Origin of the sequence: Streptomyces sp. NRRL WC-3626, from assembly GCF_000718785.1 — a bacterium.
Classification (GTDB): Bacteria; Actinomycetota; Actinomycetes; order Streptomycetales; family Streptomycetaceae; genus Streptomyces; species Streptomyces edwardsiae.
Window position 1 is genome coordinate 1 of record NZ_JOCA01000014.1, and the last position, 110,142, is coordinate 110,142.

General features: G+C 73.1%; 106 protein-coding genes, 1 tRNA gene and 2 pseudogenes (1 of these 109 only partly in view). 67 read left to right on the forward strand and 42 right to left on the reverse strand.

Features of this window, described 5'->3' with window-relative positions; translation table 11 throughout:
• The 4 genes from IF28_RS0121215 to IF28_RS0121230 form a co-directional block, all read left to right on the forward strand.
• A partial coding sequence (locus tag IF28_RS0121215; protein WP_030222748.1) for an alpha-glucosidase C-terminal domain-containing protein occupies window positions 1–571 on the forward strand: 571 nt, incomplete at its 5' end.
• A gap of 28 nt (window positions 572–599) precedes the next feature.
• Window positions 600–1,964 carry a maltokinase N-terminal cap-like domain-containing protein gene (locus IF28_RS0121220; protein ID WP_030222751.1) on the forward strand — a complete coding sequence of 455 codons (1,365 nt, stop codon included), beginning with the start codon at window positions 600–602 and terminating at the stop codon, window positions 1,962–1,964.
• A gap of 4 nt (window positions 1,965–1,968) precedes the next feature.
• Complete coding sequence (gene glgB, locus IF28_RS0121225) at window positions 1,969–4,194, forward strand: 1,4-alpha-glucan branching enzyme (RefSeq protein ID WP_030222754.1); 2,226 nt, start codon at window positions 1,969–1,971, stop codon at window positions 4,192–4,194.
• A 107-nt stretch (window positions 4,195–4,301) separates the two neighbouring features.
• Window positions 4,302–5,390: a glutamate--cysteine ligase gene (locus IF28_RS0121230; protein ID WP_030222755.1), complete on the forward strand. Its 1,089-nt coding sequence runs from the start codon at window positions 4,302–4,304 to the stop codon at window positions 5,388–5,390.
• Between the two features lie 26 nt (window positions 5,391–5,416).
• Here IF28_RS0121230 and IF28_RS0121235 read toward each other — a convergent pair whose 3' ends face one another.
• The gene (locus IF28_RS0121235; protein WP_030222757.1) at window positions 5,417–5,653 is read right to left on the reverse strand and encodes a DUF6480 family protein; all 237 of its coding nucleotides are present in this window, start codon (window positions 5,651–5,653) and stop codon (window positions 5,417–5,419) included.
• Between the two features lie 153 nt (window positions 5,654–5,806).
• Between IF28_RS0121235 and IF28_RS0121240 the strand changes: the two genes are divergently transcribed.
• Complete coding sequence (locus tag IF28_RS0121240) at window positions 5,807–7,711, forward strand: AMP-dependent synthetase/ligase (protein WP_030222760.1); 1,905 nt, start codon at window positions 5,807–5,809, stop codon at window positions 7,709–7,711.
• Between the two features lie 153 nt (window positions 7,712–7,864).
• Window positions 7,865–8,299, forward strand: coding sequence for an ATP-binding protein (locus IF28_RS0121245; protein ID WP_030222763.1), 435 nt, complete (start codon window positions 7,865–7,867; stop codon window positions 8,297–8,299).
• A gap of 2 nt (window positions 8,300–8,301) precedes the next feature.
• On the opposite strand, the gene IF28_RS0121250 is transcribed toward IF28_RS0121245, so the two are convergent.
• Together IF28_RS0121250 and IF28_RS0121255 are read right to left on the reverse strand one after the other, a co-directional pair.
• Entirely contained in the window at window positions 8,302–8,727 is a 426-nt protein-coding gene (locus IF28_RS0121250) for an ATP-binding protein (RefSeq protein ID WP_030222764.1), read from the reverse strand.
• Window positions 8,724–9,095, reverse strand: coding sequence for a hypothetical protein (locus IF28_RS0121255; protein WP_030222766.1), 372 nt, complete (start codon window positions 9,093–9,095; stop codon window positions 8,724–8,726). The genes IF28_RS0121250 and IF28_RS0121255 overlap by 4 nt, the downstream gene beginning before the upstream one ends.
• A gap of 318 nt (window positions 9,096–9,413) precedes the next feature.
• Between IF28_RS0121255 and IF28_RS36480 the strand changes: the two are divergent.
• The 10 genes and pseudogenes from IF28_RS36480 to IF28_RS0121305 all read left to right on the forward strand — a co-directional run bounded on the left by IF28_RS36480 (window position 9,414) and on the right by IF28_RS0121305 (window position 24,543).
• Window positions 9,414–13,182 (forward strand): annotated as a pseudogene (locus IF28_RS36480) (HAMP domain-containing protein).
• Window positions 13,179–15,575, forward strand: a complete 2,397-nt coding sequence (locus IF28_RS0121265; RefSeq protein ID WP_030222768.1) for a SpoIIE family protein phosphatase — start codon at window positions 13,179–13,181, stop codon at window positions 15,573–15,575. The pseudogene IF28_RS36480 and the gene IF28_RS0121265 overlap by 4 nt, the downstream one beginning before the upstream one ends.
• A 107-nt stretch (window positions 15,576–15,682) precedes the next feature.
• Window positions 15,683–16,075: an STAS domain-containing protein gene (locus IF28_RS0121270; RefSeq protein ID WP_030222772.1), complete on the forward strand. Its 393-nt coding sequence runs from the start codon at window positions 15,683–15,685 to the stop codon at window positions 16,073–16,075.
• 128 nt (window positions 16,076–16,203) lie between these two features.
• A complete protein-coding gene (locus IF28_RS0121275) occupies window positions 16,204–17,100 on the forward strand; it encodes an STAS domain-containing protein (protein WP_030222774.1) in 897 nt (298 codons plus the stop codon).
• Entirely contained in the window at window positions 17,097–17,516 is a 420-nt protein-coding gene (locus IF28_RS0121280) for an STAS domain-containing protein (protein ID WP_030222777.1), read from the forward strand. The genes IF28_RS0121275 and IF28_RS0121280 overlap by 4 nt, the downstream gene beginning before the upstream one ends.
• Window positions 17,516–17,956 carry an anti-sigma regulatory factor gene (locus tag IF28_RS0121285; protein WP_030222780.1) on the forward strand — a complete coding sequence of 147 codons (441 nt, stop codon included), beginning with the start codon at window positions 17,516–17,518 and terminating at the stop codon, window positions 17,954–17,956. Before IF28_RS0121280 ends, IF28_RS0121285 begins: the two co-directional genes overlap by 1 nt.
• Complete coding sequence (locus IF28_RS0121290) at window positions 17,956–19,044, forward strand: SpoIIE family protein phosphatase (RefSeq protein WP_030222782.1); 1,089 nt, start codon at window positions 17,956–17,958, stop codon at window positions 19,042–19,044. Before IF28_RS0121285 ends, IF28_RS0121290 begins: the two co-directional genes overlap by 1 nt.
• Entirely contained in the window at window positions 19,041–20,759 is a 1,719-nt protein-coding gene (locus IF28_RS0121295) for a PP2C family protein-serine/threonine phosphatase (RefSeq protein WP_030222784.1), read from the forward strand. The genes IF28_RS0121290 and IF28_RS0121295 overlap by 4 nt, the downstream gene beginning before the upstream one ends.
• A 117-nt stretch (window positions 20,760–20,876) precedes the next feature.
• Window positions 20,877–22,250 (forward strand): NAD(P)/FAD-dependent oxidoreductase, encoded by a 1,374-nt coding sequence (locus IF28_RS0121300; protein WP_030222787.1) that lies wholly within the window; start codon window positions 20,877–20,879, stop codon window positions 22,248–22,250.
• A 61-nt stretch (window positions 22,251–22,311) separates the two neighbouring features.
• Complete coding sequence (locus IF28_RS0121305; RefSeq protein WP_030222789.1) at window positions 22,312–24,543, forward strand: FUSC family protein; 2,232 nt, start codon at window positions 22,312–22,314, stop codon at window positions 24,541–24,543.
• Between the two features lie 113 nt (window positions 24,544–24,656).
• On the opposite strand, the gene IF28_RS0121310 is transcribed toward IF28_RS0121305, so the two are convergent.
• The 4 genes from IF28_RS0121310 to IF28_RS0121325 form a co-directional block, all read right to left on the reverse strand.
• Window positions 24,657–25,085, reverse strand: a complete 429-nt coding sequence (locus tag IF28_RS0121310; protein ID WP_030222791.1) for a hypothetical protein — start codon at window positions 25,083–25,085, stop codon at window positions 24,657–24,659.
• Between the two features lie 28 nt (window positions 25,086–25,113).
• On the reverse strand, window positions 25,114–25,323 hold the full coding sequence (locus tag IF28_RS0121315; protein ID WP_030222793.1) for a DUF5133 domain-containing protein: 210 nt from the start codon (window positions 25,321–25,323) through the stop codon (window positions 25,114–25,116).
• Window positions 25,324–25,355: 32 nt separating this feature from the next.
• Entirely contained in the window at window positions 25,356–26,219 is an 864-nt protein-coding gene (locus IF28_RS0121320) for a SigB/SigF/SigG family RNA polymerase sigma factor (protein ID WP_030222795.1), read from the reverse strand.
• A 196-nt stretch (window positions 26,220–26,415) separates the two neighbouring features.
• Window positions 26,416–26,856: an ATP-binding protein gene (locus tag IF28_RS0121325; protein WP_030222798.1), complete on the reverse strand. Its 441-nt coding sequence runs from the start codon at window positions 26,854–26,856 to the stop codon at window positions 26,416–26,418.
• A 145-nt stretch (window positions 26,857–27,001) separates the two neighbouring features.
• On the opposite strand from IF28_RS0121325, the gene IF28_RS0121330 reads away from it, so the two are divergent.
• Together IF28_RS0121330 and IF28_RS0121335 are read left to right on the forward strand one after the other, a co-directional pair.
• Window positions 27,002–27,232, forward strand: a complete 231-nt coding sequence (locus tag IF28_RS0121330; RefSeq protein WP_030222800.1) for a hypothetical protein — start codon at window positions 27,002–27,004, stop codon at window positions 27,230–27,232.
• A 405-nt stretch (window positions 27,233–27,637) separates the two neighbouring features.
• Window positions 27,638–28,096, forward strand: a complete 459-nt coding sequence (locus tag IF28_RS0121335; protein ID WP_030222803.1) for a cyclic nucleotide-binding domain-containing protein — start codon at window positions 27,638–27,640, stop codon at window positions 28,094–28,096.
• Window positions 28,097–28,190: 94 nt separating this feature from the next.
• Here the strand turns inward: IF28_RS0121335 and IF28_RS0121340 are convergent, their stop codons facing one another.
• Entirely contained in the window at window positions 28,191–29,489 is a 1,299-nt protein-coding gene (locus tag IF28_RS0121340) for an MFS transporter (protein ID WP_030222806.1), read from the reverse strand.
• A gap of 78 nt (window positions 29,490–29,567) precedes the next feature.
• The gene (locus IF28_RS0121345; protein WP_030222808.1) at window positions 29,568–30,185 is read right to left on the reverse strand and encodes a LysE/ArgO family amino acid transporter; all 618 of its coding nucleotides are present in this window, start codon (window positions 30,183–30,185) and stop codon (window positions 29,568–29,570) included.
• A 70-nt stretch (window positions 30,186–30,255) separates the two neighbouring features.
• Between IF28_RS0121345 and IF28_RS0121350 the strand changes: the two genes are divergently transcribed.
• Window positions 30,256–31,152, forward strand: a complete 897-nt coding sequence (locus tag IF28_RS0121350) for a LysR family transcriptional regulator ArgP (protein ID WP_030222811.1) — start codon at window positions 30,256–30,258, stop codon at window positions 31,150–31,152.
• Between the two features lie 53 nt (window positions 31,153–31,205).
• Here the strand turns inward: IF28_RS0121350 and IF28_RS0121355 are convergent, their stop codons facing one another.
• Window positions 31,206–31,904, reverse strand: coding sequence for a TetR/AcrR family transcriptional regulator (locus tag IF28_RS0121355; RefSeq protein WP_030222813.1), 699 nt, complete (start codon window positions 31,902–31,904; stop codon window positions 31,206–31,208).
• Between the two features lie 99 nt (window positions 31,905–32,003).
• Between IF28_RS0121355 and IF28_RS0121360 the strand changes: the two genes are divergently transcribed.
• From IF28_RS0121360 to IF28_RS0121370, 3 genes are all read left to right on the forward strand, one after another.
• Complete coding sequence (locus tag IF28_RS0121360) at window positions 32,004–33,224, forward strand: saccharopine dehydrogenase family protein (protein WP_030222815.1); 1,221 nt, start codon at window positions 32,004–32,006, stop codon at window positions 33,222–33,224.
• Between the two features lie 111 nt (window positions 33,225–33,335).
• On the forward strand, window positions 33,336–33,587 hold the full coding sequence (locus IF28_RS0121365) for a WhiB family transcriptional regulator (RefSeq protein WP_030222817.1): 252 nt from the start codon (window positions 33,336–33,338) through the stop codon (window positions 33,585–33,587).
• Window positions 33,588–33,642: 55 nt separating this feature from the next.
• Window positions 33,643–33,993: a DUF488 domain-containing protein gene (locus IF28_RS0121370; RefSeq protein ID WP_030222820.1), complete on the forward strand. Its 351-nt coding sequence runs from the start codon at window positions 33,643–33,645 to the stop codon at window positions 33,991–33,993.
• Between the two features lie 17 nt (window positions 33,994–34,010).
• Here IF28_RS0121370 and IF28_RS0121375 read toward each other — a convergent pair whose 3' ends face one another.
• Both IF28_RS0121375 and IF28_RS0121380 read right to left on the reverse strand, forming a co-directional pair.
• Window positions 34,011–35,684, reverse strand: coding sequence for an FAD-binding dehydrogenase (locus IF28_RS0121375; protein ID WP_030222823.1), 1,674 nt, complete (start codon window positions 35,682–35,684; stop codon window positions 34,011–34,013).
• A 27-nt stretch (window positions 35,685–35,711) separates the two neighbouring features.
• Window positions 35,712–36,320 carry a TetR/AcrR family transcriptional regulator gene (locus tag IF28_RS0121380; protein ID WP_030222824.1) on the reverse strand — a complete coding sequence of 203 codons (609 nt, stop codon included), beginning with the start codon at window positions 36,318–36,320 and terminating at the stop codon, window positions 35,712–35,714.
• Window positions 36,321–36,438: 118 nt separating this feature from the next.
• Here IF28_RS0121380 and IF28_RS0121385 point away from each other — a divergent pair, with 118 nt between their 5' ends.
• The 4 genes from IF28_RS0121385 (at window position 36,439) to IF28_RS0121400 (ending at window position 40,416) form a co-directional block, all read left to right on the forward strand.
• Complete coding sequence (locus IF28_RS0121385) at window positions 36,439–37,062, forward strand: alpha-ketoglutarate-dependent dioxygenase AlkB (protein WP_030222826.1); 624 nt, start codon at window positions 36,439–36,441, stop codon at window positions 37,060–37,062.
• A gap of 68 nt (window positions 37,063–37,130) precedes the next feature.
• Window positions 37,131–38,330, forward strand: a complete 1,200-nt coding sequence (locus tag IF28_RS0121390; RefSeq protein WP_051713821.1) for an acyltransferase family protein — start codon at window positions 37,131–37,133, stop codon at window positions 38,328–38,330.
• 59 nt (window positions 38,331–38,389) lie between these two features.
• Window positions 38,390–39,142, forward strand: a complete 753-nt coding sequence (locus IF28_RS0121395; protein ID WP_030222827.1) for an MBL fold metallo-hydrolase — start codon at window positions 38,390–38,392, stop codon at window positions 39,140–39,142.
• A gap of 41 nt (window positions 39,143–39,183) precedes the next feature.
• Window positions 39,184–40,416, forward strand: a complete 1,233-nt coding sequence (locus IF28_RS0121400) for a DUF4032 domain-containing protein (protein ID WP_030222830.1) — start codon at window positions 39,184–39,186, stop codon at window positions 40,414–40,416.
• Between the two features lie 16 nt (window positions 40,417–40,432).
• Here the strand turns inward: IF28_RS0121400 and IF28_RS0121405 are convergent, their stop codons facing one another.
• Window positions 40,433–41,305, reverse strand: coding sequence for a universal stress protein (locus tag IF28_RS0121405; protein WP_030222833.1), 873 nt, complete (start codon window positions 41,303–41,305; stop codon window positions 40,433–40,435).
• A gap of 200 nt (window positions 41,306–41,505) precedes the next feature.
• Between IF28_RS0121405 and IF28_RS0121410 the strand changes: the two genes are divergently transcribed.
• The 6 genes from IF28_RS0121410 to IF28_RS0121435 all read left to right on the forward strand — a co-directional run bounded on the left by IF28_RS0121410 (window position 41,506) and on the right by IF28_RS0121435 (window position 48,400).
• Window positions 41,506–43,182 carry an FAD-dependent oxidoreductase gene (locus IF28_RS0121410; protein WP_030222837.1) on the forward strand — a complete coding sequence of 559 codons (1,677 nt, stop codon included), beginning with the start codon at window positions 41,506–41,508 and terminating at the stop codon, window positions 43,180–43,182.
• The gene (locus tag IF28_RS0121415; RefSeq protein ID WP_030222840.1) at window positions 43,179–44,639 is read left to right on the forward strand and encodes an ATP-binding protein; all 1,461 of its coding nucleotides are present in this window, start codon (window positions 43,179–43,181) and stop codon (window positions 44,637–44,639) included. The genes IF28_RS0121410 and IF28_RS0121415 overlap by 4 nt, the downstream gene beginning before the upstream one ends.
• Window positions 44,636–44,989, forward strand: coding sequence for a UBP-type zinc finger domain-containing protein (locus tag IF28_RS0121420; RefSeq protein ID WP_030222843.1), 354 nt, complete (start codon window positions 44,636–44,638; stop codon window positions 44,987–44,989). The genes IF28_RS0121415 and IF28_RS0121420 overlap by 4 nt, the downstream gene beginning before the upstream one ends.
• A 57-nt stretch (window positions 44,990–45,046) precedes the next feature.
• The gene (locus tag IF28_RS0121425; RefSeq protein ID WP_030222845.1) at window positions 45,047–45,724 is read left to right on the forward strand and encodes an AIM24 family protein; all 678 of its coding nucleotides are present in this window, start codon (window positions 45,047–45,049) and stop codon (window positions 45,722–45,724) included.
• 81 nt (window positions 45,725–45,805) lie between these two features.
• Window positions 45,806–46,765 carry a threonine/serine dehydratase gene (locus IF28_RS0121430; protein ID WP_030222848.1) on the forward strand — a complete coding sequence of 320 codons (960 nt, stop codon included), beginning with the start codon at window positions 45,806–45,808 and terminating at the stop codon, window positions 46,763–46,765.
• Between the two features lie 78 nt (window positions 46,766–46,843).
• Window positions 46,844–48,400 (forward strand): serine/threonine-protein kinase, encoded by a 1,557-nt coding sequence (locus tag IF28_RS0121435; RefSeq protein ID WP_199809020.1) that lies wholly within the window; start codon window positions 46,844–46,846, stop codon window positions 48,398–48,400.
• On the opposite strand, the gene IF28_RS0121440 is transcribed toward IF28_RS0121435, so the two are convergent.
• The gene (locus IF28_RS0121440) at window positions 48,371–49,840 is read right to left on the reverse strand and encodes a serine hydrolase domain-containing protein (RefSeq protein ID WP_030222853.1); all 1,470 of its coding nucleotides are present in this window, start codon (window positions 49,838–49,840) and stop codon (window positions 48,371–48,373) included. The genes IF28_RS0121435 and IF28_RS0121440 overlap by 30 nt on opposite strands.
• 73 nt (window positions 49,841–49,913) lie before the next feature.
• On the opposite strand from IF28_RS0121440, the gene IF28_RS0121445 reads away from it, so the two are divergent.
• Together IF28_RS0121445 and IF28_RS0121450 are read left to right on the forward strand one after the other, a co-directional pair.
• Window positions 49,914–50,900, forward strand: coding sequence for an LLM class F420-dependent oxidoreductase (locus tag IF28_RS0121445; protein WP_030222856.1), 987 nt, complete (start codon window positions 49,914–49,916; stop codon window positions 50,898–50,900).
• A 92-nt stretch (window positions 50,901–50,992) separates the two neighbouring features.
• Window positions 50,993–51,418 (forward strand): SsgA family sporulation/cell division regulator, encoded by a 426-nt coding sequence (locus IF28_RS0121450; protein WP_030222860.1) that lies wholly within the window; start codon window positions 50,993–50,995, stop codon window positions 51,416–51,418.
• Window positions 51,419–51,425: 7 nt separating this feature from the next.
• Here the strand turns inward: IF28_RS0121450 and IF28_RS0121455 are convergent, their stop codons facing one another.
• Window positions 51,426–51,923 carry a DUF6328 family protein gene (locus IF28_RS0121455; RefSeq protein ID WP_030222863.1) on the reverse strand — a complete coding sequence of 166 codons (498 nt, stop codon included), beginning with the start codon at window positions 51,921–51,923 and terminating at the stop codon, window positions 51,426–51,428.
• Between the two features lie 149 nt (window positions 51,924–52,072).
• Between IF28_RS0121455 and IF28_RS0121460 the strand changes: the two genes are divergently transcribed.
• On the forward strand, window positions 52,073–52,411 hold the full coding sequence (locus IF28_RS0121460) for a hypothetical protein (RefSeq protein WP_030222866.1): 339 nt from the start codon (window positions 52,073–52,075) through the stop codon (window positions 52,409–52,411).
• 9 nt (window positions 52,412–52,420) lie between these two features.
• Here the strand turns inward: IF28_RS0121460 and IF28_RS0121465 are convergent, their stop codons facing one another.
• The 4 genes from IF28_RS0121465 to IF28_RS0121480 form a co-directional block, all read right to left on the reverse strand.
• Window positions 52,421–53,404 (reverse strand): aldo/keto reductase, encoded by a 984-nt coding sequence (locus IF28_RS0121465; RefSeq protein WP_030222870.1) that lies wholly within the window; start codon window positions 53,402–53,404, stop codon window positions 52,421–52,423.
• Between the two features lie 30 nt (window positions 53,405–53,434).
• Window positions 53,435–54,145 (reverse strand): ribonuclease H family protein, encoded by a 711-nt coding sequence (locus tag IF28_RS0121470; protein WP_030222872.1) that lies wholly within the window; start codon window positions 54,143–54,145, stop codon window positions 53,435–53,437.
• The gene (locus IF28_RS0121475) at window positions 54,142–54,936 is read right to left on the reverse strand and encodes a VOC family protein (RefSeq protein ID WP_030222875.1); all 795 of its coding nucleotides are present in this window, start codon (window positions 54,934–54,936) and stop codon (window positions 54,142–54,144) included. Before IF28_RS0121475 ends, IF28_RS0121470 begins: the two co-directional genes overlap by 4 nt.
• Before the next feature lie 155 nt (window positions 54,937–55,091).
• A complete protein-coding gene (locus IF28_RS0121480) occupies window positions 55,092–55,574 on the reverse strand; it encodes a VOC family protein (RefSeq protein WP_030222877.1) in 483 nt (160 codons plus the stop codon).
• Window positions 55,575–55,806: 232 nt separating this feature from the next.
• Here IF28_RS0121480 and IF28_RS0121485 point away from each other — a divergent pair, with 232 nt between their 5' ends.
• Together IF28_RS0121485 and IF28_RS0121490 are read left to right on the forward strand one after the other, a co-directional pair.
• On the forward strand, window positions 55,807–56,466 hold the full coding sequence (locus IF28_RS0121485) for an ATP-dependent Clp protease proteolytic subunit (protein WP_030222879.1): 660 nt from the start codon (window positions 55,807–55,809) through the stop codon (window positions 56,464–56,466).
• On the forward strand, window positions 56,466–57,068 hold the full coding sequence (locus IF28_RS0121490; protein WP_030222881.1) for a ClpP family protease: 603 nt from the start codon (window positions 56,466–56,468) through the stop codon (window positions 57,066–57,068). The genes IF28_RS0121485 and IF28_RS0121490 overlap by 1 nt, the downstream gene beginning before the upstream one ends.
• A 15-nt stretch (window positions 57,069–57,083) precedes the next feature.
• On the opposite strand, the gene IF28_RS0121495 is transcribed toward IF28_RS0121490, so the two are convergent.
• Window positions 57,084–57,476, reverse strand: coding sequence for a helix-turn-helix domain-containing protein (locus tag IF28_RS0121495; RefSeq protein ID WP_030222884.1), 393 nt, complete (start codon window positions 57,474–57,476; stop codon window positions 57,084–57,086).
• Between the two features lie 232 nt (window positions 57,477–57,708).
• Here IF28_RS0121495 and IF28_RS0121500 point away from each other — a divergent pair, with 232 nt between their 5' ends.
• Window positions 57,709–58,593 carry an RNA polymerase sigma factor SigF gene (locus IF28_RS0121500; protein ID WP_030222886.1) on the forward strand — a complete coding sequence of 295 codons (885 nt, stop codon included), beginning with the start codon at window positions 57,709–57,711 and terminating at the stop codon, window positions 58,591–58,593.
• A gap of 16 nt (window positions 58,594–58,609) precedes the next feature.
• On the opposite strand, the gene IF28_RS0121505 is transcribed toward IF28_RS0121500, so the two are convergent.
• Entirely contained in the window at window positions 58,610–59,068 is a 459-nt protein-coding gene (locus IF28_RS0121505; RefSeq protein WP_030222888.1) for an ATP-binding protein, read from the reverse strand.
• Between the two features lie 147 nt (window positions 59,069–59,215).
• Between IF28_RS0121505 and IF28_RS0121510 the strand changes: the two genes are divergently transcribed.
• From IF28_RS0121510 to IF28_RS0121520, 3 genes are read left to right on the forward strand one after another with little or no spacing between them, the layout of a single operon-like run.
• Window positions 59,216–59,800, forward strand: a complete 585-nt coding sequence (locus IF28_RS0121510) for a PRC-barrel domain-containing protein (RefSeq protein ID WP_030222891.1) — start codon at window positions 59,216–59,218, stop codon at window positions 59,798–59,800.
• Window positions 59,797–60,228 carry a PRC-barrel domain-containing protein gene (locus IF28_RS0121515; protein WP_030222894.1) on the forward strand — a complete coding sequence of 144 codons (432 nt, stop codon included), beginning with the start codon at window positions 59,797–59,799 and terminating at the stop codon, window positions 60,226–60,228. Before IF28_RS0121510 ends, IF28_RS0121515 begins: the two co-directional genes overlap by 4 nt.
• A 46-nt stretch (window positions 60,229–60,274) precedes the next feature.
• A complete protein-coding gene (locus IF28_RS0121520; RefSeq protein WP_030222896.1) occupies window positions 60,275–61,549 on the forward strand; it encodes a streptophobe family protein in 1,275 nt (424 codons plus the stop codon).
• An 11-nt stretch (window positions 61,550–61,560) separates the two neighbouring features.
• Here the strand turns inward: IF28_RS0121520 and IF28_RS0121525 are convergent, their stop codons facing one another.
• Window positions 61,561–61,971 carry a hypothetical protein gene (locus IF28_RS0121525; RefSeq protein WP_030222899.1) on the reverse strand — a complete coding sequence of 137 codons (411 nt, stop codon included), beginning with the start codon at window positions 61,969–61,971 and terminating at the stop codon, window positions 61,561–61,563.
• A 312-nt stretch (window positions 61,972–62,283) separates the two neighbouring features.
• On the opposite strand from IF28_RS0121525, the gene IF28_RS0121530 reads away from it, so the two are divergent.
• Window positions 62,284–62,685: a nuclear transport factor 2 family protein gene (locus tag IF28_RS0121530; RefSeq protein ID WP_030222901.1), complete on the forward strand. Its 402-nt coding sequence runs from the start codon at window positions 62,284–62,286 to the stop codon at window positions 62,683–62,685.
• 75 nt (window positions 62,686–62,760) lie between these two features.
• Here IF28_RS0121530 and mgrA read toward each other — a convergent pair whose 3' ends face one another.
• Window positions 62,761–63,753, reverse strand: a complete 993-nt coding sequence (gene mgrA, locus IF28_RS0121535) for an L-glyceraldehyde 3-phosphate reductase (RefSeq protein WP_030222904.1) — start codon at window positions 63,751–63,753, stop codon at window positions 62,761–62,763.
• 129 nt (window positions 63,754–63,882) lie between these two features.
• Here mgrA and IF28_RS0121540 point away from each other — a divergent pair, with 129 nt between their 5' ends.
• Window positions 63,883–64,767, forward strand: coding sequence for a LysR substrate-binding domain-containing protein (locus IF28_RS0121540; RefSeq protein WP_030222906.1), 885 nt, complete (start codon window positions 63,883–63,885; stop codon window positions 64,765–64,767).
• A 27-nt stretch (window positions 64,768–64,794) separates the two neighbouring features.
• Window positions 64,795–65,310 (forward strand): mycothiol transferase, encoded by a 516-nt coding sequence (locus IF28_RS0121545; RefSeq protein WP_030222908.1) that lies wholly within the window; start codon window positions 64,795–64,797, stop codon window positions 65,308–65,310.
• On the opposite strand, the gene IF28_RS0121550 is transcribed toward IF28_RS0121545, so the two are convergent.
• From IF28_RS0121550 to IF28_RS0121560, 3 genes are all read right to left on the reverse strand, one after another.
• Complete coding sequence (locus IF28_RS0121550) at window positions 65,292–66,362, reverse strand: adenosine deaminase (protein WP_030222910.1); 1,071 nt, start codon at window positions 66,360–66,362, stop codon at window positions 65,292–65,294. The two genes, IF28_RS0121545 and IF28_RS0121550, sit on opposite strands and share 19 nt — an antisense overlap.
• Window positions 66,363–66,444: 82 nt before the next feature.
• Window positions 66,445–66,840 carry a VOC family protein gene (locus IF28_RS0121555; protein WP_030222913.1) on the reverse strand — a complete coding sequence of 132 codons (396 nt, stop codon included), beginning with the start codon at window positions 66,838–66,840 and terminating at the stop codon, window positions 66,445–66,447.
• 104 nt (window positions 66,841–66,944) lie between these two features.
• Window positions 66,945–67,835 carry a glycoside hydrolase family 19 protein gene (locus IF28_RS0121560; protein WP_030222915.1) on the reverse strand — a complete coding sequence of 297 codons (891 nt, stop codon included), beginning with the start codon at window positions 67,833–67,835 and terminating at the stop codon, window positions 66,945–66,947.
• Window positions 67,836–68,181: 346 nt separating this feature from the next.
• Here IF28_RS0121560 and IF28_RS0121565 point away from each other — a divergent pair, with 346 nt between their 5' ends.
• From IF28_RS0121565 to IF28_RS0121575, 3 genes are all read left to right on the forward strand, one after another.
• Entirely contained in the window at window positions 68,182–69,729 is a 1,548-nt protein-coding gene (locus IF28_RS0121565) for an SDR family oxidoreductase (protein WP_030222918.1), read from the forward strand.
• A gap of 78 nt (window positions 69,730–69,807) precedes the next feature.
• Complete coding sequence (locus IF28_RS0121570; RefSeq protein ID WP_030222922.1) at window positions 69,808–70,248, forward strand: SPW repeat protein; 441 nt, start codon at window positions 69,808–69,810, stop codon at window positions 70,246–70,248.
• A gap of 130 nt (window positions 70,249–70,378) precedes the next feature.
• Window positions 70,379–70,642: a GlsB/YeaQ/YmgE family stress response membrane protein gene (locus IF28_RS0121575; protein WP_030222925.1), complete on the forward strand. Its 264-nt coding sequence runs from the start codon at window positions 70,379–70,381 to the stop codon at window positions 70,640–70,642.
• Window positions 70,643–70,711: 69 nt separating this feature from the next.
• Here the strand turns inward: IF28_RS0121575 and IF28_RS0121580 are convergent, their stop codons facing one another.
• The gene (locus IF28_RS0121580) at window positions 70,712–71,503 is read right to left on the reverse strand and encodes a GNAT family N-acetyltransferase (protein ID WP_030222928.1); all 792 of its coding nucleotides are present in this window, start codon (window positions 71,501–71,503) and stop codon (window positions 70,712–70,714) included.
• Between the two features lie 55 nt (window positions 71,504–71,558).
• Here IF28_RS0121580 and IF28_RS0121585 point away from each other — a divergent pair, with 55 nt between their 5' ends.
• Window positions 71,559–72,044, forward strand: coding sequence for a nucleoside deaminase (locus IF28_RS0121585; protein WP_030222931.1), 486 nt, complete (start codon window positions 71,559–71,561; stop codon window positions 72,042–72,044).
• Here the strand turns inward: IF28_RS0121585 and IF28_RS0121590 are convergent.
• Window positions 72,004–72,648 carry a chaplin gene (locus tag IF28_RS0121590; protein WP_063829348.1) on the reverse strand — a complete coding sequence of 215 codons (645 nt, stop codon included), beginning with the start codon at window positions 72,646–72,648 and terminating at the stop codon, window positions 72,004–72,006. The two genes, IF28_RS0121585 and IF28_RS0121590, sit on opposite strands and share 41 nt — an antisense overlap.
• A gap of 261 nt (window positions 72,649–72,909) precedes the next feature.
• Between IF28_RS0121590 and IF28_RS0121595 the strand changes: the two genes are divergently transcribed.
• The 3 genes from IF28_RS0121595 (at window position 72,910) to IF28_RS0121605 (ending at window position 77,364) form a co-directional block, all read left to right on the forward strand.
• Entirely contained in the window at window positions 72,910–74,496 is a 1,587-nt protein-coding gene (locus IF28_RS0121595; RefSeq protein ID WP_030222937.1) for an alpha/beta hydrolase, read from the forward strand.
• A gap of 79 nt (window positions 74,497–74,575) precedes the next feature.
• A complete protein-coding gene (locus IF28_RS0121600) occupies window positions 74,576–75,670 on the forward strand; it encodes a hypothetical protein (protein ID WP_030222939.1) in 1,095 nt (364 codons plus the stop codon).
• A 290-nt stretch (window positions 75,671–75,960) separates the two neighbouring features.
• Window positions 75,961–77,364 carry a PP2C family protein-serine/threonine phosphatase gene (locus tag IF28_RS0121605; protein ID WP_030222941.1) on the forward strand — a complete coding sequence of 468 codons (1,404 nt, stop codon included), beginning with the start codon at window positions 75,961–75,963 and terminating at the stop codon, window positions 77,362–77,364.
• Between the two features lie 12 nt (window positions 77,365–77,376).
• Here the strand turns inward: IF28_RS0121605 and IF28_RS0121610 are convergent, their stop codons facing one another.
• The gene (locus IF28_RS0121610) at window positions 77,377–78,867 is read right to left on the reverse strand and encodes a hypothetical protein (RefSeq protein ID WP_030222944.1); all 1,491 of its coding nucleotides are present in this window, start codon (window positions 78,865–78,867) and stop codon (window positions 77,377–77,379) included.
• A 233-nt stretch (window positions 78,868–79,100) separates the two neighbouring features.
• Between IF28_RS0121610 and IF28_RS0121615 the strand changes: the two genes are divergently transcribed.
• Window positions 79,101–80,213 (forward strand): aminoglycoside phosphotransferase family protein, encoded by a 1,113-nt coding sequence (locus IF28_RS0121615; RefSeq protein ID WP_030222947.1) that lies wholly within the window; start codon window positions 79,101–79,103, stop codon window positions 80,211–80,213.
• Window positions 80,214–80,566: 353 nt separating this feature from the next.
• Window positions 80,567–82,477 (forward strand): N-acetylmuramoyl-L-alanine amidase, encoded by a 1,911-nt coding sequence (locus IF28_RS0121620; protein WP_030222950.1) that lies wholly within the window; start codon window positions 80,567–80,569, stop codon window positions 82,475–82,477.
• A 55-nt stretch (window positions 82,478–82,532) separates the two neighbouring features.
• Here the strand turns inward: IF28_RS0121620 and IF28_RS0121625 are convergent, their stop codons facing one another.
• The 4 genes from IF28_RS0121625 to IF28_RS0121640 all read right to left on the reverse strand — a co-directional run bounded on the left by IF28_RS0121625 (window position 82,533) and on the right by IF28_RS0121640 (window position 85,146).
• Window positions 82,533–83,030, reverse strand: a complete 498-nt coding sequence (locus tag IF28_RS0121625) for a hypothetical protein (protein WP_030222954.1) — start codon at window positions 83,028–83,030, stop codon at window positions 82,533–82,535.
• Between the two features lie 57 nt (window positions 83,031–83,087).
• Entirely contained in the window at window positions 83,088–83,681 is a 594-nt protein-coding gene (locus IF28_RS0121630; RefSeq protein ID WP_030222957.1) for a CGNR zinc finger domain-containing protein, read from the reverse strand.
• A 193-nt stretch (window positions 83,682–83,874) separates the two neighbouring features.
• A complete protein-coding gene (locus IF28_RS0121635; RefSeq protein WP_030222959.1) occupies window positions 83,875–84,765 on the reverse strand; it encodes a universal stress protein in 891 nt (296 codons plus the stop codon).
• A 138-nt stretch (window positions 84,766–84,903) separates the two neighbouring features.
• Complete coding sequence (locus tag IF28_RS0121640) at window positions 84,904–85,146, reverse strand: DUF397 domain-containing protein (RefSeq protein ID WP_030222962.1); 243 nt, start codon at window positions 85,144–85,146, stop codon at window positions 84,904–84,906.
• Window positions 85,147–85,377: 231 nt separating this feature from the next.
• Here IF28_RS0121640 and IF28_RS0121645 point away from each other — a divergent pair, with 231 nt between their 5' ends.
• Window positions 85,378–87,159, forward strand: coding sequence for a sulfatase (locus tag IF28_RS0121645; protein ID WP_030222964.1), 1,782 nt, complete (start codon window positions 85,378–85,380; stop codon window positions 87,157–87,159).
• A gap of 178 nt (window positions 87,160–87,337) precedes the next feature.
• Window positions 87,338–88,639, forward strand: a complete 1,302-nt coding sequence (gene paaK / locus IF28_RS0121650; protein ID WP_030222967.1) for a phenylacetate--CoA ligase PaaK — start codon at window positions 87,338–87,340, stop codon at window positions 88,637–88,639.
• A gap of 15 nt (window positions 88,640–88,654) precedes the next feature.
• On the opposite strand, the gene IF28_RS0121655 is transcribed toward paaK, so the two are convergent.
• The 3 genes from IF28_RS0121655 to IF28_RS0121665 all read right to left on the reverse strand — a co-directional run bounded on the left by IF28_RS0121655 (window position 88,655) and on the right by IF28_RS0121665 (window position 91,298).
• Window positions 88,655–89,233, reverse strand: a complete 579-nt coding sequence (locus tag IF28_RS0121655; protein WP_030222971.1) for a TetR/AcrR family transcriptional regulator — start codon at window positions 89,231–89,233, stop codon at window positions 88,655–88,657.
• Between the two features lie 76 nt (window positions 89,234–89,309).
• Window positions 89,310–90,878 (reverse strand): phytoene desaturase family protein, encoded by a 1,569-nt coding sequence (locus IF28_RS0121660; RefSeq protein ID WP_030222974.1) that lies wholly within the window; start codon window positions 90,876–90,878, stop codon window positions 89,310–89,312.
• 48 nt (window positions 90,879–90,926) lie between these two features.
• Entirely contained in the window at window positions 90,927–91,298 is a 372-nt protein-coding gene (locus IF28_RS0121665) for a ferredoxin (protein WP_030222976.1), read from the reverse strand.
• A gap of 91 nt (window positions 91,299–91,389) precedes the next feature.
• Between IF28_RS0121665 and IF28_RS0121670 the strand changes: the two genes are divergently transcribed.
• The 8 genes from IF28_RS0121670 (at window position 91,390) to fdh (ending at window position 100,757) form a co-directional block, all read left to right on the forward strand.
• Window positions 91,390–91,767, forward strand: coding sequence for a DUF6479 family protein (locus IF28_RS0121670; protein WP_030222979.1), 378 nt, complete (start codon window positions 91,390–91,392; stop codon window positions 91,765–91,767).
• A 178-nt stretch (window positions 91,768–91,945) separates the two neighbouring features.
• Window positions 91,946–92,452 carry a SigE family RNA polymerase sigma factor gene (locus tag IF28_RS0121675; RefSeq protein WP_030222981.1) on the forward strand — a complete coding sequence of 169 codons (507 nt, stop codon included), beginning with the start codon at window positions 91,946–91,948 and terminating at the stop codon, window positions 92,450–92,452.
• An 11-nt stretch (window positions 92,453–92,463) separates the two neighbouring features.
• Window positions 92,464–92,937, forward strand: a complete 474-nt coding sequence (locus IF28_RS36485; RefSeq protein ID WP_051713822.1) for a hypothetical protein — start codon at window positions 92,464–92,466, stop codon at window positions 92,935–92,937.
• Between the two features lie 63 nt (window positions 92,938–93,000).
• Window positions 93,001–94,284, forward strand: coding sequence for a glycosyltransferase (locus tag IF28_RS0121685; RefSeq protein WP_030222987.1), 1,284 nt, complete (start codon window positions 93,001–93,003; stop codon window positions 94,282–94,284).
• The gene (locus IF28_RS0121690) at window positions 94,281–95,558 is read left to right on the forward strand and encodes a membrane protein (protein WP_030222989.1); all 1,278 of its coding nucleotides are present in this window, start codon (window positions 94,281–94,283) and stop codon (window positions 95,556–95,558) included. Before IF28_RS0121685 ends, IF28_RS0121690 begins: the two co-directional genes overlap by 4 nt.
• A 64-nt stretch (window positions 95,559–95,622) precedes the next feature.
• Window positions 95,623–96,489 (forward strand): 4Fe-4S dicluster domain-containing protein, encoded by an 867-nt coding sequence (locus IF28_RS0121695; RefSeq protein ID WP_030222992.1) that lies wholly within the window; start codon window positions 95,623–95,625, stop codon window positions 96,487–96,489.
• A complete protein-coding gene (nrfD, locus tag IF28_RS0121700) occupies window positions 96,486–97,445 on the forward strand; it encodes an NrfD/PsrC family molybdoenzyme membrane anchor subunit (protein ID WP_234325306.1) in 960 nt (319 codons plus the stop codon). Before IF28_RS0121695 ends, nrfD begins: the two co-directional genes overlap by 4 nt.
• A 66-nt stretch (window positions 97,446–97,511) precedes the next feature.
• Window positions 97,512–100,757: a formate dehydrogenase gene (fdh, locus tag IF28_RS0121710; protein ID WP_234325308.1), complete on the forward strand. Its 3,246-nt coding sequence runs from the start codon at window positions 97,512–97,514 to the stop codon at window positions 100,755–100,757.
• 3 nt (window positions 100,758–100,760) lie between these two features.
• On the opposite strand, the gene selD is transcribed toward fdh, so the two are convergent.
• Window positions 100,761–101,777 carry a selenide, water dikinase SelD gene (gene selD / locus IF28_RS0121715; protein ID WP_030223004.1) on the reverse strand — a complete coding sequence of 339 codons (1,017 nt, stop codon included), beginning with the start codon at window positions 101,775–101,777 and terminating at the stop codon, window positions 100,761–100,763.
• Window positions 101,778–101,832: 55 nt separating this feature from the next.
• On the opposite strand from selD, the gene IF28_RS39260 reads away from it, so the two are divergent.
• Window positions 101,833–101,925: transfer RNA gene (locus IF28_RS39260), tRNA-Sec, on the forward strand.
• 29 nt (window positions 101,926–101,954) lie between these two features.
• On the opposite strand, the pseudogene IF28_RS0121720 reads toward IF28_RS39260, so the two are convergent.
• Window positions 101,955–103,700: pseudogene (locus IF28_RS0121720) on the reverse strand (SelB C-terminal domain-containing protein); the annotation flags it as partial.
• Complete coding sequence (gene selA, locus IF28_RS0121725; protein WP_030223011.1) at window positions 103,697–105,037, reverse strand: L-seryl-tRNA(Sec) selenium transferase; 1,341 nt, start codon at window positions 105,035–105,037, stop codon at window positions 103,697–103,699. The pseudogene IF28_RS0121720 and the gene selA, both read right to left, overlap by 4 nt.
• 170 nt (window positions 105,038–105,207) lie before the next feature.
• Here selA and IF28_RS0121730 point away from each other — a divergent pair, with 170 nt between their 5' ends.
• A complete protein-coding gene (locus IF28_RS0121730; RefSeq protein WP_030223014.1) occupies window positions 105,208–105,615 on the forward strand; it encodes a hypothetical protein in 408 nt (135 codons plus the stop codon).
• A gap of 126 nt (window positions 105,616–105,741) precedes the next feature.
• Here the strand turns inward: IF28_RS0121730 and IF28_RS0121735 are convergent, their stop codons facing one another.
• Window positions 105,742–106,761, reverse strand: coding sequence for a hemolysin family protein (locus IF28_RS0121735; protein ID WP_030223017.1), 1,020 nt, complete (start codon window positions 106,759–106,761; stop codon window positions 105,742–105,744).
• Window positions 106,758–108,095, reverse strand: coding sequence for a hemolysin family protein (locus IF28_RS0121740; RefSeq protein ID WP_030223019.1), 1,338 nt, complete (start codon window positions 108,093–108,095; stop codon window positions 106,758–106,760). The genes IF28_RS0121735 and IF28_RS0121740 overlap by 4 nt, the downstream gene beginning before the upstream one ends.
• Before the next feature lie 299 nt (window positions 108,096–108,394).
• Here IF28_RS0121740 and IF28_RS0121745 point away from each other — a divergent pair, with 299 nt between their 5' ends.
• The gene (locus tag IF28_RS0121745; RefSeq protein WP_030223022.1) at window positions 108,395–109,354 is read left to right on the forward strand and encodes a sporulation protein; all 960 of its coding nucleotides are present in this window, start codon (window positions 108,395–108,397) and stop codon (window positions 109,352–109,354) included.
• A gap of 79 nt (window positions 109,355–109,433) precedes the next feature.
• On the forward strand, window positions 109,434–109,889 hold the full coding sequence (locus tag IF28_RS0121750) for a tellurite resistance TerB family protein (RefSeq protein ID WP_030223025.1): 456 nt from the start codon (window positions 109,434–109,436) through the stop codon (window positions 109,887–109,889).
• A gap of 19 nt (window positions 109,890–109,908) precedes the next feature.
• Here the strand turns inward: IF28_RS0121750 and IF28_RS0121755 are convergent, their stop codons facing one another.
• Window positions 109,909–110,142: the final stretch of a M56 family metallopeptidase gene (locus IF28_RS0121755; RefSeq protein ID WP_030223028.1), read on the reverse strand. 699 nt of this gene lie beyond the right edge of the window; 234 of the gene's 933 nt are visible here — the last part of the coding sequence; the start codon falls outside the window, past its right edge; the stop codon is at window positions 109,909–109,911.

A 110,142-nucleotide genomic window follows, 5' to 3' on the forward strand; every position in this document is an offset into this window, starting at 1 on the left:
CATCTTCCTGCGCAACCACGACGAGCTGACCCTGGAGATGGTCACCGACGAGGAACGCGACTACATGTGGGCGGAGTACGCCAAGGACCCCCGCATGCGCGCCAACATCGGCATCCGCCGCCGGCTGGCGCCCCTGCTCGACAACGACCGCAACCAGATCGAGCTCTTCAACGCCCTGCTGCTCTCCCTGCCGGGATCGCCGATCATCTACTACGGCGACGAGATCGGCATGGGCGACAACATCTGGCTCGGCGACCGCGACGCCGTACGCACCCCCATGCAGTGGACACCGGACTCCTACACCGAACTCCCCTCGTCCAACCCCGCCGTCCTCGCCTTCCTGCGCGAGTACGGGGACGATCTGGTGCTCTGCGTCAACAACTTCTCCCGCTTCTCCCAGCCCACCGAGCTGGACCTGCGCGCGTTCGACGGACGCCATCCGGTCGAGCTGTTCGGCGGGGTGCGCTTCCCGGCCATCGGTGAACTGCCGTATCTGCTGACCCTCGGGGGCCACGGCTTCTACTGGTTCCGGCTCACCCGAGTCGCGTCCCGCGACGGCCGACGACTGTGAGCGGGGACCGGCGAGAGGAGGCGTCACCATGACGAAGACCGCATTCCTGCGGCCGCGAAGCGCACCCGCCGAGCCCATGGAGCCGCTCACCGGGCTGCTGCGCGAATGGCTGCCGCTGCAACGCTGGTTCGCCGGCAAGGACCGTCCCGTCACCGACCTCGGTGTGCTGTCGACGACGGAGCTGTTCCCCGGCTGTCTGCACGTCCTGGTGCACGCCGGCCACGGCGGTGTGCCCACTCCCGGCGGCACACTCCCGGCGGGTGACTGCTACCAGCTCCTCCTCGGTGTACGGGAGCACCCCTCGCCACGGCTCGGCAAGGCACTCATCGGCGGGGTGCCGGACGGCCGCCTCGCCGGGCTGACGGTCTACGACGCCCTGCACGACCCGCGCGCCGCCCAGCTGCTCCTGGAGCGGCTGCGCCACCCGGGCACGGCGGGCCCGCTGCGGTTCGAGTGCGACGGCGACGGGGCCCGTCGGGTGCCCGCCGGCCTGGTGCCGCGCCTGATGACCGCCGAACAGTCCAACTCCTCGCTGGTGTACGGCGACGAGTACATCCTCAAGCTGTTCCGGCGCATCCAGCCCGGGGAGAACCCGGATCTCGAGGTGCCGGGCGCACTGGCCCGCCAGGGCTGCCCCCGGGTGCCCGCCCCGGTCGCCTGGTTCCGCACCGCCCATCCGTTCAAGGCGACGCTCGGCGTGCTCCAGCCGTATCTGCGCGACGCCTCCGACGGCTGGACCCTGGCCCTGGACGCGCTGGCCGCCGGTGACGACTTCACCGCGCAGGCCCACGCCCTCGGCCGGGCCACCGCCGACGTACATCTGGCGCTGTCCACGGCCTTCCCCACCGGCGCGCCCGGCGCGAACGCGCGCACGGCGGCGGCGATGACCGAGCGGCTGACGGCCGCCGCGCACGCCGTGCCCGCGCTGCAGCCGTTCGTGCCGGGGCTGCGGGCCGCGTTCGCCGCGCTCGCCACCTGCGACGCCGGACCGCCCGCCCAGCGCATCCACGGCGATCTGCACCTGGGGCAGGTGCTGCGGGCGGGGCGCGAGTGGTTCGTCATCGACTTCGAGGGCGAGCCGTCCCGGCCGCTCTCCGAACGGCGCAGCGCCCACTCCCCCGTGCGGGACATCGCCGGGATGCTGCGCTCCTTCGACTACGCCGCCCGCCAGCGCCTCCCCTGGCGCCCGGAGTGGGCGCGTCGCTGCCGTGAGGCCTACTGCGCGGGCTACGCGGCCCGCGCCGGCTGGGACCCGCGCAAGAAGCACGGCCTGCTCCGCGCCTATGAGACGGACCGGGCCGTGTACGAGGTGCTGTACGAGGCCCGGCACCGACCCGACTGGCTGCCCGTACCCATGGCGGCGATCGAGCGCCTCGCCGTGAGAGGAGACTGAAGCCGTGGCCCTGCGTGACACCCTTCTTCCCGAATCGGCCGGGCCCGTCCCGTCCGCCGAGGCGCCCCCCGGCGCCGCACCCGCCCTGGACCCGACCGACAGGGGACGCCTGCTGGCGGGCGCCCACCACGATCCGCACGCGCTGCTCGGCGCCCGCCCGGTGCCCGGCGGGATCGCCTTCCGGGCGCTGCGGCCCTTCGCCCGCGAGGTGAGCGTGGTCGTCGACGGCGAGCGCACCCCGCTCGCCTCGGAGGGCGACGGACTGTTCGCCGGCGTACTGCCGCTGGACGCCGTCCCCGCCTACACCCTGGCGGTGGCCTACGGCGACGACCCGGCCGTCGAGACGCACGACCCGTACCGGTTCCTGCCCGCCCTCGGCGAGTTCGACCTGCATCTGATCGGCGAGGGCCGGCACGAGGAGCTGTGGACGGCGCTCGGCGCGCACCCGATGGAGCACCAGGGCGTCACCGGTACCCGCTTCACCGTGTGGGCGCCGAACGCGCAAGGGGTGCGGGTCGCGACCGACTTCACCCACTGGGACGGCACCGCCTTCCCGATGCGCTCGATGGGCTCGTCCGGGGTGTGGGAGCTGTTCCTGCCGGGGGTCGGCGAGGGCACCCGGTACAAGTTCGAGATCCACTCCCGCTACGGCGACCGCTTTCTCAAGGCCGACCCGATGGCCCGCCGCACGGAGGCACCGCCGAACACGGCGTCCGTGGTGACGGCCTCGCACTACGAGTGGAACGACGCCGACTGGTTCGCGCGGCGGGCCGAAGTGTCCGTGCACGAGGCGCCGTTCTCCGTCTACGAGGTGCATCTGCCGTCCTGGCGGCCGGGGTCGACGTACCGTGAACTCGCCGCGTCCCTGCCCGCGTATGTGAAGGACCTCGGCTTCACCCATGTCGAGCTGATGCCGGTCGCCGAGCACCCCTTCGGGCCGTCCTGGGGCTACCAGGTCACCGGGTTCTACGCGCCGACGGCGCGCCTCGGCTCCCCGGACGACTTCAAGTACCTGGTCGACGAGCTGCACCGGGCCGGTATCGGCGTCATCATGGACTGGGTGCCGGCGCACTTCCCCAAGGACGACTGGGCGCTGGCCCGCTTCGACGGGGACCCGCTGTACGAACCCGGGGACTCCCGGCGCGCGGAGCACCCCGACTGGGGGACGTACACCTTCGACTTCGCCCGCACCGAGGTGCGCAACTTCCTGGTCGCGAACGCCGTGTACTGGTGCCAGGAGTTCCACATCGACGGGCTGCGGGTGGACGCCGTCGCCTCCATGCTCTACCTCGACTACTCGCGCGAGGAAGGCGGCTGGGAGCCCAACGCGTACGGCGGCCGGGAGGACCTGGCGGCGATGGCGTTCCTCCAGGAGATGAACGCGACCGTGTACCGGCGCTGCCCCGGCGTGGTGACCATCGCGGAGGAGTCCACGGCGTGGGGCGGGGTGACCCGGCCCACCGACACGGGCGGCCTCGGCTTCGGGCTGAAGTGGAACATGGGCTGGATGCACGACTCGCTGGAGTACGTCTCCCACGAGCCGGTGCACCGCAGGTACCACCACCACGAGATGACGTTCGCGATGGTGTACGCCTACAGCGAGAACTACGTGCTGCCCGTCTCGCACGACGAGGTGGTGCACGGCAAGCAGGCGCTGGTGTCGAAGATGCCGGGCGACTGGTGGCAGCGGCGCGCCAACGTCCGCGCCTACCTCGGCTTCATGTGGGCCCACCCGGGCAAGCAACTGCTGTTCATGGGGCAGGAGTTCGCGCAGGGCGCCGAGTGGTCCGAGGAGCGGGGACCCGAGTGGTGGCTGCTCGACGAGGGGTACCACTCGGCGGGCGACCACCGCGGGGTGCGGGACCTGGTGCGCGATCTCAACGACCGCTACCGGGCGACCCCGGCGCTGTGGCAGCGCGACACCGACCCGTCCGGCTTCCGCTGGGTGGCGGTCGACGCCGCCGACGACAACGTGTTCGCGTTCCTGCGGTACGACGACGGGGGCCGGCCGCTGCTCGCGGTGTCGAACTTCTCCCCGGTGGTCCGGCACGACTACGCCCTCGGCGTCGGCGACGACGTGATCGCCTGGCAGGAGGTCCTCAACACCGACGCCGCGCACTACGGCGGCGGGGACGTCACCAACCCGGATCCGGTCATGCCCGAGGACGGCCGGGTCCGGCTCACGCTGCCCCCGCTCGCCACGGTCTGGCTGACACCGCTCGCCCTCTGAGGCCCGGCCGGCCGCGACAGGTGTCCGAAGCCGGCACGGGGGCATGCGGACGTCGTACGGCCGGGGTCCCCCCGGCTTCGTCACGGCAGGCAGGGAGGTCGGCAGCGGTGCGCACCGTCGGAGTGGAGGAGGAACTCCTCCTGGTCGATCCGGAGAGCGGCGAGCCGCGGGCGATGTCCGCCGCGGTCCTCGCCCGTGCCGCCCGGGACGACACGGAGCAGGACGTCTTCGAGAAGGAACTGCACGAGCAGATGCTGGAGTTCGCCACGCATCCGCAGTCCTCGATGGAGAGCCTGCACGCGGAGATCGTCCGCTGCCGCGCGGAGGCCGCCCGGCACGCCGGGGAGATCGGCTGCGCCGTCGCCGCCCTCGCCACCTCGCCGCTGCCGGTCAGCCCGTCCATCGGCGTCAACCGGCGCTACCGGTGGATGGAGGAGCAGTACGGCATCGCCACCCGGGAGCAGCTCGTCATGGGCTGCCACGTCCATGTGTCCGTCGACTCCGACGAGGAGGGGGTCGGGGTCGTGGACCGGCTGCGGCCCTGGCTGACGGTGCTTACGGCGCTGAGCGCGAACTCGCCGTTCTGGCAGGGCGGTGACACGGGCTACAGCAGCTATCGCAGCCGGGTGTGGCAGCGCTGGCCGTCGGCCGGTCCGACCGAGACGTTCGGCTCGGCCGAGCGCTATCACCGGCGGGTCGCCGACATGGTCGCCACCGGCGTCGTACTCGACGAGGGGATGATCTACTTCGACGCCCGGCTGTCCCAGCGGTATCCGACGGTGGAGATCCGTGTCTCGGACGTCTGTCTGCACGCGGAGACGGCGGGGCTGATCGCCACCCTGGCCCGCGGTCTGGTGGAGACCGCGGCCCGCGAATGGCGGGCCGGCCGGGACCCGGCCGGCCCCGGTGTCAGCCTGCTGCGGCTGGCGGCCTGGCAGGCGGCCCGGTCGGGCCTGACGGGCGAGCTGCTCCACCCGGAGACCATGCGGCGGATGCCGGCCGAGGCGGTCGTACGGGCCCTTCTCGGCCATGTCGAGGAGGCGCTGGACGACCTCGGCGACCTGGAACGCGCCCGCGAGGGCTGCGCACGACTGCTGCGCGACGGCAACGGGGCCCGGGTGCAGCGCGCCCTGCTGGAGGACACGGGGAATCTGCGCGACGTCGTCACGGAGTGCGTACGGCACACCCAGGCGTAGCGGCCGCCTCCTCACGGGCCGGGGTGTCAGAAGATCAGGACGAGGGCGTAGACCAGGAAGAACGCCGCGACCAGCACCACGAGGGCGAGGATCACGGTCAGGGGCCCCTTGGCCCAGCCCTTGCCCGGGTTGTACGTGATGTCCCGGGGGCCCGCCTCGGGCATGCTGCTCTCCGCGGGCGGGGTCTCGCCCGGGGGGACGCCGCCGCCCGGTTCGAGGCCGGTGGTGCGTTCCGGATCGGGATCTGGATTGACGTAGCTCATGCGCTCCGGGTCCCCCGAAACCGGCGAGATCATCAGTGCGGACTCACTTGTCGCGATCGCGGCGCGAGGGCGCTCGGGCTCGGCTAGATTCAGGCACCGCCGATGACCGTACTCATCGGCCGAGTCACTCCCCGTACATGTCAGGAGCAGTGCATGCGCGACCTCGCTCTCGCTCCCCCGTCCGCCTCCCGTCTCGCCGGCGGTCTCGCCGACAGCCTCTTCACCACGGCGGCCGGGAACCCCACGCTGCCGATGCTCGCCCGCCGCCCCGACCCGGCCTCCGCCGGCTGGGAGCGGATCACCGCCGTGGAGTTCCGTGACGAGGTCGTCGCCCTGGCCAAGGGACTGGTCGCGTCCGGGGTCTCGCCGGGCCAGCGCGTGGCGATCATGGCCCGTACCCGCTACGAGTGGACCCTCCTGGGGCACGCCCTGTGGACGGTGGGCGCCGAGGTCGTCCCCATCTATCCGACCTCCTCGCGTGAACAGGTGGAGTGGATCCTCAGGGACGCCGGCTGTGTGGCCGTCCTGGTGGAGGACGAGCAGGGTGTGATGACCGTGGGGTCCGTGTGCGCCGGGCTGCCGCGGCTGCGGCACGTGTGGCAGCTGGACGGGGGCGCGCTGGAGCAGCTGGCGGCGCGCGGCGAGTTCATACCCCGGGCCACGGTCGACTCCATGCGCCGTATCGTGCTGCCGGACTCCACGGCCGTCGTCGCCTACACCTCCGGCACCTCCGGCCACGCCATGGGATGCGCGCTGAGCCATCGCGGCCTGGCCTTCATGAGCGACACCCTGCTGGAGGGCTGGGGCCACGTCACGGCACCGGCCGGTGAACAGGCCGCCGTCCTCGCCTTCCTGCCGTTCTCCCATGTGTACGGCCTGATGATCCAGGTGCTGTGCGTGCGCGGGGGGCTGCTGATGGGGCACGAGCCCGACATCACCGGGGAGTCCCTGGCCTCGGCGCTGCGCACCTTCCGGCCCACCTATCTGTACGCCGTACCGTCACTGCTGGAGAAGATCTACAAGAACTTCCTGCGCGCGTCGCAGCTGGCCGGCCGCGGCCCCCTGTTCGAGCGGGCGGCCGGCACGGCACGGGACTTCGCCGCCGCCGTGGAGCGGCAGCGGCTGGGCCGCGGCTCGGGGCCGGGCCTCGATCTGCGGCTGCAGCACGCCCTGTACGAGCGCACGGTCTACCGCCGGCTGCGGGCGACGCTGGGCGGCCGGGTGCTGCGGGCCACCTCCGGGGGTTCGACGCTCAACCGCGATCTGTCCCTGTTCTACGAGGGCATCGGCGTGTACGTCCACGACGGCTACGGGCTCACGGAGACCAGCGGCGGTGTGACGATGCAGCCGTTCGGGCGGGAGAAGTCCGGCACCGTGGGGCAGGCGCTGCCGGGCACCGAGATCCAGGTGGCCGGCGACGGGGAGATCCTGGTGCGTGGGCCGTCGGTGTTCCAGGGGTACGTGGGCGACGAGGCCGCCACCCGGGCCGTGCTGCGCGGCGGCTGGCTGGCGACGGGCGATCTGGGGCGGCTGGACACCGAGGGCTATCTCACGATCACCGGCCGCAAGAAGGACATCATCATCACGAGCAGCGGCAAGAGCGTGGCGCCGGGGGCGCTGGAACAGCGGCTGCGCATGCACCCGCTGGTCCATCAGGCGGTCGTGGTGGGCGACAACCGGCCGTGTGTGGGCGCCCTGATCACGCTGGACCCGGAGTTCCTCAACGACTGGCGGGCGGCGCTGTCCCTGCCGGGCGACGCGCCGGCCCGGGAGGCGCGGGAGGAGAACGCGCTGCGGGAGGAGATCGCGCGTGCGGTCGCCGCCGCCAACAGCAGTGTGTCGCGCTCGGAGTCGATCCGGGTCTTCCGGGTGCTTCCCGAGCCGTTCGACGTGGCCAACGGCCTGCTGACGCCGTCGATGAAGCTGCGCCGGGACGAGATCGTACGGCGCTACGCCCTGGAGATCGACGCGATGTACCAGTCCCGGACCCGTCCGGGTCTCGCCCCCGCCGAGGACGAGCCGTCCCTCTGGGAGGACGCGGACGACGTGTTCCGCTGACCTTCCGCGGGAAGCTGCCGGTCGGTGACGTGTTTGTCACCGACCGGGCACGGGCATGCGGGCGCGTAGGCTCCGCCCGCACGGGAACCCACAGTCCGAGGGGACGCGAACGACGGAGCGACCGCCCCGCGACGACGGGGCCCGGAAGGCGAGATGGCACGCGAGCCGCGTAGGGACAGGACACTGGCTGCCGAGGACATGACGAGCCGCATCGCCAGCTTCCCGGGGGAGCTGCACGATGTGACGGACGCACGCCTGGTCGCGGAGGAGTTCCTCTTCGACGTGGCCCGTGCGTCGGCGCCGTCGGCTCCGGAACACTGGGACGACATACTCCTGGTGGTCACCGAACTGGCCGCCAACGCGGTCCAGTACGCGCCGGGGCCGTTCCAGCTGCGGCTGCGCCGCACGTTCGACGGGGTGCATGTGGTGATGCACGACACCAGCACCACCGAGCCCGCCCCCCGGCCCTTCCACCCGAACCGGGGCGGGGGCGGGATCGGCTGGCATCTGATCCACACGCTGTGCGACCAGGTCAGCGTCGTCGGCGACGACCACGGCAAGGACATCCACGTCTTCCTGCCCTGGTGACGTCAGGCGTCGCGCAGGGGGAGCAGCACGCTGACGGTCTTGCCGCCGCCGGGGCGGCCGCGGACCTCGATGTCCCGCGCCAGCCGGACCACCAGCGGCCAGCCGTAGCCGCCGACGCGGTGCGCGGCCCCCGGGGCGCCGGTACCGGCGGCCGCCTCGGGGACGGCGTCGCTGTGATCGTGGACGGCGATCCGTACGCCGTCCTCCGTCGTCCAGGTGTCGAAGCCGGCCAGTCCGGCGCCGTGCCGGATCGCGTTGGTGACCAGCTCCGACACCACGAGCGAGAGGTCGATCATGTCCTGCCGGTGCGGGGTGCGGCCGTCCAGGCCCCACTGCTCCCGCACCGTCGCCTCGGCATGCGCCCGCGCGGCGGCGGCACTGGCCACCCTCGTGCCGCCGCTCGGACGCGTCCGCCGTGCGGTGGTCACCCGGTCGGGCTCTCGCGCGACGGCAGCCGGTGGTAGTAGTCACCGACCGCGGTGAGATAGGCGGGGTCCTGGGTCTCGCTGTCGGTGCGGAACCGGGGCGCCGCCTTCACCTCGGCCCGGGTGCAGGCCACCGTCAGCCTCCGCTCCCCCGGCTCGACGGACGCGACCACGCCGACCGGCACCACGAGGCTGCGGCCGAACACCCATACACCGGTGTCGACGACGAGGTGCCGCAGGCCGTGGTGGTCGGCCCGGCGGTCCACCTGCCCGATGGTGCCGTCGCGCGCGACGACGGTGTAGCCCGTGAGGTCCTGCTCCTGGACATGGTCAAGGTCCGGCGCGTATGACCAGATGCTGTCGATGGGCACTGCTCCCTTGCCTCCCCGGTGACGACGGATTCCTGGGCCCGAGCCCAGCTCCTCACCAGCAAATACCCGGCAGGCGCGCGCGCATTCGAAGCGCGTGGACGAAAACCGCGCGCCGGTGATCAAACCCGTCACGCCCCGGCGAAATCCGGCCGAGTACCCGTCAGGAGCCGGTCCATGCCAGCGGGAAGCGATTTCCCACCGGCCGTGCCGCGCTTTGTTCCGGGCCCGCGACCTGGGTTAGCCTTCGGCGTATTTTCTCATCGCGCAAATCCGTGAACTGCGGAAACGCACACCGACTCTGCCGGAACGAGGGTGCGCATGACCAGCAAGAGCACCGAGGGCACCGAGGCGGTGCCGGGGGACCAGGAGCTGCGGAGGCTGCTGGCGGGGCTGACGGCCGTACGGGACGGGGACTTCGGCACCCGGCTGCCGGACGACGCCGACGGCCTCATGGGGGACATCGGCAAGGTCTTCAACGGGATGGTGGACCAGCTGTCGGTGTTCACCTCCGAGGTGACCCGGGTGGCCCGCGAGGTCGGCACCGAGGGGGCGCTGGGCGGTCAGGCCCAGGTGCCGGGGGTCTCGGGCACCTGGGCCGATCTGACGGACTCGGTGAACGCCATGGCGGGCAATCTCACCGCGCAGGTCCGCAACGTGGCGCAGGTGACGACGGCGGTCGCCAAGGGCGACCTCTCGCAGAAGATCACCGTGGACGCGCGCGGCGAGATCCTCGAGCTCAAGAACACCATCAACACGATGGTCGACCAGCTCTCCGCCTTCGCCGACGAGGTCACCCACCGGCCAGGTGCGCAACATCGCCCTGGTGGCGACGGCGGTCGCCAAGGGCGACCTCTCCCAGAAGATCACCGTGGACGCGCGCGGCGAGATCCTCGAGCTCAAGAACACCATCAACACGATGGTCGACCAGCTCTCCGCCTTCGCCGACGAGGTCACCCTGACGGGTCAGGTCCGCTCCATCGCCCAGGTCGCCTCCGCGGTGGGCCGGGGCGATCTGTCGCAGCGGATCAGGGTCGAGGCGGCCGGCGAGGTCGCGGCGCTGGCCGAGGTCATCAACACCATGGTCGACACGCTGTCGGCGTTCGCCGACGAGGTCACCCGCGTGGCCCGCGAGGTCGGCACCGAGGGACGCCTCGGCGGTCAGGCGCACGTACCGCATGTCGCGGGCACCTGGAAGGACCTGACCGACAACGTCAACTCCATGGCCAACAACCTGACCGGCCAGGTGCGCAACATCGCGCTGGTGACGACGGCGGTGGCACGCGGCGATCTGTCGAAGAAGATCGACGTCGACGCGCGCGGCGAGATCCTCGAGCTGAAGACGACCATCAACACGATGGTCGACCAGCTCTCCGCCTTCGCCGACGAGGTCACCCGCGTCGCCCGCGAGGTCGGCACCGAGGGGCGCCTCGGCGGGCAGGCGGAGGTCGAGGGTGTCTCCGGCACCTGGAAGCGGCTCACGGAGAACGTCAACGAGCTGGCCGGGAACCTCACCCGGCAGGTGCGGGCGATCGCGAAGGTCACCAGCGCGGTCGCCGAGGGCGATCTGACCCGGTCGATCACCGTGGAGGCCTCCGGCGAGGTCGCCGAGCTCAAGGACAACATCAACGCGATGGTGGAGTCCCTGCGCGAGACGACCCGCGCCAACCAGGAGCAGGACTGGCTGAAGACCAACCTCGCCCGGGTCTCCGGACTGATGCAGGGCCACCGCGAACTGCCCGTGGTCGCCGAGCTGATCATGGACGAGCTGGTGCCGCTGGTGTCGGCCCAGTACGGCGCCTTCTATCTCGCGGAGGACGGCGACGACGGCCCCGAGCTCAGACTCGTCGGCTCCTACGGCTACCCCGACGACGACGCCCGGCGCACCCGGATCCCCTTCGGCCGCACCCTGGTCGGCCAGGCCGCGCGCAGCCGCCGCGGCATCACGGTGGACGAACTGCCGCCGGACTACGTCACCATCTCCTCCGGGCTCGGGCAGGTGGTGCCGAGCGCGCTGGTGCTGCTGCCCATCGTGGTCGAGGGCCAGGTCCTCGGCGTGATGGAGCTGGCGTCGGTGACCCCCTTCACGCAGATCCACCAGGACTTCCTGGCCCAGCTGATGGAGACCATCGGCGTCAACGTCAACACCATCGTGGCCAACGCCCGTACCGACGAGCTGCTGGTCGAGTCGCAGCGGCTCACCGCCGAACTGCAGGAGCGCTCGGCGGAGTTGCAGACCCAGCAGGAGGAACTCCAGCACTCCAACGCCGAACTGGGCGACAAGGCGGCGCTGCTGGCCGCGCAGAACCGGGACATCGAGGCGAAGAACCTGCAGATCGAGCAGGCCCGGCAGGAACTGGAGGCGCGCGCCCAGCAGTTGTCGCTGGCCTCCAAGTACAAGTCGGAGTTCCTGGCCAATATGAGCCACGAGCTGCGCACCCCGCTCAACAGCCTGCTGATCCTGGCCCAGCTGCTCGCCCAGAACCCCTCGCGCAATCTCAGCCCGAAGCAGGTCGAGTACGCGCAGATCATCCACTCGGCGGGTTCCGACCTGCTGCAGCTGATCAACGACATCCTCGATCTGTCCAAGGTCGAGGCCGGGAAGATGGACGTCAGCCCCGAGCGGGTGGAGCTGCGCCGGCTCATCGAGTACGTCGAGGCCACCTTCCGGCCCATGACGACGCAGAAGAGCCTGGACTTCACCGTGACGACGGCTCCGGGCGCTCCGGCCGACCTGCTCACCGACGACTCCCGGCTGCGGCAGGTGCTGCGCAACCTGCTGTCCAACGCGGTCAAGTTCACCGAGCGGGGCGGGGTGGAGCTGCGGATCGAGCCCGCGCCGGACGACGAGGTGCCCGCGACCGTGCTGCGGGGCGGGCCCGTGGTGGCGTTCCGGGTGCGGGACACCGGGGTCGGCATCCCGGAGCAGCACCTGGAGGCGATCTTCGGGGCGTTCCAGCAGGCGGACGGTACGACGAGCCGCAAGTACGGGGGCACCGGGCTCGGTCTGTCCATCACCCGGGAGATCGCTCATCTGCTGGGCGGCGCGGTGGCGGTGGACAGCGTCGCGGGCCAGGGCAGTACGTTCACCCTGTTCCTGCCGGTGGCCCGGCCGGACTTCGAGGACCTGCTGCGGCCCGCCGCCGCCCCGGACGGGGACCGGGGCGAGGCGCTGCCGGAGGTGCCGGCCCGGCGGCCGCAGGCGATCGAGCCCGGCCCGTCGTCCGGGCGGCGGCCGCGGCGGCTGCTCGTCGTGGAGGAGCGTCCCCGGGGGCTGCTGACCCTGGTGGCGGAGAGCGTCGTCCAGGACGTCACGCACGGCGACGGCACCTCCAGACCGTCGGTCGACATCCTCACCGCCGTCGGCGCCCAGGAGGCGGCCGGGGCGCTGGCCGCCGATCCGTGCCACTGCGTGGTGCTGGAGCTCGGCATGGCCGAGGAGGAGGTCACCCGGTTCCTGGAGGCGCTGCGCGGCGACTCCGCCCTCGCGAGCGTGCCGGTGCTGGTGCACAGCGGTCACCGGGCCGACGCGGCGGTGGAGGAGCATCTGCGGTCCCGTGCCGCGGGCACCGCGCTGGAGTTCCTGTCCAGCCTCGACGAACTGCGCGAACGCATCGCCCTGCACCTGTCGGCGGAGGAGCCCGGCGACGTGCTGTCGCTGGTGCGGCCCGACGAGCCGCAGCGGCCGGCGCCGCAGACCGTCGTGGACGGCGCGTTCGCCGGCCGTACCGTCCTCGTCGTCGACGACGACGCCCGCAACCTCTTCGCGCTCAGCGGCATCCTGGAGCTGCACGGCTTCCGGGTGCTGCACGCGGAGAACGGCCGCAAGGGCATCGAGCGGCTGGTGAACAACCCGGACGTGGCGCTCGTGCTGATGGACGTGATGATGCCCGAGCTGGACGGCTACGCCGCCACGGCGGAGATCCGCGCCATGGAGCGGTACGCCGAGCTGCCCATCATCGCCGTCACCGCGAAGGCGATGCCGGGGGACCGGGACAAGAGTCTCGCCTCGGGGGCCAGCGACTACGTCACCAAACCGGTCGACACCCAGGACCTGATCGCCTGCGTCCGCCGCTGGCTGCCCGCGTGAGCGCGCGGGAGCGGCCGGACGGGTCCGGTCTCGAACGAGCGGCCGGGCCCGCCGGGGTGTCGGCCGACTCGCCCGTGGGCCGGCTCGCGGCCACCGTGGACCGGCTCAGCCGGGAGGTGCGGGCCGCGCAGGCCGAGGCCGAGGGCCGGGCGCTGATCGAGCTCGCCAAGGGCATCCTCGTCGAACGCCTGGGGTGCGGTCCCTCGCAGGCCGCCCGGCAGCTCACCGAGCTGACCGAGCAGGCCGGGACGACGCAGCTGGAGTTCGCGGTCGAGGTCATCAACCAGGCCGCCCGGGACCGGGTGTCGGAGGTGACGGACGCCTTCCTGGCCGCGACCCGGGCCGCCGAGGAGGCGGGGCCCGACCCCGCCGCCGTACGGCTGCGCGCGGCCGAGAGCGGGGCACTGGCGGCGGACGACACCCAGGCCGTGGCCGAGTCCCTGCTCGCGCAGGCGCTGCGTCCGCTGGGCGCGGTGGCCGTGGCGATCTGGGCGGCCGGCGCCGACGGGTCGCTCACCCTGGCGGGCAGTGCCGGGTTCTCCCCGGCGGAGGCGGCGCGCTGGTACTACGTGCCGCCGGACGTGGCGACGGTCGCCCGGTGCGGTCTCGCCGAGCGCGACGGTCTGTGGATCGCCTCGCTGGCCGACCGGGGCCTGCCCAGCGTCGGCCGGCACCATCACCCGGACGGCGGCAGGGCGGCCGTGCCCGCCGGCACGGGCGGCCGGGTGTACGGCGTGCTGGAGATCGTCTGGCCGGACCGGCTGCCCGAGCAGCCTCCGCAGATCGTGCGGCAGGTGGAGGCCCTGGCGGAGCTGTGCGCGCACACCCTGGAGACGTACGCGCCGCCGGACGGGCCGGACCGGGAATCCCGGGCGCCGCGGGACGCCGCCGAGCTGATGGATCTGGCCGACGGACTGTACGACCCGGCCCTGGTCCTGGTTCCGCAGCTGGACCCCGAGGGGAATCTGCTGGACTTCCGCATCCAGCACGTCAACAGCCGTTTCCTGGACCCGGCGGGCCGGCCGCGCGCCGTGGTCAGCGGGGCCCTGCTGCTCGAGGCGTATCCGATGGCCGCCGGGGACGGCGACCTCTTCCAGCGGATCGAACGGGTGTACGCCACCGGGGAGCCCTTCCGGGCCCGGCGGATGAATCTGACCGCCCTGGTCGACCAGGTGCCGCTGGCGGCGGTCGCCGACATCAGTGTCAGCCGGCACGGCTCCGGCATCCTGTTCATCTGGCGGATCGAGGACGAGACGGCCCGCCTGGCGAGCCTGCTGCAGCACGCCCAGCGGCTGGGCCGCATCGGCGGCTTCGAGGAGAACCTCCTCACCGGCGAGATCACCTGGAACGGGCAGCTGTTCGACCTGTACGGGCGTCCGCAGTCCGGTCTGCCGGTACCGCTGGAGGAGCTGCCCGCGCACGCCCACCCCGACGACGCCGTCACCATCGGCCGCTTCCTGCGCACCCTGCTGCACCACCGGCGCCCGGCGTCGGCCGCGTTCCGGCTGCAGCGGCCGGACGGGGTGACCCGGCACATCCGCGTCGTCGCCGAGCCGGTCCTGGACACCGACGGGCGGCTGCTCACCACCCGCGGCGCCTACCAGGACATCTCCTCCCAGCACTGGACCGAGGTGGCGCTCGCCGCCACCCGCGACCAGCTGGCGCACACCGAGCAGCAGGCCGGCGAACGCGACCGGCTGACGCTGCAGCTGCAGCGCGCCATCATGCCGCCCACCCAGGCGCCGCTGCAGGTGCCCGGTCTCGACGTGGCGGTCCGCTACCGGCCCGCGGAGGCCGAGCAACTGGTCGGCGGCGACTGGTACGACGCCGTGGTGCTGCCGTCCCGGCTGGTGCTGCTGTGCGTGGGCGACGTCGCCGGGCACGGTATAGAGGCGGCGACCAGCATGGTCGTCCTGCGCAACGCGCTGCGCGGGCTCGCCGTCACCGGCGCCGGCCCCGGGCAGCTGCTGTCGTGGCTGAACATCGTGGCGCACCATCTCACCGGCGGCATCACCGCCACCGCCGTGTGCGGGCTGTACGACCCCCGGTCGCGCACCCTGCGCTGGGCCCGCGCCGGTCATCTCCCGCCGGTGCTGGTGCGCGGCTCCGAGGCCGCTCCGCTGCCGCTGGTGCGCGGGATGCTGCTCGGAGCCGTACCGGACGCGGCGTACGAGGAGTCGGAGGTACGACTGGCCGCCGAGGACAATCTGCTGATGTACACGGACGGTCTGATCGAGCGCCGGGACCGCACGGTGGAGGAGTCGCTGACCCATCTCCTCACCACCGCGGCGACCACGCCGGGCACGCTGGACCAGCGGCTGGACCGGCTGCTCACGTACAGCAGGTCGGACACGGACGACGACACCTGCATCGTGGGGATCCGGGTCGGCTGAGCCGCCCGGTCCGGCCGACCGGGTGAGCGGGCCGAGGCATGACAGGGCGATTCGGGGGTACGCGCGGCTGCGCGACGAAGAGCTTGATCACCTTGTTGGAGGTACTCGTGCCCATTGCCCAGGACCCGTTGTCCGTCGAGGTGGCCCTGCCGCGTACGGACGTGGCGCTGCTCACCGTGGAGGGGTACTTGGACGTCGACACGGCGACCGAGTTCCAGCACCACCTGGCGAACCAGCTGCATCACGGCCGCCGGCACTTCCTGCTCGACCTGTCGGCGGTCCCCTTCATGGACTCGTCCGGTATGAACATCATCCTCCGGGTCTATCAGGAGGCCCGTGAGCTGCCGGGGAGCGTGCACATCATCTCCCCCGCCCCGGCGGTGCGCCGCATTCTGGACCTGACGGGCGTGAGCATCACGGTGCCCGTCTCCGAGAGCGTCGACGAGGCGCTGGAGCGCGTGGACACGATGCCCGGGAACCCGGTCGAACCGGAGGCCTGAGCACGGTCCGTACGCTCCGGCGCCATGACGCCGGGGCGTGGTGGGAGCGGCCATCCGGCCGAGTTCCGCAGCGCGGTCCCGGCACCCGGGCGCGGTGCGGCGCGACGACTGACGAGGAGAAGAACCAGGTGCCGGAACGTGAAGCGGGCGGATCACTGGGAACACCGACGGACGAGGTCAGGGACTTCCTGCGGCGACGGCGCGAGCAGATCGCCCAGCGCTGGGCGGACGAGCCCCTGTTCCGTACGGTGTTCACGGTCTCGCGTGACGAGGCGGTGGAGGCGGGGAAGGCGGTCGTCGACGCGCTGGCGCAGGTCGCCGACGCGCAGCGGGTCGAGGACCCGGACGCGGCGGGCTTCTCCGCGGTGCGCGAGCAGCTGGCCCGGATGGGCGCGGCCCGCGCCCGCGCGGGGCTGTCGCCCAGCCAGATGGCGGGCGAACTGGCCGCGCTGTGGCCGCCGGTGGAGAACCTGCTGGTCGCCGATCTGGACCAGGCCCCGCCCCAGGGACTGCGGGAGTGTTCGACCACGCTGAGCGTGCTCCTCGGGACGCTGCGACTGGTGGCCATGCAGACGGCGCTGAGCGAGGGCCAGGCGCTCATCGACCGGCAGCGGCTGCAGCTGCTGGAGGTGGCGACCCCGGTGATCAAGCTGTGGGACGGCATCGTGGCGGTCCCGCTGATCGGCACGCTGGACAGCGCCCGCAGCCAGGTGGTGATGGAGACGCTGCTGAACGCGGTGGTCGAGCAGCACGCCCGGTTCGCGATCCTCGACATCACCGGTGTGCCGACCGTCGACTCGCTGGTGGCGCAGCACCTGATGAAGACGGTCGCCGCGGCCCGGCTGATGGGCGCGGAGTGTGTGGTGTCCGGTATCCGCCCGGCGATCGCGCAGACCATCGTGCACCTGGGTCTGGACCTCGGCACGGTGAAGACGCGGGCGAGCCTCGCCGACGCGCTCGGCCACTGCCTGCACGAACTGGGGACCAACATCGTGCAGGCGTCCGACAGTGCGGGCCGCCGGTGAGCGAGGGGTTCTCCCGCCCGGTCGCGGGACATGTGCCGGTCCTCCGGCTCGGCGACGTGCTGCTGGTCACCCTCCAGGGGGATCTGTACGACAGCTCGGCGCAGCAGCTGCAGCAGGACCTCTCCGAGACGATCGCCCGCAGCGGCGTCACGGGGGTGGTCATCGACATCTCCGGGGTGGAGATCGTCGACTCCTTCCTCGGGCGGGTGCTGGCCGAGATCGCGGCGCAGACGGAGCTGCTGGCCGCGCGGACCGTGCTGGCCGGTATGCGGCCCGCGGTCGCCATCACCCTGGTGGAGCTGGGGCTGACGCTGCCGGGGCTGCGGACCGCGCTCAACACCGAGGCGGCGATGGAGCTGCTGGCGCGGCCGGTCGTGGCGTCCCGTTCCGGTGGCAGGCACGAGGAGAGTCCGTGATGCACACCGCCGCGGGCGTGGAGGCCCGCCTGCCCATCCGGTCGGACATGGACCTGGTGTGGGTGCGTCAGCATGTGCGGCAGGCCGCCGCCCGGCTCGGCTTCGGTCTGGTGGACCAGACGAAACTGGTGACCGCCGCGAGCGAGCTGGCCCGCAACACCCTGGTGCACGGCGGGGGCGGCCTGATGGAGGCGTCGCACGTCGTCAGTGGGGGCGTCGACGGGCTGCGGCTGGCGTTCAGCGACTCGGGGCCCGGCATCCCCGATCTCGACCGTGCGCTGAGCGACGGCTACACCTCGGGTGACGGGCTGGGGATGGGGCTGGGCGGGTCACGGCGCCTGGTGCACGACTTCGAGGTGGAGAGCGCCCCGGGGGCGGGGACCACGGTGCGGGTGACCTCGTGGGTGACCGGGCCGCGGCATCCGCGTGGGGGGCACTGATGCCCCGGGTGCGGTATGTGCCGGTGCAGGACTCGACCCGGGTGCGGGACGTCCGGGTGGCGGCGGAGGAGGCCGCGGCGGAGGCCGGGCTCGACGACCGGCGCACCGCGGCCGCGGCGCTGGTCGCGACCGAGCTGGCCACGAACGTCCTGAAGTACGCGCAGGCGGGCGAGGTGGTCGTCGAGGTCGTGGACCCGCCCGTCCTGCGGGAGGGCCGGCCGGACCGGGCCGTGCAGATCACCGCGCTCGACCACGGCCCCGGCATCGCCGATGTGGCCGGCGCGCTGCGGGACGGGTTCACCACGACCCGCTCCCTCGGCGCGGGCCTCGGCACCTGCCGGCGCCTCGCAAACGACTTCGGCCTGCACAGCGTCCTCGGCCGCGGCACGGTGGCGGTGGCCCGCGTCGGCCCGGCGGACGGCTCCGGGACCGCCGGGGTGCGGGGTGGCGGCAGCGGCTCCGCCGGCGCGGACGGCCTCGCCGTGCGGGCCGGGGGCGTCAACGTGCCGTTCGCCGGGGCGGACTTCTCGGGGGACGCCTGGGCCTGGGTGAGGTCCGGGGACCGGCTGACGCTGATGCTGGCCGACGGGCTGGGGCACGGCCGCGAGGCGGCGCACGCCTCCGGCGCCGCCGTCGACGCGCTGCGGCACTCGGCCGGGCTGTCGCCCGCCGAGTGTCTGGCGAAGCTGCACACGGCACTGTCCGGCACCCGGGGCGCGGCCGTCGCCGTGGCACGGCTCGACACCTGGGCCGGCCGGCTGCGGTTCGCCGGGATCGGCAATGTGACGGCCCGGCTGCGGGAGGGCGACCGGTGGCGGTCGCTGCTGTCCCGGCCCGGCATCGTCGGGGTGCACCGGCCCGGCACCGTACGCGAGGACGATGTCGCCTGGACCGGGGAGAGCCTGCTGATCCTGCACACCGACGGTCTGCCCAGCCGCTGGACGCCGCCCCCGGACACGGGGGTGCCGCCCGCCGACCCGGCCGTGACGGCCGCCGTGGCCGTCCGGGACGCCGGCAGTCCCGCGCGTCCGCTGCGGGACGACACCGCCGTGGCCGTACTGGCCCCCGCCCCGCCGGACCGCCCATGAGCCACACCTGGCGGATCCGTACCGTCACGGACGCGGCCCGTGCCCGTATCGCCGTGGCCCGGCTGGCCGCGGCACACGGGGTGCCCACCGTCGAACGCGCCCGGCTCGCCGCGGCGCTCAGCGGCCGGCTCCGGCAGTGCCTCATCAAGGGCGGCGACTGGGTGCTCACCCTGGACGCCCCCGGCTCCCCCGCCGACTCCGGAAGCCTGCACGTCACGCTGGTGCCGGCCCCCGGCGCGGGCGCCGCGGGCCGCGCCCCCTGGACGGTGTCCGTTCCGTGCCCGGAACCGGGCCCGGTGTCCGGCGCGGGCACGGTGACCAAGGACCCGGCCGACCTGTCGCAGGCGCTGCTCGGCGCCGACGAGGACACGACGGCGGTGCTGGACAGGCTCGCCGAGCAGGAGGAACTGGTCGCCTACCACCGGGAGGAGCTGCACCAGACCAACCAGGGTGTCCTGGCACTGCACGCCGAACTGGACGCGGCGGGACGCGCGCAGCGGGATGCCTTCGCCGCCGAGCGCCGGGCCCGTACGGAGGCGGAGGAGGCGCGCCGCCGGCTGACGTTCCTGGCGGACGCCAGCGCCGTGCTGAACGCCTCGCTGAACCATGACGAGATCGTGCGCCGGCTGCCGGAGCTGCTGGTGCCGCGGTACGCCCGCCATGTCGACGTATGGCTGTTCGACGACGAGGACGACGACCGGTACCGGCCCGCGTCCCGTCCGGGCGCGGCGGTCGAGGCGGCCCGCACCGGCCGGCCGCAGTACGCCGCCGACCGCCCCGGCGGTCTGCCCGGCGTGGACGACCGGCCCGCCTCGGCCCTGGACCCCGGGCGGCCGCTGCTCTGCGTCCCGCTGGTGGCCCGGCGTGCGCCGCTCGGGGTACTGACACTGTCGCCGCCCGGCGAGCGCTGGGACCCGGACGACGCCGTGATGCTGCTGGAGCTCGCCCGGCGGGCCGGCACCGCCCTGGACAACGCCCGCCGCTTCGAGCACAACCGCGACATCGCCGAGACCCTGCAGCGTGCCCTGCTCACCGATCTGCCGGCCACCCCGGGCCTGGCCCTGGCCGCCCGCTATCTGCCGGCCACGCACGGGCTGAACATCGGCGGTGACTGGTACGACGCCTTCCGGCAGCCGGACGGCGGTCTGATCACCGTCATCGGCGACGTGACCGGGCACGGACTGCACGCGGCGGTGATGATGAGCCAGCTGCGGACCGCGTTGCGTGCCTACGCCGTCGACGGCGACAGTCCGGGCCGGCTGCTGACCCGGCTGCACGGTTATCTGCGCCATCTCCAGCCCGATCTGTTCGCCACGGCGGTCATCGCCCGCTTCCATCCGGACGGGCGCACGCTGACGTGGGCCGCCGCCGGCCATCCGCCGCCGGTGCTGCGGCTGTCCGACGGGCGGGTGCGCGTCCTGGACGCCAAGCCGGGCGCGATGCTCGGCATCCCGCTGCGGCAGGAGATCGCCGACCACACCGAACGGCTGACGCCCGGTTCGACGCTGGCGCTGTACACGGACGGGCTGGTCGAGCGGCGCGCCCTGGGTATCGATCCGGGCATCGAACGGCTCGCGACGGTCCTCGGATCGTTCGGTCCCGCGGAACTGGACGCCGATCTGGAGGACTCGGCGGACCGGATGCTGCGCCCGCTGCTCAGCGATTCCGAGCGCGACGACGACGTGTGCCTGCTGCTGTGTCATCTGCGCGGCTGAACCCGGCGCCGATGGCTTCCCGGTGCGTTCCCGCCGAGGTACGGGCATCGTGGTGCTGAACAGGGGCACGCGTCAGTGGTCGATGGTCGAGGCCGGCCACTGGAGCCGCAGGAAGGGATGGACACCGTGACACGACCCAGGATCCTGGTGGTGGGCGCAGGTTTCGCCGGTGTGGAGTGCGTGCGCCGACTGGAGCGCAGGCTCGCCCCCGACGAGGCCGACCTCACGCTGGTGACGCCGTTCTCCTACCAGCTCTATCTGCCGCTGCTCCCCCAGGTGGCCTCCGGTGTGCTGGCCCCGCAGTCGGTCGCGCTGTCCCTGCGCCGCAGCGAGCGGTACCGCACCCGGATCATCCCGGGCGGGGCCATCGGCGTGGACCTGCGGTCCAAGGTGTGTGTCGTCCGCACCGTCAACGGCGAGATCGTCAACGAGCCGTACGACTACATCGTGCTGGCGCCCGGCAGTGTCACCCGCACCTTCGACATCCCGGGCCTGACGGACCACGCCTTCGGGCTGAAGTCGCTGGCCGAGGCGGCCTATCTGCGCGACCACGTCATCTCCCAGCTGGACCTCGCCGACGCGAGCCACGATCCGGCCGAGCGGGCCTCGAGGCTGCAGTTCGTGGTCGTCGGCGGCGGTTACGCCGGCACCGAGACCGCGGCCTGTCTGCAGCGGCTGACGCACGCCGCCGTCAAGCGCTACCCCCGGCTGGACCCGGGCCTGATCAAGTGGCATCTCATCGACATCGCGCCGAAGCTGATGCCCGAACTGGGCGACAAGCTGGGGCGCAGCGCGCAGGAGATCCTGACCCGGCGCGGCATAGAGATCTCGCTGGGCGTCTCCATCGCGAAGGCGGGCGCCGAGGAGGTCACCTTCACCGACGGCCGGGTGGTGCCCACCCGCACCCTGATCTGGACCGCCGGCGTCGTCGCGAGCCCGCTCATCGCCACGCTCGGCGCGGAGACCGTACGGGGGCGGCTGGCCGTCAACGCGGACATGTGTCTGCCGGGCCACGACGGGGTGTTCGCGCTCGGCGACTCGGCGGCGGTGCCCGACGTGGCCCGGGGCGACGACGCCGTGTGCCCGCCGACCGCGCAGCACGCCCTGCGGCAGGGCCGGCATGTCGCCGAGAACGTCATCGCCACGCTGCGGGGCCGGCCGGCCCGGCCGTACGTCCATCACGACCTCGGGCTCGTGGTGGACCTCGGCGGCACCGACGCGGTGTCCAAGCCGCTCGGCATCGAACTGCACGGGCTGCCCGCCCAGGCGGTGGCCCGCGGCTACCACTGGTCGGCGCTGCGCACCGGTGTCGCGAAGACGCGGGTGATGACGGACTGGCTGCTGAACGCGGTCGCGGGCGACGATTTCGTGCGCACCGGGTTCCAGGCGCACCGGCCGGGCAATCTGCGGGACTTCGAGTATCTGGACGCCTATCTCACGCCGGAGCAGGTGCGGGCGCACGTGGCGGAGGCGGGCCGGTCGGCGCGGTGACGCCGGGGAGGACGGACGGGCCGCCGCTCGCGGGGCCGGGGTGCGAAGAGAGTGCGGTGGAGTGAAGGCGGCGGGACGCTCGGCAGGGGCACGGCTGCGGGACCGTCTGGCGGCGTCCGACCCCGGGCTGCTGCGGCTGACGGCGGGGCTGCGGACGGTGGGCGCGATCGCGGTGACGCTCGCCGTGCTGGCGTCGGCCGGGAACGACGTCACCCATCTGGTGGCGGGGGCGATGGCGGCGATGGTCGCCACCTTCGCCATCCGGGAGAAGCAGCGCGGCGCCCAGGCGGTCACGCTGGCGCTCGGGCTGCCGGTGGCACTGGTGTCGGTGTCGCTGGGCGCGGTGCTCTCCGAACGGGTCCTGGTCGGGGACGTGTTCTTCGTCGTGCTGATCTTCGCCGCGGTGTACGGCCGCCGGTTCGGTGACCGCGGGACCGCGCTCGGCCTGATCGGTTTCCAGGTCTACTTCGTGGCCCTGTTCGTCGGCGCGTCCGCCGGTCAGCTGCCGGGGCTGTGGGCGGCGCTGGCCGTCGCGTTCGCGTGCAGCGCGCTGGTGCGGTTCGCGGTCGTGCCGGTGACGCCGTCCGGGCTGCTGCTGCGGCTGCGGCAGGCCTTCCGGGCCCGGCTGGGCCGGCTGGTGTCCGCGCAGCTGGCGCTGCTGGACGCCGGCCCCGACGAGATGGACAAGGCGCTGGAGGACGTACGGCTGGCCAACGCGCGGCTGCACGAGACGGCGCTGATGATCCAGAGCCGGCTGGAGGAGGGCACGCCGGACGAGTCGACGGCGCGGCTGGTGCAGCGCCGGATCGCGGACGCGGAGATCGCGGCCGAGCGGCTGGGGCTGCTGCTGCTGTCGGCGCGCAGCGCCGAGCGGGCCGACACCCTGACCCTGCATCTGCCCGGCGCGCCCGCGCCGGAGGTGGGCCGGCTGCCCGGCCCGGACGAGGCCACCGCCCAGCTGCGGCGGGACCTGCGCGCGCTGCGGGTGCTGGTGGTGCGCACCCGCCCCGGCGGTACGAGCGTGGCCCGGCTGCGCAACCGGCTGCTCGGTTACCGGGACGAGGAGAACCTGCCGGCCGCCACACCGGCGGTACGGGACGTGTTCCGGGCCGTCGGCGAGACCGCGCGCGCCGTGATGGGGCTGCGGGTCGCTTTGGAGGGTCCGCAGGACGAGTCGGACGACAGTCCGGCGACGGCGAGGTCCCGGGAGGAGCTGGACGCCGAGGACGCCGCCATCGCCGGTGAGGAGGCGGAGGAGGCCGAGAAGCCGAAGGGGCTGGAACGGCCCACCACGCGCGCGGCCGTGCAGGTCTCGGTGGGTTCGACGCTGGCGATCGTCGGGGGTGAGCTGCTGTCCTCGCACCGCTGGTACTGGGCGGTGCTGACCTGCTGGATCGTCTTCATCAACACGGCGTCGACCGGCGAGATCCTGGTCAAGGGCTACCGGCGGCTGCTGGGTACGGTGTTCGGCGTGGTGGCCGGCATCCTGCTGGCGGCGCTGGTGGGCCGGCACACGTGGACGGCGTTCTTCCTGGTGCTGGTGCTGATCTTCGCCATGTTCTACACGGCACCGCTGTCGTACACGCTGATGTCGTTCTTCGTGACGGCGATGCTGGGGCTGCTCTACACGCTGCTGCACACCTACAGCTGGGAGGTGCTGGTGCTGCGGGTGGAGGAGACGGCGCTGGGGGCGGCCTGCGGGGTGGTCGCGGCGGCGCTGGTCCTGCCGGTGAACACGGACCGGCGTACCAACGAGCTGCTGGTCACCGTGCTGGAGCGGCTCGCCGGGGTCACCGAGGCGGCCGTCGGACAGCTGAGCGGCGGGCCGGCCGGGGATCTGCTGGACAAGGCGCGGGAGCTGGACCAGGCGCTCGGCGACCTGCGGTCGGCGACCCAGCCGCTGACGCATCCGGTGACCCCGCTGCGGACCCGGCGCACCAACGCGCGCTACGTGGTGGCGCTGCTGGAGACCTGCGCGTACCACGCCCGCTCACTGGCGGCGACCGCGGAACTGCTGCCGACGCATCCCTCGATCGCGGCCGACCCCCGGCTGCGCGGGGCGGCGGGGCGCACGGTCCGCAACATCGTGACGATCGCGGACCGTGTCGCCGAGGAGGACGTCACGGTCCCGGTCGAAACGGGCCCGAGCATCGCCTCCCTCCTGGGCGGCGACGGCACGGCGCGCTACGGCCGCATCACCGACCGGGTCCTGCGCCACCTGGAACGCCTGGACGAAGCGGTGGTGGGCCTGGCCCGCCCGTTGTCGGTCCCGGTCAAACCCACGGACCGCTGACCCCCGGCCCAGGCCGGGCCGGGCAACCCGCACCCGCGGCGGGGCGCCGCCCCCGCTCACGCGTGTGTACGGCCCCGGCAGCGCGCCGGGGCCGTACACACGTGTGGGTGAGGTCAGAAGTCGGTCGGGAGGCCGCTCGCTTCGGCTATGCCTCGTAGTTCCTCGTTCTGGCGGTGGCGGTCCCTGATGTAGTCGGCGATCTCGCCGAGGCGGGACGGGTCGGCGGCGGTGGCCGCGTCGGTGACCACGCGGACCGGGCCGGTCTCGTCCACCTCCAGTTCGACCACCTCGTTGTCCAGCCGGCCGGTGACGGCGGTGGCGATGACCAGGGCGGCCTCGTCACGGACCTCCTGCGGCAGTTCCTCGTCCGCGTCTTCCAGCGCGAGGTCCATGCCGGCCAGTCGGTGTTCCTCGATCGCCTGGAGGACCGGCTCCACCACTTGGAGCAGAAGCCGGTAGTCCTCGGTGTCCATCCGGACCCGCAGGAGGTCCAGGTAGACGTCCACGGGCCTGCCTTCCGGGGGAATCTCGGATTCGCTCATCCGCTACGGGTTCCCCGCACACCGCGGGTCATACGGCGACCGGCGCACCGGCCCCGGACGGCTCCTGACCGGCCGCCGCCAGCCAGCCGCGCGCGAGGGCGAGGGCATGGCGTACGTCCCGCGTGCCGGTCGACACGCACAGCGTGTACGCCAGGTCGCCGGTCCGCGGGTCGGCGGCCGGCAGGGTCTCGTACTCCTCGACGAGCCGGCGCAGCACGGTGGGGTGGGGCTTCAGCATGTGTCTCGTTTCCTGGTGGGGGCGGCCGGCTCTCACGCCGTCGCCGAGTGTCCGCCGGTGCCGCGGCGGCCGGTGCGCTGTCCCATCGCGTCGGCGCGCACGCGTGCGCAGCTGCGGCTGATGAGACGGGAGACGTGCATCTGGGAGATGCCGAGCCGGTCGGCTATCCGGCTCTGGGTCATGTCCTCGAAGAACCGCATGTAGAGGATGGCGCGCTCGCGCTCGGGGAGACGGCGCAGGCCCTCCTTGGCGGACTCGCGGTCGACGACGGTGTCGTAGGAGGCGTCCGCGGCGCCGAGGGTGTCGGCGAGGCTGTAGCCGTCGTCGTCGGAGGACAGTTCCGCGTCCAGGGACAGGGTGCTGAAGCTCTCCAGTGCCTCCATCCCGGCGCCGACCTCCTCCTCGGTCAGCCCGGTGTGGGCGGCGAGGGCCGCGACGGACGGTTCGGGGCTGCCCGGGTGCTGGGTGAGTTCGCGCCGGGCCACCCGCACCTTGTTGCGCAGTTCCTGCACCCTGCGCGGCACCCGCAGGGCCCACATCCGGTCGCGGAAGTGCCGCTTGACCTCGCCGGTGATGGTGGGGACGGCATAGCTCTCGAAGGCGCCCCGGCTCGGGTCGAACCGGTCGATGGCCTTGACCAGGCCGAGGGCGGCGACCTGGCGCAGGTCCTCGACGGCCTCGCCGCGGTCGCGGAAACGGCCGGCGATGCGGTGGGCCATGGGCAGCCACGCGGTGACCAGCTCGTCGCGGACGGCGTCCCGCTCGGGACCGTCCTCCAGCGTGGTCAGCCGGGCGAACAGCGCGGCGGTGTCGGGGGCGTCGTCGTGCCGCCGGCGGGTGGCCGCGGTCGTCGTGTCGGAGGGGCCGGGACGAGGGGTGGGCGAGTCAATGAGCATGCGGTTCGCTCCCGAACGGTGGTTTCGAGGGATCTACCGCGGGGGCGGTCGCCGCCAGGACGCCCGGAGGGTCCACAGCAGTCGTACCTCTCCCGCTGGCGCGCCTCCGGTCCGAAGCACGACCCTCCGATTGCCCCCTCGCCGGTAGAACAAACTCCGCTTGCGCGCACGATGTGCGCAGGCCCGTTCCGGCTGTTCAGGACAGGGGAACCACGGCGGTGATGCACTTGCCGCCGGCGGGCAGGTCGGACACCCGGACGTCGCGGGACAGCCGGCACACGATGGGCCAGCCGTGGCCGCCCGGGCGGCGGCGTTCCTGCCGGTCGGCTAGGGGCACGACGACGGGCAGTTCGTCGCTGCGGTCGCTCACCGACAGGCTGACTCCGGGGCCGCTGACGTCGACCTGGAATCCGGTGACGCCGCCGCCGTGCAGCATGGCGTTGGTGGTGAGTTCGGAGGCGACGAGCAGGGCGTCGGCGAGGGCCTCGGTGTCGCAGTGGGTGTGGGTGGCCCGGCAGCGTTCGGCCACCGCGCGGGCCACGGCCTCGCGGACGTCGGCGGGACGGCACGGGCATGGCGGTGCGGCCCGGTGGGTGCCGGGCGGTTCAAGGGGTTCGGTCGTGTGCTCCTGACACATCCTGCGGCTCCCTGATCGGTGGAGTACGTCGATGAAAGATGCCTCGGACCTCTCTTTGCGGCTCACCCGCACCGGTGGTGGCAAACCTCCCGGCCACATCCTGAACGGCTGTCATCCGGACGGCGGACGGGGGTACGCGGACGGTATGACCGATGTGGTGGACTCGGACGAACTGCTGCGGCGCATCCGGCGGGCGCGGGCCTGCGCGGCACAGGAGGAGCGGGCCTGGCGGGCCCGGGGCGACGAACTCGGGCGGGCTGAATCCGCCGATCCCGGCGCGGCGCACGACGCCGAGGTGCGCGAGGTGGCGTACGGGGTGGTGCTGCGGGTGCTGGACGAGATCCTGACGCCGGGGAGGCACACGGCGCGGAGCTGACCGGCCGGGGCGCGCGGATTGGCGGGGGCACAGCAGGGCACCCGGGACGCATGACGGTCGATCACGGTCGGGCCCCGGTTCTGGCAGCGCTGCGTGCGGGGTGACGTCCGTGACGGCTGCATGGTGAGACGGGTCACGCGACCGTGTTCCGCATACCGGACGCCCGGCAAATGGTTTATCGTTCACTCATACGTGGTGGCGGGGTCGACCTGCGTCCTCCGCACACCACCGCTTACGGCCCTGGCTGGCTTCCCCCGTCCAGCCAGGGCTTTCTCATGCCCGGGCGCGGCCGGCGGACAGGAACCGGACGTATCGCGTCCGCCGAGGTGCCCCGAACGGCCGAAGCGGCTGAAATGAACGTAGGGAAAGCACCGGAACCGCAGCCCCGGCGAGGAGCCCCGCGTCATGACCAAAGCGATCAAACTCCTGACCGCCCTTCCCCCGCCGCAGCGCGAGCGGCTGATGACGCTCGCGCGGGAGGTGTCCTTCCCCGAGGACACCCGGATCTTCGAGGCGGGCGGCACCGCCGACCGCTTCTGGGTGATCCGCTCCGGCGCGGTCTCGCTGGACCAGCGGGTGAACGACCTGCACCGGGTGACCGTCGCCGGCCTCGGCGCGGGCGATCTGCTGGGCTGGTCCTGGCTGTTCCCGCCGCACGAGTGGGACTTCGGCGCGGTGGCCTTCAGCCCGGTGCGCGCGTACGAGTTCGACGCGGCGGCGGTGTTGCGCCTCTGCGAGGAGGAGCCGCCGCTCGGCCTCCTGCTGGTGCGCAACGTCGCCGAGGTCCTCGCCCACCGTCTGGAGACGACCCGCGGGAAGCTGCTGGAGCAGTACGCGATGCACCGGCGGGGCGGGGGGCTGTAGAACCTGTGCCCGCGGGTCCGTCGTGGCCGGCCGCGCGGTTCCCCGCGCCCCCTTCGGGGCGGCGGCCTCGCGGTCTCTCCGCCGGCGCCGGAGCTCAGATTCGGTAGCGGCGCAGGGCCGGCATCGTTGCCGTCAGGGTCAGGATCGCGACGATCACCAGGATGCCTCCGCCCGCGACGGCCGTGCGGGGGCCGAAGGCGGAGCCCGCGGTGCCGTGGAGTACGTCGGCCAGGCGGGGGCCGCCGGCCACGACCACGGTGAAGACGCCCTGCATGCGGCCGCGCATCTCGTCGGTCGCGGCGGACAGCAGGATGGCCCCGCGGAAGACCATGGAGACCATGTCGGCGACCCCCGCGAGCGCCAGGAACGCCACCGCGAGCCACAGGCTGCCGCTCAGCCCGGACCCGGTGATGGCGACACCCCAGACGACCACCGCCCCGATGACCATCCACCCGTGCCGGCGGGCCCGGGAGAACGTGCCGGAGAACAGGCCGCCCGCCACCGCGCCGACGGGGATCGCGGCGAACAGCAGGCCCAGGGCGAAGCCCTCGCCGTAGGGGGCGTAGGTCTCGGAGGCGAGCTGCGGGAACAGCGCGCGGGGCATGCCGAGGACCATGGCGACGATGTCGGCGAGGAACGACAGCAGCAGCACCGCGTGTCCCGAGATGTAGCGGAATCCCTCCAGAATGCCGCGCAGTCCCGCGCTGCCCGCCTTCACCGCCGTCAGGGGCGGCAGGGCGGGCAGACGGTACACCGCCCACACCGTGACACACAGCGCCACGGCGTCGATGAGGTACAGCTCCGGCAGGCCGATGACGGGGATGAGCGCGCCGGCGAGCAGCGGTCCGGCGATCTGGCCGGTCTGCATGACGGTGGAGCCGAGGGCGTTGGCGGCGGGAAGTTCCTCCGCGGGGACCAGCCGGGCGATGGAGGCGCTGCGGGCGGGGGCGTTGAGTCCCCAGAACGCCTGCTGGAGGGCGAGCAGGAGCATCAGCACGGCCACCGACTCCAGGCCGGTCACGGCCTGTATCCAGAACAGCAGCGAGGTGACGGCGATGCCGCTGTTGGTGATCAGCAGCAGTGTGCGGCGGTCCATGCTGTCGGCGATCGCCCCGCCCCACAGCGCGAAGACGATCAGGGGCAGCAGCCCGGCGAGGCTCGCGGTGCCGACCCAGGCGGAGGAGCCGGTGATGTCGTAGATCTGCTTGGGCACGGCGACGGCGGTGAGCTGGCTGCCGACCGCGGTGACGATGGTGGAGGACCAGAGCCGGCGGTAGGCGGGGCGGCGCAGGGGACGGGTGTCCATGGCCCAGCGGCGCAGGCCGCGTCGCCGGGGCGCGCCGGCTCCGGGGTCCTTCTCCGGTGCTTCGGTACTGCTCTCGCTGGTGTCCACGACCGTCCTGATTGGTATCTACATCTTTTGGGCCGGGGTTCACTATGGCAGGACCCGGCACCGCCGGGCTCTCCGGTTTCAGGCCCCGGCGATGAGCGTGAGGCCGAGGACGATCATGGTGGCGGCGACCAGCCCGTCCAGCACCCGCCAGGCGGCGGGGCGGGCCAGGAAGCGGCCGAGCAGCCGGGCGCCGAAACCGAGCGCGGCGAACCAGCAGACGCTGGCGAGTACGGCCCCCAGGCCGAAGGTCCAGCGCAGCGGTCCGTGGTCGGCCGCGACCGAGCCCAGCAGGAACACCGTGTCGAGGTAGACATGCGGGTTGAGCCAGGTCAGGGCGAGGCAGGTGAGTACGGCACGGCGCCGGGAGGTCGCCGCCTCCCCGTCCGTCCGCAGCCCCGCGCCGGCCGGGCGGAACACCCGCCGGGCGGCCAGGGCGCCGTAGCAGAGCAGGAACGCGCCGCCGATCCAGCCGACCGCCGTCAGCGCGCCGGGCCACGCCACGACCACCGCGCCGACCCCGCCGACGCCGAGGGCGATGAGGGCCGCGTCGGACAGGGCGCAGATGGCGACGACGGCGAGGACGGCGTCACGCCGTACGCCCTGCCGCAGGACGAAGGCGTTCTGGGCGCCGATGGCGACGATGAGGGAGAGGCCGGTGCCGAAGCCGGCGGCGGCGGTGGTCAGGGCGCTGATCATGCCGATGACGCTACGGTTCGGGGACACCCGCAGTACAGCTAAGGATTCTTACGTACCCTTAGCTCTCGTGATGACCGATCTCCCCTTGGACCAGGTACGGACCCTGCTCGCCGTGGTGGACGAGGGGACCTTCGACGCCGCGGCGGCGGCGCTGCACGTCACGCCGTCGGCGGTGAGCCAGCGGGTGAAGGCGCTGGAGCAGCGCACGGGGCGGGTCCTGCTGCTGCGCACCAAGCCGGTGCGGCCGACCGAGTCGGGCGAGGTGCTGGTCAGGCTGGCCCGCCAGGTGGGCTGGCTGGAGCGGGACGCGTACGCCGAGCTGGGGCTGAGCGGGGCCGGGGAGCCGACCCGGGTGTCGGTGGCGGTGAACGCGGACTCGCTGGCGACCTGGTTCCTCGGCGCCCTCACCCGGCTGCCGTCGGACTCGCGGCTCCGCTTCGAACTGCGCAGGGAGGACGAGGCGCACACGGCGGCGCTGCTGCGGGAGGGGACGGTGATGGCCGCGGTGACCTCGTCGCCGGACGCGGTGCCGGGGTGTTCCGTACGGCATCTGGGACGGATGCGCTATCTGCCCGCGGCGCATCCGGAGTTCGCCGCACGGCATCTGACGGGGCCGTTGCGGGACGTGCTGCCGGTGGCGCCGGTGGTGGTGTTCGACCGGAAGGACGACTTCCAGGACGGGTTCGTGCGCCGGCTCACGCGCGGGCGCTGTGAGGCGAGCGCGCTGCGTCACCACGTGCCGACGTCGGAGGGCTTCGTGGAGGCGGTCGCCTCGGGGCTGGGGTGGGGCATGGTGCCCGAGGCCCAGGCGGATCCGCTGCTCCGCTCCGGGCGCCTCGTGGTGTTCGCCCCCGGCCGCGAGGTCGACGTGTCCTTGTACTGGCAGCAGTGGAAGCTGGACTCCCCGGCCCTGGCGACGGTCGCGGACGCGGTCACTCGGGCGGCCACGGGGGCGTTGCGCGCCTGACCGGGGGCCCCGCGAGCGGCACGCCGCCCACTTGCTGCCCGCGGACAGTCGCCCTAGGGTGCCAGGCTCTGTTCCGCGCTGGTCAGGAGCATGTCTAACGCCGTCGGGTACGCGCTGGTGGTCATGCGGGTGGTGAGGAGGGGGGCGGCCTCGGCGATACGGGGGTGGGTCGCGGCCGGAAGGCGCGCGTAGGTCGAGCGCCACATGTCCTCGTCGGCTTGCCGCGCGGCGCCCGGCAGGGCCAGTGACGCCGCGTCGAGGGCGGCGAAGGCCAGCGTGGTGTCGATGAAGGCGTGATAGACGCGCACCGTCTCAGGCAGCGGGAAACCCGCCGTGCGCAGCACGTCGAGGACCGCCTCGTCGGCCGCCAGTTCGTTCGCCCGTCCGGAGACCCGGCTCGCCGTGAGGACGGCCGCCTGCGGGTGCGACAGGTAGGCCGCGTGGATGCGGAGCCCGATGCCGCGCAGGTCCTCGCGCCACCGCCCGGTGGGGTGCCAGCCGTGCAGCGCCCGGCCGATCAGCGCGTCGCCGATGGCGAGGGTCAGTTCGTCCATGCCGCGGAAGTAGCGGTAGAGGGTGCTCGGGTCGCAGTCCAGGGCGAGGCCGAGCCGGCGGGCGGTCAGACCCGTACTGCCGTGCTCGCGCAGCATCCGCAGCGCGGTCTCGACGATCAGCGTCTCGGAGAGGACGACACCGCCCCGGGTGGGCCTGCGGCGCCGCCGGCGCTCCTCGGGGACCACACGCTTCGGCATCACCGCTCCTCGCACCCTTATGCCAACGCCATTGACCTTACGCCGGCGTACGGCCGAGCATCACGTCCCGGGATCCATGCGTCCAGGAAAGGGACCGTCATGCGTGTACTGCTCGTGGGAGCCGGCGGAGTGGGTACCGCCGTCACCCGGATCGCGGCCCGGCGGCCGTTCTTCGACCGGATGGTGGTGGCCGACCACGACCCCGCGCGGGCCGGGGCGGCGGTCGCCGCGCTCGGCGCGGACGCCGGCCGGTTCCACGCCGAGCACGTGGACGCCGCCGACGAGGAGGCGGTCGCGGCGCTGCTCGAGCGCCACGGCTGCGACGTGCTGCTCAACGCCACCGACCCCCGGTTCGTGATGCCGCTGTTCCGGGCCGCGCGCCGGGCCGGCGTCACCTATGTCGACATGGCGATGTCACTGTCCCGGCCGCACGGCGGGCAACCGTACGAGAAGTGCGGGGTCAAGCTCGGCGACGAGCAGTTCGCCCTGGCCGGGGAGTGGGAGAGGGCCGGTGCGCTCGCCCTGGTCGGGATGGGTGTCGAACCCGGGCTGTCGGACGTCTTCGCCCGGTACGCCGCCGACGAACTCTTCGACGAGATCGAGGAGATCGGCGTCCGCGACGGCGCGAACCTCACCGTGGACGGCTACGACTTCGCGCCGTCCTTCAGCATCTGGACCACCATCGAGGAGTGTCTCAACCCGCCCGTGGTCTACGAGAAGGACCGCGGCTGGTTCACCACGGAACCGTTCAGCGAACAGGAGGTGTTCGACTTCCCCGAGGGCATCGGCCCGGTGGAGTGCGTGAACGTCGAGCACGAGGAGGTGCTGCTCGTCCCGCGCTGGGTCGACGCGCGCCGGGTGACGTTCAAGTACGGGCTCGGCCGCGAGTTCGTCGACACGCTCAGGACGCTGCACCTGCTGGGCCTGGACCGCACCGACCCGGTGACCGTGCCCGGTCCCGAAGGCCCCGTGCGGGTCTCGCCCCGGGACGTGGTGGCCGCCTGTCTGCCCGACCCGGCGACCCTCGGCGAGCGGATGCACGGCAGGACCTGCGCCGGCACCTGGGTACGCGGGGTGAAGGACGGCGCGCCGCGCGAGGTGTACCTGTACCACGTGGTCGACAACCAGTGGTCCATGGCCGAGTACGGCTGCCAGGCCGTGGTCTGGCAGACCGCCGTCAACCCCGTCGTCGCCCTCGAACTCCTCGCCGCCGGCGTCTGGTCGGGGACGGGCGTGCTCGGCCCCGAGGCGTTCCCGGCGGCCCCGTTCCTGGATCTGCTGACCGCGTACGGCTCGCCCTGGGGGCTGCGCGAACAGTGACCGCGCGTACGCCTCCCGTTGGTTTCGCCGCGCGGCGACAGGTGACCCGAAGAGGAGCGGGGCACCCGACGGGTGCCCGTCCGTATTCTCTCCGAGCGCAGGTGACTCTCGATGGACAACTGGCGCAGGCGTGCGGCCTGCCGTACCGAGGACCCCGACCTCTTCTTCCCGATCGGCACCTCCGGGCCCGCGCTGACGCAGGCGGAACAGGCCAAGGCCGTGTGCCGGCGCTGCCCCGTGCGGGAACAGTGCCTGGAATGGGCGCTCGGCACGGGGCAGTCCATCGGCGTGTGGGGCGGTACGGACGAGACGGAACGCCGGGCCCTGAAGCGGCGTATCGCCGCCCGGGGATCGTCCGGTTAGCCGGGCCCGGTGTGCCGCAGTACGCTCGCCGGACAGCACCGGAAGGGGCCGAACCATGAGCGTGCGGGTACGCCGTGTGTACGAACCGCCCGAGGCGGACGACGGGGTCCGGGTCCTGGTCGACCGGTTGTGGCCGCGCGGTCTGGCGAAGGACGCGGCCCGGGTGGACGAGTGGCCCAAGGGGCTGACCCCGTCCACCGAACTGCGCCGCTGGTACCACGCGGACGACCGGCCGTACGAGGAGTTCCGCAGCCGCTACGAGGCGGAGCTGGCCGAACCGGAGGCCGCCGGACTCCTCGACCACGTACGGGAACTGGCCGGCCGGGGCCCGGTGACGCTGCTGACCGCGTCGAAGAGCCCGCAGACCAGTCACGCGGAGGTGCTGGCCCGCCTGCTGGAGGACTGAGGCACCGCCCGCCCGGGTCAGGCGGTCCGCGCGGCCGCCGCCCGTCCCGCGGCCCGCCCCGAGAAGAGGCAGCCGCCGAGGAAGGTGCCCTCCAGCGCGTTGTAGCCGTGCACACCGCCGCCGCCGAACCCCGCCACCTCGCCGGCCGCGTACAGGCCCTCGACCGGCTGTCCGTCGGCGCCGAGCGCGCGGGAGTCCAGGTCGGTCTGGATGCCGCCGAGGGTCTTGCGGGTGAGGATGTTCAGCTTGACGCCGATCAGCGGGCCGGCCGCCGGGTCGAGGAGGCGGTGCGGGGTGGCGACCCGGCCGAGACGGTCGCCGATGTAGCGCCGGGCGTTGCGGATGCCCTGCACCTGGGCGTCCTTGCTGTACGCGTTCTCCATCTGCAGGTCGCGGGCCTCGATCTGACGCCGTACGACGGCGGCGTCGAGCAGCGGCTTCTCGGTGAGGGCGTTCATCTTCTCGACGAGCTGTTCGAGGGTGGTGGCGCTCACGAAGTCGGCGCCCTTGCGCAGGAACGCGTCCACGGGGCCGGGGGCGCCCTTGCCCAGCAGCCGGGTGCGCAGGAAGCCGGCCCGGTCCTTGGCGGTGATGTCGGGGTTCTGCTCGGAGCCCGACAGCGCGAACTCCTTTTCGATGATCCTCTGGGTGAGGACGAACCAGGAGTGGTCGTACCCGGCGATGTCCTCGGTGGTGCGCAGATGCCTGAGCGTGCCGAGGGTGTCGTAGCCGGGCAGGCAGGGGCCGGGCAGCCGGCGGCCGAGGGCGTCGAACCACATGGAGGACGGCCCGGGCAGGATACGGATGCCGTGTCCCGGCCAGACCGGGTCCCAGTTGCGCAGGCCCTCGGTGTAGTGCCACATGCGGTCCCGGTTGACCAGGCGCGCTCCCGCGCGGGCGCTGATGTCGAGCATCCGGCCGTCGACGTAGGCCGGGACCCCGGTGACCATCTCGCGCGGCGGGGTGCCGAGCCGCTCGGGCCAGTACCGGCGGACGATGTCGTGGTCGGCGCCGATACCGCCGCTGGTGACGATCACGGCCTGGGCGGTGAGTTCGAACTCGCCGACCGCGTCACGGCTGGACGCGACCCCGCGCGGGGCGTTGTCCTCCGCGAGGACGGTGCCGCGCACCCCGCGCGCGGTGCCGCCCTCGACGACCAGCTCGTCGACCCGGTGACGGTGGTGGAAGGTGAGCAGTCCGTCGCGGGAGGCCTCCCGGGCGTACCGCACGAACGGGGCGACGACGCCGGTGCCGGTGCCCCAGGCGATGTGGAAGCGGGGCACGGTGTTGCCGTGGCCGTCCGCGCGGAGGTCGCCGCGCTCGGCCCAGCCGACGGTGGGCAGGAACGTGATGCCGTGGCCGTCCAGCCAGGACCGCTTCTCCCCCGCCGCCCACTCGACGTACGCCTTCGCCCAGCGCACCGACCAGGTGTCCTCGTCGTCGAGCCGGTCGAAGCCGGCGCTGCCCCGCCAGTCGTTCCAGGCCAGGTCGAAGGAGTCCTTGATGCCCAGGCGCCGCTGCTCCGGGGAGCCCACGAGGAACAGCCCGCCGAAGGACCAGTAGGCCTGACCGCCGAGGTTGGCGGCGTTCTCCTGGTCGACCAGGGCGACCCTGCGGCCCCTGCTGGTCAGCTCGTGGGCCGCGACGAGGCCCGCGAGTCCCGCTCCGACGACGATGACGTCGGCATCCATGGCGACCGTCCCTTCCTGTGGCGACTGTTATCCGGTGAGCAGCGCGGTCAGCAGTTGTTTCAGCCAGGCCCGGGCGGCCGCGACGTCCCGGTCCAGCAGCAGTTGGGTGGTGACGCCGTCGTAGGCGGCGACCACGGCGTGCGCGGCGCCCCGCACGTCGGTGAGGGCGGCGGGCAGCTCGGTGTGGCCCCGGGCCCTCGCGAGCCGGTCCTCGATGGCCCCGCGCAGCCGGGCCCGGTGCTCCAGCAGGGCGCGCGCCACCTCGGGGTCGCGGGCGGCGTGCACCAGGAAGTCGGTCTTCACCAGCAGCCAGTCGCGGTCCAGGAGCAGGACCTCGGTGACACGGTCGACGGCGGCGGGCACGTCGAGGTCGGGACCGTCCTGGGCGAGGGCGCCGGCGACCTGCTCCGCGATCAGTCCGGCGCGCTCGGTGTAGAGGGCGAAGAACAGCTCGTCTAGGCCGGTGAAGTTGGAGTAGAAGGCGCCCCGGGTGTAGCCGGCCCGCTCGCAGATCTCCTCGATCGAGACATGTCCGAAGCCCTTGGCGGCGAAGACGGAGAACGCGGCGCCGAGCAGGTCGGCGCGTGTGCGCCGCCGGCGTCTGGTGACGCGCCCCGCCGTACCGTCCACCGCCATACCGGCCAGCCCTTCCGTTCGATACGGAAACGTATCCGATACACCGGTGTATCGATAGAGGGAGGCCCTGGGAAGCTTCATATAGAACAGACATTCGAAACAGGAGTACGCTGGCCCCATGACCGCACTGCAGGGCTCGCTCTTCGACCAGACCGACGAACTGCGGCTCGGCCCCCTCGACGGGGTGCGCCGCACCGAGCTGGGCCGGGGCGCCTGGATCGACGTGCTGCCGGGCTGGCTCGGCGGCTCCGGCGCGCTCTTCGAGCGGCTCGCGGCCGAGGTGCCGTGGCGGGCGGAGCGGCGCCAGATGTACGACCAGGTCGTGGACGTGCCCCGGCTGCTGTCGTACTACCGCGCGGGCGCTCCGCTGCCGCACCCGGTGCTGACCGAGGCGCGCGAGGCGCTGAGCCTGCACTACGCCGACGAGCTGGGCGAGCCGTTCACCACGGCCGGGCTCTGCTACTACCGCGACGGCCGGGACAGCGTCGCCTGGCACGGCGACCGGATCGGCCGGGGCGCGCGCGAGGACACGATGGTCGCCATCCTCTCCGTGGGCGCGCCCCGCGATCTGCTGCTGCGCCCCCTGGGCGGCGGCGGGACCGTGCGCCGTCCGCTGGGGCACGGCGACCTCATCGTGATGGGCGGGTCCTGCCAGCGCACCTGGGAGCACGCCGTCCCCAAGAGCGGCCGCGCGGCGGGACCGCGCATCAGCGTCCAGTTCCGCCCGCACGGCGTGAACTGACCCGCCGGAAGCCTGTCCTCCCCGTCCCCGCTCCCCCACACTGGGCCGCACCCGGGCGGGGAGGGCCGATGGGCGCGGACACGGAGCGGGCGGCGCGGCCGGGCAGGCGGCGCGAACTCGACGCGCTGCGCGCCCTGGTCGTCCTCGGGCTGGTCTTCTTCCACGCCGCCCTCGTCTTCTCCCCCGACGACGACTTCTACGTCAAGAACGCGAGCACGACCAACGCCGTCACCGTCCTCGCCGGGTTCGGCGTGGTGTGGGCCATGCCCATGCTGTTCCTGGTGGCCGGCCTCGGCGCCCGGTACTCGATCGCCCGCCGGGGCCCCGGCGGGTTCGCCCGGGAACGGCTGCTGCGGCTGGGCGTCCCGCTGGTCTTCGGGACGGTCGTGCTCTGTCCCCTCCCCCAGTGGCTGCGGCTGCGCGCCGCCGACCCGGGGTACGACGAGCCGTACGTGCGGTTCTGGGGGCGTTTCCTGAGCGTGCGGCCGGACCTGGCCGACTTCCCCTTCGTCCTGGAGGGCGACCACTTCGAGACCGGGCACCTGTGGTTCGTCGTCCTGCTGCTCGCCTTCTGCCTCCTGCTCGCCCCGGCCGCCGCCCGGCTGGCGGCGGCGGCCGGCCGCGTGGCGCCCGCGCTGCGGCGCCGGCCGGCGCTGCTGCTGCTCCCGGCGCTGCCCCTGGCCGCCGTCAACGCGCTGCTGGGCATGGAGGAGGACTACGCGGGCTGGAACCGCTGGGCGTATCTGCTCTTCTTCGTCTGCGGTTTCGCCCTCGCGGACGACGAGCGGGCCCGGGAGGCGATGCGCCGGGCCGCGGTCCCCGTGGGCGCGCTCGGCGTGGCGCTGTTCGCCGGGTGCGCGCCCGGTTTCGTCGCCGGGGACGACCCGTTCACCGCGTGGACCTCGTTCGCGCTGGTCACGCGGGCGCTGTTCGGGGCGGCCGGCTGGTGCTGGGTCGTGGCGATCCTCGGCCTGCTGGACCGGCCCCGGCGCCCGCGCGCGGACGGCGGCCGGGGCGGCGTCCTGCCGTACCTGGCCGTCGCCGCCCTGCCGTTGTACGTCCTGCACCAGCCGGTCGTCGTCGTCCTCGCCTACGGCGTGGTCGGGTGGTCCGCGCCGATGGCCGTCAAGTACGGGGTGATCGTGGCCGCCTCCCTGGCGGTCGTCCTCGCGCTGTACGAGTACGGGGTGCGCCGGTGGGCGGTGACCCGGTTCCTGTCCGGGATGCGTCCCGGCCCGCGCCCCCCTCCGCCCCCACCCGCGTCCTGATCTGCTTTCCTGATCACGTCGGGCAGGAACGACCGGAACAACTCGAACTCGGGACGATCATGCGAGCAGCGGTGCGGCACGTCGCGGACGGCACCTACCTGGTGCACGGCACGAACACCAACTGGGTGATCCTCACCGAGGGGGACGCCGTCACACTGATCGACACCGGCTACCCCGGCGACCGCGAGGGGCTGCTCGCCTCGCTGGCGGAGGTGGGGAGCGCGCCGGAGGCGGTGACGGCCGTTCTGATCACGCACGCCCACAGCGACCACCTGGGGTCCGCCGAGTATCTGAGCACCGCCTACGGCACCCCCGTCCACACCCACAAGGCGGAAGTCCCGCACGCCCGCCGGGACTTCCTGCACCAGGTGACCGTCGGACAGGTGCTGCGCAACGGCTGGCGGCCCGGTGTGCTGCCCTGGGCGGCGCACGCCCTGCGCTCCGGTGGGACGGCGGACGTGGCGGTCACCTCGCCCGAGCCGTTCCCGGAGTCCGGCCCCGGCCCGCTCGATCTGCCGGGCCGGCCCGTGCCCGTGCACACGCCCGGCCACACCGCCGGGCACTGCGCGTTCCACTTCCCGGACACCGGCGTGGTGGTGTCCGGCGACGCCCTGGTGAGCGGCCATCCCACCTCGCGCGTACGGGGCCCGCAGATGCTGACGGACATGTTCCACCGCGAGCGCGCCACCGCCGTGGCCTCGCTGGACGTCCTCGCCCAACTGGACGGCGAGCTGCTGCTGCCGGGGCACGGGCCGCTGCACGAGGGGTCCGTGCGGGACGCCGCCCGGCTGGCCCGGGAGCGCGCCCAATAGGGTGGGACGACGACCGCCCACAAGACGAGGACACCTCCGCCATGGCACTGCAGATCAACGCCACCAACCCGGAGCACCCCGCGCTCCTGTTGGAACTGCCGTGGCATCTGCCGCTGGAGGAGTGGCCCGAGGAGTACCTGGTCCCGCTGCCGCGCGGCATCTCCCGGCACGTGGTGCGCTACGCGCGCGCCGGCGACGAGGTGATCGCGGTCAAGGAACTCGCCCAGCGGCCCGCGCTGCGCGAGTACGAGCTGCTGCGCGACCTGGACCGCATCGGCATCCCGGCGGTCGACCCGCTGGCCGTGCTCACCGGCCGCACCGACACCGCCGGGGAACCGCTGGAGAGCGTCCTGGTCACCCGGCACCTCGGCGGCTCGATGCCCTACCGGTCGATGTTCGAGACGACGCTGCGCCCGGCGACCATGCACCGGCTGATGGACGCGCTCGCCGTGCTGCTGGTGCGGCTGCACCTGGCCGGGTTCGCGTGGGGCGACTGCTCGCTGTCCAACACGCTGTTCCGGCGGGACGCGGGCGCCTACGCCGCCTACCTCGTGGACGCCGAGACCGGTGATCTGCACCCGGAGCTCAGCGCCGGCCAGCGGGAGTACGACCTCGATCTCGCGCGGGTCAACATCAGCGGCGAGCTGCTCGACCTGGAGGCCTCGGGGGCGCTGCACCCCTCCGTCGACCCGATCGAGTTCGGCACCGAGATCTGCGCCCGCTACCAGAGACTGTGGCAGGAGCTGACCCGCACCTCCGTGTACCCGGCGGGCAAGTACCAGTACATCGAGCGCCGGATCCGCCGGCTGAACGACCTCGGCTTCGACGTGGCCGAGATGCAGATCGAGCACGCCTCCAACGGCGACACGGTCACCTTCGTGCCGAAGGTCGTGGACGCCGGGCACCATCAGCGGCAGCTGCTGCGGCTGACCGGCCTGGACGCCGAGGAGAACCAGGCCAGGCGGCTGCTGAACGACCTGGAGAGCTGGATGGCCACCCAGGACGACTACGCCCCGGGCGACCCCCTCGGCGCCCGTCCGGAGGTCCTCGCGCACCGCTGGGTGCGGGAGGTCTTCCGGCCCACCGTGCGGTCCGTGCCGCCGGAGCTGCGCGGGCCGATGGACGCCGCGGAGATCTATCACGAACTGCTCGAGCACCGCTGGTACCTGTCCGAGCGTGCCCAGCACGACATCGGGCTGGGCACGGCCGTCGAGGACTACATCAAGAACATCCTCCCGAAGGTGCGGGAGACGCTCCGGCCGACGGCCGACTGAGCCCGAGACGCCCCCGTCAGGCCGGCGGCACCACGGCCACCGGGCAGTCCGCGTGGTGCAGGACGCCGTACGCCACCGAGCCGATCCTGGCCCCCACGGCGGTGCGGTGGGCACGGCGGCCGACCACCATCAGCTGGGCGGTGCCCGCCACCGAGAGCAGCACCTGGCCGGCGCTGCCCATCTCCACGTGCTCGATCACCCGCACGTCCGGGTAGCGCTCCCGCCACGGCGCGAGGGCCGCCGCCAGCGCCTTCTGCTCGAACGGCTCCAGACCGCCGGCCTCGTCGAGGAGCTGCAGCGAGGCGGGGCTGTAGGCGAACACCGGGGGCAGGGTCCAGGCCCGTACGGCGCGTACCGTGGCCCCGCGCCGGGCCGCGGTCTCGAAGGCGAGGCCGAGCGCGGCGGCGCTGTCCTCCGGGTCGCCCTGCTGGCCGACGACGATCTCGTGCCCGGCGACCTCGTCCGACGCCTGGTCCCCGGCCCGTACGAACACCACCGGCCGTCCGGCGTCGACGATCACCTGCTGGCCGACCGAGCCGACCAGGAAACCCATGATCCGCCCATGGCCGCGCGAGCCCAGCACGAGCAGCTCCGCGTCGGCGGCCGCCTCCGTGAGCGTCGGGACGGCGTCGCCCTCCAGGACGTCCGTCGTCACCGCGAGCCCGGGGTGGCGTTCGGCGACGGCGCGGACCGCCCCGGCGGCCGACTCGCGCGCCCACCGCTCCTGGGTGGCCCTGTCCCCCGTGTCCACCGCGTCGTGCGCCTCGAACCGCCAGGCGTGCACCACCCGCAGCGGCAGTCCCCGGCGGACCGCCTCCCGCGCCGCCCAGGCCAGCGCGGCGAGGCTCTCCCCGGTTCCGTCGATCCCTGCCGTGATCGGGCGCGTCATCCCGTTCCTCCCGGTGTCGTGTCCACTTGGCACGGTCCAGTCTTCCCTACACCGCCGCCCCGGCCGCAGGCGGTCGTGGGGCTCACCCGTCCCTGAGCGTTTCGGCGCGGGCGAACATACGATGGGCGGGGCCGGTGTGGTGGCCGTGGGCCGACCGGGGTCCGCCGCGCCGGGGAAACGAGCGCACACGTGGGGGACGTATGACTCAGGCCGCCGAAGCGGCGCGAAACGTGATCATGACCGTGGACGACGATCCGGGTGTCTCCCGCGCGGTGGCCCGGGACCTCAGAAGGCGTTACGGGGCGTCGTACCGGATCGTGCGCGCGGAGTCCGGCGAGTCCGCGCTGGACGCGCTGCGCGAACTGAAGCTGCGCGGCGACCTCGTCGCGGTGATCCTGGCCGACTACCGGATGCCGCGGATGAACGGCATCGAGTTCCTGGAGCAGGCCCTCGACATCCACCCGGGGGCCCGGCGGGTGCTGCTGACCGCGTACGCGGACACCGGCGCGGCGATCGACGCGATCAACGTCGTCGACCTCGACCACTACCTCCTCAAGCCGTGGGACCCGCCGGAGGAGAAGCTCTACCCGGTCCTCGACGACCTCCTGGAGGCGTGGCGGTGCAGCGACTACCGGCCGGTGCCCAGCACCAAGGTGGTCGGGCACCGCTGGTCGGCGCGGTCCTCGGACGTACGGGAGTTCCTGGCCCGCAACCAGGTGCCGTACCGCTGGTACTCCTCCGACGAGCCGGAGGGCCGCCGGCTGCTGGCCGCCGCCGGTGAGGACGGGAGGCGGCTGCCGGTGGTGATCACCCCGGACGGGACGCCCCTGGTGGAGCCGGAGACCGTGGACCTCGCCGCGCACGTGGGCCTGGCGACGGCCCCGGAGGCCGACTTCTACGACCTGGTGGTGATCGGCGGCGGCCCGGCCGGTCTCGGCGCGGCGGTCTACGGGGCCTCGGAGGGGCTGCGGACCGTGCTGGTGGAGCGGTCGGCGACCGGCGGGCAGGCGGGACAGTCCTCCCGGATCGAGAACTATCTCGGCTTCCCCGACGGGGTGTCGGGCGGGCAGCTCACCGATCGGGCGCGGCGGCAGGCCACCCGGTTCGGCGCCGAGATCCTCACCGCGCGCGAGGTGACGGGGCTCGAGGTCAACGGCGGCGCCCGCGTCGTACGGTTCTCCGACGGCTCCGAGATCGCCGCGCACAGCGTGATCCTGGCGACCGGGGTGTCGTACCGGCAGCTGGCGGCGCCCGGCTGCGAGGAGCTCAACGGCTGCGGGGTGTACTACGGGTCCGCGCTGACGGAGGCCGCCGCCTGCCAGGGCCAGGACGTGTACATCGTCGGCGGCGCCAACTCGGCCGGGCAGGCGGCGATGTATCTCGCCCGGTTCGCCAAGTCGGTGACGCTGCTGGTGCGCGGGCCGGACCTCGCGGCGTCGATGTCGTACTACCTGATCCAGCAGATCGAACAGGCGCCGAACATCTCGGTGCGCTGCGGGTCGGTCGTCGAGGGCGCGCACGGCGACGGGCACCTGGAGCGGCTGACCGTGCGCGACACGAGCGGCGGAGCGAGTGAGCTCGTCGACGCGCAGTGGCTGTTCGTGTTCATCGGCGCCGCCCCGCTGACCGACTGGCTGGACGGCACGGTGCTGCGGGACGAGCGCGGGTTCATCCTCGCCGGGCCCGACCTCACCGCCGACGGACGGCCGCCCGCGGACTGGGAGCTGGACCGGCCGCCGTACCACCTGGAGACCAATGTGCCCGGCGTGTTCGTCGCGGGCGACGCGCGCGCGCAGTCCGCCAAACGGGTCGCGTCCGCCGTCGGAGAGGGAGCCATGGCCGTGATGCTCGTCCACCGGTATCTGGAGCAGTCGTGAGCGGGCAGCCGCTGCCGTGCAGCCCGCGGGAGATCGGCGCCCTGTTCCTGTTCGAGAAGCTCACCCCCGAGCAGTTGGGGCGGCTCTGCGGCGAGGGCCGGGTGGAGCGGTTCGAGCCCGGTCCGGTCTACACCGAGGGGGAGCCCGCCACCTGCTTCTACGTGATGCTCGACGGCACCGTCGTGCTGTCCCGCCGGGTCGGCGCGGACGACGTGGAGGTCACCCGCACCTCCCAGCGCGGGGTGTACGCGGGCGCCATGCAGGCGTACCTCGGGGACCGGGTGCGGCAGGTGTACAACAACTCGATGCGCGTGACGGAGCCGACGCGGTTCTTCGTGGTGCCCGCGGACACGTTCGCGAGCATCATGCAGGAGTGGTTCCCGATGGCCGTCCACCTCCTGGAGGGGCTGTTCTTCGGGTCGAAGAGCACCCAGCGGGCCATCGGCCAGCGCGAACGGCTGCTGGCGCTCGGCTCGCTGTCGGCCGGGCTGACCCACGAACTCAACAACCCCGCCGCGGCGGCCGTGCGGGCGACCGCGACGCTGCGCGAGCGCGTCGGCAAGATGCGGCACAAGCTGCGCATCATCTCCGCCGGCACCTACGACCGCGAGACACTGGCCAACCTCATCGACATCCAGGAGCGCACGGCCGAACGGGTCGCGAAGGCACCGGTGCTGAGCCCGCTGGAGGCGTCCGACCGCGAGGACGCGCTCGCCGACTGGCTGGACGACCACGGTATCGACGACGGCTGGCGGATCGCCCCCACGTTCGTACAGGCCGGGCTGGACGAGGACTGGCTGGACGAGGTCGCCGCCGCCGTGGACGAGGAGACGCTCCCCTCGGCGGTCGGCTGGCTCAGCTACACGGTCGAGACGGAACTGCTGATGGACGAGATCGCGGACTCCACCAACCGCGTCTCGCACCTCGTCGACGCCGCCAAGCAGTACTCGCAGCTCGACCGCGCCCCCTTCCAGGTCGCCGACGTGCACGAGCTCCTCGACAGCACGCTGCTGATGCTGTCGGGGAAGTTCGGGCAGCGGATCAAGGTGGTCAAGGAGTACGACCGCACCCTGCCGCGCGTGCCCGCGTACCCGGCGGAACTCAACCAGGTGTGGACCAACCTGATCGACAACGCGGTCGCCGCCATGAACGGGACGAGCGGCGAGGGCACCCTGACCGTGCGCACCGCGCGGGAGAACGACCGGCTGCTGGTGGAGTTCGGCGACACCGGCACGGGCATCCCGCCGGAGGTCCGCGACCGGGTCTTCGACCCGTTCTTCACCACCAAGCCGGTGGGCGAGGGCACCGGGCTCGGCCTGGACATCTCCTGGCGGATCGTGGTGAACAAGCACCACGGGACGCTCCGGTTCGACTCCGAGCCCGGCGACACCCGCTTCCAGGTGCTGCTGCCGCTCACCGCACCGGCCCCCGACGACACCCCCGAGGAGTCCGCATGACCAGCGACCACGACATCGACCCCGCCGTCCCCCCGGGCGGCCCGGGCTGCGCCGACTGCGACTCCGTGGGCGGCTGGTGGTTCCATCTGCGGCGCTGCGCGCGGTGCGGCCACATCGGCTGCTGCGACAGCTCGCCCGGCCGGCACGCCACGGCGCACTTCAAGGCCACGGGGCATCCCGTGGTCCGCAGCTACGAGCCGGGCGAGGACTGGTTCTGGAACTACGCCACCAACGAGCTGTACGAGTCCGGCCCCGACCTGGCCCCGCCCGCGAGCCACCCCGCCGACCAGCCGGCGCCGGGGCCCGCGGGACGGGTGCCGGCGGACTGGGCACAAACACTGCGCGGCTGAGCGGCGGCCCACGTCACGGTCCTGGCGGAGGGAGGGAGTCCGGGCGAGGATGCCCCCATGAAGGGTGACCTGTTTTCCAGTCAGCACATGGTGCGGCCGGCGACGGCGGCGGGCATGACGGTCGAGAACGCCAAGTGCGTGCGCTACACGGTCGACGGCGAGATGCACGCCCGGCAGGGCGCGATGATCGCCTACCGCGGCGATCTGCGCTTCGAGCGCAAGGGCCAGGGCGTGGGCGGCATGCTCAAACGGGCGGTGACCGGCGAGGGGCTGCCCCTGATGGCGGTGCGCGGCCGGGGCGAGGCCTGGTTCGCGCACGAGGCGCAGAACTGCTTCATCGTCGAGGTCGACCCCGGCGACGAGTTCACCGTCAACGGCCGCAACGTCCTGTGCTTCGACTCCTCGCTGTCCTACCGGATCGCGACCGTGAAGGGCGCCGGCATCACCGGCGGCGGCCTGTTCAACAGCGTCTTCACCGGGCACGGCCGGCTGGGGCTGGTCTGCGACGGGAATCCGCTGGTGATCCCGGTGTCCCCGCAGTACCCGGTCTTCGTGGACACGGACGCGATCGTCGGCTGGACCGCGGGCCTCGACACCTCGCTGCACCGATCGCAGTCGGTCGGCTCGATGCTGCGCGGCGGGTCCGGCGAGGCCGTACAGCTGGTGCTGCGGGGTGAGGGCCATGTCGTCGTCCGGCCCAGTGAGGCGACACCCCAGAAGGCACAGCAGCACTGACCGATGTTGACCTTGGCCGCCGGCCGGGTCAGGGTGGACGGCGACGCGGATCGCACACCCCGCGCCGGAGAGGTGGCAGTCGTGATCGGGATCGCCGACATCGAGACCGCGGCCGGGCGGATCGCCCCGCACGTGGTGCGGACCCCGACCGTGCCGAGCCCCGGCCTGTCGGCGCTGCTGGGGGTTCCGGTCACGGCGAAGCTGGAGCTGCTGCAGCGCACCGGTTCGTTCAAGGTGCGGGGCGCGGCGGCGAAGCTGCTGTCACTGGGCGAGGCCGAGCGGGCGGCCGGGGTCGTGGCGGTGAGCGGCGGCAACCACGGGATCTCCCTCGCGGTGATGGCCGCGGCCCTCGATGTGAAGGCCACGGTGGTGATGCCGCGTTCGGCGCCCGCCCGGGCCGTGGAGATCGCGGAGTCCGCCGGGGCGTCGGTGCGGCTGACCCCCGACATGGACGGCGCGTTCGCGCTGATGAACCGGCTGCGGCAGGAGGGGCTGACCCTGGTCCACCCCTTCGACGACCCGGTGGTGATCGCCGGTCAGGGCACCGTGGGGCTGGAGTTCGCCGCCGACGCCGGTGACCTCACCGACGTGCTGGTGAGCATCGGGGGCGGCGGGCTGATCGCCGGGGTGGCGGCGGCCCTGCGGGCGCTGCGGCCGGGGGTGCGGATCTGGGGCGTGGAGACCGAGGGCGCGGAGGCGATGTCCCGGGCGCTGGCGGCGGGCGGCCCGCTGCCGGTGAGGCTGACGTCCATCGTGTCCACGCTGAGCGCGCCGGCCGTGTCCCGGCTGACGTACGAGCATGTGTCGGAGCTGGTCACCGAGGTGCTGGTGGTGCCGGACCGGGAGGCGGTACGGGGCTCCCTCGACCTCGCGGACCACGCCAAGGTGTGGGCCGAACCGGCGGCCGGCTGTCTGCTGCCCGCCGCGCGGCGGGTGCTGGAGCGGGTCGGTGGGGACGCCCGGCTGGGTCTGGTGGTGTGCGGCGGCAACGCCACCACCGGCGACATGATCGCCTGGACGGAACACTTCGAGCTTCGCTGAGGCTCCCGTTGAACGGACGCGGCCCGTTTCCCGTACCCCTGGGGACAGCGGGAGCCGGCGGTTCGACGAGGGATGGCCATGGGCAGGGCGCACGTCTCCACGGACCGGTCGGTCGCCGGGCGGTACCGGCTGATCGAGGTCGCGCGTCGCGAGACCAACCGGGTCCGCTGGTACGCCGACGATCCGGGCACCGGGCGCCCCTGCCTCGTCACGCAGACCGCCCTCCCCCAGGACGCGGGCGTCACGCCCTCGCGGGTGCTGCGGGCGACGGAGAGCGTGGCCCGGCTGTGCCCCGGCCGGATCGCGACCGTCGTCGACGCCGTCGAGGAGTCCGGTTTCCTGTGGACCGTGCACGCCTGGATCGACGGCACGTCGCTCGACGAGGTCCTGGCCGAGGAGGGCCCGTTCACCCGCGCGCGGGCGGCACGCGTCGCGCTGGAGCTGCTCGACGTCCTGGACGCCGCGCACGCCGAGGCCGTCACCCACGGCGAACTCAGTCCGGGCCAGGTGTTCCTGCGCGAGGGCGCCCCGGTCGTGGTCACCGGGTACGGGCTGGCGGGCGCCACGTCGGTGCCCCGGCTCACGGCACCGTCGTACGCCTCCCCGGAGCAGGCCCGCAACGAGCGGATCGGGCCCGCCGCCGATCTGTGGGCGCTGGGCGCGATCCTCTACACGATGCTGGAGGGGCGTCCGCCGTTCCGGGACCGCGGGCGGCCCGAGGCCACGCTGAAGGGCGTGGACCGGCTGCCCCTGCGCACACCGTTGCGGGCGGGACCGCTCACCCAGGTCGTCCAGGGGCTGCTGCGCAAGGACCCCCGGGAGCGACCGGCCCGGCAGGCGGTGCGGGAGGCGCTCACCCGGGCACTGCGCGAGGACGACGGCACGACCGCGACGGCGCTGTCCGGCACCGTGCGGTACGCGGGCCGGGAGTGGGGCCGGCGGGCGACGCTCATCGGCACCACGCTGGCCGTCGTCACGGTGGCGGCCGCCGTGCTCGCCGCGACCCGGGGACTGCCGGGCGGCGACGGCGAGCCGGCCTCCGACGCGCCACCGGCCGCCGCGTCCGTCCCCGCCGCGTCCGTACCCGCCGCCCCCGGCGCCACGCCGGACGACGAGCCGGAGACGCCCGCCCCCTCTCCCTCCCCGACGGACGACGCCGGCGGTCTCCCGCCCGGCTATCACGCCTACCACGCCCCGGAGGGCTTCTCCGTGGCGCTGCCCGGCGGCTGGAAGCGGCTGGACACCTCGCCCGGCGCCGACGGGGCCTACCGGGTCGTCTTCGGCGCCGACGGCGACCCGCGCACCCTCGCCGTCACCTACAGCGAGGGGGTGGGGGCGGACGCGGTGGCCGTATGGCGGGACGACGTGGAGCCGCTCCTGGAGCGGTCCGGCGACGGCTACGACCGGATCGGCGGGATCCGCGCGACGACGTACCAGGGCCGGGAGGCCGCCGACATGGAGTGGTCCGCCGACGCCGGCGGCGACCGGGTGCGCACCTTCGGGCGCGGCCTCCTCCTGGGCGGCGGACGCGGCTTCTCGCTGCGCTGGACGACCCCGGCCGCCGACTGGTCGCAGCCGGCGAGCCGGGAGGCCCTGCGGACCGTCCTACGGACGTTCCGCCCCGCCCCGGACTGATCCGCGCGGGGCGCGCAGCTTCCGCAGCGGCCATGCGTGCAGCGGGCGGGTGAGCCACTGGGCCCGGAAGGTGCGGTCGGTGAGGGAGCAGGTGACCCGCAGGCGGTGCGGTGTCTCCAGGAACACGACGTCGACGGCGAGCGTGTCGCCGTCGGTCCAGCCGCCGCTCACGGCGGCCGGGACGGGCTTCTCGGCGGTCGTCCAGCCGGGCCCGCCGAACCGTGCGCCGAACCGCTCGCCGTCCTCGGTGAGGGTCAGGGTCCAGCCGCCGTCGGCTTCCGCCGTGACCTCGGCCGCGGTCAGCCCCGGCTGGTCCTCGCAGGTCCCGCCGTACGGGGTGAACGCGGCGCCGGACCAGTGCCCGGCCCGCTCCCGGGGTACGGGGCCGCCCTCGGCCGGGGGCAGGGCGAGCCGGCCCAGACGCTGTCGCAGGGCGGTGTCCGCGGCCTCCCGGCCGGTCGGCGGAGCGGGGTGGAAGGCGGGCAGGAGATGCCGCCAGACCAGGTCGAGGTACTCCTGCATCCGCTCGGTGCCCGTGGTCGCGGCGATCACCGCGTCGTGCTCGGGCAGGACGACGCAGAACTGCCCGTACGCCCCGTCGCCCCGGAAGCCGTGCCGTGAGATCCAGAACTGGTGGCCGTAGCCGCGGTCCCAGTCCTGCCGGTCCTGCTCCCCCATGGCGCCGGCGGTCGCCACATGCGGTCGGGAGGCGCGGGCGACCCAGCCCTCGGGCAGCAGCCGCTTGCCCTGCCACACCCCGTCGTCCAGGTAGAGCTGTCCGAGCCGGGCCACGGCGTCGGTGGCGGCGTGCAGTCCGCTGAAGCCGATCTCGCGGCCGGTCCTGTCCCGCTGCCACAGCGCCTCGCCGATGCCCAGCGGGTCGAAGAGCCGGGGCCGCAGATACTCGGTGAGGGTCTGCCCGGTGACCCGCTGCACGATCGCGCCGAGCGTGTACGTACACGGCTGGTTGTAGGCGAAGACGGTGCCCGGGTCCTGCTGCGGCGGCTGGAGCAGGAAGCCGCGTACCGGCTCGGCGGGGTCGGCACCGAACGCCGCGTCGACGGTCTCGCTCTCGTGTCCGCTGGCCATGGACGCCACGTGCCGGACCAGCATGGCCCGGCTGCGCGGGTCGGTGATGTCGGCCTCGAACTCCGGGAAGTACGACAGCACCGGCGCGTCGAAGTCGATCAGCCCCTCGCCCTCGGCGAGGGCGGCGGCGGTCGCCGTGAAGCTCTTGCTGAGCGAGTACAGCAGCTGGGGCCGTCCGGCGGTGTACGGCGCCCACCAGCCGGAGGCGACGAGCCGGCCGTGGCGCAGGATCATCAGTCCGTGCGGCTCGATGTCCGGGGCGGCCTCGAGGGCGTCGAGGAAGGCGTGGACGCCGGACGCGTCGACGCCCTGGGCGGCGGGCTCGGAGGCGGGGAGCGGATGGGTGGTCATGACAGGCATCCTGCCCGGGTCCCCGCCGGGTGATCCATCGTTTTCCCGGCCCCGGGCCGGGGACCCGGGACGCATGGTGCGAATCGGGTACACGATGATGACAGAGCAGGCCGGGCCTCGTGAGCTGGTCGCCCATGTGGTGCGGGCCGAGGAGGCGGGCTTCGACTTCTCGGTGACCTCCGACCACTCCTTCCCGTGGCTGGCGTCGCAGGGGCACGCGCCGTACGCCTGGAGCGTGCTGGGCGCGGCGGCACAGGCCACCTCGCGCATCCCGCTGATGACGTACGTGACCTGTCCGACGTTCCGCTACCACCCGGCGGTGGTGGCGCAGAAGGCGGCGACGGTGCAGCTGCTGTCCGAGGGCCGGTTCCGGCTGGGGCTCGGCTCCGGCGAGAACCTCAACGAGCACGTGGTGGGCGGCGGCTGGCCGTCGGTGGACGTACGGCACGAGATGCTCGAGGAGGCGGTGGAGATCATCCGCGCCCTGTTCGGGGGCGGACACGTGAACCACCGGGGCACCCACTTCGACGTCGAGTCGGCCCGGTTGTGGGACGTGCCGGACGAGCCGCCGCCGATCGGTGTCGCGGTGTCGGGGCAGCGGTCCTGCGCCCTCGCGGGCCGGCTCGCCGACCTGGTGATCGCCACGGAGCCGAAGGCGGAGCTGCTGGACGCCTTCGACCGGCACGGCGGGCAGGGCAAGCCGCGGGTCGGTCAGCTTCCCGTCTGCTACGACCCCGACCGGGAGGCGGCCGTGGCGCGCGCCCATGACCAGTTCCGCTGGTTCGGCAACGGCTGGAAGGTCAACTCCGAGCTGCCGCACCCGGACTCCTTCGCGTCGGCGACGCAGTTCGTGCGGCCCGAGGACGTCGCCGCGTCGATCCCGTGCGGCCGCGACCCGGCGGACTTCGTCGAGGCCGTCCGCCCGTACGCCGAGGCGGGCTTCACCGAGATCGCCCTGGTGCAGATCGGCGGCGAGTCGCAGCCGGCGTATCTGGACTGGTCGGAGAAGACGCTGCTGCCGGCGCTGCGGGACGCCTTCGGCGGGCCGGACGGCCGGTGATTCACCCGTAGGGCCGAGCATCTCGCGGGGATGCGGGGTACTAGAGGGCTTTACGTCGGTTCGTCACGTCGCTTCGTCCCGGAGGCCCTTTCGTGAACTCGTTCGTGCACAAGACCCTGGTGGTGGAGCTCCAGGCGGGCGACACGGACCGCTTTCCCGTGCTCGCCCATCTGAGCTACGACCCGTCCGACCCGTTCGCCGTCACCGTCGTCTTCAGCCACGACGGCCGCATCCTCGCCCGCTGGCAGCTGGACCGGGAGATGGTCACCGAGGGGCTCACCCGCCCGGTGGGCATCGGCGACGTACGGCTGCGGCCCCAGGCGCGGGGCGTGGAGCGGGAGCTGCGGATGGAGTTCCTCGGTGAGGCGCACGCCGACGGCGGCCGGCACCACGCGGTGGTGTTCGCGTGGGCCGAGACCATCGGCGAGTTCCTGCATGAGACCCGGCGGATGGTGCCGCCGGGCCGCGAGGAGGTCCGCGTGGACGACTTCCTCGCGGACGTCCTCGCCGGCACATGACCTCCGGTCAGCGCGTGGTGTGCCGGTACCGGGCCCACATCGGCAGACCGAACCAGCACAGCAGGTACCAGCCGACCACCCCGGCCACCAGATACGGGACGAAGTCGTCGTGGGTGGCGACACGCAGGATGAGCAGCAGGGAACAGCTGGTGGTGGCGAGCAGCAGCAGGAGGCCGAGCAGGGTGAGCCGGGAAGCCCACTGCACGGCCTGCGCCTTGATGCGCCGTCCGGAGACCAGCCGGTGCAGGGAGACGGGACCGATGAGGGCGCCGGTGGCGCAGGCGCCCAGCACCACCGTGACGAGGTAGATCGTCTGGTCCATGTCGGACAGCCTGGCGTAGGTCGGGGTGAAGACGACGGTCAGCAGGAAGCCGAAGAGGATCTGCACCCCCATCTGGGCGACCCGGACCTCCTGGATGAGTTCCGTCCACATCCGGTCCGCCCGCTCCTCCTGCGTCTCGTTGCGCCCTCTGCGCTCGTTCGCGCCCTGCTCCGTCTCCGGCACCGTGCCTCCCCTGGGTGTACGACATGGATGTCCTCACCCGAGTGCCCCGTTCGGCGCGGTTCTTGCCGGGCCGGGGGCCGGTTTGGGGGCGCGGGTCACGGTTACACGGACGGCTCGACGTCAACGAGGCCGAGGAGGTCGTGGGAGGCATGTCGGACACCGAACTCACCGTGACGATGAGCGGCGGGGGCGAGGCGGACGCCCGCGCCGTCGTGGGAGTCCTGGAGGAGACGTTCGGGACGCCCGCGCAGCGGCCCCGGGGCGAGGACGCGACGGTGCGCGTGGCGACGTTCGCCGGGGAGGGACACGGCGGCGCCGGGCGGACGGAGGCGGGGCCGCTGTCGGCGCCGGTGACCGTCACCGTGCAGGGGACCCCGGAAGCGGTGCGGCGGGCGAGCGACACCCTCGCGCGGTCCTTCACGGCGCGCGACGAGGGTGCCGCCTCCGGCGACCAGGAGCAGGAACGGCAGCTGCTCCTGGAGCCGTGACGCCGGCCGCTACCAGCGGGCCTCGACCTGGTCCTTGATCCGCCGCTGGTAGAGATCCCGGATCGCGGTGAGGGTCTCCTCGGACAGCTCGGGCAGCCGGGCGGCCTCCGCGTTGGCGCGGGCCTGGGCGGGCGTACGGGCGCCGGGGATGACGGTGGTGACACCGGGCTGCCGGACGATCCAGCGCAGGGCCAGCTGGGCCGGGGTGTATCCCTCGGGGGCGAGCGCGGCGAACTCGGCGGCGGCCTCGACACCGGTCGCGTAGTCCACACCGGAGAAGGTCTCACCCTGGTCGAAGGCCTCGCCGTGCCGGTTGAAGGCGCGGTGGTCGTTCTCGGCGAAGACGGTGTCCCGGGTGTACTTGCCGGACAGCAGTCCGGAGGCGAGCGGGACGCGGGCGATGATGCCGACGCCGGCCTCACGGGCGGCCGGGAGCACCTCGAGCAGCGGCTTCATACGGAACGGGTTGAGGATGATCTGCACGCTCGCCACGTTCGGCCGGGCGATCGCGGTGAGCGCCTCCGCGCACGTCTCCACGCTGACGCCGTAGGCGGCGACGCGCTCCTCCTCGACCAGGGTGTCGAGGGCGTCGAAGACCTCGTCGGTGGAGTAGACGGGCGTGGGCGGGCAGTGCAGCTGTACCAGGTCGACACGGTCGACGCCGAGGTTGCGCCGCGAACGGTCGTTCCAGGCGCGGAAGTTGTCCAGCACGTAGTTCTCGGGGATCTGGTCGGCCCGGCGGCCCATCTTGGTGGCGACCAGTACATGCAGATCGGGCCGTCCGCTGAGGAAGGACGCGATGGTCTGCTCGCTGCGTCCGTCGCCGTAGACGTCGGCGGTGTCGAAGAAGGTGACGCCCGACTCGGCGGCGGTCTCCAGGACCGCGAGGGCTTCCTTGTCGTCGACGTCGCCCCAGTCCGCCCCGAGTTGCCAGGTGCCGAGACCGATCACGGAGGCGTGCTGTTGCGACCTGTCGAATGTGCGCTCGTCCATGGACGTCAGTGTGTCATCCGTCCCGGCCGGTCAGGCGCTCTGGGCCGTCCGGCATTCGGGGTGGCCCCAGCCCTTGTCGTTCTTGGCGATCGTCTCACCGGCCGCGTAGGAGCGGCCGCACAGGCAGCGGCCGGGGAACTTGGCCTTGAGCGTGCGGGACGAGGAGCCGCCGCCGCGCTGCCGGGGCGCCTTGGCCCCGCCGGAGGCGCGCTTCGCCGCGCCGCCCGCCGGGCGGTCCGGGACGGCCGGCGGCTCGGGCGAGCCCTGTTCGCTGCCGGCGTTCTCCTGGACGGTGGCCGCCTGGCCGGCCGCGCGGTCGGCGAAGTCGTTGAGCCGGTCACCGTCGACCTGGTGGGCGGGGACGTAGCGGAACTCGACCGAGCGGCCCTGGAGGAGTTCGTCGATACGGACGACGAGTTCCTGGTTGGCGACCGGCTTGCCGCCCGCCGTACGCCAGCCGTTGCGCTTCCAGCCGGGCAGCCAGGTGGTGACGGCCTTCATGGCGTACTGCGAGTCCATCCGGACCTCGAGCGGCACGCCCGGGTCGGTCGACGCCAGCAGCCGCTCCAGGGCGGTGAGTTCGGCGATGTTGTTGGTGGCCCTGCCGAGCGCTCCGGCCTCCCAGCGGACCGGCTTCTCGGCGGCGTCGGCGACCACCCAGGCCCAGCCGGCGGGTCCTGGATTTCCCTTCGAAGCCCCGTCGCACGCGGCCACCACACGTTCACGCATGCGCCCGATCATGCCACGCCGGTCGTCTTCGGCGGCTCGCCGGTGGTGCTGCCGAGGTCGATCACCGAGAAGTCGGCGCCCTGCGGGTCGCTGATCGCCGCGAACCGGCCGAAGGGCGTGTCCATCGGCCCGAACCGCAGCACACCGCCCCGCTCGGTGGCACGGGCCACCGCCTCGTCGCAGTCGGTCACGGTGAAGTAGACGTTGATGTACGGGGGCATATCCGGCGGGAAGTCCTCCGTCATCCGCATCCGGCCGAGCACGCTGCGCTCGCCGAGGTCGTAGACGCGGAAGTCCACCTCGTGCTCGAGCCGCTCGGCACGGTAGGAGAACACGGCGGGGAAGAACGCGTCGGACTTCTCCGGTTCGCGGGTGAAGACCTCCGCCCAGCAGTACGCGCCCGGCTCGGCCACCGCGCCGAAGCCCTCGTGGGTGCCGGCCTGCCAGAGGCCGAAGACGACCCCGCCGGGGTCGCGGGCCAGGCACATCGTGCCGAAGTCGGCGACCCGCATCGGCTCCAACAGCAGTTCGCCGCCGTGGTCGCGGATCCGGGCGGCGGTCGCGGCGGCGTCCTCGGCCGCGAGGTACAGGCACCACTGGGAGGTGCCCTCCTGGCCGGGCATCGGCGGTACGACGGCCGCCACCGCCCTGCCGTCGACCCGGGCCTCGGCGTACCCGCCGAACTCCGTCGACGCCTCGGCGAAACTCCAGCCGAGGACGTCCCCGTAGAACCGCTTGGCCGCCTCGACGTCGGCGAACATCGCGTCGGCCCAGCAGGGGGTCCCTTCGGGCTGCACGACCATGCCCGCACCCCTTCCCGGACGGTGAACGCTCCCCCTTCACGCTAACCACCCCCCCCCTTCGGCCCGCCAATCCGCGGGCAGTCGTGCCGCAGGGCGATCGGGGAGGGTGGACGCGACGGCACCCCGCCGGCGCCGGGCGGCCCGCCCCGGGCGCGTCACTCGCCGGCGTACGCCTTCTCCAGTTCCGCGATGTCGAGTTTGGTCATCGTCATCATGGATTTCATCGCCCGGTCCGCCTTCCGCCGGTCCGGATCGCCGATCATCTCGGTCAGCCGTACGGCGTTGACCTGCCACGAGACGCCGAAGCGGTCCTTCAGCCAGCCGCACGGCCCGTGCTCGCCGCCGCCCTCGACGAGCTTCTCCCAGTAGTGGTCGATCTCCGCCTGGTCCGCGCAGTCGAGCTGGAAGGAGATCGCCTCGTTGAACGTGAACTCGGGTCCGCCGTTCAGCGCGACGAACTTCTGGCCGTTGGCCGTGAACTCGACGGTGAGCACGGAGCCCTCGGTGCCGGGCGCGGCCCCGGTGTTGCGGACGATGTCGCCGACGCCCGAGTCGTCGAAGACCGAGACGTAGAAGTTCGCGGCCTCCTCGGCCTGGCCGTCGAACCAGAGACACGTGGTGAATCCGTCGGTGGTCATGAGAGGTACCTCCTGGGCGTGGAACGCGGTCATGAGTGGTGACCCGTCCCGGCCCCGCGACTCATCGGTGCGGCCCCGGATTCATCCGTACGGCGGTCCGCGCGGGCCGCTCTGCCCGCGGCGAATCTGCCGCGGGCAGAGATTCCCCCGTCCGCCCCCGAGGCCGTTCGAGAGTGGAGGCGCACGCGGTCGTCCCGGCCGCGTCGACGACGAGCGACCTTCAGGAGCGCCGATGTCTCCACTCACCGCCGCCGGCCCGTGGCCGGTCCCGCTGCCCCGGGCCGAGGAGGGCGACACCCCGCCGACCCGGTTCGACGACCAACTCGCCGCCCAGCTGCTCGCGCAGCGGATCGTGCTGCTCGGCACCCAGGTCGACGAGGTCTCCGCCAACCGGGTCTGCGCGCAGTTGCTCATCCTGTCCGCCGAGGATCCGCGCACCGACATCAGCCTGTACGTCAACAGCCCCGGCGGCTCGGTCCACGCGGGCCTGGCCATCTACGACACGATGCGGCTGATCCCCAACGACGTCTCCACGCTGGCCATGGGCTTCGCGGCCAGCATGGGCCAGTTCCTGCTCAGCGTCGGCACCGCGGGCAAGCGGTACGCGCTGCCGAACGCGCGGATCATGATGCATCAGCCGTCGGGCGGCATCGGGGGCACGACCGCGGACATCGAGATCCAGGCGGAGAGCCTGGAGTTCACCAAGCGGACCATCGAGCGGATCACCGCCGAGCACACCGGGCAGACCCCGGAGACCATCTCCCGGGACGGCGACCGGGACCGCTGGTTCACCGCCGAACAGGCCAGGGAGTACGGGATGGTCGACCGGGTGGTGGAGTCGCTGGACGACGTCCGCCCGGCCGCCACGCGACCCAGGATGGGGCTGCGCTGATGGGTTCGTACACGATTCCGAACGTCGTCGAGCGCACGCCGCAGGGGGAGCGGTCGTACGACGTGTTCAGCAGGCTGCTCGCCGAACGGATCATCTTCCTGGGGACGGAGATCGACGACGGGGTCGCCAACGTCGTCATCGCGCAGCTTCTCCATCTGGAGTCGTCGGCACCGGAGAGCGAGATCGCGATCTACATCAACTCCCCCGGCGGCTCGTTCACCTCGCTGATGGCGATCTACGACACGATGACGTTCGTGCGGGCACCGGTCTCGACGTTCTGTGTCGGGCAGGCGGCGTCCACGGCGGCCGTGCTGCTGGCGGGCGGGGATCCGGGGCGGCGGTTCGTGCTGGAGCACGCGCGGGTGCTGCTGGGGCAGCCGGCCTCGGGCGGGGCCCGCGGCACGGCGTCCGATCTGGCGCTGCGGGCCAAGGAGATGGTGCGGATCCGCTCGCAGGTGGAGGAGGTGCTGGCCCGGCACACGCACCACGAGGTGGGGACGCTGCGGGCCGACATGGACCGCGACAAGGTGTTCACCGCCGGGGAGGCCGTGGCGTACGGTCTCGCCGACGAGGTGCTGACCCGGCGCCTGACGGGGCTGTGAGGCGCCGGGCGCGGGTCAGGCGGCCAGGCAGAGCCCGTTGTGCGCGGAGCCGGACGCTCCGCGGGGCGCGGTGGCGGCCCGCCGGGCGGTGACGCGGACGAGTTCCGTGTGGGCCCGGGTCAGCAGATCGCCGAGTCCGAGGCCGAGCGCCTGGGCGGCGGCCGCGAGGACCTCCGAGGATGCCTCCTTGCGGCCCCGCTCCACCTCGGAGAGATAGGGCATGGAGATCCGGGCGGCGTCGGCGACGTCCTTCAGGGTCCGCTCCTGGGCGAGCCGCTCGCCGCGGAGCACGTCTCCGACGAGGTCGCGCAGCAGCGGTTCCCTGGGGGCGGGGGCCGGGGCGGGCCGCAGGGGGATGACGCGGGCTTGTCGGGGCGCGGCGGGTCCGGCCGTCTCTTGACTGGTCACCTGCCCAGCCTAGGAATTCAGCCGCCGAGGGGAAGGGACCGGCGTTCCGCCCTGAGTGAAGCCGCACCGGGCGCGGCCGCGGCCGCTCCGCCGTACCATCGGACGTACGAGTGGCTACGGGTGCGCACCATTTTTTCGATCCTTTCGGAGGATGGTGGGCATGGCTTCGCATGACCTGGGTACTCGCAGGGCTCAGGCACATGTCCGCCGGTGACGTTCGTGGGGAGAGGCAATGGAGACCGCCGTGATCCGGTCGCAGGCGCAGACGGTCGAGGAGCACTCCGCCGGAACGGGTGACGCGGGCGGGCGGGACGTGGTGGACCCGCGTGCCGTGGCCCCGCGCGACGCACGGCAGCTGTCCCGCCAGTTCTTCCGCCGGCTCGCGGAGCTGGAGGAGGGCACGCACGAGTACCAGTACGCGCGCAGCACCCTCATCGAGATGAACATGTCCCTCGTACGGTTCGCGGCCGGGCGGTTCCGCGGCCGGGGCGACGACATGGACGACATCGTGCAGACCGGCATGATCGGTCTGATCAAGGCCATCGACCGGTTCGAGCTGTCCCGCGAGGTCGAGTTCACCTCCTTCGCGCTGCCGTACATCGTCGGTGAGATCAAGCGTTTCTTCCGGGACACCACGTGGGCCGTGCATGTGCCGCGCCGGCTCCAGGAGCTGCGGGTGGAGCTGGCGAAGGCCCGCGAGGAGCTCGCCAGCCGGCTGGACCGGGAGCCCACGGTCGGTGAGCTCGCCACTCTGATGAACATCACGGAGCAGCAGGTCGTCGAGGGGCAGATCGCGGCGAACGGGTACAACTCGTCGTCGCTGGACGCGGCCCTGACCGGTGACGGCCCGGAGCACGGCGAGGCCGTGCTGGCCGACTTCATCGGTGTCGAGGAGAAGGGGCTGCGCCTCGTCGAGGACTTCCAGTCGCTCGCCCCGCTGATGGCCGAGCTCAGCGAACGGGACAGGGAGATCATCCATCTGCGGTTCGTCGAGGAGGCGACGCAGGCGGAGATCGGCGAGCGGCTCGGCTGCTCGCAGATGCATGTGTCCCGGCTGATCAAGCGGATCATCACGCGGCTGCGCGAGGGCATGCTGGGCGAGCTCGGCTGCGCCTGACGGCGGGAGAAGGGCGTCAGCCGGCGTCGACGAGGGGCAGCACCGCGCACACGCGCTTGCCGACCGGTACGCGTTCCACGCTGACGTCCCTGGCGAGTGCGCGGACGATCTCCAGGCCGTGCCGGCCGACGCGTTCGGGGTCGCGGGGGAAGACCCGGGGCAGATGGGCGCTGCTGTCGTAGACCGTCACCGTGAGCGCGGTGTCCGTGCCCTCCAGCTCGAGGATGTACGGCCCCTCGCTGTGCCGGTCCGCGTTGGTGACGAGTTCGCTGACCACCAGCAGGACCGCGCCGTCGGCGCGTTCGTCGACGACGGCGCACCACTCGGTCCTGAGCTGCTGGAGGAACTGCGCCGCGAACGACCGCGCCTCGGCGATGCATCCCGGCTCGCCGGTGAAGTGTGCCGCGCGCCGCAGCGGCTCCACGGGCACGTCGAAACCAGTCGGTATCACTGCCCCGTCCAGGTGGTAGATCATGCGCTTCTCTCTGCGAAGCCGGGCGTGCCGGACTCATCTGCACCAGTCCTGGTACCCCGACTCCCGCTCCGCATTCCACCCTGATCCGTGTGCGGCCTCGCGGGGCGGGGAACCCGGTTTTTCGCCGGGAACGGCGGAAGGGGCCCCATGAACGCACTGACGGCGGTACGGAGCCTGACGACGCTGCCCGTGGTCACCCTGGGCGGGGACGCGGTGGCGCATGTCAAGGACACGGTGTTCGACCCGGAGGCCGGGCGGATCGCGAGTTTCACCCTCACCGGCCGGACCCTGCTGTCGGGTCCGCTGCCGCGGGATCTGCCGTGGGCGGCGGTGCACTGTCTGGGCCGGCACGCGGTGATGGTCCGTGACGAGGGGGCGCTGTGCGCGCTGCCGCTGTCGGTGGCGCGCCGTGACGCCGTGCGCGGGCGGCTGCTGGGGGCGCATGTCATGACCGACGACGGCGATCTGGTGGGCACGGTGCTGGACGTCCTGGTGGAGGGCGGCACCAGCGGGCGGCTCGTCGCGTTCCGGCTGGCCGCGCACCGGGAGCTGGTGCACGGGACCCGGCACCGCAGGCACCGGGTGTACGTGCCGCGGGGTGAGGCGCTGAGCGTCTCCGGCCGGACGCTGGTGATCCCGGCGCACGCGACGACGTACGTCACCGACGATCTGCCGGCCTTCACCGCCCGGGTCGGCGCGTACCACGACCGCGGCGGGAGGGCGGCCTCATGATGCTGTTCTCGCGGGTGCGCGGGCTGCCCGTGCTGACGCTGGGCGACGCGGACCGGGTGGGGGTGGTGCGTGCCCTGACGGTCGACGCGGGCTCCGGGGAGGTCACGCACGTACGGATACGGCGCGGGCGGATGCGCAAGGAGGCCGTGGTGGCGTGGGACGCCCTGGGCGCGGTCGGCCCGGACCTGCTGATCGCGCGCCCGGCCGGCGACCCCTCCGGGGTCCCGCCCCATCACGACCTGGTGGGCAGCAGGGTGCTGACGGAGTGCGGCGAGGAGCGCGGCACCGTGCTCGACGCGGCGTTCGATCCCGCCACCGCCCGGATCGAGGCGGTGCTGACGACGCGCGGCGAACTGCCGGCCGGGCGGCTGCTGGGCCTCGGCGATCACGCCCTGGTGATCCGGACGGGCCACGGGCATCCCGGTTAGGGTCTCCCGGCGGGCGGGGCGGGCCGGGGCTGCTTAGCGTGCAGGAGTGAACGCACGTACCGCTTCCGGCCCTCCGGCGGCCCGGCACGGCTGGGCGGGGGCCCTCGCCACGGTCCTGGGCACGCTGGTCGCCATGGGGCTGGTGGCCGCGCCGGGTCTGTGGGCGGCCGGCGCCACGGACCTCCCCGGGGACTCGTTCCCCCGGGTGCTGGCGGCGACCCTGGTCACGGCGGTCGGCGGCTCGGTGAAGCTCTCCGGGGACGCCGGTGAACTGGCCGGTACGGAGGGCGGCCTGACGGTGATTCCGCTGTCCGTCACCCTCGCCGGGGCGCTGGTCGCCGGCTGGGGGTTCCTGCGTCCGCTGCGGCACCGGGCGGTGGCGGGGGCGCCGGAACTGGCCGGGTGGGCGGCACGGATCGCCGTCCTGTGGCTGCTCGCGGTGCTCGGTCTCGCGCTGGCCGCACGGCACACGTACGAACTGTCCCTCGGGGAGGGCCCGCTGGGCGACCTGGGGGATCTGTTCGGGATCAGACCGGTGGTGGGGTTCTCCACCGATGTGGTGCCGACCGTCCTGATCGGTCTGGTGTGGCTGGCGGGCGTACTGCTGGTGGCGCTGATGGTGTCGCGCGGCGCCCCGCTGCCGGCCGGGCTGCTGCGCCTGCAGACGTCGCTGCGGCCGGCGGCGTACGCGATGCTGCTGCTGTTGGTGGCCGCCGTCGGCATCGGCCTGGTGATCGCGCTGGTCGTCGCCGCCACCCGGGGGCATCCGGCGGGCACGTTCGCCGTGATCCTGCTGGGGCTGCCCAACGTGGTCTGGCCGGCGCTGACGATCGGGCTGGGTGCCACCTGGAACGGCAGGGTGGAGGGGCCGTTCGGGCTGCCCATGCCGCAGGTGCTGGACGAGGTGCTGCGCGCCCCGGACGTCTCCGCACTGAATCTGGGCACCCTCACCGAACACGACGGCGGGAAGTGGTGGCTGCTGCTGGTGGTGAGCGCGGTGCTGCTGTGCGCCGCCGCGTTCGTGATGGCGGCCGGCTCCCCCGCCCGGGTCCGGGCGTGGCAGCACGCCGTGCACATGGCGGTGGCGCTGGCACTGACCGTGCTGATGATCTGCCTGATGGCCCGGATCTCCGCGCGGATCGGCCTGTCCGTGCTCGGCATCGGCGAGCTGGGCGAGGGCCTGTCCGGGCAGGTGCTGCTGAGGCCGCGGCTGTGGGGCGCCCTGGGGCTTGCCCTGCTGTGGGGCCTGGCCACCGGGTTCGCGGGGGCGTTCCTGGCGCGCGCGGTACGACGTCCGGAGGGGGCGGGGGCCGAACGCTGACGCGGGGCCGGTCAGGCGACCGGGACGCCGATGCCACGGGCGGCGCGCTGCATGCGCAGGGCGTCCACGGACTCGGCCAGCAGTTCGTACTCGGTGGTCTCGTCGCCGGTCGCGAGGCGCACCATCCGTCCGGCGGCGAGCGTCTCGGCCACCTCATCCTGCCGGGCGACGTCCCCGCACCAGGTGCGCAGCACATCGGGTACGTCGGGCACGTCGTCGGCGACGGGGACGAGCGCACCCGGCGGTAAGTGCTCGGCGTCGGGCCGCGGGTCGAGGCGCTCGGCGATCCACAGGGCACGGTCGCGCAGCCACCACAGGGCGAGGGCGAGGGTGGGCGCCCGGTAGGTTCCGAGCGGTACGCCGATGCGCCGGCCGTCACAGACTCCGTAGGCGGTGACATGGCACAGGAATTCGTCGTGCACATTCCCTCCCCCGCTGCGTCGCTCGCCCGCCGGGCCGGGCCGGCTGCCCGCCTCGTGGCTCGCATGCTGTGCGTGAGTGCGCCGTCGCGCGGTGTGAAGCGCTCTCATTGTCGAGTATGTTCACCTCTGAAACACTGTCACCATGTGTTTCCGGCCAGACTCCTGGCATATTCACCGCCCGGCGTGGCCGAAACCGTGCGGTGATGGCCGGCGGACGGCATATGACCTCGGGGGTAATCGACGTCCGTGCGGGGTGGCGGGCACTGTGGGGGTGTCCGACCGGCAGACACGATCTCACTTGGGGGATTCGCCATGACCACAGCCGCACATCGTTACGACGCCGTCGTCGCCCGCTACTTCGAGGCCTGGAACGCCGAGGGTTCCCAGGCGCGTGCCAAGGCCGTCGCCGACGTCTGGACCGCGGACGGGAGCTACACCGACCCGCTGGCCGACGCCGTCGGCCACGAGGCGATCAGCACGATGATCGGGGCGGTGCGTGAGCAGTTCCCGGGCTTCGAGTTCCGGCTCACCGGTGCCGTGGACGGCCATCACGACACGGCCCGCTTCTCGTGGGAACTGGTGAACGCGGCTGAGGGCACCCCCTCTGGGGAAGGCTCGGCGCCGGTCGCGGGGTCCGACGTGATCACGCTCACCGCGGACTCCCGCATCCGCGCGGTATACGGCTTCCTGGACCGCGTCCCCGCGGGGGCGTAGCCCACGTCCGCCGTCCGCGGGCCGTCGTGCCGCCGGGGCGGCACGACGGCCCACGGACGGGCGCGGTGCCCGGCGTCAGCGCTTCACCGCCGCGTCGATGCGGGTCAGCTCCTCCTTGGTGAAGTCGAGGTTGCGGGTGGCCGCGACGCTGTCCTCGAGCTGGCGGGGGCTGCTCGCTCCCACCAGGGCGGAGGTGAGGCGGCCGCCGCGCAGGACCCAGGACAGGGCCAGCTGCGCCAGGCTCTGCCCGCGCGCCGCCGCGATGTCGTTGAGCGTGCGCAGCCGGCCGACCAGTTCCTTGGTGACGGCGTCGCTGTTCAGGAAGGGGCTGTCGCTCGCGGCACGCGAGTCCTCCGGGATGCCGTCGAGGTAGCGGGCGGTGAGCAGGCCCTGCTCCAGCGGCGAGTACGCGATGGAGCCGACCCCGAGCTCGTCCAGGGCGTCCATCAGCCCCCCGTCCTCCGGGCGGCGGTCGAGCATCGAGTAGCGGGGCTGGTTGATCAGCAGCGGGGTGCCCAGCTCGCCGAGGATGCGGGCGGCCTCGCGGGTCTGCTCCGCCGAGTAGTTGGACACGCCCACGTACAGCGCCTTGCCCTGCTGGACCGCCGAGTGCAGCGCGCCCATCGTCTCCTCGAGCGGAGTCTTTGGGTCGAAGCGGTGCGAGTAGAAGATGTCGACGTACTCCAGGCCCATCCGGCCCAGGCTCTGGTCCAGCGAGGACAGCAGGGACTTGCGCGAGCCCCATTCGCCGTACGGGCCGGGCCACATCAGGTAGCCGGCCTTGGTCGAGATCACCAGCTCGTCGCGGTACCGCCCGAAGTCCGACGTCAGCGCCTCGCCGAGTGCGGACTCGGCCGCGCCGGGCGGGGGCCCGTAGTTGTTGGCGAGGTCGAAGTGGGTGATGCCCAGGTCGAAGGCGCGGCGCAGGATGGCCCGCTGGGTCTCGGCCGGACGGTCGGGACCGAAGTTGTGCCACAGGCCGAGCGAGAGCGCGGGGAGCTTCAGGCCGCTGCGTCCGGTGCGCCGGTAGGGCATGTCCGCATAACGGTCGGGGTGGGCGGTGTACAACACGACTCCAGGGGGGGTTGGCACACATGACTGACGGTTCCGTCGAACCGTCCCTCCACTCTGTCGTGACCTGCGGGCAGTGGTCCAACAGAAGAATCCGATGGAATTCAGCGGATACGCTTCTCAATCATGGAACTGCGTCACCTCCAGCACTTCGTCGCCGTGGCCGAGGACCAGCACTTCACCCGCGCGGCGGAGCGGCTGATGGTCTCCCAGTCGGGCCTGTCCGCGTCCATCCGCGCGCTGGAGCGGGAGCTGCAGACGCCGTTGTTCGTCCGGACGACCCGCAGCGTGACGCTCACGGAGGCGGGGCGGGCCCTGCTGGCGGAGGCCGAGCGGATCCTGGCGCAGGTGCGCGCCGCGCACGAGGCGGTGGCCGCCGTGCAGGGCGTACTGCGCGGCACCCTGGCGCTCGGCACCGAGCAGTGCATCGCGGGGGTGAACGTGCCGGAGCTGCTCGCCACCTTCCGCCGGCTCCACCCGGACGTGGAGATCAGGCTGCGGCAGTGGGGCTCGGCCGCGCTGGCGGAGGAGGTGGCGGCGGGACGGCTGGACCTGGCGTTCGCCTACCGCACGGAGGCCGATCCGGAGCAGCTGCGGTCCATGCCCCTGACCAGCGAGCCGATGACCGTGCTGTGCCACCCGGACCATCCGCTGGCGCGGGCCGGGGCGCCGCTCACCCCGCACGACCTGGCCGACGAGGTGTTCGTCGACTTCCACCCGGACTGGGGTCCGCGCCGGGCCACCGACGCCGCGTTCGCCGCCGTCGGCGTACGGCGCACGGTGGCGCTGGAGGTCAACGACGTGCACAGCCTGCTCGACCTGGTCGACGAGAACCTGGGCGTCGCCGTCGTACCGCGGCACTTCCGGCACAAGCGGGAGGCCCTCACCGCGCTCCCGCTGAAGGACACCGGGGAGGCGGTGTACGAGACGGTCGCCCTGGTGCCGTCACCGCGGGCGGCCAGTCCGGCGGCGCGGGCGCTGATGGCCCTGCTGGGCGACGGGGGCGCGTGAGGCGCGCCGATGCGCGAGGCTGGGGGCATGCATGCCAAGGACATCCTCATCGACGGCTTCGGCCGCGTCCAAGAAGAAGTCCACGCCGCCGTGGAGGGCCTCGGCCCCGACGCGCTCAACGCCCGGCCCGGCCCCGACGCCAACTCCGTGACCTGGCTGGTGTGGCACCTCACCCGGGTCCAGGACGACCACATCGCCGACGCCTTCGGGCTCGACCAGGTGTGGCTCTCGCAGGACTGGGAGAAGCGCCTGGGCCTCGGGCTGCCCCGCGCCGACACGGGGTACGGCCACACCTCGGCGAAGGTCGCCGAGGTGCGGGTCGACTCCGGTGACCTGCTGACCGGCTACCACGACGCCGTGCACGAGCGGACCGTGGGGGCGCTGCGCGCGCTGACGGCCAAGGACCTCGGGCGCGTCGTCGACGAGCGCTGGGATCCGCCGGTCACCCTGGGCGTACGGCTGATCAGCGTCCTGTCCGACGATCTGCAGCACGTCGGACAGGCCGCGTACGCGCGGGGGCTGGTTCAGAGCGCCGAGGCGTAGCCCGGCAGGACGACGTCGCGGAGGAGGGCGTTGCGCTCGTCGAACGGCAGGAAGGCGCTCTTCACGGCGTTCACCGTGACCGTGCGCAGGTCCTCGACCGTCCAGCCGGCCTGCTCGACCAGCAGGGACATCTCGCGGGTCATGGTGGTGCCGGAGACCAGACGGTTGTCGGTGTTGAGGGTGACCCGGAAGCCGAGGTCCTTCAGCGCGGTGACGGGGTGCCCGGCGATCGAGATCGCGGCGCCGGTCTGGAGGTTGGAGGTGGGGCACATCTCCAGCGCGATCCGGCGGTCGCGGACCCAGCCGGCCAGGCGGCCCGGTTTGCCGTCCACGATGTCGTCGGTGATCCGCACGCCGTGCCCGATGCGCTGGGCCCCGCACACCTGGAGCGCCTGGTGGATGCTGGGCAGGCCGTGGGCCTCACCGGCGTGGATGGTGAAGGGCACGTTCTCACGGCGCAGATGCGCGAAGGCGTCCAGGTGGTCGGCCGGCGGGAAGCCGTCCTCGGCGCCGGCGATGTCGAAGCCGACGACCCCGGCGTCCCGGAAGGCGACGGCCAGGTCGGCGGCCTCGCGGACCCGGTCGAACATCCGCATGCCGCAGAGCAGGGTGCCGACCCGGACGGGCGTCCCGGCGGCGGCCGCCTTGGCCCTACCGGCGGCGAGGCCCTCCTGGACGGTCTCCACGACCTCGCGCATGGTCAGCCCGCCCCTGGTGTTGAGCTCGGGGGCGTAGCGCACCTCGCCGTAGACGACTCCGTCGGCGGCCAGGTCGAGCACGTACTCCTCGGCGGTGCGCAGCAGGCCCTCGCGGGTCTGCATGACGGCGAGGGTGTGCTCGAAGGTGGCGATGTAGCGGACCAGGTCGCCGGAGTTCGCGGCCTCGACGTACCAGGCGGCGAGCTCGTCGGGGTCGGTGGTCGGGAGGGTGTGACCGACGGCCTCCGCCAGTTCGACGACGGTCGCGGGTCGCAGTCCGCCGTCGAGGTGGTCGTGCAGCACGGCCTTGGGGAGGCGGCGGAGGGTCTCGGTGTCTATGCGCGTAGATGACATGTGCGGTGGTTCCTCGGCGGGTGGTTCGGCGGAGACGGGACGGACCGGGGGCGGCGCCGGGACGGGGGCGGCGCCGGACCGGTCAGGGAGCGGCGGGCTGGAGCAGGTCCCAGCGGTTGCCGTACAGGTCCTGGAAGACGGCGACCGAGCCGTACGGCTCGTGGCGCGGCTCCTCCAGGAAGGTCACGCCGGCGGCGGTCATGCGCGCGTGGTCGCGGGCGAAGTCGTCGGTGTGCAGGAAGAAGCCCACGCGTCCGCCGGTCTGGTCGCCGACCCGGGACCGCTGGGCCTCGCCCTTGGCACGGGCGAGCAGCAGTGCGGCGCCGGTGTGCCCGGCGTCCGGCTCGACGACGACCCAGCGGCCGCCGTCCGGCCGGGGCGCGTCCTCGGCGAGCCGGAAACCGAGGGCCTCGGTGTAGAAGCGGATCGCCTCGTCGTAGTCGTCGACGACGAGGGTGACCAGGGGAACGCTTCTCATCGTGACCTCTCACAGGGGGGATTGACCGGAGAGGTTATACGTAAAACCACCGAACGCGCCAATCCCGCTCCGGGGCGATGCCCGGAGCGGGATCGGGGAGGGCGTCAGCAGTACAGGTTGGCGCCGGGGGACGTACCGAGGATCTGGGTGAACCGCTGGTACGTGCTCACCCTGCTCTGGACCTGCGCCGGGTTACGGCCGTCGCACTCCAGGGAGCCGTTGATGCTGCGGATCGTCTGGCCGAAGCCGGCCTGGTTGACCATCGCGTTGTGCGGGGTCATGGAGCCGGGACCGGACTGGGTGTTCCAGTACCACAGGGCCGTCTTCCAGGCCACGGCCGCGTCGTTCTGCACCAGCCAGGGGTTGCCCAGCAGGTCGATGCCGAGCGCGTCGCCCGCGGCCTTGTAGTTGAAGTTCCAGCTGAGCTGGATCGGACCGCGGCCGTAGTAGGCGGCCTGGCCCGCCGGGCAGCCGTAGGGCTGGCCCCAGTCGCAGTAGTGGGGGTAGTTGGCGGTGTTCTGCTCCACCACGTGCACCAGGCCGCCGGTCTCGTGGCTGACGTTGGCCAGGAAGGCGGCGGCCTCCTGCTTCTTCACCGTGTCGCCGCCGGTGTTGGCGAAGCCGGGGTAGGCGCTCAGCGCGGCCTTGAGCCCGCTGTAGGTGTAGAAGGAGTTCCGGCCCGGGAACATCTGGTTGAACTGCGCCTCGGACACGACGAAGGTGCCGGCGGGGGTGTCCGAACCGCCGTCGCAGGCGTACGGCTCCCAGTACCAGGTGCTGATGATCGGGTCGTAACCCGGGTTGGCGTGTTCGGCGATGTACGCCCGGCCGTCGGTGTAGCGCACGATGTCACCGGCGTTGTACGACCGCCCGGCCACCCAGTTGGGATAGCTGGAACAGGAGGCCGCGGAGGCGGAGGCCGCGGGCAGCAGTATCGGGGCACTGCCGGCGAGGACGAGAGCGGCGGTCAGAGCGGCGACGCGTCTTCTCGACAAGGGATCAACTCCTTTGCGGAACACGGCCGCTCCCGGGCGAGGGCATGCTGGTGCGAGGCCTCGCCCGCACGTGCCGGCGGGGCCGGTCACGGCTGTGGGGGCGGCCGTGGTGGGGGGTGTGAAAGCACACTCAACCGCTTTGGTCTGTACCAGTCAAGGGTTTAGACCAGTCATCGTGGCCTGGACCTTTCGGCCGGCACCGGCGGCACGTGCGGGGCCGGCCCGGCGCCGCCGTGCGCCGAGCGCGCGCACGCGTTGCGGTGCGCGCCGAACGGGAGTCGGGTTGTACCGATCCGTGATTCCGGGGAACTGATCGCAGGACATCACCCGACGCGAGGAGGACACCGTGACGGCGGCATCGAACAACGGCACCGGGCCGGAACCGCTCTGCCTGGTCACCGGGGCGACGGGCTACATCGGCGGACGGCTGGTGCCCGAACTCCTGGACGCCGGCTACCGGGTGCGCTGTCTGGCCCGTTCACCCGACCGGCTGCGCGACCATCCCTGGGCGGGCCGCGCGGAGGTGGTCCGCGGCGACGTCACCGATCCCGCGTCGGTGGCCGCGGCGCTGGAGGGCGTGAACGTGGCGTACTACCTGGTGCACGCGCTGGGGTCGGGCCACGACTTCGAGGAGACGGACCGCCGCGCGGCGCGGATCTTCGGCACGCGGGCGCGGGAGGCGGGCGTACGGCGGCTCGTCTACCTCGGCGGTCTCACCCCGGCCGGCGTTCCCACGCGGGAACTGTCCCCGCATCTGCGGTCGCGGGCGGAGGTGGGCCGGATCCTGCTGGACTCGGGGGTGCCGACGGCCGTACTGCGGGCCGCGGTGGTGATCGGCTCGGGGTCGGTCTCGTTCGAGATGCTGCGGCACCTCACCGAACGGCTGCCCGTGATGGTCACCCCGCAGTGGGTGCACACCCGGATCCAGCCGGTCGCGGTACGCGACGTCCTGCGTGCGCTGGTGGGCTGCGCGGGCATGCCCGAGGAGGTCAACCGGGCCTTCGACATCGGCGGCCCGGACGTGCTGACGTACCGGGAGATGATGGTGCGGTACGCGGCCGTGGCCCGGCTGCCGCGCCGGGTGATCGTGCCGGTGCCGCTGCTCACGCCGGGGCTGTCCAGTCACTGGGTGGGGCTGGTCACGCCGGTGCCCGCGTCCGTCGCCCGGCCGCTCACCGAGTCGCTGCGGCACGAGGTCGTCTGCCGGGAGCACGACATCGCGCGGTACGTGCCCGATCCGCCCGGTCATCCGATCGGCTTCGACGAGGCGGTCCGGCTCGCCCTGAAACGGGTGCGCGAGGCCGATGTGGCGACCCGGTGGTCCTCGGCGTCGGTGCCCGGCGCGCCCAGCGATCCGCTGCCCACCGACCCGGACTGGGCGGGCGGCAGCCTCTACACGGACCGCCGGGAGCGGACGGTGGACGCCTCCCGGGAGTCCCTGTGGCGGGTGATCGAGGGCATCGGCGGGGAGAACGGCTGGTACTCCTTCCCGCTCGCCTGGGCGGTGCGCGGACTGCTGGACCGGCTGGTCGGGGGCGTGGGACTGCGCCGGGGACGGCGGGACGCGGCACGGCTGCGGGCCGGTGACTCGCTGGACTTCTGGCGGGTGGAGGAGATCGAGCCGGGCCGGCTGCTGCGGCTGCGGGCCGAGATGCGGCTGCCGGGTCTGGCCTGGCTGGAGATGTACGCCGGGACGGACGAGGCCGGCCGCACCCGGTACCGCCAGCGCGCCCTGTTCCATCCGCACGGACTGCTCGGCCACCTCTACTGGTGGGCGGTGTCCCCGTTCCACGCCGTCGTGTTCGGCGGTATGGCCCGCAACATCGCGCGGACCGCCGCCCGTGCGGCGACCACGCCGAACTCTCCGTCAGATCTACACATAAAGGAAAAATAAGAGCAGAATGGGCTCAAGCGGCTCATACCGCAAACCGCACCAGACGCGGTCAGGCCTGCCAGTCAAAGGAGACGACTCATGGCCAACGTCTCGCACCCGCGCGGTGATATCGCCAGCCACCCCGACGCTCCCGAAATGCGGCAACGGTACGACCGTATGCTCGGCGGTCGCGATGTGGCCCTGATGGACGGACCGGTGTTCCTGCTCGGTCTCTACTGTGCGGTGTCCCCGTGGATCCTCCACTACACGACGAGCCAGCCCGCGCTCGTGACCCACAACCTGATCGTGGGCATCGCGATCGGTCTGCTCGCCCTCGGGTTCACCGCGGCGCCCGCGCGCATGTACGGCCTCAGCTGGGCCATGTGCGCACTGGGCGTGTGGATGATCGTCTCGCCCTGGATCGTCGGCAGCGGTCCGGACGCCGGCGTCATCTGGAACAACGTCGTCATCGGCGGCCTCGCCGTGCTGCTGGGCGCGGCGTGCGCCACCACGGCCGCCAGGAGCGGCGGCCGGCCGTAGGGACGGCCACGAAAGGAGTCGGGCGCCGGTCCGCGTGCAGCGCGGGCCGGCCCTTTCGTGTCCGGGCGGGAGTGTCCCGACGGCGCGGGGGCAGACGCAGTGCAGCGGAGGTCAGGAAAAGAGGGGTGAGATGGAGATAGACGGCATCATCAGCGCGATCGTCATCGGAGTGGTCATCGGCGTCCTGGGCCGGCTCGTGGTTCCGGGCCGCCAGCGCATCGGGGTTCTCTGGACGATCCTCGTCGGTATCGTCGCCGCGCTCATCGGTTCGGCGGTCGCCGCCGCGTTCGGGGTGGCCGACACGGACGGCGTCGACTGGGTGGAGTGGCTGATCCAGATCGGGCTCGCCGCGGTGGGGGTGACGGCGCTGGACCGAGCGAAGTCACACCGCTGACGCCGCCACCGGCCCCGTGCCGCCCAGCCGCGGGCAGTCGTGCCGCCCCAGCGGCACGACTGCCCGCGGCTACGGGAGCTGCGGTGGTGTGTATACGTATGGCCTCGTCGTGGTCAGCGGGGTGAGGCCGAGGTGTTGGAGGATGGGGCGGCTCCGGGAGGACGCGTCGACCTGGAGGTGGGTGTAGCCGCGGGCCGCGGCGATACGGGCCCGGTGGGACACCAGGGCTCGGTAGATGCCCCGCCCCCGCCAGGCCGGTACCGTACCGCCACCCCACAGCCCCGCGAACCGCGTCCCCGGCACCAGCTCCATACGCGCCCCGCTCACCGGCTCCTCACCGGCCAGCGCCACCACCGCCACGACCGCGTCCGGATCGGCGGCGAGCCGGTCCAGCAGATGCGACCGGAACCGCGAGGCGTCCGCCCCGAACGCCTTCTCCTGCGCCCGCGCCATCAGGTCCACGCCCGCCCGGTCGGTGACCGGCACCAGCCGAACCCCCTCCGGCGGCTCCGCGTCGAGCACGGCGCCGGCGATCTCACCGATCATCAGCGTCTCGACCGGCTCGGCCACGAACCCCGCCGCCACCAGCCGCTCCCCCAGCTCCACCGGCCGGTCGTGCCCGTACAGCTTCCATTCGAACTCGCGCCCGAGCGCGCCGAAATAGGCGATCTGCTCCGCGATCGCCGCGTCCGCGTCCGCCGCCGACTCCAGTCCCGACCAGACGACGCCGTTCCAGCCGTGCGCGGGACCCGTATGGCGCACCACGGCGCCGACGCGTTCGACCCGTGCGCCGGGGCCCTCGGGCCGCGCGCCCTCGCGCAGCTCACGGTCGAACAGGGCGAGTACGCTGCTGGGATCCATGCCGCCGACCCGACCACGCCACCGCCCCCGGGGGCAACGGGATTAGGCTGGCGCCATGCCCGTGAACGATGACGAACTGCCGTATCTGCGCCGCTGTGTGGAGCTGGCGGCCGAGGCGCTGGAGTCCGGGGACGAGCCGTTCGGGTCGGTACTGGTGGCCGGGGACGGCACCGTACTCGCCGAGGACCACAACCGTGTCGCCTCCGGGGACCGCACCCGGCACCCCGAGTTCGAGCTGGCCCGCTGGTCGGCGGCGCACCTGAGCCCCGCCGAACGGGCCGCGGCCACGGTGTACACCTCGGGCGAGCACTGCCCGATGTGCGCCGCGGCCCACGCATGGGTGGGCCTCGGCCGCATCGTGTACGTGGCGTCCTCGGAGCAGCTGGTGTCCTGGCTCACCGAGCTGGGCGTGCCCTCCCCGCCGGTGCGGCCGCTGCCCGTCGCCGAGGTCGCCCCCGGTGTGACCGTCGCCGGTCCCGTCCCCGAACTCGCCGACGAGGTCAGGGAGTTGCACCGGCGCTTCCACCGCGGACGGGACTGACCCGCCGGGCCCCGCGGTACAGGGCGACCCCGCCCAGGAACAGCGCGGCACCGGTGCCGAGGACCGGAAGCGTCCGGTCGGCGCCCGTGTGGGCGAGGGCGACGGTGTCCTTCGGCGGGGCGGGAAGCGTACGCGGCGGGGCCACGGGCTCGGGCTCGGGTTCCGCCGGGCGGGCGGGCCGTTCGCCGGGGGTGTTCGTGGAGCTGTTGCCGACGGCGGCGTTGCCGGCACCGGCCACGTTCACACTGTTCCCGCTGATGTCGACCGGCAGGTCCACCGGCAACCGCACCCCGTTTCCGGAGACCACGCCCGGCGAGCCGTGCGCGCCGCTCACCGCCGTGGCACCCCCAGAACGGCCGCCCGGGTCCTCGTCGACGCAGGCGTTGCCCGCGGCCGGATTGAGCAGACCCACCACGTTCACCGTGTTCCCGCACACGTTCACCGGGATGTGCACCGGGAGCTGGACGGTGTTGCCCGACCCCGCACCGGGCGAGCCGGCCGCGAGGCCGTCCGCACCGGCGTCGGCGTACGCCGGCACCGCCACGGCCATCGCGCCCGACGCCGCGGCGACGGCGATCACACCATTTCGGGTAACCCGTCTCATCGCTTCCCTGCCTTCCGGACATGGTCGCGAGCGCTCGCCCGCACCGATGGGAACGGAACTGCGGCATCCGGGTTATGGGTCATCCGTATGCCGCAGCCGGTTCACCCCATCGGGCGTCCCCCCACTCGAACCCCGGGCAAAGACCGTCGAACTCACGACGCCCGAACACCGCAGCGGGCCCGCGCCGGACCGACGGGCGTGAGCCCTGGGCCCCGCTTATGGTGGGCGAGGGCGCCGGTCGGGGCGTCCTGGGAGGCATCGATGCTGGCCAAGCTGTCGAAGCGATCCGCGGTGCGGCCCTCGGTCCGGCGCTGTGCGGCCACCGGGGCGGTCGGCCTGGCGATACTGGGCTCGGGGCTGACGGCCGCCGGCCGTACGGATCCCGGCCCAAGCCGGTTCCACGACCAGAAGATCGAGTGGGCCGCCTGCGACACCCCGGACCTGCCGAAGGATCTGCAGTGCGGGACGGTCACCGTGCCGCTCGACTACGCCGATCCGGGCGCGGGCACCCTCGAACTGGCCCTCGCCCGCTACCGCGCCTCCGGCGACCCGCGCGGCTCGGTGCTGCTGAACTTCGGCGGCCCCGGCGGCTCGGGGGTGCTCGGACTCGCCCACGGCCGCAAGGACTTCCTGGGCCTCACCGAGGACTACGACGTGGTCTCCTTCGACCCGCGCGGTGTCGGCCGTTCCTCACCGGTCAGCTGCGGCACCGACGCCACCGGCCAGGCGCTGGAGGCGACCGACGGCGAGGAGATGGCCGATCCGCGTGACACCCTGCGGAGGTTGCGCGAGGTGGCCGCCGAGTGCGCCGAGCACTCGGGCCCCGTCCTCGAGCACATCGGCACCGTGGACGTCGCCCGCGACCTGGACGTGATGCGCCAGGCGCTCGGCGACAAGAAGCTCAACTACCTCGGCTTCTCGTACGGCACCCGGATCGGCGCGGTGTACGCGGCCGAGTTCCCCGGGAAGGTGGGCCGCATGGCGCTGGACGGTGTGGACACGCTGACCGAGCCGCTGGCCGAGCAGGGGCTGGCTGGCGCCCGGGGCCAGCAGACCGCGCTGGAGAACTTCCTGACCTGGTGCACCGGGGAGCTCGCCTGCCCGTTCGGGCAGGACGCGCGCAGCGCCCGCGAACAGGTGGTGGACCTGGTCCACTCGCTCGACGAGAACCCCGTACCGACCGACTTCGGCTACGAGTTCACCGGACAGGACCTGGCCGGCGCCATCGGCCAGGGCCTGTACGCGCGGGAGATGTGGCCGCTGCTGCAGCGGGCGCTCGCCCAGCTGATCGAGGACGGGGACACGCGCGGGGTGGAGAGTCTGGCGACCGGCGGCATGACGCGGCCCGTGCCGCGGCGGGCCGACGACCCCCTCGTGGACCCGGACGAGGTCCCGCTGGACAATCTGCCGGCCGCGCTGATGGCGGTGAACTGCGCGGACGACCCGGACCGGCCCTCCGCCGACCGGGTGACCCGGGACCTGGCCCGGCTGCGCACCGCCTACGAGGAGGCCTCGCCGGTGTTCGGGCCGTACCGGCTCGCCCAGGTGGTGCTGTGCCACGGCCGCCCCAGGGGGACCGACTTCATCCGCGAGCGGGTCAAGGACGTCGACACGCCGAAGATGCTGCTGGTCGGCACCCGGGGCGACCCGGCCACGCCGTACCGCTGGACGGTGGAGACCGCCGAACGGCTCGGCCCGTCCGCCGTGGTGCTGGACAACCGGGCCGAGGGCCACACCGGCTACGGGGCGTCCGAGTGCGTCCACCGCGCGATCGACGACTTCCTGCTCTACGGTTCCCTGCCGCGCAGCGGGAGTTCCTGCGGCTCCGAGGAGGACGGCCGCCTCTGAGCGGCCGCCCGGCCCCCTCGCGGACGCCGGGCGCTTTGCCCCGAATGCCCTGTCGGGGAATTGGCCCTATGGTGCTGTCATGGAGCACGATCTGAGCCCCGCGACCCTTGCCGAGCTTCGCCGTCCGCGCCCCTACCCCGCGGTGTCCGTGCTGACACCGACGCACCGGCGCGATCCCCTCAACACCGAGGACGCCGTACGTCTGCGCAACGCGGTGGCCGAGGCCAAGAAGAAGCTGGAGTCCGATCCCGCGGTCACCCGGGACCGGCGTGCCGACGTGGAACTGCAGCTCGACCGGGCGCTGTCCGAGGTCGATCTGGCGCACTCCGAGGACGGCCTGGTCATCTTCGCCGCGCCGGGTGAGCACCAGGTGTGGTCGCTCGCGCGCAGTGTGCCGGAGCGCATCGTCCTGTCGGACACCTTCCTGACCCGCAACCTCGTCTCCGCGCACACGGCGGAACGGCCGTTCTGGGTGCTGTCCGTGTCCGCGGACCGGGCCACGCTGTGGAGCGGCGGCGTGGACCGGGTGACCGAGGAACACGCCGGCGGCTTCCCGCTGATCCGGGAGGAGCCGAACTTCGACCCCGAGCGTCAGGAACAGGTCGGCGACCAGCCGAGCAACTTCCGTGACGAGGACACCCGCCGGTTCCTGCGCGACACGGACACCGCGATGGCCAGGGTGCTGCGCGGTCACCCGAGGCCGCTGTACATCACCGGGGCGCCCGCCGCCCTGTCCCTCATGAGCGAGGCGGGCCAGGTGGCCCGGGACGCCGTACAGGTGCCGCACGGCGGGCTCGCGCACGGCACACCCCAGGCGGTGTGGCAGGCCGTACGTCCGGTGCTGGAGGCGGAGGCGCGCAGGAGCACCGAGGACGTGGGCCGGGCGCTGGAGTCGGCCCGGGGGCGCAAGGAGTTCGCGGCCGGGGTCGACGAGCTGTGGCGGAACGCCCGCGAGGGCCGGGTCCGGCTGCTGGCCGTGGAGGAGAACTACCGGATCACGGTGCGCGACGCCGGTGACCATCTGATCGTCGCCGAGGACGGTGACCTGGACGCCCGCGCGGACATCGTGGACGAGATCGTCGAGCAGTGCCTGGAGACGGGTGCGGAGGTCCGCTTCGTCCCGGACGGCACGCTCGGGGACGCCGACGGGATGGCGGCGGTGCTGCGCTACTGAGGACGGGGTGACCCACCGGTCTTCCCCCCATGAACACCTGTGCGTCGAACGTGCGCGTGAGTGCCGGCGCGAATCGACGGTACGTCATGTCACTTGCGTACCATGGGAGTTGAGACACCAAGAGGGCCTCTGACGTATTCCCGGGGGTAACCCCGCAAAGACGGTGGCATATGCCTTAGGCACCGCCTTATCGTGTGTTGCCGAATCCCTTACAGGCAGTCGCGGGCTGTGCGACAGTCGTAACGGTCCCTCCGCCTGAAGGCCGAACCGTTCCCGCATCGGAGTGCGTCATGCCGTCCCACCTCTCCGCGGACCGTCCAGCCGCCCCGCCGCCAGGACGCGGCCCGGTCGACGCGCTCATCTCGCAGACCCGGCGGCTCAAGGGCGAGGTGGACGCCGTACGCCAGGACACCCCGCAGGACACGGCGGACCCGCGCGAGCGCTTGCGGCGCGCGCTGTGCGACCTGGCGCTGCGTCAGCTCGACGATCTGGACCGGCACCTGGCCCAGCTGCGGGACGATCCGCCGGCCGCGCCGGGCCGGCTACCCGCGCCGCGGCAGGAGGCCCTGCTCAGCCGGGTCGGCAGCGCGGAGTGGGATCTGCTCACGGACGAGGTCCGCTGGTCCGGTGAGCTGTACCGGATCCTGGGCCGGGACCCGGCCGCCGCCCCGCTCACGCTCGACGAACTGCCCTCGCTGGTCTGCGACGAGGACCGGCCCAGGCTGACCGCGATGGTCACGGGCTGTCTGGTCGACGCCCGGCCCATCGACGGGGAGTTCCGTGTCCTGCGCCCGGACGAGGGCGTACGGACCGTGCACATGATGGGCGAACCGGTGCTCGGTGCCGACGGCAGCACCGCCTCGATGTGGGCGGTACTGCGGGACGTCAGCGAACTGCGCCGCTGCCGGCGGGCGGTGAGCGAGACCCGTGACTCGCTGCACCGCCAGCGGCACGCCGCCGCGCGGACCGAGCACCGGCTCGCGGTCGAGCTGCAGGAGGCCGTGCTGCCGACGTGGCACGGCCCCCTGCGGCTCCCGCCGGCCGGCCCCGGAACCCTCGACCTCGCCGGGGCCCATCTGCCGCCGTCGACGCACACCCGGATCGGCGGCGACTGGTACGACGCCCTGGAACTGCCCGACGGCGCGACGCTGCTCAGCGTCGGCGAGCTGACGGGACACGGGATCGGGGCGGCCTCGGGCATGGCGATGATGCTCGGCGCCGTACGCGGCATGGCGATGACCGGCACCGCGCCGGGACCGCTGCTGGCCTGTCTCGACCGATTACTGGACGCCACCGCACAGCCGGTCCTCGGCAGCGCCGTCTGTCTGCGCTACCGGCCCGGCACCCGCTCACTGCTGTGGGCGCAGGCCGGGCACCCCGCCCCGCTGCTGTTCCGCGGCGGGACGGGGCGGGCGCTGGACGCGCCGGACGGCGTCCTGCTCGGCGCCACCTCGGGCGCCTCCTACGGACAGGCCGAGGAGACCCTCGTAGCGGGTGACGTACTGCTGCTGCACACCGACGGGCTGGTGCCCGGGCACGCCGGAGCCACGGCCGTACGGCAGTTGCTCGAACTGGCCCCGCACTTCGCCGCCGCACACACCGCACAGGACTGTGTCCGGGCGGTCGTACGGGAGTTCGGCGAGCGGGAGCGTGACGACGACGCCTGTGTGCTCGTCGCGCGGGTCACCCCGTAGCGGGTCCGGGCGTCATGCCCGGGCGCTGCCGCCCCTGCCCTTCTGTTTGGGCAGCACCAGTTCGATCTCCTCCCTGAGCTCCTGGATCCTCGGATAGGAGGAGTACTCGGCGGTGAGCCGGTACATCTGGCGCAGCCGGTCCCAGGTGCGGCGCGAGGAGTTCTGCCCCATCGACACCAGGGCGAGGCGCGCGAACCGGTCGGCCTGCTCGGGGTCGTCGGCGATGAAGCAGGCGGACGCCATGGACAGGAAATCGAAGATCTTCGACCGCTGCTGTGCGTCGACTCGCAGAGCCAGCGCCTTGTCCGCGTAGTGCTGGGCATGCCTGGCCGCGTCCGGTTCGAACTCGGCGAGCGTCCGGTACGCCAGGGCCTGCATGCCGTACAGGTCCGCCTCGTTGAACAGCTGCATCCAGTTCGGCGGCGGCACGTCCCCCTTGTCGGAGACGAACAGGTCCTCGGCGCGGCCCAGGGTGCGGCGCATCGCCTGGCCCTTGCCCATGGACGCCTGCGCCCACGCCTCGACGGTGTGGAACATGGCGCGGGTGCGCGGCAGGACCTCCTCGCCCGATCCCGACTGGGCGAGCTTCATCAGGTCCATCGCCTCGTCGGGCCGGCCCAGGTGCACCATCTGGCGGGCCGCCCGGGACAGCGCCTCACCGGCGCGCGGCCGGTCACCGCCCTCGCGGGCCGCGTGAGCGGCGATCACGAAGTACTTCTGGGCCGTGGGTTCCATGCCGACGTCGTGCGACATCCAGCCGGCGAGGACGGCGAGGTTGGCGGCGACGCCCCACAGGCGCCGCTGGAGATGGGGTGGGTGGTGGTAGGCGAGCATGCCGCCCACCTCGTTGAGCTGGCCGACCACCGCCTTGCGCTGGAGGCCCCCGCCCCGGGCGGCGTCCCAGGCGCGGAACACCTCCACGGAGCGCTCCAGTTCCTCGATCTCCTGCGACCCGATGGGGGCGGCCTCGTAGCGGTCGAAGCCGGCCGGCTCGGCGTGCAGGGGGTCGTGGAGGCGGGGTGCGTCGGCGGTCAGGGCCGGATCGGTGTGCAGCCAGTCGTACATGGCGCTGCTGAGTGCGGAGCCCGCGGTGAGCGCGGCACCCGCGCCCACCAAGCCGCGTCGGTTGAGCATGAGGTCCATTCCCGTGAATTCGGTGAGGACCTCGGCTGTCCGCTCGGGCGCCCACGGCACTCCGTCGGGATGTTCCGCATTCCCGCCGCCCTGCCGTTTCCCCGTACGCCCGTGCCGGACCAGACCGAGATCCTCGATGGTCACGACACGGCCGAGACGCTCGGTGAACAGGGCCGCCAGCACCCGCGGTACGGGATCGCGCGGGATCTCTCCCATGTCGATCCAGCGCCGCACCCGGGAGGTGTCGGTCGCCAGCTGGGGGTGGCCCATGGCCGCCGCCTGCCGGTTGACCAGCCTCGCGAGTTCGCCCTTGGACCAGCCGGCCAGGCCGAACAGGTCCGAGAGCCGGGTGTTGGGTTGTCCGCTCACGTCAAGCCCCCAGGTTCTCGGCTGAGTTGACAGTAGCCCGGTGCAGGTTGCCGGGCGACTATTCGCCAGGGTTCGCCAGGGTGCGCCAGATGGTGTGCCAGGGGACATCGGGTGTCGAGTAGGAACGCGCCACCACGACCCCGTCGCACAGGGGCATTCCCCCAGGGTGCGTCCGGGCGGCCGGGCCGGGTGGTGCACTGACGTCGCAGGCACACGAAGGGATCTGTTCACCCATGTACGCAGCATCGTCCTCCGTGTCCGCACCGCCCCGGCCCCTGCGTCCGCGCCCGGCGGACAGCGGGCCCTATCTCGCCCCGGCGCGCCCGGCGGCGCCCGTCCTCGGCGCCGGCACCGTACGGCGCACCGCGGCCCCGGGTGCCCAGCCGCTCAGCGGGCGGCTCGATCTGTCCGGCCCGCAGGGCGCCCAGCTGCGCACGGCGATCGCGTCGGTGCACCGCATCTGTCCGGAGTTCGCGCCGGTCCAGGTGCTGCGCCGCAGCGGGCGGTCGGTGCTGCTGGTCGGCACCACCGGGCGGAGCACCGCGGTCGCGAAGTGCTTACTGGACCACTCCCCCGCCTGGAGTGAGCGGATCCGCCACGAAATAGCGGCATACCGCTCGTTCGTCCGGCACCGCCCGCCTGTGCGGGCGCCCCGGCTGATCGCGGCGGATCCGGACAACGGCACGCTGGTGATCGAGCGGCTGCCCGGCAGAGTCGCGGCGCTCCAGCGGCACCCGGTGGAGGCACCGCCGCGGGCGGACATCCGGGCGGCGCTCGGCGCGATCTGCCGGCTCAACTCCTGGCGGCCGCCGGCCGGGACGTTCGACGCGCCGCTGGACTACGCGGCGCGGATCTCCCGGTACCACGAGCTCGGGCTGCTCACCGACCGGGACCTGGGCGATCTGCAGAAGCTGCTGCACGGCATCGCGCTGGCGAGCGGGCGGCAGGGCATGGGCCAGTTCTGCCACGGCGACGCGCTGCTCAACAACATCCTGATGTCACCGGCCGGTCCGGTGCTGGTGGACTGGGAGCACGCGGGCTGGTACCTGCCGGGGTACGACCTGGCGACGCTGTGGTCGGTCCTCGGGGACGCGCCGGTGGCGCGCCGGCAGATCAGCCAGATCGCGCAGTCGGCGGGGCCGGCGTCGCGTGACGCGTTCCTGGTGAACCTGATGCTGGTCCTGACGCGGGAGATCCGTACGTACGAGACGGCCGTGCACCGGTCGATGCAGGACGCGACCCCGGCGGCGGCGTCCGGCGAGGAACACCGCCTCCTTCTCCGCCGCCTCCACGACGACTGCCAACTGGCCCGCAAAGCAGTCCGAGCAGCAGTAGGCACCCGCTGACCGCAACCGCAGCCGGCCAAGCTCCCCCACACCTCCACGCAACCTCTACGCCCCGCTGCGGGCAATCGTGCCGCAGGGCGATGGGGGTACCTCCCGCTCGAGCGAAGTCGAGAGTGGGGGAGGGTGGGCGCGGCGGCACCTCGTACGCGCCGAGCGGCGCAACTCCACCCGCCCCACCGTCACAGGCGTACACCACTGACGCCCCGCAGGCCCGGCAACCGCCGGTACGAAAGCGACGCGCACCCCGATTGACAAGGTAATACGCACCCTCCTGGGCATGATTGACGGATTATCGGCCGACGGGTACCACTGACCCACCACCCCGGCTCACGTCACCCGCCCAGGAGACCGCATTGAGACAACCCGTCCGCATCCTCGCCGCAGCCGCCCTCACCCTCCCCCTGCTGGGCGCCGCCCCCGACACCACCCCACCCGCCACCGCCCACCTCCAGCAGGCGTTCGCCACCGCCGCCGCCACGTACGACGTACCGCAGAGCGTGCTGCTGGGCGTCTCCTACCTCCAGTCCCGCTGGGACGCCCACGCCGGTGCCCCGAGCGTGACCGGCGGCTACGGCCCCATGCACCTCACGGACGCCCGTACCGCCCTGGAAACCGCCACCGGCCACCACCACGCCGGCGCGGAGGACCCGCGCGGCGACGAGGCCCGCCCGTCGAAGCACCCCGAGGCGGCGGCCGATCCCCGCGACCTGCCCGCCCGCCTCACCACGCTCCCCCGGGCCGCCCGCCTCACCGGCCTCACCCCCGACCGCCTCCGCGAGGACCCCGCCGCGAACGTCGCCGGCGGTGCCGCCCTGCTCGCCGACGCGCAACGCCGACTGGGTGGACCCAGCACCGACGACCCCGCCGACTGGTACGCGGCGGTCGCCCTGTTCTCCGGCGCGGACGACACCGCGTCGGCGGCGGCGTACGCCCACGACGTGTACGAGGTGATCCGCGCCGGCGAGGCACGCGTCACGGACGCCGGACAGCGCGTCGCCCTGGACGCCCGCCCCGGCCTCACCCCCGACACCGCGGCACTGGAGCGCGCCGGACTGCGCACCCCCTCCGCCGCCGGCACGGAGTGCCCGAAGACGGTGTCCTGCGAGTGGATCCCCGCACCGTACGAGGAGTTCGGCGACGACGACTACGGCAACCACGACCTGGGTGACCGGCCCGCCTCGCAGCGCATCCGGTACATCGTCGTCCACGACACGGAGGGCGCGTGGGAGGGCGTCCTCAACATGGTGCAGGACCCCACGTATGTGTCCTGGCAATACACGCTGCGCTCCACGGACGGTCACATCGCCCAGCATGTGAAGGCGAAGGACGTGGCCTGGCACGCGGGCAACTGGTACGTCAACGCGGGGTCGATCGGCCTGGAGCACGAGGGCTTCCTGACGCATCCCGACACCTGGTACACGGAGGCGATGTACCGTTCCTCGGCCCGGCTGGTGAAGTACCTCGCCAAGAAGTACGACATCCCGCTGGACCGGCAGCACATCCTCGGCCACGACACGGTGCCGGGAACCACCCCGGCCACCATCCCGGGCATGCACACCGACCCCGGACCGTACTGGGACTGGCGGCACTACTTCGAACTGCTGGGCCGGCCCCTCGAGGCCGAGGGCGGACCGAAGAGCACGGTCGTGACGATCCGGCCCGACTACTCCGCCAACCGTCCGGTCTTCACGGGCTGCGAGAGCGCGGGGGAACCGTGTGCCACGCACGGGTCGAGCGCGGTGCGGCTGTACTCCGACCATGACGAGGACTCCCCGCTGATCAGGGACATCGGCCTCGGCTCCGCCCCGACCACGGGGGTGAACGACCTGTCCTCGCGGGTCTCCACGGGCCAGCGGTACGCGGTCGCCGACCGCTGGGGCGACTGGACCGCGATCTGGTACCTCGGTCAGAAGGCCTGGTTCAGGAACCCGGCGAAGCAGCCGACTGCGGTGCCCGCGAAGGGCAAGGTCGTCACCCCGAGGAAGGGCCTCGACTCGGTACCGGTCTACGGCAGGGCGTACCCGGAGAAGGAGGCCTACCCCGAGGGCGTGCCGGCCCAGGCGGTGACTCCGCTGCCGTACACGGTCCTCGAGGGCCAGAAGTATGTGACCGGGGGCAAGGTACCGAGCGAGTACTACTACGCGGTGACCTTCGACGAGGCGTCCCACCAGGTGGTGCGGGGCGAGGATCAGTACTACGAGATCCAGTTCGGGCACCGCGTCGGGTTCGTCCGGGCGGCCGACGTGACGGTGAGGTCGTCGTAGCGGCGCCGCGGCGGTAAGGAGAGGGCCGGGTTCCCGTCGAACCCGGCCCTTCGCGTCAGCCCTGCTGGAACAGTTCCGCGGGGAGCGGCTTGAGGAGGGCGTACAGGTCGTCGGTGATGGGGCGGTCCCAGGCGGCGATGGTCACCAGCACGTTGTCGCTGCGGTCGAACTGGACACAGGAGATGCGGCCCTCGGAGAGCTTCACGCGGCGCACGATCAGCAGGTTGTCGCCCTGCATCACGGGTACGTCCTCGGTGCCGACGACGGTGATCTCCTCGTCGTTCTCCAGCGCCAGCAGCAACTGTCCGACCTCGAAGGGGATCTCGCCCTCCGGAAGGTCCCGGGCCGGGGAGCCCTCGGGCAGATTGCCGATGACCATCGCGGGGCCCCGGCCGCCGAACAGGTCGTAACGCAGGAAGACGCCCTGGCAGCTTCCGTCGGGGGCGGGCAGCAGCCCGGCGCCCAGGTTCCCGGGCCAGTCGCCCGGGTCCATGGCCAGAACGTCGAAGTCGGGCCCGGCGGGCGTGGCACTGCGGCGGCGGAGGAACGACATGCCGCAATGGTACGTGCCCGCGCGCGTGTACGGACGGTCGGGCGAGGCCCGCCCGGGCTATCCGGCCCGCCGGTGCCGCTCGTGGTGGCGGGCGACCCGGGCGCGGTTGCCGCAGGAGGGTTTGCACCACTCCTGACGCGGGTGTTCCTTCAGGAAGTAGCGGACGCAGCGGGGGGCGTGGCAGGCGCGCAGGCGTTCGCGGTCGGGGCCGGTGAGGAAGGTGATGGTGGCGTGGGCGAGGGTGGCGGTGAGGTCGGCGCCCTCGCCCGGTGCGGGCTGTCTGTGGCTGACGGGGCCGGCCCCGTCGGGCCAGTCCAGGACCGGGACGGTGGGGGTGCGGGCCGCTGCCTCGTTCAGGCGCCGTAGGGCTTCGGCGAGGGGGAGCAGGCGGGATGCGTCGGCGGGGCTGGGCGGGGTGGGGCGGACCGCGTGGGCGAAGAGGGTGCGGACGGCCGTGCGGAGGGTGTGGACGGCGGCGAGGTCGGTCTCGTCGGCGGTGAAGGTGTCCGGGGCGGGGTGGGTGCGGGGGTGTGCGCGGACCCAGGCTTCCAGGGCAGCGGCGTGATCCAGATCGTCGGTGACTCCGCCGTTGCCGTCGTGGCGGATGGTGAGCGCGAGCTCCAGGGGGAGCGGTGTGTCTGAGTCCCGCATGCCGCTAATGATAAGGGGGCTTGCAGGCATTAGCGTCGGTGCGGGGCGGGGCCGGGCGGGGGGTGTGGCGCTGCTCGGCGCCTGCGAGGTGCCGCTGCGCCCGCCCTCCCCCACTCTCGGCTTCGCTCGAGCGGGAGGTACCCCCATCGCCCCAGCGGCACGATTGCCCGCAGTTGACGTGGTGGTGCGGGAGTTACGTCAGCTGCGCGGGTGGGATCACCGCTGCCGGGCTCACCGCGTGCAGGAGTACCGCCTGGGTCACCGAGCCCATCATGCGGGCCGGGGACAGGAGGCGGCGGCGGTGACGGCCCACGACCACCAGGGACGCGGCCCGGGATGCCTCGACCAGGTGGCCGGCCGCGTCGCCGGGGAGCACGTCCGTCCGCACGGTGACCGAGTCGTGGCGCTCCCGGTACGGGGCGAGGAAGCCGTCCGTCAGGACCCTGGTCTCGTGTTCGACCGCGTCCTGGTCGATGTCCGGCGGCGGCATCTCCCCGGGCAGCATCCAGGTCTGCAGGGGCCAGGGGTAGGCCGCGAGGACCCGCAGCGGGACCCCGCGCAGTGCCGCCTCCGCGAAGGCGAAGGCGAGCGTGGCCTCGTCGGGACTTTCGGCGTTCACCCCGACCACGACCGGCGCATCGGGCCCGGCCTGCCCCGCGCCGTCTCCCCCGCGTCCGGGCCGCGGCACCACGACGACCGGGCACTCGGCGTCACGCGCCGCGGCCAGGGAGTTGGAGCCGAGCAGCAGGCTCGCGAAGCCCCCGCGTCCCCGGGAGCCGAGCACCAGCAACGCCGCCTCCGCCCCCGCTTCCGGCAGCAGGGCGCCCGGCGCCCCCTCCAGCGGGACGTACTCGGCCGCGGAGAAGCCCGCCAGGTGTTCGCGGGCCCGGTCGAGGACCGGGTCCTCGGCGGGGTCCGGGGGCCCGGCCGCGAGTACCTCGGGCCGCGCCCAGGGGGCGTACTGGCGTACGTGCACGACCCGCAGCGGGGCCTCGCGCCGGCGTGCGGCGTCGAGGGCCCACCGAAGTGCGCGGAGACTGTCGTCCGAACCGTCGACCGCCGCGACGACCGGCTGGGTGCTCATGATTCCTCGCCTCCGGATACGACCTGCGACCTCTGTCCCGCGCCTCCCCCGCCAGCCTGACTCAGGCCGGGTCGGGGAACGGCACTTCGGATCGCGTGTCCGGAAAAACGGGCGGAACACCCCCTGCGGCGACGCCGCTCAGGTCAGGTCGAACTCCCCTTCCCGTGCCCCCGACACAAACGCACCCCACTCGGCGGGTGTGAAGATCAGACCGGGGCTCTCCGGGTGGCCACTGTTGCGCATGGCGATGAAGCCCTCCACGAAGGCGATCTGGACATCGCCCAGGCCACGGCTGCTGGACTGCCACTGTGCGTTGCTCAGGTCCAGGTCCGGCTTGTCCCAGCCCGTGAGCGGGCGCTGCTGGGTGGTGCTCTCGGCCACGTCCGTGCTCCTCCCGATTTCCGTCGTCCGCGGGTCAGCCTAGCGACCGGTCCCTGCCCCCGACAGGCCGCGCGACAAGTGCCTTCACGCGGGGGCACGGGGGACGGCGGAGGAAAGGGAACGGGTGTGCGTTGAACCGGGAGGGACACGTCGACGTACTGGTGTGGGCGGGCCCGCGCACCGGGCCCCGTTCGTCATGCCATCGCAGTACCGCACGGAAGGACCCTCCGGGTGTCGCTCTTCACTCGCCCCCGCCGACCGCAGGCCACCACCGAGGGCGAAGCGGACCAGGGAGAACCCGCCGCACCCGAAGAAGGCACACCACCTGCGGCCACACCGCCGGGATGGTTCGGCTGGCGGCACCGGTGGCCGCGCACGGCGCACGGTGTCACCGTGGGGATCACGGTCCTCGCCGGAGCGCTGGTCCTCTTCGCGCTCCTCGTGCCGAACCGGGTGGAACGCCTCGAGGCCGGCGCGTTCCTGCGGCTGCCCGCCGAGGGCATCCTGCTCGCCACGCTGCTGCTCGTGCTCAAGGCGCGGTGGCGGCGGATCACGGCCGTGGTCGCAGGCGTTCTGCTGGGGCTGCTGACGGTCCTGAAATTCATGGACATGGGCTTCTACCAGGTGCTGGCCCGCCCCTTCGACCTGGTGCTCGACTGGATCCTGCTGGACGACGCGACGGACTTCGTCCGGGAGTCGTTCGGGCGGGGCGGTCAGGTGCTCGCCGTGGTCGGGGTGATCGTGCTGTTCGTGGCCCTGCTGGCGCTGATGACACTGGCGACGGTACGGCTGACCGGGCTGATGACCCGTCATCGTCCCGTCGCCGTGCGCACGCTGCTGGTGCTGGGCGTCGCGTGGATCACCTGTGTCACGGTCGGCGTGCAGGTCGGCGGGGTGCCGATCGCCAGCAAGGGCACGGCTGATCTGGTGGGCGACCGGGTGGAGCAGGTGCGGGCGGGGCTGCGGGACGCGCGGGTCTTCGAGAAGGAGGCGTCCGTCGACGCCTTCGCGAAGACGCCGCCCGATCAGCTGTTCACCGGGCTGCGCGGCAAGGACGTCCTGTTCACGTTCATCGAGTCCTACGGCCGGGTCGCGATCGACGATCCGGCGATGGCCGGACCGATGGACACGGCGCTGAAGGAGGGCACGCGACGGCTGGAGGACGCCGGTTTCGCCTCCCGCAGCGGCTGGCTGAAGTCCCCGGTGACCGGGGCGGGCAGCTGGCTCGCGCACTCCACCTTCCTGTCCGGCCTGTGGATCAAGAACCAGCAGCGCTACCGGAGTCTGACGACCAGTGACCGCATGACCCTGACCAACTACTTCCGCAAGACCGGTGACTGGCGGACCGTCGGTATCGTGCCCGGGGTGCGGCGGGCCTGGCCGGAGGGGAAGTTCTTCGGCCTGGACCACATCTACGACTCGGAGCACCTCGGCTACCGGGGCCCGTACTTCAGCTGGACCCCCGTGCCCGACCAGTTCAGCCTGGAGGCCTTCGAGCGTCTGGAGCACGGCCGGACGGACCGCGAGCCGATCATGGCGGAGATCATCCTGGCCTCCAGCCACAACCCCTGGTCCCCCATCGCGCGCATGATCGACTGGGACGATCTCGGTGACGGTTCGGTGTTCCACGAGATCAAGAAGGAGGGCACGGATCCGAAGGAGGTCTGGAAGGACCCGGAGAACGTGCGCACCGAGTACCGGCGGGCCATCGAGTACTCGCTGAGCAGCCTCACCGAGTGGGTCGAGCGGTACGGCGACGAGAACACGGTCCTGGTGTTCCTGGGCGATCACCAGCCGGTGCCCACCGTCACCGCCGGCAGCACCGGCAAGGACGTGCCGGTGTCGATCGTGGCCAAGGATCCGAAGGTGCTGGAGCGGGTGGCCGACTGGAACTGGACCGACGGTCTGAAGCCCGCGGCCGACGCCCCGCGCTGGGGCATGGACACCTTCCGCGACCGCTTCATGACGGCGTACGGGCCCCAGGGCGGTGCCCTTGCCGCCCCGGCGCCGTGAGGACCGGCGCCACGCGAGAAAGTGCGGGCCGCGCTCTTGCCCCCGGGCGGCGCGGCCTGACTTACTGATCCCGGCGGACGACCGAATGATCGTTCGCCCGGATTGTCGCGGCGGCCGGACGGCTCGGCGACTCCGTGATGACACGGCTCGACGGCTCGACGGTGAGGAGAAGGCCCTGATGGCGGAGGCGGCGCACCTGCTGGATTCGGCGGAACGGCTCGACCCGGAGGGCCTGCGGGCGCTCCAGCTGGAGCGGCTGCGCGGCTCGCTGCGGCTCGCCTACGAGCGGGTGCCGTTCTACCGGGAGTCCTTCGACAAGGCGGGCGTCCACCCGGACGACTGCCGTTCCCTGTCGGATCTGGCCCGGTTCCCGTTCACCACCAAGGCGGACCTGCGGGCGAACTACCCGTACGGCATGTTCGCGGTACCCCGCGACCGTATCCGCCGGCTGCACGCCTCCAGCGGCACCACCGGACGCCCCACGGTCGTCGGGTACACGGAGGGCGACCTTTCCATGTGGGCCGACATGGTGGCCCGGTCCATCCGCGCGGCGGGCGGCCGCCCCGGGGACACGGCACATGTGGCCTACGGCTATGGCCTGTTCACCGGCGGTCTGGGCGCACACTACGGCGCCGAACGGCTCGGCTGTACAGTGATCCCCGCGTCCGGCGGGATGACGTCCCGCCAGGTGACGCTGATCCAGGATCTGAAGCCCTCGGTCATCATGGTGACCCCGTCCTACATGCTCACCCTGCTCGACGAGTTCGAGCGGCAGGGCGTGGACCCGCGCTCCACCTCGCTGCGGGTGGGGATCTTCGGCGCGGAGCCGTGGACGGAGCGGATGCGGCAGGAGATCGAGGAGCGGTTCGCGATCGACGCGGTCGACATATACGGGCTGTCGGAGGTGATCGGCCCGGGTGTGGCGCAGGAGTGCGTGGAGACCAAGGACGGCCTGCACATCTGGGAGGACCACTTCTATCCGGAGGTCGTCGATCCGGTCACCGGTGAGGTGCTGCCGGAGGGGGAGCGGGGCGAGCTGGTCTTCACCTCGCTGACCAAGGAGGCGATGCCGGTCGTCCGCTACCGGACGCGGGATCTGACCCGGCTGCTGCCGGGCACCGCGCGGGTGTTCCGGCGGATGGAGAAGGTCACGGGCCGCAGTGACGACATGGTGATCCTGCGCGGGGTGAACCTGTTCCCCACCCAGATCGAGGAGATCGTGCTGCGCACACCGGGCGTGGCGCCGCACTTTCAGCTCCGTCTCACCACGGTGGGCAGGATGGACGCCCTCACCGTCCGCGCGGAGGCGCGTCCCGACGCGGACGCCACGGCGCGTGAGGCGGCCGCCCGGTCGATCGTGGCGGCCGTGAAGGACGGTATCGGGGTCTCGGCGGACGTGGAGATCGTCGACCCGGAGACCCTGGAGCGCTCGGTGGGCAAGATCCGGCGGATCGTGGACCTGCGCGACAAGCGGGACTGAAGGGGCCGCCGTCGGCTACTCGGCGGCCACGATCCGTTCGACCGCCGCCGTCACCAGCCGGTCGCGTTCCTCCGGGGTGAAGACGTCCGGCAGGGTGAGCTGTTCGACGATCAGCCAGTTCAGCGCCATGTAGAGCAGCCGGACGGCCATGGCGTCACCGGGCAGGCCGGAGCCCTCGTGGTAGCGGACGTTGGCGTCGAGGTCGGCCCGGACCCGCTCGGTGAGCACCTTGCGGAGTTCCGGGCGGCGGGTGGCCTCCAGCCGGAGTTCCAGCAGCGCGAGATAGCCGGTGCGGAAGGCGGCGATACGGCCGACCAGTTCCCGCATCAGTTCCGCGTAGACGGCCCGGTCGCGTCCGGCGGCCTGCTGCCGGGCGACGACCTCGTCGTCGGGCCGGAGCCGCTCGTAGACCCGGGCGCCGGCCTGGGTGAGCAGGTCGTCGCGCGAGGTGAAGTAGTTGGAGGCGGTGCCGACGGGGACGGCGGCCCCGGTGTCCACGGCCCGGAAGGTCAGGCCCCGGGCGCCCTCCCGGGCCAGTACCTCGATCGCGGCGTCCACCAGGGCGGTCCGCCGCTGCTCGTTCCGTCTCACCACCGACATCACTCCGCCCGTTTCACGATCCCTCACACCACTGCGGGCAGAGTACTACGTCCGGAGTCGTCCGATGGTGTCAGCTCTCCCCGGCCTCCAGGACCGCCATGGCCGCGTTGTGTCCCGGTACGCCGCTCACCCCGCCGCCGCGCACGGCGCCCGCGCCGCACAGCAGGACGTTGGCGTGCCGGGTCTCCACGCCCCAGCGGCCGGTGCCGTCCTGGGCGTAGGGCCAGGACAGTTCGCGGTGGAAGATGTTGCCGCCGGGCAGGCCGAGGTCACGTTCCAGGTCCAGCGGGGTCCGGGCCTCCAGACAGGGGCGGCCGTCGGCGTCGGTGGCCAGGCAGTCGGCGAGGGGCTCGGCGAGGTGCGCGTCGAACTGGGCGAGCGTCGACTTCAGCAGTTCCTCGCGCACGGCGTCGTTGTCCCGTGCGAACAGCCGGGCGGGGGTGTGCAGTCCGAACAGGGTGAGTGTCTGGTAGCCGCGTGCGGCCAGGTCGGGGCCGAGGATCGTGGGGTCGGTGAGGGAGTGGCAGTAGATCTCCGAGGGCGGGACGGCGGGCAGCTCGCCGGCGGCGGCCTGGGCGTGCGCGGCGGCCAGCTGTCCGTATCCCTCGGCGATGTGGAAGGTGCCGGCGAACGCCTCGCGCGGGTCGACGGAGGTGTCGCGCAGCCGGGGCAGCCGCTTGAGCAGCATGTTCACCTTGAGCTGGGCGCCTTCGGCGGGCGGTGGGGGCGTGTCACCGGTGAGGGCCGCCAGTTCGCGCGGCGAGGCGTTCACCAGGACGTGCCGTGCGGCGGCGACGCCCTCGCCGCCGGCGGTGCGGTGGGTGACCTCGGCGGTGCGGCCGTCGGTGTCGATGCGCACCGCGCGGTGGCCGGTGGCGATGACCGCGCCGGCCGCGCGGGCGGCGTCGGCGAGGGCGTCGGTGAGGGCGCCCATGCCGCCGACCGGGACGTCCCAGGTGCCGGTGCCGCCGCCGATGACGTGGTAGAGGAAGCAGCGGTTCTGTGCGAGGGACGGGTCGTGGGCGTCGGCGAAGGTGCCGATGAGGGCGTCGGTGAGGACCACGCCGCGCACCAGGTCGTCACGGAAGCGCTCCTCGACGGCGGCGCCGATGGGTTCCTCGAAGAGGGTGCGCCAGGCCTCGTCGTCGCCGACGGTGCGGCGCAGTCCGTCGCGGGTGGGCAGGGGCTCGGTGAGGGTCGGGAAGACGGTGCGGGCGACACGGCCCGTCATCTCGTAGAAGCGCCGCCAGGCCGCGTACTCGCCGTCGGATCCGGTGAGCCGGGCGAAGGCCTCGCGGGTGCGCCGCTCGCCGCCGCCGACGAGCAGTCCGGTGGGCCGTCCGTCGCGTTCGGCGGGGGTGTACGAGGAGATGGTGCGGGTGCGCAGCCGGAAGTCGAGACCGAGATCCTTGACGATCTTCCGCGGCAGCAGGCTGACCAGGTACGAGTACCGGGAGAGCCGGGCGTCGACGCCGGTGAACGGACGGGTGGACACCGCCGCCCCGCCGGTGTGGTCCAGCCGCTCGAGGACCAGTACGGAGCGCCCGGCGCGGGCGAGGTAGGCGGCGGCGACGAGACCGTTGTGGCCGCCGCCGACGATGACGGCGTCGTAGGTCCGGGTTCCCTCGGGTGCGGTCATGGTCCTTCGTAACACGCGCTGATCGGCGGCGGCCAGATGCCGCCCGCCTCAGTCGAGGGTGGCGAGGAACTCGGTGCAGGCCCGTGCGCAGGCACGGCAGGACTCGGCCGTCTGCCCGGCCCCGGAGTGGGTGTCGAAGGCCTGCGCGCTCTCCAGGCACACCTGCCGGCACCACTCCACCTGGACGCGGATGATCTCCTCGTCCACCTGGTTCTGCTCGGACAGCACCCGGCAGGTCGCGTCGCAGACCTCCGCGCACATGATGCCCTTGCGCCGTACGAGTTCCTGGTTCTCCGTGCCGTCGGGGTCCACGAGGCTCGCCCGCGTCGCGCAGGCCCTGGCGCATTCGGTGCATGCCTGGGCGCACGCGAACCGGTCCTCCAGGAACCGGAACAGCTCCTTCTGCGATGTCGTCGTCACACCGCGCGGGTAGCCGCCGCCCCGGCGGCCAAACACACGCGGCCGGGGCGGGCGGGTTCGCGGACGGGGCCGGGGGTACCCGCCCGCCATGATGAACTCCGCGTGGATGGAAACGGCCGACCTCGCCGCGGGCCGCGGCGCCCTCGGTACCGGGCTGGTGGTGGCGGGACTGGTGGTCCTGGCGCTGCTGATCGGCATGTTCGTCTTCGGCAGCCGCCGGGTCAGGAACAGCACGGTGCGCCGGCCCCGCCCCGAGGAGCAGCCCCGGATGCCCGAGGGCGGCCCGGTCCGGGAGGTGCGGGAGCACCGCGAGGCCGACGAGGTGCCCCGCGACGGCGAGCGCCGGATGCCGCACGAGCTCAAGGGGAACGGCACCGTCGGCAGCCGCACCAGCGCCTCGCAGGAGCGGCCGCGCTGGGACGAGGGCGGCAGCGGCGGGTTCGGCAGCGGCGGTCCGGGCCACCACTGACGCGGGGGCGCCCCGGCATCCGGGTCAGGGGGCGGGTCGTACGTCCGTCGAGGGCGGACGGCCCGCCCCTTTCGCATGTCCGGGGGTGAGGTGGATCACAGCGCTTCGGTGCATCGTTTCGCCCTGCCGTGAGTCTTTGTCTGAGGTGTGAGGGCTTTTCGGACACGGGGCGGTGGGGATGGAGCGGTTTCGGGTGGACGGCTTCGACGAGTTCGTCGCTGCCCGCTGGTCGGCGCTGCTCCATGTCGCGCGGCTGCTCACCGGCGGCGACCGGCAGCGCGCCGAGGACCTCGTGCAGGAGGCCCTGGTGAAACTGTGGTTCGTCTGGCCGAAGATCGCCGAGCAGGCCCCGGAGGCGTATGTGCGCACGGTGCTGGTGCGGATGGCGGCCCGGTCCGCCCGCCGGCGCTGGTGGGGGGAGCGTCCGGTGGGCGAGCTGCCCGACCGGCCCGGACCGGGCGACCTGTCCTCGGCCGTCGCGGAGCGTTCGCGGCTGGAGGCCGCGCTGGCCCAGCTGCCGCCCCGGCAACGGGCGGCGGTGGTGCTGCGCTACTGCGAGGACCTGCCCGAGAGCCAGGTGGCGCATGCTCTCGGCTGTCCGGTGGGCACCGCGCGCTCGCACGCTTCGCGCGGTGTGGCGCGGCTGCGGCTGATCCTGTCCGGGACCGTCGGGGCCGTGGGGTGAGGGGAGAGGCGATGGACGACTTCGAGCACGAGCTGACCCGCATGATGCGCGACTCCCGGCAGCCGGATCCCTTCCGGGCCGAGCAGCGGGAGCGCCTGTACGAGGGCATCCGGGTCCGCCGCAGGTCCCGGATGCTGTGGCGGGCCGGCGGCTCCGCGCTCGCGGTGGCCGGGCTGAGCGTCGTACTGGCGCTGCTGCCCGGCACCGGCTCCCGGTCCGCGCCCGCCGACCGCGGGCCCCTGCCGACGACGGGGCCGACGGCGGGGCCCACTCCTCCCCCGGTCCGCCCCTCGCCGACGACGGCCCCGAGCACGTCGAAGCCGCCCGCGGGGCCCACCTCCACCACGAGCGCCGGCACCCCCGGGTACGCCCCCACGCCGACCTCGCGTCCGCCGGACGCCGGAATGTCCACGACGTCCGCACCGCCGCCCACGCAACCGGCACGGGGGCCCTCCCCCTCTTTCACGGAGGGCGGCAGCGACTAGCCTCTCTTCGCCCGCCCCGGGCCCCGTCATGCACATACGCGCCGGAAAGAGACCCCACCCGTCATGAGAACCGCGAGGCGGTCGGCCGCCGCCGACCGCAGCTCGTCCGCAGCGCGGCTGCCGCGCCGGGCGCCGCTGCCCGCGCACCATCAGGAACCCGTCCTGGACGTGGTCGTGCCCGTGTACAACGAGGAGAACGACCTGGAGTCCTGTGTCCGGCGGCTCCACGCGCACCTCGCGGAGACGTTCCCGTACCCGTTCCGGATCACCGTCGCGGACAACGCCAGCACGGACGGCACCCCGGCGATCGCGGAGCGGCTGGCGCGGGAGCTGCCGGCGACGGAGTGGATACGGCTGGCCGAGAAGGGCCGCGGCCGGGCGCTGCACACCGCCTGGTCCCGGTCGTCGGCTCCGGTGCTCGCCTATCTGGACGTGGACCTGTCCACCGATCTCGCGGCCCTGCTGCCGCTGGTGGCGCCTTTGATCTCGGGGCACTCGGACATCGCCATCGGCACCCGGCTGGCCCGTGGCTCGCGGGTGGTGCGCGGACCCAAGCGGGAGATCATCTCCCGCTGCTACAACGGGCTGCTGCGCGGCACGCTCGCCGTGCGGTTCAGCGACGCGCAGTGCGGTTTCAAGGCGGTACGGCGGGACGTGGCCGAGCGGCTGCTGCCGCTGGTGGAGGACCGGGGGTGGTTCTTCGACACCGAGCTGCTGGTGATCGCCGAGCGGGCCGGGCTGCGCATCCACGAGGTGCCGGTGGACTGGGTGGACGACCCCGACAGCCGGGTCGACATCCTCGCGACGGCGCTGGCGGATCTGCGCGGCATGGCCCGCCTCGGCCGTGCGCTGGCCGGCGGCCGGCTGCCGCTGGCGGCGCTGCGCCGCCCGGAGGAGCTGGACGAGGCGGCCGGGCTGCCGCCCGCGCTGGTCCCCCAGATGCTGCGCTTCGCCGCCGTCGGGGTCGCCAGCACCCTGTTCTACCTGCTGCTCTACAGTCTGCTGCGGCCCGCCGCGGGGGCTCAGGCGGCCAACGCGCTCGCCCTCCTCGCCAGCGCCGTCGCCAACACGGCCGCCAACCGGCGGCTCACCTTCGGGGTGCGCGGGCGCGACGGGGTGCTGCGCCATCAGCTCAAGGGCCTCGCGGCCTTCCTGGTGGGTCTCACCCTCACCAGCGGTTCGCTGGCGCTGCTGCACCGCACGGCGCCCGACGCCGGGTCCCGGGTGGAGTTGCTGACACTGATCGCCGCCAACCTCGCCGCGACCCTGCTGCGCTTCCTTCTGCTGCGGGCCTGGGTGTTCCCCGGCCGCCGCTCCCGCCGTACGACAGGATCCTCCGCCTCATGACGACCGCCCCGACCAGCCAGGCCGGACCGGCCCCGACGCCGGTGCCCCGCCCGGACACGGCATCGCCCCCGGACTCCCCCGGCCTGCGTGAGCGGCTGCGCCGCGCCGCCGCGCACTACGGGCCCGTCCTCGCGGTGTACGGCGTGCTGAAGCTCACGGGCTTCGCCGTCTTCATGTACCTGCTGGACTCGGCGGGCGACTTCCGCGGGAAGAACCCGCGGTTCGGCGGCGGCGCCCACACCTGGGACGTGCTGGGCAGCTGGGACGGCTGGTGGTACCAGCAGATCGCCCTGCACGGCTACGACCCGGCGCTGGAGCCGATACCCGGCGCCACCGGGCTGATCACCCTCCATGGCAACTCGGCGGCGTTCTTCCCGCTGTACCCGGCGCTGATGCGGCTGGTCTCGGAGGTCACCGGGCTGGGCCCGTACGGCGCCGGCATGACGGTGTCGGTCGTGTTCTCGTTCGTCGCGGCGCTCGGCGTCTACGCCGTCACCGCTCACCTCGGCGGACGCAGGGCCGGTCTGATCGCCGCCGGACTGTGGGCGGTGTGGCCGGGTTCCGGGTCGGAGTGGGCGGTGTACTCCGAGTCCGTGTACACGGCGCTGGCCGCCTGGGCCTGTTACGCCGTGCTGACCCGCCGCTGGCTCACCGCCGGGGTGCTGACGTTCACCGCCGGGCTGGCCCGGCCCACCGCCGTCACCCTGGTCGCCGCCCTCGCCGTGGCCGGGCTGTTCGCGGTGCTGCGCCGCGAGGAGGGCATTCGCCGCCCGCTGATCGCGGTGGCGATCGCCCCGCTGGGCGTGGCCGGCTATCTGGGCTGGGTGGGCTACCGGATGGGCGACTGGGGCGGCTACAACAAGCTCCAGGACGGCGCCTGGGCTCATAAGTTCGACTGGGGCCGGCACAGCCTCGACGTGCTCACCTCCGTCCCCGTCGGCCGCCACGACTACCGGTTCGCGATGCCGATGGAGGACATGATCGGGGTCGTGGTGGTGCTGCTGGTGCCGGTGCTGACGGTGCTGCTGCTGCGGCTGCGTCCGCCCGCCGTGCTGGTGGTGTACACGGTGCTGTCGTATCTGATGGTGATGGCCACCCAGCAGTACTTCGGCAACGTCTCCCGCTATCTGCTCCCGCTGTTCCCGCTGTTCATCCCGCTCGCCCTGGCCATGCGCCGGCTGAAGTGGCCGTCGCTGGCCACGGTCCTGGGCACGGCGGCCCTGGCCTCCGGTTCGTACGCCGGTTACGTGCTGTTCGAACTGGGCGTTCCGTAGGGCGGCCGTTTCGGCCGGGCGGGCCCGGGGCACCCGGGGGCCCGGCCGAGCAGGAGGTCCCCGTATGACGGACGACATCGCACGCGCCGCGGGACACACCGATCCGCCGCCGCGCATGGGCTTCTTCACGGACACCTCGGTGTGCATCGGCTGCAAGGCGTGCGAGGTGGCCTGCAAGGAGTGGAACGCCGTCCCCGAGGACGGTCTCGACCTCACCGGCATGTCGTACGACAACACACAGGGCCTCGGCGCGAGCACCTGGCGGCATGTGGCGTTCATCGAGCAGACCGCGCCGCCCGCCGGTCACGAGAACGTGGACGTCTTCGACGCGGCCCGCGGTCTCTCCGCCTCCGACACGCCCGGCGAACTGCGCTGGCTGATGTCCTCCGACGTGTGCAAGCACTGCACGCACGCCGCCTGTCTGGACGTGTGCCCGACCGGCTCCCTGTTCCGCACGGAGTTCGGCACGGTCGTCGTGCAGGAGGACATCTGCAACGGCTGCGGCTACTGCGTGCCCGCCTGCCCGTACGGCGTCATCGACCAGCGGCCGGGCGACGGGCGCGCCTGGAAGTGCACCCTGTGCTACGACCGGCTCGGTGAGGGCATGGAACCGGCCTGTGCCAAGGCCTGCCCGACCGACTCCATCCAGTTCGGCCCGCTGGACGAACTGCGGGAGCGCGCCGCCGGCCGGGTGGCGCAGCTGCACGCGGCGGGCACGGTCGACGCGCGCCTGTACGGCGAGGACCCGGGTGACGGGGTCGGCGGCGACGGCGCGTTCTTCCTGCTGCTGGACCAGCCGGAGGTGTACGGGCTGCCTCCCGACCCGGTCGTCACCACCCGTGATCTGCCGGCCATGTGGCGGCACGCCGCGGCCGCCGGCGCCTCACTCGCCGCGCTGGCCGTGGCCAGCTTCGTCAGGAGGTCCCGATGAGCCGGTCCCGGGAAGGGTTCAAGGGCGGCGGGCGGCGCCGTGGACGCGGGGAGCGGGCCATGGTCCCGGACGCGGAGTTCTCCTCGTACTACGGCCGGCCGATCCTCAAGAAGCCCACCTGGAAGCTGCTGGACGTGGGCGGCTATCTCTTCCTCGGCGGTCTCGCCGGGGCCTCCTCGCTGCTGGCCGCCGGGGCGCAGCTCACCGCGCGGCCGGCGCTGGGCCGGACGGCGAAGGTGGGGGCGGCGGGGGCGATCTCCCTGTCGCTGGCCGCGCTGGTGCACGACCTGGGCCGGCCGGAACGGTTTCTGAACATGCTCCGTGTCATCAAGCCGACGTCGCCGCTGAACCTGGGGTCGTGGCTGCTGGCGGGCTACGCGCCGCTCACGATGGCGGCGGCCGCCGCCGACGTCGCGGGCAGGTACCGGACGGCGGGCGCCGCCGCGACGGGGTGCGCCGCCGCGCTCGGTCCGGCGGTGGCGACGTACACGGCCGTGCTGCTCGCCGACACGGCCGTGCCGTCCTGGCACGCGGGCCACCGTGAGCTGCCGTTCGTGTTCGCCGGTTCCGGCGCCACGGCGGCGGCCGGCTGGGCGCTGCTGACGGCACCGGTGGACGAGGCGGGTCCGGCACGCCGTATGGCCGTCCTGGGCGCGGTGCTCGAGGTGGGCGCCTTCCGGCTGATGACGGGCCGCATGGGGCTGGTGGCCGAGCCCTACGAGGAGGGCCGGCCGCGTACGCTGCTGCGCACCGCCGAGGTGCTCACGGCCGGCGGGGCCGCGCTCGCCGCCTGCGCGGGCCGGCGCGGCCGGGCGCTCGCCGCCGTCGCCGGAACGGCCCTGCTGGCCGGCTCGGCGTGTCTGCGGCTCGGTGTGTTCCGGGCCGGGGTGGCCTCGGCCGAGGACCCGAAGTACACGGTCGTACCGCAGCGGGAGCGGCTCGAAGCCGCCGGATGAGGAATGGACCGCGGGCGGGCGGGTACTCCGCCACCGCCTACGGCACTTCCGGGAAGGGCGGGCGTCATGGGCGTACGCACATGGATCGATTCCTGGCCGGTCTACCGCCAGCTCACGGGCACCGACCCGCTGGGGCGCGGCGCCGCCGCCAGGAGCGGGCGAAGCGAGCGGCTGACGCCCCGGACCGCCACCGCCGACCGGGTGGTGAAGTCGGTCTGCCCCTACTGCGCCGTCGGCTGCGGTCAGAACGTGTACGTGGAGGACGGGCGCGTCACCCAGATCGAGGGCGACCCCGACTCCCCCGTCTCGCGCGGCCGGCTCTGCCCCAAGGGCTCGGCCAGTCTGCAGCTGACCACCGGCGACGCCCGCGAGCAGCAGGTGCTGTACCGGCGCCCGCACGGCACCGGATGGGAGCGTCTCGGTCTCGGCGAGGCGATGGACATGATCGCCGACCGGGTGATCGAGGCCCGCCGGGCGGGCTGGCAGTGGGAGGTCGACGAGGCGCGTACCCGGCGTACCCTCGGCATCGCGAGCCTGGGCGGGGCCACGCTCGACAACGAGGAGAACTACCTCATCAAGAAGCTGTTCACCGCGCTGGGCGCCGTACAGATCGAGAACCAGGCGCGTATTTGACACTCCTCCACCGTTCCCGGTCTGGGAACCTCGTTCGGACGCGGTGGCGCGACCACCTTCCAGCAGGACCTGCAGCACTCCGACTGCATCGTCATCCAGGGCTCGAACATGGCCGAGTGCCATCCGGTCGGGTTCCAGTGGGTGATGGAGGCGAAGGCGCGGGGGGCGAAGGTGGTGCACGTGGACCCGCGGTTCACCCGCACCAGCGCCCTGGCCGACCTGCACGTGCCGCTGCGGGCCGGCTCGGACATCGCGTTCCTGGGCGGGATCATCCGTCATGTCCTGGAGAACGAGGCGTTCTTCCGCGACTATGTGGCCGCGTACACCAACGGGCCGGTGATCCTGCGGGAGGACTTCCGCGACACCGAGGACCTCGACGGCGTCTTCTCGGGGCTGGACGGCGACGGCCGCGCCTACGACCCGAGCAGCTGGCAGTACGAGGGCGTCGACGTCCAGGCGGCCTCGGGGCAGCGCGACCAGCTGTTCGAGGAGCGTACGGTCACGGAGGCCGCGCGGGGTGAGTCACACGGCTCCGGCGGTGCCTCGATCCCGCCGGGCGAGCCGGAACGCGACGAGACGATGACCCACCCGCGCTGTGTGCTGCAGGTCCTCAAGCGGCACTACGCCCGCTACACGCCCGAGGCGGTCGAGCGGATCTGCGGGGTCCCCCAGGACGTGTTCCGTCAGGTGTGCGAGCTGGTCACGGAGAACTCCGGGCGGGACCGCACCACCGCGTTCGCGTACGCGGTCGGCTGGACGCAGCACACGGTCGGGGTGCAGTACATCCGGGCGGCGTCCGTGCTGCAGAGCCTGCTGGGCAACATCGGCCGGCCGGGCGGCGGGATCCTCGCGCTGCGCGGGCACGCCTCCATCCAGGGCTCGACGGACATCCCCACACTGTTCAACCTGCTGCCCGGCTACATCCCGATGCCGCACGCGCACGAGCGGCAGGACCTGGACGCCTTCATCCGGGCCGACGCCTCGGGCAAGGGCTACTGGGGCAACATGCGCGCCTATCTGGTGAGCCTGCTCAAGGCGTACTGGGGCGACGCGGCGAGCGCGGAGAACGACTACTGCTTCGACTATCTGCCACGCCTGACCGGCTCCCATTCGACGTACGAGACGGTCATGGCCCAGCTGGACGGCAGCTGCAAGGGCTACTTCCTCATGGGCGAGAACCCGGCGGTCGGCTCCGCCAACGCCAAGCTGCAGCGGCTCGGCATGGCGAACCTGGACTGGCTCGTCGTACGGGACTTCTCCCTCATCGAGTCGGCCACCTGGTGGCAGGACGGTCCCGAGATCGAGACGGGTGAGCTGCGCACCGAGGACATCGGCACGGAGGTGTTCTTCCTGCCGGCCGCCGCGCACACCGAGAAGGACGGCAGCTTCACCAACACCCAGCGGCTGCTGCAGTGGCACCACCAGGCGGTCGAGCCGGCCGGGGAGACCCGCAGCGACCTGTGGTTCACCTTCCACCTCGGGCGGATCATCCGGGAGAAGCTCGCCGCGTCCACCGATCCGATGGACCGGCCGCTGCTCGACCTGACGTGGGACTACCCGACGAAGGGCCCGCTCGCCGAGCCGGACGCCGAAGCCGTGCTGGCCGAGATCAACGGCCACGACGCCGACGGCGCGCCGCTCGCGGGCTACGAGCAGCTGAAGGACGACGGCTCGACCACCTGCGGCTGCTGGATCTACTGCGGAGTGCGGGCCGACGGCGTCAACCAGGCCGACCGCCGCACCCCCGGCGGCGAACAGAACTGGGTCGCCCCCGACTGGGGCTGGGCCTGGCCCGCCAACCGGCGGGTGCTGTACAACCGCGCCTCGGCCGACCCGGAGGGCAGGCCGTGGAGCGCGCGCAAGGCGCTGGTGTGGTGGGACGCGGAGGCGGGCGAGTGGACCGGGCACGACGTCCCCGACTTCACGAGGGACAGGTCACCCGACCACCGGCCGGCCCGGGACGCGACCGGACCGGACGCGCTGTCCGGCACCGACGCGTTCATCATGCAGGCCGACGGCAAGGCATGGCTGTACGTCCCGTCCGGCCTCACCGACGGACCGCTGCCGACGCACTACGAGCCGCAGGACTCCCCGTTCCCCAATCTGCTGTACGGCCGTCAGCGCAATCCGGTACGGCATCTGCCGCCGCCGCACCCGGACAACCGCTATCAGCCGAGCGGCGGCGAACCGGGCGCGGAGGTCTTCCCGTACGTCGCCACCACCTACCGGCTGACCGAGCATCACACGGCGGGCGGCATGTCCCGCTGGCAGCCGTACCTGGCGGAGCTGCAGCCGGAGTTCTTCTGCGAGGTGTCACCGGCGCTCGCCGCCGAGCGGGGCCTGGAGCACACCGGCTGGGCGACGATCGTCAGCGCCCGCGCGGTGATCGAGGCCCGGGTGCTGGTCACCGACCGCATGGCGACGCTGACCGTGCACGGCCGCCCCCTGCACCAGGTGGGGCTGCCCTACCACTGGGGCCCGAACGGCTACAGCACGGGCGACGCGGCCAACGAGCTGCTGCATCTGTCGCTCGACCCCAACACGCACATCCAGGAGGCGAAGGCGTTCGCCGTGGACATCCGGCCGGGGCGGCGTCCGCGCGGCCCGGCGGCCCGGGGGCTGGTGCGCGCCTACCGGGAGCGGGCGGGCATCGACGAGAACACCGGTACGGAGCCCTGAGACTCACCTCAGCACGACGGAGTGCGCGCCCCTCGCCACGAGTTCGCCGACGACCGGGGCGCCCGGCACCTCCCCGGCGACGAGCAGCCCGCCCGAGGTCTGGGCGTCGGCCAGGAGCAGCCGGGTGGCGTCGTCCGCGGACCCGAAGTCGGTGAACGGCGTCACCCAGTCCAGGTTCCGCCGGGTGCCGCCGCTGACGTAGCCGTCCCGCACGGCCTCGCGGGCGCCGTCGAGGTAGGGCACGGCGGCGGTGTCGACGACGGCGGTGACGTTCGAGGCGCGGGCGAGTTTGTGCAGATGGCCGAGGAGGCCGAAGCCGGTGACGTCGGTGGCGCAGGTCGCGCCGGCGGCGAGGGCGGCGGCGGCAGCGTCCCGGTTGAGGGCCGTCATCGTGGCCACCGCCTGCGCGAACCGCTCGCCGGTGGCCTTGTGCCGGTTGTTGAGCACGCCCAGGCCGAGGGGTTTGGTGAGCGACAGGGGCACGCCCGGGCGGCCGGTGTCGTTGCGCAGCAGCCGGTCCGGGTCCGCGAGTCCGGTGACGGCCATGCCGTACTTGGGTTCCGGGTCGTCCACGCTGTGGCCGCCGCCCACGTGGCAGCCCGCCTCGGCCGCGGTCTCCAGTCCGCCGCGCAGGACTTCGCGTGCCAGCTCGAACGGCAGCACGTCGCGGGGCCAGGCGAGCAGGTTGACGGCGACGACGGGCCGTCCGCCCATCGCGTACACGTCGGAGAGGGCGTTGGCCGCGGCGATACGGCCCCAGTCGTAGGGGTCGTCGACGACGGGGGTGAAGAAGTCGGCGGTGGACACCACGGCCTCGCGCCGCCCCGGCAGGGCGACGACGGCCGCGTCGTCGCCGGTGGCGAGCCCGACCAGGAGCGGGATGTCGTCGGCGGCCGCCACGGGCGCGGCGAGTCCGGCGAGCACGTCCTCCAGCTCGCCCGGCGGAATCTTGCAGGCGCAGCCGCCGCCGTGCGCGTACCGGGTGAGGCGTACGGGTGCCCGCGTGGGGGAGTTCGTCAACGTGGGCTCCTTGTCGGGGTTCGGGGCGGGTGAGCCGGTAGCCTGGGCGGGCGGTGGAGGCGTGTGGGTGCCTGGTGGCCCTCCCGGTCTTCAAAACCGAGGTGCCCGGGGATCTCGGGCAGGCGGGTTCGATTCCCGTCCGCCTCCGCTCCGGCAGCGCCGGAGCTGGTCGTCCACCCGCTCGGTGAGCCCCTTCTCGTCCAGGAACTCCAGCAGCGGTACGGCGACCCGGCGCGTGGTGTCGAGGGCCCGGCGGGCCGCGCTCAGGGTGAACGGCTGGGGCAGGGCGCGCAGTACGGCGGCGGCGCGGGTGTCCGCGCCCGGCAGCAGGACGATGCCGTCGCCGACCCGCAGCAGCGCGCCCGCGGTGACCGCGGCGGCGAGTTCCCTGCGGCCCAGGCCCAGTTCGGCCAGCCGGCCGGCCTCCGGGGCGTGGAAGGGCGACCGCTCCAGCTCCTCCCGGAGGGTGTCGACGGCGGCCCGGACCGGGGGCGGGAGCACGGGTTCCCGCCGCTGCCGGTGCAGCCGTCCCCTGCTGCGGCTCAGTGTCACCGGGCCCGGGACGTCGGCGAGGGCGTCGACCAGGGCCCGGTCGGGCAGTTCGAGCAGCCGCCTGGCCTCCTCGGTGGGCAGGCCGGGCTCCAGCGGGCGGTCCACGGCGTGCCGTGCGACTTCCTCGCCGAGCCGGTTCCGCAGCGCCGTCCAGTGCTCCGGGTCGGCCAGCCAGTCACCGGCGACCGGTGGCGCGGGGGCGGGTGCCCCCATGGCCTCGAGCTCCGTACGGCGGACGAGCAGGCGCCGCCGCAGTTCCGCCGCGCCGTCGGGACGGCCGGTCATGCCGTCCAGTTCGGCCGCGCGCGTGCGGGCCGCGCCACGCCGGGTGAGCGGGGGCGGCCGGACGTCCAGCACGGTCACCCCGCGCGGGGGGTGGCGCCGGCCGCCGGGTTCGCGCAGTACCGCGCGGTCGCCGATCCGCAGGGGCAGCTCCCGTGCGAGGGTCAGCCGGGCCGTGTCCGCGCCGAGCGGCCGGACGGTCACCGGCACGGCCGCCGTACCGATGTGCAGGGTGGACGCGCGGGGCAACTCCTCGACGGGCGTCGTGCCGATCCGGACGTCGACCGTGGCGGCCGGCAGCCAGCGGTCCGGTGTCAGCAGCACCTGTCCGCGCCCGAGTACGGCGTCGGGGGCGCCGTGGACGTTGACGGCCACCCGTGCCACACCGCCGACGGCGTCCCGTTCCTCGTTCAGGCACTGCAGTGCGCGCACCCGCACGGTGGTCGTGCCGTCCCCCGTCACCAGCCGGTCGCCGGTGCGCAGGGTGCCCGCGCCGAGGGTGCCGGTGACGACCGTGCCGTGACCGCGCACGGTGAAGGAGCGGTCGAGCCACAGCCGTACATCCGCGTCGGCGGGCGGCACGGGCAACGCGCGGGCCAGCGTGGCGAGTTCCTTGCGCAGTCGGTCCACTCCCCCGCCGGTCACCGCGCTCACCGCGACCGTGGGCACCGCGCCGAGGGTGGTGGCGGCGAGGCGTTTCGCGGCGTCCGCGCGGACGGGTCCGGGGTCCGCCAGGTCGCTGCGGGTGACGGCGAGGACGGCGTGGCGCACCCCGAGCGCGTCGAGGATGTCGAGGTGTTCCTGCGACTGTTCCTGCCAGCCCTGGTCGGCGGCGACCACGAACAGCACGGCCGGTACGGGCCCGACGCCGGCGAGCATGGTGGCGACGAACCGTTCGTGGCCCGGCACGTCGACGAGGGCCAGATGTTCGCCGTCCGGCGGGTCGAGGCGGGTCCATACGAAGCCGAGGTCCAGGGTGAGGCCCCGGCGCCGCTCCTCCGCGAACCGGTCGGGTTCCATTCCGGTGAGTGCCCGCGCGAGGGCGGACTTCCCGTGGTCGACGTGTCCGGCGGTGGCGAGCACCCTCATGGGGCCCACCGTCCCTCCACCGACCGGACGGCGTCGGTGAGTCGCTCGTCGTCCTCTTCCGGTACCGCCCGCAGGTCGAGCAGGCAGCGCCCGGCCTCCAGGCGTCCCGCGACGGGGACCGGACCGGTGCGCAGGGCCGCCGCGTAGGGTTCGGGCAGGGACAGGGCGGCGCTGGGCAGGATCACACCGGGGGCTCCGCCGCCGCCCACGGTCGCCCCGCTCGGCACGGCCCGTACGTCGACGCCGTCGGCGCGCAGCAGCGCGGCGAGCCGCTCGGCGCGCCGGTTCAGCTCCGCCGGGTCGGCGGCGAGCGCTTCGGCGGTGGGGGTGGCGGGGCCGTCGAGGGTGGCTTCCAGGGCGGCGAGGGTCAGCTTGTCGACGCGCAGGGCGCGGGCGAGCGGGTGCCGGAACAGCGCGCGGATCAGGTCCTCGCGGCCGAGGAGGAGTCCGCACTGGGGGCCGCCGAGCAGTTTGTCGCCGCTCGCGGTGACGAGTGCCGCCCCCGCTGTCAACTGGCTGTGGGCGTCCGGCTCCTCGGGGAGCAGGGGGTGACGGGTGAGCAGTCCGGATCCGATGTCGACGACCACCGGGACGCCCAGGTCGGCGAGTTCGGTGATGTGCGCGGCGCGGGTGAAGCCGGTGATACGGAAGTTGGAGGGGTGCACCTTCAGTACGAAGGCGGTGTCCGGGCCGACGGCGTCGGCGTAGTCGGCGGCGGTGGTGCGGTTGGTGGTGCCGACCTCGCGCAGCCGGGCGCCGGTGGAGACCAGCAGATCGGGCAGGCGGAAGCCGTCGCCGATCTCCACCAGCTCGCCCCGGCCGACGACGATCTCCCGTCCGGCGGCGAGCGCGGTGGCGGCCAGCACCAGGGCGGCGGCCCCGTTGTTGACGACGTGCACGGCGTCGGCGGCCGGCACGGCGGCGCGCAGGGCGGCCAGCGCGGTACGGCCCCGGCGTGCCCGTACGCCGGTGTTCAGGTCGAGTTCGACGTCGGTGGGTCCGGCGGCGTCCGCCACCGCCTGCCGGGCCGCCGCGGAGAGCGGGGCCCGGCCGAGGTTGGTGTGCAGGACCACTCCGGTGGCGTTGAGCACCGGGCGCAGTCCGCCGGCCGACCCCGGCAGCAGCGCCACGGCGGTGTCGGCCACGGCCTCCGGCGGTACGGCGCCCTCGCGGGCCCGCTGCTGGGCCCGGTGGACGGCCGACTTCACCCGTCCGGCCCCGAGCCGGTCCACCGCCCGCAGCAGCCGGGGATCACGCAGTACGGCGTCGGTGCGCGGGATGTGCCGTCGTACGTCCGTGCCGTCGTCCGTCGCGCCGGGTGCGCCCCGTTGCTCCACCCCGGTCGCCTCCGTTCAGCCCGCTGCCGCCGGTCGGTCTCCCATCGTCCTCCAGTGCCCCGGGACGGGGACCCGACACGCCGGGCGGCTCCTCCCGCCGGGGTTCCGTGCGGTGTCCGGTGCGGACACCGCGCAGTACGCTGGCCGCATCCGGCCGGCGGGAGCTCGCGATGTGGAAGCGCAGGAAGCACGCCCGGAGCGGCCAGACCCTGCCGCTGGAACTGTGCGACCTCTGCGGGAGAACGTTCCCGGCGGGTGACGCGGTGGTCGGCCATGTCGCGGACTCGTCCTCCGCCCATCCCACCGACGACTGGTCCGACGGCCTGCGCCGGGTGACGGCCTGCTGCGGGACGCATCTCGACATGATCCGCGAGACGTACCGGCGCCGCCCGTTCGTGGAGGAGGAGCTGTGGGCGGCGAAGATCACCCGGGCGCTGACGTCCGGCCCTCCGGTCCTGTCCATGGTCCAGCTGGCCCGCCGGACCGGGCTGCACGAGCCGGACATCCGGCGGGCGATCGCCTGGCACAACGAACGACGCCGGCGGACGGACGGAGCCGGCCCCCCGGGGCCGGCCTGACGCTCCGCGCCGCCGCCCGGGAGGCCCGGCCCCGGACCCTCAGCCCCCAGGGCCCGGCAACCGACGACAACGCCGCAGATGCCCGTGCCGGACCCCGCGACCCCGGCACGATCCGCCGGACAGGCCTCAGGCCGCCTGGGGCTGCAGGAAGCGGGCCAGGAGGTCGTCGAGGCTGACCATGCCGGTGAGCCGGCCCGTACTGTCGCGGACCACGGCGAGGGAGGCCCGGCGGCGGCGCAGCAGATCGATCGCGTCGGCGACGGTGGCGTCGTCCGTCAGCTCCGGCACCGGGCGGGCGAGCGCGCGGGCACCGGCCGCCCGTCCCCGGGAGCGGGCCACCACGGCGTCACGCGCGTGCACCGAACCGAGGACCACGCCCTGCTCGCGCACCAGCAGCCGGGTGCGGTCGTGCTCCGCCGCGATCCGCAGGATCTCGTCCACGCCGGCGCCGCCGTCCACCGAGACGATCTCGGACTCCGGCACCTGCAGCTCCCGCACCGGGGTCTCCGGTTCGGTGAGCGAACGCGTCAGCAGCTCCGAGTCCGTCTCGCTGATCAGGCCGAGCCGCTCGGACTCCGCGACCAGATGGGTGAGCTGTTCCCGGTCGTGGACCGGGGCCAGCTCGTCGCGCGGGGTGACCCGGCACAGCCGTACAAGGGCGTTGCTCATCCTGTTCAGCACCGAGATCAGCGGCCGTACGGACTTCACCACGGCCCGGAAGGGCGGCGAGAGCAGCATCGCGGACCGCTCGGGGTGGGCGATGGCCCAGGACTTGGGGGCCATCTCGCCGACCACCATGTGCAGGAACACCACCACGATCATGGCGACGGCGAAGGCGACGCCGTAACTGACCGCGCTGGGCAGGCCCAGCCGGTGCAGCAGCGGGTCGAGTTCGTGCGAGATCGCCGGCTTGGACACCGAGCCGAGGCCCAGGGTGCAGACGGTGATGCCGAGCTGGGCGCCGGCCAGCATCAGGGACAGCTCGCGCATACCGGCGAGGGCGGCCTTGGCGCCGCCCCGGCCCTCGGCGGCGGCCTTCTCCATGCGGTGCCGTTTGGCGGCGACCAGCGCGAACTCGGCGGCCACGAAGAATCCGCTGCCGATCAGCAGCAGCACGGTGACGAAGAGCGCCATCGGGAAACTCATGCCTGCTCCTCCGTCTCACGGACCACTCGGCTGATCCTCACGCGTTCGGGCACATGCCGGTCGAGGGTGCGTACGTCGATCACGGCGCCGTCCCCGTCGGGCAGCCGCAGCGTGAGCCGGTCCCCGATGGCGGGGAAGCGGCCGAGCCGGTCGACGACCAGGCCGGCCACGGTGTCGTAGTCGTCCTCCTCGGGCAGTTCGACGCCGGTGGCCTCGGCCACCTCGTCCAGCCGGCGGCCCGCGTCCACCAGCCAGCCGTCGCCGTCCGCGACGGCGACCCGGGTGACGGTGTCGGTCTCGTCGGCGATGTCGCCGACGAGTTCCTCGGCGATGTCCTCGTAGGTGACGATGCCGGCCACACCGCCGTGCTCGTCCAGGACGACCGCGAACTCGTCGTCGCGCTCCCGCATCTGGGTGACGGCGTCGGGCAGCGGGAGGGTGTCGGGCAGCAGCAGCGGGCGGCGGGCGACCGCGCCGGCCGTGGTGCCGGTGAGCCGGTCGGCGGGCAGCCGCATCAGCTCGGCCACGCCGAGGACGCCGCCGACGTCGTCGGGGTGGTCGCCGAGCACGGGGTAGTTCGAGTGCCCGTACTTGGCGATGAGGTCGACCGCCTCGGCGGCGGTGGCGTCGGCGCGGACGAAGACGGCGTCCACGCGGGGCACCATCACCTCGTCCAGCGTCCGGTCGGAGAACTCCAGGGCGTGGTCGAGCAGTGCGGCGGTGTCCTCGGGCAGCGCGCCCTGTTCATGGGACTCGCCGATCAGATGGCCGAGCTCCTCGAGGGTGGCGCCGTGGTGCAGCTCCTCCACCGGTTCGATGCCGACCCGGTGCAGCAGCCGGTTCGCCGCGCCGTCGAAGACGCGCACGAGGGGGCCGACGACTTTGAGGTAGGCGAGGGTGGAGCCGGCCAGTGCCTTCGCGAGACGCTCGGGGACGGCGATGGCGAGGTTCTTCGGGGCCAGTTCGCCGAGCACCATCTGGACGACCGTGGCCAGCACGAAGGCCAGCACGACGGAGATGCCGCTCACGGCCGCGTCGGGCAGGCCCGTGCCGGACAGGGCGGGCCTCAGCAGCGCGGACACCGAGGGTTCGGCGATGAAGCCGACGACCAGTCCGGTCACGGTGATGCCGAGCTGCGCGCCCGACAGCATGAAGGACAGCCGCTCCAGCACCGTGAGGGCGCGGGCGGCCTTGCGGTCGCCGGCGGCGGCCTCGCGCGCGAGGGCGAGGCGGTCGGCCGAGACGTAGGCGAATTCCTGGGCGACGAAGTATCCGGTACCGGCCGTCAGGACGAACACGGCGAGTAGGCCCAGCAGGGCGTTCGCGGCACTCATCGAACACCATCCCGCCGTGTGCCGTGTCCAGGGGGTTCCTGGCGGGATGGTCGGGGACTGTGCCCCGGAGGGTCCGTCGGTCTGCCGGACAAGTACGTGCTCCTTCTGTGGGTGTACGGAGGGTCAACGATCGCGGCCGGGACCGTGTTCCCCGTACCCGCAACTGTAAAGGAGAGGCAAAGTACGGCCCGGCCCCACCCTTCTATGCTTCTACTCGCTTGTAGAAGTTATATCGCGTGCCGCCGTCCGTGCGGCACCCCTTTCATGGCACATACGCACGTTAAGGAGTGGACGCCACCATGGTGTTCAAACGACTGCTCGGCTCGCTCGGCGTGGGCGGCCCCACCGTCGACACGGTGCTGGACCCCGGCCCGGTCCTGCCCGGCGGGGCGCTCAGCGGCCAGGTCCGTCTCGAGGGCGGCCAGGCCGCGTTCGACGTCGAGGCCATCACGCTGGAGCTGGTGGCGCGGGTCGAGACCGAGCGGGAGGAGGGCGAGCACGAGGGCGCCGTCGTCTTCGAGCGGTTCACGGTCGGCGGCGGCTTCCGGCTCGGCGAGGGCGAACAGCTCGCCGTGCCGTTCGGTGTGACGCTGCCGTGGGAGACGCCGGTCACCGAGCTGTACGGACAGCCGCTGGGCATCGTGCTCGGCGTACGGACCGAGCTGTCGGTGGCGGGGGCCAGGGACAAAGGCGACATGGACCGGCTGACCGTCAGCCCGCTGCCCGCGCAGGAGGCGGTCCTGGAGGCGTTCGGGGCGCTCGGCTTCGGTTTCCGGTCGGCCGACCTGGAGTACGGCCACATCGGCGGCACCGGGCAGCGGCTGCCGTTCTACCAGGAGATCGAGATCACCCCCTCCGCGCAGTACGCGCACCGGGTGAACGAGGTCGAGGTGACCTTCCTGGCCGGTCCGGACGGCATGGAGGTCGTCCTGGAGGCCGACAAGCGCGGGGGGCTGTTCTCCGAGGGCCATGACGCGCTGACCGTGTTCCGGGTCGGCCATCACGACTCCCGGGACTGGACCGCCGAGGTGGACGGCTGGATGCGCGAGCTGGTCGAGCGCCCGGCGCCCCATGTCCCGCACCACTCCTCCGCCGGCCATCACCACCAATCCTCGGGCCCCGGCGTGGGGACGGCCGTCGCGGCGGGTGCCGCCGGGCTGGCGGTCGGGGTCGTCGGGGGCATGGTCGCGGCCGAGGTCGTGGACGAGATCGGGGACTTCTTCGAGGGCGACGAGGAGGGCGGCGAGGAGGAGGAGTGACTTCTACATTAGTGTAGAAGAACCGGGCGCCCGGAGATCTTTCAGGCCGGGCGCCCTCCCGACCACGTACGGAGTTCTCATGGCCCTGTGGGACCGCTTCAAGGAGTCCGCATCCCAGATGCAGACCCAGCTGACGGCGAAGAAGAACGATCTGAAGAGCGGCGCCTTCCGCGACGCCAGCATGGCGATGTGCGCGCTGGTGGCGGCGGCCGACGGGTCGGTCGACCCGTCCGAGCGGCAGCGCGTGGCCCAGCTGATCGCGGGCAACGAGGTGCTGCAGAACTTCCCCGCCGACGATCTGCGCCGCCGCTTCGAGGAGAACATCGGCAAGCTGACCGCCGACTTCGCCTTCGGCAAGGTGAGCGTCCTGCAGGAGATCGCCAAGGCGAAGAAGAAGCCCGCCGAGGCGCGCGCGGTCATCCAGATCGGCATCGTCATCGGCGGCGCCGACGGCGACTTCGACAAGGACGAGCGGGCCGTGGTCCGCGAGGCCTGCTACGCCCTCGACCTGCCGCCGCACGAGTTCGACCTCTGAACGGGCCGGCCGCCGCGGGTCACAGGGGGGTGGCCGCGTACAGGATGAGGACCATCGTCACGGCGGAGTTCGCCGACGACATCGCGGACACGGCGGTCCCCGCGGCGGCCCCCCACACCGCGAGGCCGGCCAGGGTGAACAGCGACGGCAGCCGGCGCGCCGCCGGCGCGGGCCCCAGCAGGGCCGCCACCCGGCGCGGCACCGGGCCCGCCGCGGCGAGGCCGGCGAGCGTCGCCACGGGGGTACCGCGTGA

What these genes read in the sequence shown, in the direction of transcription:
- IF28_RS0121220 (WP_030222751.1), top strand. Translation starts at nt 600, where the DNA reads ATGACGAAGACCGCATTCCTGCGGCCGCGAAGCGCACCCGCCGAGCCC.
- IF28_RS0121235 (WP_030222757.1), bottom strand. Translation starts at nt 5,653, where the DNA reads ATGAGCTACGTCAATCCAGATCCCGATCCGGAACGCACCACCGGCCTC.
- IF28_RS0121240 (WP_030222760.1), top strand. Translation starts at nt 5,807, where the DNA reads ATGCGCGACCTCGCTCTCGCTCCCCCGTCCGCCTCCCGTCTCGCCGGC.
- IF28_RS0121245 (WP_030222763.1), top strand. Translation starts at nt 7,865, where the DNA reads ATGGCACGCGAGCCGCGTAGGGACAGGACACTGGCTGCCGAGGACATG.
- IF28_RS0121285 (WP_030222780.1), top strand. Translation starts at nt 17,516, where the DNA reads ATGCACACCGCCGCGGGCGTGGAGGCCCGCCTGCCCATCCGGTCGGAC.
- IF28_RS0121290 (WP_030222782.1), top strand. Translation starts at nt 17,956, where the DNA reads ATGCCCCGGGTGCGGTATGTGCCGGTGCAGGACTCGACCCGGGTGCGG.
- IF28_RS0121295 (WP_030222784.1), top strand. Translation starts at nt 19,041, where the DNA reads ATGAGCCACACCTGGCGGATCCGTACCGTCACGGACGCGGCCCGTGCC.
- IF28_RS0121300 (WP_030222787.1), top strand. Translation starts at nt 20,877, where the DNA reads ATGGACACCGTGACACGACCCAGGATCCTGGTGGTGGGCGCAGGTTTC.
- IF28_RS0121310 (WP_030222791.1), bottom strand. Translation starts at nt 25,085, where the DNA reads ATGAGCGAATCCGAGATTCCCCCGGAAGGCAGGCCCGTGGACGTCTAC.
- IF28_RS0121315 (WP_030222793.1), bottom strand. Translation starts at nt 25,323, where the DNA reads ATGCTGAAGCCCCACCCCACCGTGCTGCGCCGGCTCGTCGAGGAGTAC.
- IF28_RS0121320 (WP_030222795.1), bottom strand. Translation starts at nt 26,219, where the DNA reads ATGCTCATTGACTCGCCCACCCCTCGTCCCGGCCCCTCCGACACGACG.
- IF28_RS0121325 (WP_030222798.1), bottom strand. Translation starts at nt 26,856, where the DNA reads ATGTGTCAGGAGCACACGACCGAACCCCTTGAACCGCCCGGCACCCAC.
- IF28_RS0121330 (WP_030222800.1), top strand. Translation starts at nt 27,002, where the DNA reads ATGACCGATGTGGTGGACTCGGACGAACTGCTGCGGCGCATCCGGCGG.
- IF28_RS0121335 (WP_030222803.1), top strand. Translation starts at nt 27,638, where the DNA reads ATGACCAAAGCGATCAAACTCCTGACCGCCCTTCCCCCGCCGCAGCGC.
- IF28_RS0121345 (WP_030222808.1), bottom strand. Translation starts at nt 30,185, where the DNA reads ATGATCAGCGCCCTGACCACCGCCGCCGCCGGCTTCGGCACCGGCCTC.
- IF28_RS0121350 (WP_030222811.1), top strand. Translation starts at nt 30,256, where the DNA reads ATGACCGATCTCCCCTTGGACCAGGTACGGACCCTGCTCGCCGTGGTG.
- IF28_RS0121355 (WP_030222813.1), bottom strand. Translation starts at nt 31,904, where the DNA reads ATGCCGAAGCGTGTGGTCCCCGAGGAGCGCCGGCGGCGCCGCAGGCCC.
- IF28_RS0121360 (WP_030222815.1), top strand. Translation starts at nt 32,004, where the DNA reads ATGCGTGTACTGCTCGTGGGAGCCGGCGGAGTGGGTACCGCCGTCACC.
- IF28_RS0121365 (WP_030222817.1), top strand. Translation starts at nt 33,336, where the DNA reads ATGGACAACTGGCGCAGGCGTGCGGCCTGCCGTACCGAGGACCCCGAC.
- IF28_RS0121370 (WP_030222820.1), top strand. Translation starts at nt 33,643, where the DNA reads ATGAGCGTGCGGGTACGCCGTGTGTACGAACCGCCCGAGGCGGACGAC.
- IF28_RS0121375 (WP_030222823.1), bottom strand. Translation starts at nt 35,684, where the DNA reads ATGGATGCCGACGTCATCGTCGTCGGAGCGGGACTCGCGGGCCTCGTC.
- IF28_RS0121380 (WP_030222824.1), bottom strand. Translation starts at nt 36,320, where the DNA reads ATGGCGGTGGACGGTACGGCGGGGCGCGTCACCAGACGCCGGCGGCGC.
- IF28_RS0121385 (WP_030222826.1), top strand. Translation starts at nt 36,439, where the DNA reads ATGACCGCACTGCAGGGCTCGCTCTTCGACCAGACCGACGAACTGCGG.
- IF28_RS0121390 (WP_051713821.1), top strand. Translation starts at nt 37,131, where the DNA reads ATGGGCGCGGACACGGAGCGGGCGGCGCGGCCGGGCAGGCGGCGCGAA.
- IF28_RS0121395 (WP_030222827.1), top strand. Translation starts at nt 38,390, where the DNA reads ATGCGAGCAGCGGTGCGGCACGTCGCGGACGGCACCTACCTGGTGCAC.
- IF28_RS0121400 (WP_030222830.1), top strand. Translation starts at nt 39,184, where the DNA reads ATGGCACTGCAGATCAACGCCACCAACCCGGAGCACCCCGCGCTCCTG.
- IF28_RS0121405 (WP_030222833.1), bottom strand. Translation starts at nt 41,305, where the DNA reads ATGACGCGCCCGATCACGGCAGGGATCGACGGAACCGGGGAGAGCCTC.
- IF28_RS0121410 (WP_030222837.1), top strand. Translation starts at nt 41,506, where the DNA reads ATGACTCAGGCCGCCGAAGCGGCGCGAAACGTGATCATGACCGTGGAC.
- IF28_RS0121420 (WP_030222843.1), top strand. Translation starts at nt 44,636, where the DNA reads ATGACCAGCGACCACGACATCGACCCCGCCGTCCCCCCGGGCGGCCCG.
- IF28_RS0121425 (WP_030222845.1), top strand. Translation starts at nt 45,047, where the DNA reads ATGAAGGGTGACCTGTTTTCCAGTCAGCACATGGTGCGGCCGGCGACG.
- IF28_RS0121435 (WP_199809020.1), top strand. Translation starts at nt 46,844, where the DNA reads ATGGGCAGGGCGCACGTCTCCACGGACCGGTCGGTCGCCGGGCGGTAC.
- IF28_RS0121440 (WP_030222853.1), bottom strand. Translation starts at nt 49,840, where the DNA reads ATGACCACCCATCCGCTCCCCGCCTCCGAGCCCGCCGCCCAGGGCGTC.
- IF28_RS0121445 (WP_030222856.1), top strand. Translation starts at nt 49,914, where the DNA reads ATGGTGCGAATCGGGTACACGATGATGACAGAGCAGGCCGGGCCTCGT.
- IF28_RS0121460 (WP_030222866.1), top strand. Translation starts at nt 52,073, where the DNA reads ATGTCGGACACCGAACTCACCGTGACGATGAGCGGCGGGGGCGAGGCG.
- IF28_RS0121465 (WP_030222870.1), bottom strand. Translation starts at nt 53,404, where the DNA reads ATGGACGAGCGCACATTCGACAGGTCGCAACAGCACGCCTCCGTGATC.
- IF28_RS0121470 (WP_030222872.1), bottom strand. Translation starts at nt 54,145, where the DNA reads ATGATCGGGCGCATGCGTGAACGTGTGGTGGCCGCGTGCGACGGGGCT.
- IF28_RS0121475 (WP_030222875.1), bottom strand. Translation starts at nt 54,936, where the DNA reads ATGGTCGTGCAGCCCGAAGGGACCCCCTGCTGGGCCGACGCGATGTTC.
- IF28_RS0121480 (WP_030222877.1), bottom strand. Translation starts at nt 55,574, where the DNA reads ATGACCACCGACGGATTCACCACGTGTCTCTGGTTCGACGGCCAGGCC.
- IF28_RS0121485 (WP_030222879.1), top strand. Translation starts at nt 55,807, where the DNA reads ATGTCTCCACTCACCGCCGCCGGCCCGTGGCCGGTCCCGCTGCCCCGG.
- IF28_RS0121490 (WP_030222881.1), top strand. Translation starts at nt 56,466, where the DNA reads ATGGGTTCGTACACGATTCCGAACGTCGTCGAGCGCACGCCGCAGGGG.
- IF28_RS0121500 (WP_030222886.1), top strand. Translation starts at nt 57,709, where the DNA reads ATGGAGACCGCCGTGATCCGGTCGCAGGCGCAGACGGTCGAGGAGCAC.
- IF28_RS0121505 (WP_030222888.1), bottom strand. Translation starts at nt 59,068, where the DNA reads ATGATCTACCACCTGGACGGGGCAGTGATACCGACTGGTTTCGACGTG.
- IF28_RS0121510 (WP_030222891.1), top strand. Translation starts at nt 59,216, where the DNA reads ATGAACGCACTGACGGCGGTACGGAGCCTGACGACGCTGCCCGTGGTC.
- IF28_RS0121515 (WP_030222894.1), top strand. Translation starts at nt 59,797, where the DNA reads ATGATGCTGTTCTCGCGGGTGCGCGGGCTGCCCGTGCTGACGCTGGGC.
- IF28_RS0121530 (WP_030222901.1), top strand. Translation starts at nt 62,284, where the DNA reads ATGACCACAGCCGCACATCGTTACGACGCCGTCGTCGCCCGCTACTTC.
- IF28_RS0121540 (WP_030222906.1), top strand. Translation starts at nt 63,883, where the DNA reads ATGGAACTGCGTCACCTCCAGCACTTCGTCGCCGTGGCCGAGGACCAG.
- IF28_RS0121545 (WP_030222908.1), top strand. Translation starts at nt 64,795, where the DNA reads ATGCATGCCAAGGACATCCTCATCGACGGCTTCGGCCGCGTCCAAGAA.
- IF28_RS0121550 (WP_030222910.1), bottom strand. Translation starts at nt 66,362, where the DNA reads ATGTCATCTACGCGCATAGACACCGAGACCCTCCGCCGCCTCCCCAAG.
- IF28_RS0121555 (WP_030222913.1), bottom strand. Translation starts at nt 66,840, where the DNA reads ATGAGAAGCGTTCCCCTGGTCACCCTCGTCGTCGACGACTACGACGAG.
- IF28_RS0121570 (WP_030222922.1), top strand. Translation starts at nt 69,808, where the DNA reads ATGGCCAACGTCTCGCACCCGCGCGGTGATATCGCCAGCCACCCCGAC.
- IF28_RS0121575 (WP_030222925.1), top strand. Translation starts at nt 70,379, where the DNA reads ATGGAGATAGACGGCATCATCAGCGCGATCGTCATCGGAGTGGTCATC.
- IF28_RS0121580 (WP_030222928.1), bottom strand. Translation starts at nt 71,503, where the DNA reads ATGGATCCCAGCAGCGTACTCGCCCTGTTCGACCGTGAGCTGCGCGAG.
- IF28_RS0121585 (WP_030222931.1), top strand. Translation starts at nt 71,559, where the DNA reads ATGCCCGTGAACGATGACGAACTGCCGTATCTGCGCCGCTGTGTGGAG.
- IF28_RS0121590 (WP_063829348.1), bottom strand. Translation starts at nt 72,648, where the DNA reads ATGAGACGGGTTACCCGAAATGGTGTGATCGCCGTCGCCGCGGCGTCG.
- IF28_RS0121595 (WP_030222937.1), top strand. Translation starts at nt 72,910, where the DNA reads ATGCTGGCCAAGCTGTCGAAGCGATCCGCGGTGCGGCCCTCGGTCCGG.
- IF28_RS0121600 (WP_030222939.1), top strand. Translation starts at nt 74,576, where the DNA reads ATGGAGCACGATCTGAGCCCCGCGACCCTTGCCGAGCTTCGCCGTCCG.
- IF28_RS0121605 (WP_030222941.1), top strand. Translation starts at nt 75,961, where the DNA reads ATGCCGTCCCACCTCTCCGCGGACCGTCCAGCCGCCCCGCCGCCAGGA.
- IF28_RS0121615 (WP_030222947.1), top strand. Translation starts at nt 79,101, where the DNA reads ATGTACGCAGCATCGTCCTCCGTGTCCGCACCGCCCCGGCCCCTGCGT.
- IF28_RS0121625 (WP_030222954.1), bottom strand. Translation starts at nt 83,030, where the DNA reads ATGTCGTTCCTCCGCCGCCGCAGTGCCACGCCCGCCGGGCCCGACTTC.
- IF28_RS0121630 (WP_030222957.1), bottom strand. Translation starts at nt 83,681, where the DNA reads ATGCGGGACTCAGACACACCGCTCCCCCTGGAGCTCGCGCTCACCATC.
- IF28_RS0121635 (WP_030222959.1), bottom strand. Translation starts at nt 84,765, where the DNA reads ATGAGCACCCAGCCGGTCGTCGCGGCGGTCGACGGTTCGGACGACAGT.
- paaK (WP_030222967.1), top strand. Translation starts at nt 87,338, where the DNA reads ATGGCGGAGGCGGCGCACCTGCTGGATTCGGCGGAACGGCTCGACCCG.
- IF28_RS0121660 (WP_030222974.1), bottom strand. Translation starts at nt 90,878, where the DNA reads ATGACCGCACCCGAGGGAACCCGGACCTACGACGCCGTCATCGTCGGC.
- IF28_RS0121670 (WP_030222979.1), top strand. Translation starts at nt 91,390, where the DNA reads ATGAACTCCGCGTGGATGGAAACGGCCGACCTCGCCGCGGGCCGCGGC.
- IF28_RS0121675 (WP_030222981.1), top strand. Translation starts at nt 91,946, where the DNA reads ATGGAGCGGTTTCGGGTGGACGGCTTCGACGAGTTCGTCGCTGCCCGC.
- IF28_RS36485 (WP_051713822.1), top strand. Translation starts at nt 92,464, where the DNA reads ATGGACGACTTCGAGCACGAGCTGACCCGCATGATGCGCGACTCCCGG.
- IF28_RS0121685 (WP_030222987.1), top strand. Translation starts at nt 93,001, where the DNA reads ATGAGAACCGCGAGGCGGTCGGCCGCCGCCGACCGCAGCTCGTCCGCA.
- IF28_RS0121690 (WP_030222989.1), top strand. Translation starts at nt 94,281, where the DNA reads ATGACGACCGCCCCGACCAGCCAGGCCGGACCGGCCCCGACGCCGGTG.
- IF28_RS0121695 (WP_030222992.1), top strand. Translation starts at nt 95,623, where the DNA reads ATGACGGACGACATCGCACGCGCCGCGGGACACACCGATCCGCCGCCG.
- nrfD (WP_234325306.1), top strand. Translation starts at nt 96,486, where the DNA reads ATGAGCCGGTCCCGGGAAGGGTTCAAGGGCGGCGGGCGGCGCCGTGGA.
- IF28_RS0121730 (WP_030223014.1), top strand. Translation starts at nt 105,208, where the DNA reads ATGTGGAAGCGCAGGAAGCACGCCCGGAGCGGCCAGACCCTGCCGCTG.
- IF28_RS0121735 (WP_030223017.1), bottom strand. Translation starts at nt 106,761, where the DNA reads ATGAGTTTCCCGATGGCGCTCTTCGTCACCGTGCTGCTGCTGATCGGC.
- IF28_RS0121740 (WP_030223019.1), bottom strand. Translation starts at nt 108,095, where the DNA reads ATGAGTGCCGCGAACGCCCTGCTGGGCCTACTCGCCGTGTTCGTCCTG.
- IF28_RS0121745 (WP_030223022.1), top strand. Translation starts at nt 108,395, where the DNA reads ATGGTGTTCAAACGACTGCTCGGCTCGCTCGGCGTGGGCGGCCCCACC.
- IF28_RS0121750 (WP_030223025.1), top strand. Translation starts at nt 109,434, where the DNA reads ATGGCCCTGTGGGACCGCTTCAAGGAGTCCGCATCCCAGATGCAGACC.